The organism is Sphaerisporangium sp. NPDC004334 (assembly GCF_053602655.1).
The window spans coordinates 226623-339796 of the sequence record NZ_JBSGDZ010000004.1; the positions used below are offsets into that span (position 1 = coordinate 226623).

110 protein-coding genes (2 of these 110 cut by a window edge) are annotated in these 113174 nt (G+C 70.0%); 41 read left to right on the forward strand and 69 right to left on the reverse strand.

Annotation, left to right across the window (positions count from 1 at the left end; genetic code table 11):
- Window positions 1-9, forward strand: the 3' end of a protein-coding gene (locus tag ACWEN6_RS06435) for a helix-turn-helix transcriptional regulator (RefSeq protein ID WP_452569265.1). Its footprint begins 885 nt before the window's first position; only the last 9 of its 894 coding nucleotides appear in the window; its start codon lies beyond the left edge, outside the window; its stop codon occupies window positions 7-9.
- A 35-nt stretch (window positions 10-44) separates the two neighbouring features.
- Here the strand turns inward: ACWEN6_RS06435 and ACWEN6_RS06440 are convergent, their stop codons facing one another.
- On the reverse strand, window positions 45-641 hold the full coding sequence (locus ACWEN6_RS06440; RefSeq protein ID WP_452569266.1) for a TetR/AcrR family transcriptional regulator: 597 nt from the start codon (window positions 639-641) through the stop codon (window positions 45-47).
- Window positions 642-735: 94 nt separating this feature from the next.
- On the opposite strand from ACWEN6_RS06440, the gene ACWEN6_RS06445 reads away from it, so the two are divergent.
- Window positions 736-1500, forward strand: coding sequence for an SDR family NAD(P)-dependent oxidoreductase (locus tag ACWEN6_RS06445; protein ID WP_452569267.1), 765 nt, complete (start codon window positions 736-738; stop codon window positions 1498-1500).
- A 109-nt stretch (window positions 1501-1609) separates the two neighbouring features.
- Here ACWEN6_RS06445 and ACWEN6_RS06450 read toward each other — a convergent pair whose 3' ends face one another.
- Window positions 1610-2362 carry an SDR family NAD(P)-dependent oxidoreductase gene (locus ACWEN6_RS06450; protein WP_452569268.1) on the reverse strand — a complete coding sequence of 251 codons (753 nt, stop codon included), beginning with the start codon at window positions 2360-2362 and terminating at the stop codon, window positions 1610-1612.
- 194 nt (window positions 2363-2556) lie between these two features.
- Between ACWEN6_RS06450 and ACWEN6_RS06455 the strand changes: the two genes are divergently transcribed.
- The 3 genes from ACWEN6_RS06455 to ACWEN6_RS06465 all read left to right on the forward strand — a co-directional run bounded on the left by ACWEN6_RS06455 (window position 2557) and on the right by ACWEN6_RS06465 (window position 4953).
- The gene (locus tag ACWEN6_RS06455; protein WP_452569269.1) at window positions 2557-3165 is read left to right on the forward strand and encodes a TetR/AcrR family transcriptional regulator; all 609 of its coding nucleotides are present in this window, start codon (window positions 2557-2559) and stop codon (window positions 3163-3165) included.
- A gap of 193 nt (window positions 3166-3358) precedes the next feature.
- Entirely contained in the window at window positions 3359-4327 is a 969-nt protein-coding gene (locus tag ACWEN6_RS06460; RefSeq protein ID WP_452569270.1) for a GlxA family transcriptional regulator, read from the forward strand.
- A 2-nt stretch (window positions 4328-4329) separates the two neighbouring features.
- Complete coding sequence (locus ACWEN6_RS06465; protein WP_452569271.1) at window positions 4330-4953, forward strand: DJ-1/PfpI family protein; 624 nt, start codon at window positions 4330-4332, stop codon at window positions 4951-4953.
- Between the two features lie 50 nt (window positions 4954-5003).
- Here ACWEN6_RS06465 and ACWEN6_RS06470 read toward each other — a convergent pair whose 3' ends face one another.
- Window positions 5004-6014: an alcohol dehydrogenase catalytic domain-containing protein gene (locus tag ACWEN6_RS06470; RefSeq protein ID WP_452569272.1), complete on the reverse strand. Its 1011-nt coding sequence runs from the start codon at window positions 6012-6014 to the stop codon at window positions 5004-5006.
- Between the two features lie 162 nt (window positions 6015-6176).
- Between ACWEN6_RS06470 and ACWEN6_RS06475 the strand changes: the two genes are divergently transcribed.
- From ACWEN6_RS06475 to ACWEN6_RS06490, 4 genes are all read left to right on the forward strand, one after another.
- Window positions 6177-7022, forward strand: a complete 846-nt coding sequence (locus ACWEN6_RS06475) for a helix-turn-helix domain-containing protein (RefSeq protein ID WP_452569273.1) — start codon at window positions 6177-6179, stop codon at window positions 7020-7022.
- Window positions 7023-7453: 431 nt separating this feature from the next.
- Window positions 7454-8020 carry a hypothetical protein gene (locus ACWEN6_RS06480; protein WP_452569274.1) on the forward strand — a complete coding sequence of 189 codons (567 nt, stop codon included), beginning with the start codon at window positions 7454-7456 and terminating at the stop codon, window positions 8018-8020.
- 146 nt (window positions 8021-8166) lie between these two features.
- A complete protein-coding gene (gene lgt, locus ACWEN6_RS06485; protein WP_452569275.1) occupies window positions 8167-9063 on the forward strand; it encodes a prolipoprotein diacylglyceryl transferase in 897 nt (298 codons plus the stop codon).
- Window positions 9064-9483: 420 nt separating this feature from the next.
- Window positions 9484-10305 (forward strand): 5'-nucleotidase C-terminal domain-containing protein, encoded by an 822-nt coding sequence (locus ACWEN6_RS06490; protein WP_452569276.1) that lies wholly within the window; start codon window positions 9484-9486, stop codon window positions 10303-10305.
- 264 nt (window positions 10306-10569) lie between these two features.
- Here ACWEN6_RS06490 and ACWEN6_RS06495 read toward each other — a convergent pair whose 3' ends face one another.
- Entirely contained in the window at window positions 10570-10995 is a 426-nt protein-coding gene (locus ACWEN6_RS06495; RefSeq protein ID WP_452569277.1) for a MerR family transcriptional regulator, read from the reverse strand.
- Between the two features lie 28 nt (window positions 10996-11023).
- On the opposite strand from ACWEN6_RS06495, the gene ACWEN6_RS06500 reads away from it, so the two are divergent.
- Window positions 11024-11776: an MBL fold metallo-hydrolase gene (locus ACWEN6_RS06500; protein ID WP_452569278.1), complete on the forward strand. Its 753-nt coding sequence runs from the start codon at window positions 11024-11026 to the stop codon at window positions 11774-11776.
- 146 nt (window positions 11777-11922) lie between these two features.
- On the opposite strand, the gene ACWEN6_RS06505 is transcribed toward ACWEN6_RS06500, so the two are convergent.
- Window positions 11923-13017, reverse strand: a complete 1095-nt coding sequence (locus tag ACWEN6_RS06505; RefSeq protein WP_452569279.1) for a hypothetical protein — start codon at window positions 13015-13017, stop codon at window positions 11923-11925.
- A gap of 243 nt (window positions 13018-13260) precedes the next feature.
- Between ACWEN6_RS06505 and ACWEN6_RS06510 the strand changes: the two genes are divergently transcribed.
- From ACWEN6_RS06510 to ACWEN6_RS06520, 3 genes are read left to right on the forward strand one after another with little or no spacing between them, the layout of a single operon-like run.
- Complete coding sequence (locus ACWEN6_RS06510) at window positions 13261-13686, forward strand: hypothetical protein (protein ID WP_452569382.1); 426 nt, start codon at window positions 13261-13263, stop codon at window positions 13684-13686.
- On the forward strand, window positions 13640-13963 hold the full coding sequence (locus ACWEN6_RS06515; RefSeq protein ID WP_452569380.1) for an ATP-binding protein: 324 nt from the start codon (window positions 13640-13642) through the stop codon (window positions 13961-13963). Before ACWEN6_RS06510 ends, ACWEN6_RS06515 begins: the two co-directional genes overlap by 47 nt.
- Window positions 13960-14634 (forward strand): response regulator, encoded by a 675-nt coding sequence (locus ACWEN6_RS06520; RefSeq protein WP_452569280.1) that lies wholly within the window; start codon window positions 13960-13962, stop codon window positions 14632-14634. The genes ACWEN6_RS06515 and ACWEN6_RS06520 overlap by 4 nt, the downstream gene beginning before the upstream one ends.
- A 38-nt stretch (window positions 14635-14672) precedes the next feature.
- On the opposite strand, the gene ACWEN6_RS06525 is transcribed toward ACWEN6_RS06520, so the two are convergent.
- Window positions 14673-15485: a DUF1206 domain-containing protein gene (locus ACWEN6_RS06525; protein WP_452569281.1), complete on the reverse strand. Its 813-nt coding sequence runs from the start codon at window positions 15483-15485 to the stop codon at window positions 14673-14675.
- An 881-nt stretch (window positions 15486-16366) separates the two neighbouring features.
- A complete protein-coding gene (locus ACWEN6_RS06530) occupies window positions 16367-17695 on the reverse strand; it encodes a hypothetical protein (RefSeq protein ID WP_452569282.1) in 1329 nt (442 codons plus the stop codon).
- Between the two features lie 946 nt (window positions 17696-18641).
- Here ACWEN6_RS06530 and ACWEN6_RS06535 point away from each other — a divergent pair.
- Entirely contained in the window at window positions 18642-18785 is a 144-nt protein-coding gene (locus tag ACWEN6_RS06535) for a hypothetical protein (RefSeq protein WP_452569283.1), read from the forward strand.
- 494 nt (window positions 18786-19279) lie between these two features.
- Here ACWEN6_RS06535 and ACWEN6_RS06540 read toward each other — a convergent pair whose 3' ends face one another.
- From ACWEN6_RS06540 to ACWEN6_RS06550, 3 genes are all read right to left on the reverse strand, one after another.
- Window positions 19280-19984 carry a S26 family signal peptidase gene (locus ACWEN6_RS06540; protein ID WP_452569284.1) on the reverse strand — a complete coding sequence of 235 codons (705 nt, stop codon included), beginning with the start codon at window positions 19982-19984 and terminating at the stop codon, window positions 19280-19282.
- Window positions 19981-21816 (reverse strand): ABC transporter ATP-binding protein, encoded by a 1836-nt coding sequence (locus ACWEN6_RS06545; protein WP_452569285.1) that lies wholly within the window; start codon window positions 21814-21816, stop codon window positions 19981-19983. Before ACWEN6_RS06545 ends, ACWEN6_RS06540 begins: the two co-directional genes overlap by 4 nt.
- 95 nt (window positions 21817-21911) lie before the next feature.
- Complete coding sequence (locus ACWEN6_RS06550) at window positions 21912-22463, reverse strand: redoxin domain-containing protein (protein ID WP_452569286.1); 552 nt, start codon at window positions 22461-22463, stop codon at window positions 21912-21914.
- 971 nt (window positions 22464-23434) lie between these two features.
- Between ACWEN6_RS06550 and ACWEN6_RS06555 the strand changes: the two genes are divergently transcribed.
- Together ACWEN6_RS06555 and ACWEN6_RS06560 are read left to right on the forward strand one after the other, a co-directional pair.
- On the forward strand, window positions 23435-24007 hold the full coding sequence (locus ACWEN6_RS06555; RefSeq protein WP_452569287.1) for a MauE/DoxX family redox-associated membrane protein: 573 nt from the start codon (window positions 23435-23437) through the stop codon (window positions 24005-24007).
- Window positions 24008-24347: 340 nt separating this feature from the next.
- Complete coding sequence (locus ACWEN6_RS06560; RefSeq protein WP_452569288.1) at window positions 24348-24920, forward strand: S26 family signal peptidase; 573 nt, start codon at window positions 24348-24350, stop codon at window positions 24918-24920.
- 138 nt (window positions 24921-25058) lie between these two features.
- Here the strand turns inward: ACWEN6_RS06560 and ACWEN6_RS06565 are convergent, their stop codons facing one another.
- From ACWEN6_RS06565 to ACWEN6_RS06580, 4 genes are all read right to left on the reverse strand, one after another.
- The gene (locus ACWEN6_RS06565; RefSeq protein ID WP_452569289.1) at window positions 25059-25403 is read right to left on the reverse strand and encodes a helix-turn-helix domain-containing protein; all 345 of its coding nucleotides are present in this window, start codon (window positions 25401-25403) and stop codon (window positions 25059-25061) included.
- A 439-nt stretch (window positions 25404-25842) separates the two neighbouring features.
- The gene (locus tag ACWEN6_RS06570; RefSeq protein WP_452569290.1) at window positions 25843-26247 is read right to left on the reverse strand and encodes a cobalamin biosynthesis protein; all 405 of its coding nucleotides are present in this window, start codon (window positions 26245-26247) and stop codon (window positions 25843-25845) included.
- Window positions 26248-26430: 183 nt separating this feature from the next.
- Window positions 26431-26721 carry a hypothetical protein gene (locus ACWEN6_RS06575; RefSeq protein WP_452569291.1) on the reverse strand — a complete coding sequence of 97 codons (291 nt, stop codon included), beginning with the start codon at window positions 26719-26721 and terminating at the stop codon, window positions 26431-26433.
- A 677-nt stretch (window positions 26722-27398) separates the two neighbouring features.
- Window positions 27399-28322, reverse strand: a complete 924-nt coding sequence (locus ACWEN6_RS06580) for a ParB/RepB/Spo0J family partition protein (protein WP_452569292.1) — start codon at window positions 28320-28322, stop codon at window positions 27399-27401.
- A gap of 990 nt (window positions 28323-29312) precedes the next feature.
- Here ACWEN6_RS06580 and ACWEN6_RS06585 point away from each other — a divergent pair.
- Complete coding sequence (locus ACWEN6_RS06585) at window positions 29313-31592, forward strand: tetratricopeptide repeat protein (RefSeq protein ID WP_452569293.1); 2280 nt, start codon at window positions 29313-29315, stop codon at window positions 31590-31592.
- Here ACWEN6_RS06585 and ACWEN6_RS06590 read toward each other — a convergent pair.
- From ACWEN6_RS06590 to msrA, 4 genes are all read right to left on the reverse strand, one after another.
- Entirely contained in the window at window positions 31572-32795 is a 1224-nt protein-coding gene (locus ACWEN6_RS06590) for a cytochrome P450 family protein (protein ID WP_452569294.1), read from the reverse strand. The two genes, ACWEN6_RS06585 and ACWEN6_RS06590, sit on opposite strands and share 21 nt — an antisense overlap.
- Before the next feature lie 234 nt (window positions 32796-33029).
- Entirely contained in the window at window positions 33030-34064 is a 1035-nt protein-coding gene (locus ACWEN6_RS06595) for a BMP family lipoprotein (protein WP_452569295.1), read from the reverse strand.
- Between the two features lie 506 nt (window positions 34065-34570).
- Window positions 34571-35116, reverse strand: coding sequence for a YunG family protein (locus tag ACWEN6_RS06600; protein WP_452569296.1), 546 nt, complete (start codon window positions 35114-35116; stop codon window positions 34571-34573).
- 151 nt (window positions 35117-35267) lie between these two features.
- Window positions 35268-35930, reverse strand: a complete 663-nt coding sequence (msrA, locus tag ACWEN6_RS06605) for a peptide-methionine (S)-S-oxide reductase MsrA (RefSeq protein ID WP_452569297.1) — start codon at window positions 35928-35930, stop codon at window positions 35268-35270.
- Window positions 35931-36069: 139 nt separating this feature from the next.
- Here msrA and rarD point away from each other — a divergent pair, with 139 nt between their 5' ends.
- Complete coding sequence (gene rarD / locus ACWEN6_RS06610; protein WP_452569298.1) at window positions 36070-36987, forward strand: EamA family transporter RarD; 918 nt, start codon at window positions 36070-36072, stop codon at window positions 36985-36987.
- Window positions 36988-37351: 364 nt separating this feature from the next.
- On the forward strand, window positions 37352-38206 hold the full coding sequence (locus ACWEN6_RS06615; protein WP_452569299.1) for an LLM class flavin-dependent oxidoreductase: 855 nt from the start codon (window positions 37352-37354) through the stop codon (window positions 38204-38206).
- Between the two features lie 233 nt (window positions 38207-38439).
- Here the strand turns inward: ACWEN6_RS06615 and ACWEN6_RS06620 are convergent, their stop codons facing one another.
- From ACWEN6_RS06620 to ACWEN6_RS06700, 17 genes are all read right to left on the reverse strand, one after another.
- Window positions 38440-39435 (reverse strand): polyprenyl synthetase family protein, encoded by a 996-nt coding sequence (locus ACWEN6_RS06620; RefSeq protein ID WP_452569300.1) that lies wholly within the window; start codon window positions 39433-39435, stop codon window positions 38440-38442.
- A gap of 12 nt (window positions 39436-39447) precedes the next feature.
- Window positions 39448-41007, reverse strand: a complete 1560-nt coding sequence (gene nuoN / locus ACWEN6_RS06625) for an NADH-quinone oxidoreductase subunit NuoN (RefSeq protein WP_354837854.1) — start codon at window positions 41005-41007, stop codon at window positions 39448-39450.
- Window positions 41004-42533: an NADH-quinone oxidoreductase subunit M gene (locus ACWEN6_RS06630; RefSeq protein WP_354837852.1), complete on the reverse strand. Its 1530-nt coding sequence runs from the start codon at window positions 42531-42533 to the stop codon at window positions 41004-41006. Before ACWEN6_RS06630 ends, nuoN begins: the two co-directional genes overlap by 4 nt.
- Entirely contained in the window at window positions 42533-44443 is a 1911-nt protein-coding gene (gene nuoL, locus ACWEN6_RS06635; RefSeq protein WP_452569301.1) for an NADH-quinone oxidoreductase subunit L, read from the reverse strand. Before nuoL ends, ACWEN6_RS06630 begins: the two co-directional genes overlap by 1 nt.
- A gap of 9 nt (window positions 44444-44452) precedes the next feature.
- Window positions 44453-44749 (reverse strand): NADH-quinone oxidoreductase subunit NuoK, encoded by a 297-nt coding sequence (nuoK, locus tag ACWEN6_RS06640; protein WP_354837848.1) that lies wholly within the window; start codon window positions 44747-44749, stop codon window positions 44453-44455.
- Entirely contained in the window at window positions 44746-45636 is an 891-nt protein-coding gene (locus ACWEN6_RS06645) for an NADH-quinone oxidoreductase subunit J (protein WP_452569302.1), read from the reverse strand. The genes nuoK and ACWEN6_RS06645 overlap by 4 nt, the downstream gene beginning before the upstream one ends.
- Complete coding sequence (nuoI, locus tag ACWEN6_RS06650) at window positions 45629-46144, reverse strand: NADH-quinone oxidoreductase subunit NuoI (protein WP_452569303.1); 516 nt, start codon at window positions 46142-46144, stop codon at window positions 45629-45631. The genes ACWEN6_RS06645 and nuoI overlap by 8 nt, the downstream gene beginning before the upstream one ends.
- Window positions 46131-47489 (reverse strand): NADH-quinone oxidoreductase subunit NuoH, encoded by a 1359-nt coding sequence (nuoH, locus tag ACWEN6_RS06655; protein WP_354837842.1) that lies wholly within the window; start codon window positions 47487-47489, stop codon window positions 46131-46133. Before nuoH ends, nuoI begins: the two co-directional genes overlap by 14 nt.
- A gap of 82 nt (window positions 47490-47571) precedes the next feature.
- Complete coding sequence (locus tag ACWEN6_RS06660; protein WP_452569304.1) at window positions 47572-50001, reverse strand: NADH-quinone oxidoreductase subunit G; 2430 nt, start codon at window positions 49999-50001, stop codon at window positions 47572-47574.
- A complete protein-coding gene (gene nuoF, locus ACWEN6_RS06665) occupies window positions 49998-51287 on the reverse strand; it encodes an NADH-quinone oxidoreductase subunit NuoF (RefSeq protein WP_452569305.1) in 1290 nt (429 codons plus the stop codon). The genes ACWEN6_RS06660 and nuoF overlap by 4 nt, the downstream gene beginning before the upstream one ends.
- Complete coding sequence (gene nuoE, locus ACWEN6_RS06670; protein ID WP_354837836.1) at window positions 51284-51952, reverse strand: NADH-quinone oxidoreductase subunit NuoE; 669 nt, start codon at window positions 51950-51952, stop codon at window positions 51284-51286. The genes nuoF and nuoE overlap by 4 nt, the downstream gene beginning before the upstream one ends.
- Window positions 51949-53301, reverse strand: coding sequence for an NADH-quinone oxidoreductase subunit D (locus tag ACWEN6_RS06675; RefSeq protein WP_452569306.1), 1353 nt, complete (start codon window positions 53299-53301; stop codon window positions 51949-51951). The genes nuoE and ACWEN6_RS06675 overlap by 4 nt, the downstream gene beginning before the upstream one ends.
- Window positions 53298-53975 (reverse strand): NADH-quinone oxidoreductase subunit C, encoded by a 678-nt coding sequence (locus ACWEN6_RS06680; protein WP_452569307.1) that lies wholly within the window; start codon window positions 53973-53975, stop codon window positions 53298-53300. Before ACWEN6_RS06680 ends, ACWEN6_RS06675 begins: the two co-directional genes overlap by 4 nt.
- Window positions 53972-54523 carry a NuoB/complex I 20 kDa subunit family protein gene (locus tag ACWEN6_RS06685; protein ID WP_354837830.1) on the reverse strand — a complete coding sequence of 184 codons (552 nt, stop codon included), beginning with the start codon at window positions 54521-54523 and terminating at the stop codon, window positions 53972-53974. Before ACWEN6_RS06685 ends, ACWEN6_RS06680 begins: the two co-directional genes overlap by 4 nt.
- A gap of 39 nt (window positions 54524-54562) precedes the next feature.
- The gene (locus ACWEN6_RS06690) at window positions 54563-54922 is read right to left on the reverse strand and encodes an NADH-quinone oxidoreductase subunit A (protein WP_036325316.1); all 360 of its coding nucleotides are present in this window, start codon (window positions 54920-54922) and stop codon (window positions 54563-54565) included.
- A 92-nt stretch (window positions 54923-55014) separates the two neighbouring features.
- A complete protein-coding gene (locus ACWEN6_RS06695) occupies window positions 55015-56289 on the reverse strand; it encodes a geranylgeranyl reductase family protein (RefSeq protein ID WP_452569308.1) in 1275 nt (424 codons plus the stop codon).
- A gap of 127 nt (window positions 56290-56416) precedes the next feature.
- Entirely contained in the window at window positions 56417-57151 is a 735-nt protein-coding gene (locus tag ACWEN6_RS06700) for a demethylmenaquinone methyltransferase (protein ID WP_452569309.1), read from the reverse strand.
- A 78-nt stretch (window positions 57152-57229) separates the two neighbouring features.
- Here ACWEN6_RS06700 and ACWEN6_RS06705 point away from each other — a divergent pair, with 78 nt between their 5' ends.
- Window positions 57230-58513, forward strand: a complete 1284-nt coding sequence (locus ACWEN6_RS06705; RefSeq protein WP_452569310.1) for a delta-60 repeat domain-containing protein — start codon at window positions 57230-57232, stop codon at window positions 58511-58513.
- Here the strand turns inward: ACWEN6_RS06705 and ACWEN6_RS06710 are convergent.
- Entirely contained in the window at window positions 58510-58710 is a 201-nt protein-coding gene (locus ACWEN6_RS06710; protein WP_354837822.1) for a DUF4229 domain-containing protein, read from the reverse strand. The two genes, ACWEN6_RS06705 and ACWEN6_RS06710, sit on opposite strands and share 4 nt — an antisense overlap.
- 294 nt (window positions 58711-59004) lie before the next feature.
- Between ACWEN6_RS06710 and ACWEN6_RS06715 the strand changes: the two genes are divergently transcribed.
- Window positions 59005-59244, forward strand: a complete 240-nt coding sequence (locus tag ACWEN6_RS06715) for a BldC family transcriptional regulator (RefSeq protein ID WP_189165217.1) — start codon at window positions 59005-59007, stop codon at window positions 59242-59244.
- Window positions 59245-59532: 288 nt separating this feature from the next.
- Here the strand turns inward: ACWEN6_RS06715 and ACWEN6_RS06720 are convergent, their stop codons facing one another.
- Complete coding sequence (locus tag ACWEN6_RS06720; protein WP_354837820.1) at window positions 59533-59781, reverse strand: hypothetical protein; 249 nt, start codon at window positions 59779-59781, stop codon at window positions 59533-59535.
- A 10-nt stretch (window positions 59782-59791) separates the two neighbouring features.
- Window positions 59792-60790 carry a hypothetical protein gene (locus ACWEN6_RS06725; RefSeq protein WP_354837818.1) on the reverse strand — a complete coding sequence of 333 codons (999 nt, stop codon included), beginning with the start codon at window positions 60788-60790 and terminating at the stop codon, window positions 59792-59794.
- A 188-nt stretch (window positions 60791-60978) separates the two neighbouring features.
- Between ACWEN6_RS06725 and ACWEN6_RS06730 the strand changes: the two genes are divergently transcribed.
- Window positions 60979-61284 (forward strand): PLDc N-terminal domain-containing protein, encoded by a 306-nt coding sequence (locus tag ACWEN6_RS06730; RefSeq protein ID WP_354837816.1) that lies wholly within the window; start codon window positions 60979-60981, stop codon window positions 61282-61284.
- Between the two features lie 132 nt (window positions 61285-61416).
- Here the strand turns inward: ACWEN6_RS06730 and ccsB are convergent, their stop codons facing one another.
- The 13 genes from ccsB to ACWEN6_RS06795 all read right to left on the reverse strand — a co-directional run bounded on the left by ccsB (window position 61417) and on the right by ACWEN6_RS06795 (window position 75361).
- Window positions 61417-62463, reverse strand: coding sequence for a c-type cytochrome biogenesis protein CcsB (gene ccsB, locus ACWEN6_RS06735; RefSeq protein ID WP_452569311.1), 1047 nt, complete (start codon window positions 62461-62463; stop codon window positions 61417-61419).
- Entirely contained in the window at window positions 62453-64141 is a 1689-nt protein-coding gene (gene resB, locus ACWEN6_RS06740; RefSeq protein WP_452569312.1) for a cytochrome c biogenesis protein ResB, read from the reverse strand. Before resB ends, ccsB begins: the two co-directional genes overlap by 11 nt.
- Window positions 64141-64848: a cytochrome c biogenesis CcdA family protein gene (locus ACWEN6_RS06745; protein WP_354923335.1), complete on the reverse strand. Its 708-nt coding sequence runs from the start codon at window positions 64846-64848 to the stop codon at window positions 64141-64143. The genes resB and ACWEN6_RS06745 overlap by 1 nt, the downstream gene beginning before the upstream one ends.
- Window positions 64849-64911: 63 nt before the next feature.
- On the reverse strand, window positions 64912-65514 hold the full coding sequence (locus tag ACWEN6_RS06750) for a TlpA family protein disulfide reductase (protein WP_354923197.1): 603 nt from the start codon (window positions 65512-65514) through the stop codon (window positions 64912-64914).
- A 99-nt stretch (window positions 65515-65613) separates the two neighbouring features.
- Window positions 65614-66255, reverse strand: coding sequence for a histidine phosphatase family protein (locus tag ACWEN6_RS06755; protein ID WP_452569313.1), 642 nt, complete (start codon window positions 66253-66255; stop codon window positions 65614-65616).
- 114 nt (window positions 66256-66369) lie between these two features.
- A complete protein-coding gene (locus tag ACWEN6_RS06760) occupies window positions 66370-67353 on the reverse strand; it encodes a LysR family transcriptional regulator (RefSeq protein ID WP_354837807.1) in 984 nt (327 codons plus the stop codon).
- A 167-nt stretch (window positions 67354-67520) separates the two neighbouring features.
- On the reverse strand, window positions 67521-68822 hold the full coding sequence (gene hemL, locus ACWEN6_RS06765) for a glutamate-1-semialdehyde 2,1-aminomutase (protein ID WP_452569314.1): 1302 nt from the start codon (window positions 68820-68822) through the stop codon (window positions 67521-67523).
- A 76-nt stretch (window positions 68823-68898) separates the two neighbouring features.
- Window positions 68899-69552, reverse strand: a complete 654-nt coding sequence (locus ACWEN6_RS06770; protein ID WP_354837803.1) for a bifunctional DNA primase/polymerase — start codon at window positions 69550-69552, stop codon at window positions 68899-68901.
- An 84-nt stretch (window positions 69553-69636) separates the two neighbouring features.
- Entirely contained in the window at window positions 69637-70626 is a 990-nt protein-coding gene (gene hemB, locus ACWEN6_RS06775; RefSeq protein WP_452569315.1) for a porphobilinogen synthase, read from the reverse strand.
- Between the two features lie 94 nt (window positions 70627-70720).
- The gene (locus tag ACWEN6_RS06780) at window positions 70721-72253 is read right to left on the reverse strand and encodes a bifunctional uroporphyrinogen-III C-methyltransferase/uroporphyrinogen-III synthase (RefSeq protein ID WP_354923332.1); all 1533 of its coding nucleotides are present in this window, start codon (window positions 72251-72253) and stop codon (window positions 70721-70723) included.
- Between the two features lie 119 nt (window positions 72254-72372).
- A complete protein-coding gene (gene hemC / locus ACWEN6_RS06785; RefSeq protein ID WP_452569316.1) occupies window positions 72373-73302 on the reverse strand; it encodes a hydroxymethylbilane synthase in 930 nt (309 codons plus the stop codon).
- The gene (locus tag ACWEN6_RS06790; protein ID WP_452569317.1) at window positions 73299-74657 is read right to left on the reverse strand and encodes a glutamyl-tRNA reductase; all 1359 of its coding nucleotides are present in this window, start codon (window positions 74655-74657) and stop codon (window positions 73299-73301) included. The genes hemC and ACWEN6_RS06790 overlap by 4 nt, the downstream gene beginning before the upstream one ends.
- Complete coding sequence (locus ACWEN6_RS06795) at window positions 74654-75361, reverse strand: redox-sensing transcriptional repressor Rex (RefSeq protein WP_452569318.1); 708 nt, start codon at window positions 75359-75361, stop codon at window positions 74654-74656. The genes ACWEN6_RS06790 and ACWEN6_RS06795 overlap by 4 nt, the downstream gene beginning before the upstream one ends.
- Window positions 75362-75592: 231 nt before the next feature.
- Here ACWEN6_RS06795 and ACWEN6_RS06800 point away from each other — a divergent pair, with 231 nt between their 5' ends.
- Window positions 75593-75841, forward strand: a complete 249-nt coding sequence (locus ACWEN6_RS06800) for a glutaredoxin family protein (RefSeq protein WP_452569319.1) — start codon at window positions 75593-75595, stop codon at window positions 75839-75841.
- Window positions 75842-75862: 21 nt separating this feature from the next.
- On the opposite strand, the gene ACWEN6_RS06805 is transcribed toward ACWEN6_RS06800, so the two are convergent.
- A complete protein-coding gene (locus ACWEN6_RS06805; RefSeq protein ID WP_452569320.1) occupies window positions 75863-77527 on the reverse strand; it encodes an antibiotic biosynthesis monooxygenase in 1665 nt (554 codons plus the stop codon).
- 176 nt (window positions 77528-77703) lie between these two features.
- Between ACWEN6_RS06805 and ACWEN6_RS06810 the strand changes: the two genes are divergently transcribed.
- The 4 genes from ACWEN6_RS06810 (at window position 77704) to thyX (ending at window position 81035) form a co-directional block, all read left to right on the forward strand.
- A complete protein-coding gene (locus ACWEN6_RS06810) occupies window positions 77704-78357 on the forward strand; it encodes a sigma-70 family RNA polymerase sigma factor (RefSeq protein ID WP_452569321.1) in 654 nt (217 codons plus the stop codon).
- A 216-nt stretch (window positions 78358-78573) separates the two neighbouring features.
- Window positions 78574-79167 (forward strand): DUF5667 domain-containing protein, encoded by a 594-nt coding sequence (locus tag ACWEN6_RS06815; protein ID WP_354837787.1) that lies wholly within the window; start codon window positions 78574-78576, stop codon window positions 79165-79167.
- Window positions 79168-79298: 131 nt separating this feature from the next.
- Complete coding sequence (locus ACWEN6_RS06820; RefSeq protein ID WP_452569322.1) at window positions 79299-80165, forward strand: HAD family hydrolase; 867 nt, start codon at window positions 79299-79301, stop codon at window positions 80163-80165.
- Between the two features lie 84 nt (window positions 80166-80249).
- Window positions 80250-81035: an FAD-dependent thymidylate synthase gene (gene thyX / locus ACWEN6_RS06825; protein ID WP_354923176.1), complete on the forward strand. Its 786-nt coding sequence runs from the start codon at window positions 80250-80252 to the stop codon at window positions 81033-81035.
- A gap of 110 nt (window positions 81036-81145) precedes the next feature.
- Here thyX and ACWEN6_RS06830 read toward each other — a convergent pair whose 3' ends face one another.
- The gene (locus ACWEN6_RS06830; RefSeq protein WP_452569323.1) at window positions 81146-81691 is read right to left on the reverse strand and encodes a TetR/AcrR family transcriptional regulator; all 546 of its coding nucleotides are present in this window, start codon (window positions 81689-81691) and stop codon (window positions 81146-81148) included.
- A 140-nt stretch (window positions 81692-81831) separates the two neighbouring features.
- Between ACWEN6_RS06830 and ACWEN6_RS06835 the strand changes: the two genes are divergently transcribed.
- On the forward strand, window positions 81832-82671 hold the full coding sequence (locus tag ACWEN6_RS06835; protein ID WP_452569324.1) for an oxidoreductase: 840 nt from the start codon (window positions 81832-81834) through the stop codon (window positions 82669-82671).
- Between the two features lie 218 nt (window positions 82672-82889).
- Here ACWEN6_RS06835 and ACWEN6_RS06840 read toward each other — a convergent pair whose 3' ends face one another.
- From ACWEN6_RS06840 to ACWEN6_RS06885, 10 genes are all read right to left on the reverse strand, one after another.
- Window positions 82890-83828, reverse strand: coding sequence for a lysophospholipid acyltransferase family protein (locus ACWEN6_RS06840; RefSeq protein WP_452569325.1), 939 nt, complete (start codon window positions 83826-83828; stop codon window positions 82890-82892).
- 11 nt (window positions 83829-83839) lie between these two features.
- Window positions 83840-84880, reverse strand: coding sequence for an NAD-dependent epimerase/dehydratase family protein (locus tag ACWEN6_RS06845; RefSeq protein ID WP_452569326.1), 1041 nt, complete (start codon window positions 84878-84880; stop codon window positions 83840-83842).
- A gap of 112 nt (window positions 84881-84992) precedes the next feature.
- Window positions 84993-85091 carry a 30S ribosomal protein bS22 gene (locus tag ACWEN6_RS06850; protein WP_018654693.1) on the reverse strand — a complete coding sequence of 33 codons (99 nt, stop codon included), beginning with the start codon at window positions 85089-85091 and terminating at the stop codon, window positions 84993-84995.
- Window positions 85092-85425: 334 nt separating this feature from the next.
- On the reverse strand, window positions 85426-85629 hold the full coding sequence (locus ACWEN6_RS06855; RefSeq protein ID WP_030456159.1) for a helix-turn-helix domain-containing protein: 204 nt from the start codon (window positions 85627-85629) through the stop codon (window positions 85426-85428).
- Between the two features lie 321 nt (window positions 85630-85950).
- Window positions 85951-86748 (reverse strand): phosphatase, encoded by a 798-nt coding sequence (locus ACWEN6_RS06860; protein WP_452569327.1) that lies wholly within the window; start codon window positions 86746-86748, stop codon window positions 85951-85953.
- A gap of 270 nt (window positions 86749-87018) precedes the next feature.
- Entirely contained in the window at window positions 87019-88182 is a 1164-nt protein-coding gene (locus ACWEN6_RS06865) for an acetoin utilization protein AcuC (RefSeq protein WP_452569328.1), read from the reverse strand.
- Window positions 88183-88240: 58 nt separating this feature from the next.
- Window positions 88241-89425 carry an ABC transporter permease gene (locus ACWEN6_RS06870; protein WP_354837762.1) on the reverse strand — a complete coding sequence of 395 codons (1185 nt, stop codon included), beginning with the start codon at window positions 89423-89425 and terminating at the stop codon, window positions 88241-88243.
- Entirely contained in the window at window positions 89422-90282 is an 861-nt protein-coding gene (locus tag ACWEN6_RS06875; RefSeq protein WP_452569329.1) for an ABC transporter ATP-binding protein, read from the reverse strand. Before ACWEN6_RS06875 ends, ACWEN6_RS06870 begins: the two co-directional genes overlap by 4 nt.
- Window positions 90279-91694 carry an efflux RND transporter periplasmic adaptor subunit gene (locus ACWEN6_RS06880; RefSeq protein ID WP_452569330.1) on the reverse strand — a complete coding sequence of 472 codons (1416 nt, stop codon included), beginning with the start codon at window positions 91692-91694 and terminating at the stop codon, window positions 90279-90281. The genes ACWEN6_RS06875 and ACWEN6_RS06880 overlap by 4 nt, the downstream gene beginning before the upstream one ends.
- Window positions 91695-91893: 199 nt before the next feature.
- On the reverse strand, window positions 91894-93123 hold the full coding sequence (locus ACWEN6_RS06885) for an MFS transporter (RefSeq protein WP_452569331.1): 1230 nt from the start codon (window positions 93121-93123) through the stop codon (window positions 91894-91896).
- A 188-nt stretch (window positions 93124-93311) separates the two neighbouring features.
- Here ACWEN6_RS06885 and ACWEN6_RS06890 point away from each other — a divergent pair, with 188 nt between their 5' ends.
- Window positions 93312-93533: an EF-hand domain-containing protein gene (locus tag ACWEN6_RS06890; protein WP_354923147.1), complete on the forward strand. Its 222-nt coding sequence runs from the start codon at window positions 93312-93314 to the stop codon at window positions 93531-93533.
- A 136-nt stretch (window positions 93534-93669) separates the two neighbouring features.
- Here ACWEN6_RS06890 and proC read toward each other — a convergent pair whose 3' ends face one another.
- A complete protein-coding gene (gene proC / locus ACWEN6_RS06895) occupies window positions 93670-94464 on the reverse strand; it encodes a pyrroline-5-carboxylate reductase (protein WP_452569332.1) in 795 nt (264 codons plus the stop codon).
- Between the two features lie 39 nt (window positions 94465-94503).
- Window positions 94504-95424 carry a proline dehydrogenase family protein gene (locus ACWEN6_RS06900; protein WP_452569333.1) on the reverse strand — a complete coding sequence of 307 codons (921 nt, stop codon included), beginning with the start codon at window positions 95422-95424 and terminating at the stop codon, window positions 94504-94506.
- Between the two features lie 225 nt (window positions 95425-95649).
- Between ACWEN6_RS06900 and ACWEN6_RS06905 the strand changes: the two genes are divergently transcribed.
- From ACWEN6_RS06905 to ACWEN6_RS06940, 8 genes are all read left to right on the forward strand, one after another.
- Window positions 95650-97218, forward strand: a complete 1569-nt coding sequence (locus ACWEN6_RS06905) for an alpha/beta hydrolase (protein ID WP_452569334.1) — start codon at window positions 95650-95652, stop codon at window positions 97216-97218.
- Between the two features lie 153 nt (window positions 97219-97371).
- The gene (locus ACWEN6_RS06910) at window positions 97372-97833 is read left to right on the forward strand and encodes a hypothetical protein (protein ID WP_452569335.1); all 462 of its coding nucleotides are present in this window, start codon (window positions 97372-97374) and stop codon (window positions 97831-97833) included.
- A 199-nt stretch (window positions 97834-98032) separates the two neighbouring features.
- Window positions 98033-99910, forward strand: coding sequence for a molecular chaperone DnaK (dnaK, locus tag ACWEN6_RS06915; protein WP_452569336.1), 1878 nt, complete (start codon window positions 98033-98035; stop codon window positions 99908-99910).
- Window positions 99907-100557, forward strand: a complete 651-nt coding sequence (gene grpE / locus ACWEN6_RS06920; RefSeq protein WP_354923135.1) for a nucleotide exchange factor GrpE — start codon at window positions 99907-99909, stop codon at window positions 100555-100557. The genes dnaK and grpE overlap by 4 nt, the downstream gene beginning before the upstream one ends.
- 35 nt (window positions 100558-100592) lie before the next feature.
- A complete protein-coding gene (gene dnaJ / locus ACWEN6_RS06925) occupies window positions 100593-101774 on the forward strand; it encodes a molecular chaperone DnaJ (RefSeq protein ID WP_354837739.1) in 1182 nt (393 codons plus the stop codon).
- Window positions 101775-101795: 21 nt separating this feature from the next.
- On the forward strand, window positions 101796-102143 hold the full coding sequence (locus ACWEN6_RS06930) for a heat shock protein transcriptional repressor HspR (protein ID WP_354837737.1): 348 nt from the start codon (window positions 101796-101798) through the stop codon (window positions 102141-102143).
- A 225-nt stretch (window positions 102144-102368) separates the two neighbouring features.
- Complete coding sequence (gene clpB, locus ACWEN6_RS06935; protein WP_452569337.1) at window positions 102369-104948, forward strand: ATP-dependent chaperone ClpB; 2580 nt, start codon at window positions 102369-102371, stop codon at window positions 104946-104948.
- A gap of 98 nt (window positions 104949-105046) precedes the next feature.
- Window positions 105047-105646 carry a hypothetical protein gene (locus ACWEN6_RS06940; RefSeq protein WP_452569338.1) on the forward strand — a complete coding sequence of 200 codons (600 nt, stop codon included), beginning with the start codon at window positions 105047-105049 and terminating at the stop codon, window positions 105644-105646.
- A gap of 201 nt (window positions 105647-105847) precedes the next feature.
- Here ACWEN6_RS06940 and ACWEN6_RS06945 read toward each other — a convergent pair whose 3' ends face one another.
- The gene (locus tag ACWEN6_RS06945) at window positions 105848-106387 is read right to left on the reverse strand and encodes a tetratricopeptide repeat protein (RefSeq protein WP_354837731.1); all 540 of its coding nucleotides are present in this window, start codon (window positions 106385-106387) and stop codon (window positions 105848-105850) included.
- A gap of 159 nt (window positions 106388-106546) precedes the next feature.
- On the opposite strand from ACWEN6_RS06945, the gene ACWEN6_RS06950 reads away from it, so the two are divergent.
- Entirely contained in the window at window positions 106547-106819 is a 273-nt protein-coding gene (locus tag ACWEN6_RS06950; RefSeq protein WP_452569339.1) for a hypothetical protein, read from the forward strand.
- Here ACWEN6_RS06950 and ACWEN6_RS06955 read toward each other — a convergent pair.
- From ACWEN6_RS06955 to ACWEN6_RS06965, 3 genes are all read right to left on the reverse strand, one after another.
- On the reverse strand, window positions 106816-107505 hold the full coding sequence (locus tag ACWEN6_RS06955) for a TetR/AcrR family transcriptional regulator (RefSeq protein WP_354837727.1): 690 nt from the start codon (window positions 107503-107505) through the stop codon (window positions 106816-106818). The two genes, ACWEN6_RS06950 and ACWEN6_RS06955, sit on opposite strands and share 4 nt — an antisense overlap.
- 31 nt (window positions 107506-107536) lie before the next feature.
- Window positions 107537-108418 carry an SDR family NAD(P)-dependent oxidoreductase gene (locus ACWEN6_RS06960; RefSeq protein WP_452569340.1) on the reverse strand — a complete coding sequence of 294 codons (882 nt, stop codon included), beginning with the start codon at window positions 108416-108418 and terminating at the stop codon, window positions 107537-107539.
- Between the two features lie 69 nt (window positions 108419-108487).
- The gene (locus tag ACWEN6_RS06965; RefSeq protein ID WP_452569381.1) at window positions 108488-109564 is read right to left on the reverse strand and encodes a CapA family protein; all 1077 of its coding nucleotides are present in this window, start codon (window positions 109562-109564) and stop codon (window positions 108488-108490) included.
- Window positions 109565-109780: 216 nt separating this feature from the next.
- Between ACWEN6_RS06965 and ACWEN6_RS06970 the strand changes: the two genes are divergently transcribed.
- The 3 genes from ACWEN6_RS06970 to ACWEN6_RS06980 all read left to right on the forward strand — a co-directional run.
- Window positions 109781-110200 carry a Fur family transcriptional regulator gene (locus ACWEN6_RS06970; RefSeq protein ID WP_354837723.1) on the forward strand — a complete coding sequence of 140 codons (420 nt, stop codon included), beginning with the start codon at window positions 109781-109783 and terminating at the stop codon, window positions 110198-110200.
- Between the two features lie 62 nt (window positions 110201-110262).
- Complete coding sequence (locus ACWEN6_RS06975) at window positions 110263-112506, forward strand: molybdopterin-dependent oxidoreductase (protein ID WP_452569341.1); 2244 nt, start codon at window positions 110263-110265, stop codon at window positions 112504-112506.
- Between the two features lie 61 nt (window positions 112507-112567).
- Window positions 112568-113174, forward strand: the 5' portion of a protein-coding gene (locus ACWEN6_RS06980) for an HD domain-containing protein (RefSeq protein WP_354837719.1). 5 nt of this gene lie beyond the right edge of the window; the window shows 607 of its 612 coding nt (coding positions 1-607); it begins with the start codon at window positions 112568-112570; its stop codon lies off the right edge, out of view.

A 113174-nucleotide genomic window follows, 5' to 3' on the forward strand; every position in this document is an offset into this window, starting at 1 on the left:
GCCCGGTAACGCCTCGTTCGCGGCGGGAGCCATGCCGTGCCGATTCAGCGGACCTGCTTCCCGTCCCCTTCCGAACCGGGCCGCAGACCGGCCATGAGGAGGTCGAGCAGGCGGGCGGCCTGGTCGTGCCGCTCCGGCTCGCCGGCGATGAGGGAGATCCCGCCGAGTGCCATCATCACGTCCAGCGCGGCGACGTCCGGCCGGAGGCATCCGGCGGCGACACCGGCCGCGAGCAGGTTCGCGAGCGCGCCGGTGATCAGGCCGCGGGTCTCCAGCCGCTGGTCCTCGTCGGTGCCGAGCGCGGCCTTGAGCGCGTCCGCCATGCCGCGCTTCTCGGCGAGGAAGCCGAGGAATGCCTCCATCCAGGCGCGCAACGCCGTGACAGGTGGGTGCCGTGCGAGCAGGTCGGGCACGGTGTCGCAGATGCGGTCCACCTCACCGCGGTAGACGGCCCAGACCAGGTCCTCGCGGGTGGCGAAGCGCCGGTAGAGCGTGCCGATGCCCACGCCCGCGTCCTTCGCGATCTCCCTGAGCGAGGCGTCCGCGCCGTCGCGGGCGAAGGCCCGGGTGGCGGCCGCCAGCACCCGGTCCTGGTTGACCTGCGCGTCGGCGCGCATGCGCCTGGCCGTCTTCTCCGTCACCGACCCCTCCCACGCTTGTGAGCGGAGCATGCTCCGCATATGGTGGGCGCTATGCGGACGGTGCTCCGCTTAAGATCCTACCGAAGGACGGACCATGACGGAACCACTGAAGGGCACGGTCGCCCTCGTCACCGGCGCGAGCAGCGGAATCGGCGCCGCGACGGCTCGCACCCTGGCCGCCGGCGGCGCCTCGGTCGCCGTGCTGGCGCGACGCGGCGACCGGCTCCGCGCGCTCGCGGACGAACTGCGGGCCGACGGCACGACGACGCTCGTCCTGGAGTCGGACATCACCGACCGGCGGCAGGCGGAGGCGGCGGTCGAGCGCGTCGTCGCCGAACTCGGCCGGCTCGACACGGTGATCAACAACGCGGGCGTCATGCTCACCGGCCCCGTCGCGGAGGCGCCCGCGAAGGAGTGGGACCGGATGCTCGCGGTCAACGTCGAGGGCCTGCTGCACGTGACGCGCACCGCGCTCCCGCATCTGATCGACGCCGCACAGGACTCCCCTCGCCAGGTCGCCGACCTGGTCACGATCAGCTCCACGGCGGGCCGGGTCGCCCGCGCAGGAACCGCGGTCTACAGCCTGACCAAGTTCGGCGTGACCGCGTTCTCCGAATCGCTGCGGCAGGAGTTGCAGCCGAAGCGGGTGCGCGTCGGCGTGGTGGAGCCCGGCACCGTCGACACCGAACTGGCCACCCACCTGCGCGACGGCGTACGCGAAGCGGTCGCCCGGCAGCTCGGGGGCATGGAGAAACTGAGCCCGCAGGACATCGCCGACGCCGTGTCCTACATGGTCACCCGCGACAGGCGCGTCGCCGTCAACGAGATGCTCGTCCGCGCGGCGGACCAGACCTGGTGAGACCCCCGTCCACCCCGCTCACCGCCGGCCGCCGACCTGGTGGGCGCGCGTCCTTCACTCGGCCCGCGCCGCCGCCCCCTACCCGTCATGAACGTGCGGGCGAGCGGGCTCAGACCTGGATCTGCCCGCCGTCGGCGGCGTACTCGGCGCCGGTGACGAACGAGCTCTCCGGTCCGGCGAGGAAGGCGGCCAGCGCGGCGATCTCCTCGGGGCGGCCCAGCCGCTTGAGCGGCGTCTGCGCCGCGAGCCCTCCGTGGAACTCCTCCGTGCCGACTCCTGCCTCCTTCGCCAGCCCGACGAGGGCGGGAGTGACGACAGGGCCGGGCGTGATGACGTTGACCCGTACGCCCCGGGGCGCCAGTTCGGCGGCGAAGGTGCGGCCCAGGCTGCGGATGGCGGCCTTCGACGCCGCGTACAGGCCCATGCCCTCGACACCCTGATGGATGGTGGTCGAGCCGAGCAGGATCACCGAGGCGGTCTCCGCCAGCAACGGCAGCGACTTCTGCACGGTCAGCAGGGTGCCCTTGGTGTTCACGCCGAAGACGTGGTCGAAGTCCTCCTCGGTGGCCTCCGTCAGGCCTACCAGGGAGCCGAGGCCGGCGTTGGCGACCACCACGTCAAGCCGCCGGCCGTCACCGCGGACGACGTCCATGACACGGTCGAGGTCGGCGGCCTGGGAGACGTCACATGGCACGGCGACGGCCCCGGGGCCCATCTCTGCCGCCGCGTCCTGCAGTTCTTCCTTACGCCGGCCGGTCAGATAGACGCGGGCGCCGTCGTCGGCGAACCGCCGGGCGATCGCCCTGCCGATACCGCTGGAGGCTCCGGTGACCAGAGCCGTCTTTCCGTCCATGGGAAGCATGTCATGTCCTTTCGAAGGCGTGATGGTGGTGATTCGCACCGCGCGGGCCGCGGCCGGGGCGCCGTCCGACGCGACCGGCGTCGGATCAGGCTCGATCGACGTGCGAGGCCGGCCAGGCGCCGAGTTCTTGACGGAACCGTCCACAACGTAGCCCGTTCTGGACGATACCGTCAAGAACCGATAGGCTGCGGAGCATGGCGAGACCTCGGAGCTTCGACGAGAACCAGGTGCTGCGCATCGCCAGAGACCAGTTCTGGTCGGCCGGGTACGCGGCGACCAGCGTGGAGGACATCCTCACCGCCACCGGCCTCGGCAAGGGAAGCTTCTACGGCGCCTTCGGCGACAAGCGCAAACTGTTCAAGCGCGTCTTCGACGACTACTGCACCGGGTTGATCGAGGTCCTGCGCCGCGAACTCGACGGCCCGGACGAGGGCGCTTTCGAGCGACTGCGGGCCCAGATCATGGCGATCGCCGACGCCACCGCCGCCGACACCTGCCTGCGCGGCTGTCTGCTGGCCAAGGGCACCGCGGAGCTGTCCGAACACGACCCGCAGATCACGGCGATCGCCCGCCGCACCTTCGACGCCATCAAAGAGATGCTCACCGCCTGCGTCGCGGCGGCACAGCGGGCCGGCGAGATCAGCCCGGACGCCGACCCTGCCCGGCTCGCGGCTCTCCTGCTCGCCGTCCTGCGCGGCATCGAAGCCCTCGGCAAGGCCGGCGGCTCCCCCGCCTCCCTCCCGCGGATCGCCGAGACCGCCCTGTCCCTGCTCCCCACCCACAAGACGACCCCCGCCAACTGAGTCGACACGTCGAAGCCGTCCCACGGCGCACCGGTGGCGCCTGAGGCGGAGCCCCAGCCTCCGGAGCACCACTTCAGGGCGCCACCTTGGACGCGGCGAGCGAAGTGCTCATGGATGAGCGCATCCCGCCATGGCCGGATCTGCAAGGTATGTGTCCTTGTGGCCATCCTTGCGGGTGGACGAACATGGCGACATGGCCCATCGCGTGGTGATCGTGCTGTTCGACGACTTCCAGCTGCTCGATCTCGCCGGGCCGGCCGACGTCTTCTCCGCGGCCGGCCTGCTCGATCCGGACGCCGACTATCGGGTGGAGGTCACCGCCGCCCGCGCAGGAGCCGTGCGCTCCTTGTCCGGCGTCACGGTGACCGCTGATCCGCCGCTGCGCGAGGTGTCCGGTCCCATCGACACGCTGCTGGTCGTCGGCGGTCTCCCCGGCCGCATGGCGATCGCCGGGACGGCGGCGCTGGTCCCGGAGATCCGGCGGCTCGCCGGGCGGTCCGCTCGCGTGGGGTCCATCTGCTCGGGCACGCTGCTGCTGGCCGAGGCCGGCCTGCTGGAAGGGCGGCGGGCGACCACCCACTGGGCGGTGGGTGACCTGCTGGCACGCGAGCATCCGGACGTGCGGGTGGACGCCGACCGCATCTACGTACGCGACGGGAACGTGTGGACCTCGGCGGGGGTCACCTCGGGCATCGATCTCGCGCTCGCGCTCGTCGCCCACGACCATGGGCACGAGCTGGCCAGGGAGATCTCGCGCTGGCTGGTCGTGTACCTGCAGCGGCCGGGTGGGCAGAGTCAGTTCAGCACGCCGCTGAGCGCGCGGACGCCCAAGCGGGAGCCTCTGCGCGACCTCCAGGGGTGGATCGAGGAGAACCTCAACGCCGACCTGTCGCTCGAGGTTCTGGCAGGACGGGTGAACACGAGCGTCCGCCATTTCTCCCGCGTGTTCCGGGCCGAGGTCGGCGTGTCACCCGCGCGGTACGTCGAGCAGGCGCGAACGGCGGCGGCCAGGCGACTGCTCGAGATCACCGACGAACCGCTCGACCGCGTCGCCGCCAGGGTCGGGCTGGGCACCTCCGAAACCCTCTACCGCGTCTTCCACCGCCACCTCAAGATCTCGCCTGGCGAGTACCGGCGCAGATTTCACCACAAGGAGAGCTGACCATGCAGATCGCCATCCCCCTGTACGAGGGGTACGACGCCATGGACGCGCTGGGACCGTACTTCGTGCTCCGGAACATCCCCGGCGCGACGGTCACCTTCGTGGCCGAGCGGCCGGGCGTCATCGCCGATGCGGAGGTCACCCTCACCGCGGCCGCTTCCTTCGCCGACGTGCCGAGACCGGACGTCCTGGTGGTGCCCGGCACCAAGGACGTGAAGCGCGGCACGGCGGACCACGAACTGATCGACTACGTCAGGACGGCGCATCCCACCACGACGTGGACCACCTCGGTATGCGTGGGCTCGCTCACCCTCGGCGCGGCAGGCCTGCTGGAGGGAGTGAAGGCGACCACGCACTGGGTGGCCTACGACCTGCTCGCCGGGTTCGGGGCACAGCCGGTCGACGAACGCTTCGTCAGGGCAGGCAAGATCATTACGTCGGGCGGCGTCATGGCGGGCATCGACATGGCGCTCTACCTGGCGTCCTTGCTGGCGGGCGAGGAGGCGGCCATGGCGATCCAACTCGGCCTGGAGTACGCCCCGCGGCCCCCCTTCAACGCCGGAACACCCGGAACCGCTCCCGAGGGGATCACCGCTCTGATGCGCTCCTACCTGCGTCCGGCCTGAGACCGCCGCAGCGGTCTGCTCCAGGCGCAGGTGGTCCGCTCACGATGGTGTCAGTACGTGACGACGGCGCGGAACCTCAACTGGCCCTTGAGGAGGCGTTCGTAGGCCTCCCCCACCCTCTCCTTCGGGAAGATCTCGATCATCGGTGCGACCTGACCGCGGGCGACCATCCGCAGCGCCTCGGCGAGGTACTCCGGCCCGTTGTGCGCCGAGCCGACGATCTCGAAAGCGTGGCTCGTGACGGCGAGGGCCGGAAGGGGAAAGGTGGCCTCGGCCGAGATCCCCATGAGCACGAGCTTGCCCCACGGGCGCAACCCCTTGAGCGCGTCGACCGCGGGACCGTGCGTCGGCGCGGTGTGCAGGAGTACATCGGCGCCTCCCGCGGCTTTCAAACCCGCACCGTCGGACACGACGTCGTCGGCGCCGAGCCGCCGGGCCAGTTCGTGCTTGTCGGGAGAGCGGGTCATCGCGATGACGTGGTACCCGGCCGCCTTCGCGAACTGGATCCCGAGGTGCCCGACCCCTCCGATGCCCAGCACGGCGACTCGCGCGCCCGGCTTGGCATCGGCACGGCGGAGCGCGGCCCACACCGTGTAGCCGGCGCACACCGTCGGCGCCGCCGACTCGTACGAGAGCCCATCGGGCAGGAGCACGGTCCCTTCTGCGTCAACGGCGATGTACTCCGCCTGCCCACCGTCCACGTTCACCCCGGTCAGCACCGGAGCGACACAGTTGTTCGCCGTGACGAAGCTGTCGGGATGGCGCTCCCGGCAGAACGCACACCTGCCGCACGGCCTCTGGGTGATCGGCAGGCCGACGCGATCTCCCACGACCCGCGACGTCACCCCTTCACCGACGGCGACCACCTCGCCGACGCCCTCGTGCCCGAGCACCATCGGGAAGGGCCGGAGCGACAGGACACCCTGCGCGAGCAGAGCGTCGGTGTAGCACACCCCGCACGCGTGGATCTTCACGAGCACCTGATGCGACCTGGCCTCCGGCATCGGAACGTCCTGCAGCACCCACGGAGCGTTCACCTCGCCGACGACTGCGGCCTTCATGGTCGGCATGGTCGGCATGTCCGGCCCCTTCCTATGGCTCGTGCGTGACCCGGCGCCCAGTCGACCAGCCGGGCGGCCTGCTCAGGAAGGCTTCGCGGGACGGTCGGTCCCGGCAACAGGGGGTCGGGGAGGCCCCCCTTCGGCTCCTGGATAATGACGAAGGTGCCTACGAACGAACCGTTGCGCGAGTTCCTCCGCGCCCGGCGAGCACGGGTGACCCCGCAGGAGGCGGGGATCTCCGAAGGCGTCACCGCGCGGCGCGTCGAAGGACTCCGGCGGGAGGAGGTCGCCCACCTCGTCGGCGTGAGCGTCGACTACTACATCCGCTTCGAGCAGGGCCGCGTCTCGCCGTCGGACCACATCCTCGCAGGCGTCGGCCGCACACTTCGCCTCAGTGACGACGAGTACGCACACATGGTGAACCTCGTCCGGGGTCCGGACGACCGGACAGGCCTGATCGAATCGCCGGAGCCGCGTCCCGCGATGCGATGGGTGCTCGACTCGATCCGCACGCCGGCGTTCATCCTGGGACGCTGCCTGGCGATCGTCGGCACCAACGAAGGCGCGCGCAGGCTCATGGTCGACTTCGACGCGCGCCCCCCGGACGAACGCAACCACGCGCGCTGGGTGTTCCTCGACCCGCTCGCCCGCGAAAGGTACGTCGAGTGGGAGGAGGTCGCCCGGGACAACGTCGCGTCACTGCGCCGGCAGGTCGGCCTGTTCCCGCACGACCCCCGGCTCGCGGCGCTGATCGAGGAACTGTCGGCGGCCTCGCCGGAGTTCGCCACATGGTGGTCGGCACACGACGTGGTGCAGCATCGGCGCGGGCACAAACGGTACCGGCACCCGCTGGTCGGCGAACTGACGGTCGCGTACGAGGCCTTCCCCGTCTCCGGTACCGACGATCAGATCCTCTACATCTACACCACCGAGCCGGGGTCGGCCTCCGAAAAGGCTCTGGAACGTCTGCTCCGATGGAGGCCACCAGCCGATCGACCTCGCGGATAAAGGCGAACCACCGGCCGAAGTGGCCGTCGAGGTCGGATTCCACGACCAGGCGCACCCGGCCCGCCATTTCAGGCGCCACGTCTCGGTGCCGCCCGCCGGGTACGCCGCGCCGGTCTCGCACTGACGAATATCGCCACATCGCAGCAAGGCTTGTCATAGAAATTTCTCGCTCGCGGTGACACGCACTTCCACTGTGCTCACCGGAGCGAGCACGTCATCCGCCGGATAACCGCCGTGAATGTTTCGGAGCCGCTTTTCGGCGACCGGCTGCCCGCGTGGCCGATTTCGCACCCCACAAAGATCTGGCCGCCCCTTCATTGACACTCCCGCGACAGCCGCCAGAATGACAATGTCGTCGCGAGTGGCGCCCTCTCGACGCGGACCATTCACCTTGCTTTCCTGGTTCCGACTCGAGACGTGGGAGTTCATTCATGCGCTCAGCACTGTCGCGCGCGTTGATGGCGGCGGTCATCGCCGCCGCAGCGGTTCTCGTGCCCGCCGGGCCCGCGTCCGCGGGGGTCTGGCAGCTCACCGACGGGTTCGAGCCGTCGACGAATCCCGCGTCCAGATGGACGTTCACCGTGAACGGCGGCTGCAGCGGCCCGTCGTTCGGCGGCTCGTCGAGCACGCCGCGTACCGGCAGCGGGTGGGCCAGCATGATGGCCTACACCGGCGGCGACTGGTGCGCGCTCGGGCGGACCATCCACCTCACCCCGGTGAGCCTCCACCCGGGGGCACGCTGCACCGCCGGCGTCTGGACGGAGCTGTGGGGAGAATGGGCCCAGTTCAACCTCGAGGTGATCGATCCTGACACGTGGACGTACATCGCACTGAAGTCGATCACCCAGGACTGGATCCACGGCTGGGAACAGCAGACGGTGAGCTGGACGGCCCAGCGCTCCGACGTCGTCCTGCGATTCGCCGTAGTGCAGCGGCAGCCGTACTGGCACGCCGCCCAGGTCGATCTCGACGACGTCGTGGTGCAGTGCGCCTACTGATCGACGAGCCGTCCGGCCCTGGTAAGCCCGGGTCGGGTCGTGACCCGGGCAGCTCGCGCATGACCAGCGGCGCCGTCACGCCGTAGAAGTTTGCGATCAGGTCACGACGGCGGCCAAGCGGCTGCAGGTTCACTAGCCTCACCGGCATGCCCCTTGCCTCGATTCCGAGCCCTTCCGAGGGGGTCTGGTATCTCGGATTCATCCCGATCCGGGCCTACGCATTGTGCTTCGTCGTCGCGATCCTCTTCGGCATCTGGCTCAGCGAGCGCCGCTGGCGCGCCCGCGGCGGCGAGAAGGGCACGATCAGCGACCTCGCGCTCCCCGCAGTGATCTTCGGACTGATCGGCGCTCGCCTCTACCACGTCATCACCGACTGGCAGACCTACTTCGGCCCGCGCGCGATCAAGGAGCCCTACCGGGTGCTGTTCATCTGGGAGGGCGGGCTCAGCATCTGGGGCGCGGTCGCCCTGGGAGGCGTGGGCATGTGGCTGGCCTGCCGCCGCCGGGGGCTGTCTCTGGGCGCCGTGGCCGACACGGTCGCGCCCACCATCGCGTTCGGGCAGGCGATCGCCCGCTGGGGCAACTGGTTCAACCAGGAGCTGTACGGCGGTCCGACCACGTTGCCGTGGGGCCTGGAGATCGACCAGGCGCACGGCGGCGAGCCAGGCGTGCTCTACCATCCGACGTTCCTGTACGAGTCGCTGTGGGACGCGGCGCTCGGTTTCGCACTGATCACGGCCGGCAGGCGGTTCACGCTGCGCCACGGCCGCCTGTTCGCCCTCTACGTCGCCGGGTACACCTTCGGGCGGTTCTGGATCGAAGGGCTGCGCATCGACCCGGTGGGCGGAGTGGACCACGCGGTCACGTTCCTGGGGCTGCGGATCAACCAGTGGACCTCGATCGTGCTGTTCGTCGGCGCGCTCGTCCATCTCTGGGTGACGCGTGACAAGGACACCGAAGAGATCGTGGTACCGGCCGCGCGACACACGGCCTCGCACGAGGAGAACGGCGGGCACGCCTCCGATCCCGTCGAGAGCACCTGACCCGACCGGCATGCCGTAAGCCTCCCGAATGCCGTCGCGGCGAGCCTTCCCGAATGCCGTCGCGGCGAGATACGGGAACGGTGCGACGCACTGGCCGGAGCGCCGGGAGCCGCGGCCGGTTCTCTCGTGAACGTTCCGTTGATTCGGCGCGCGGAATTGTCGGCCGGCGTCGCTAGTCTCCGCTCATCCTTGTCGTCATCGACAGATGGGAAGACTGTGGGATCACCCAGTAGGGCTGGGCGTCGTATCGGCAGGCTGGCGAGCGTCGCGATCCTGGCATCCGGTGCTTTCGTCCCCTCCGCGCAAGCCGCATCCCGGCGATCCTTCTCAGGTACGGCTTCCACCCCGCTCGCATCGGCCGACAATCCAGTACAGAAACTCACCCTCTCATTCGAGCGGACCACTGCGACGAAGTGTCCCGTGACCTTCAATGTCTACGGAACCTTCGAAGGACTCCCTCCGGGCCTGCAACTCATCCAATACCGCATCGTCGGCACCGAGCAATGGAAAGGCCTCAAATCCCCCACCAAGCACAACGGCAGCTTCACAGCCCTGCTCGCGACGCTCGACTGGGAATGGGACGTCGAGACACCGACATCAGGTCAGACGTCGGTCCAGATCGAGCTCCGGCAGCCCGACGGTCTCACGTCGAACACGCTCTACTACTTCAAGTGCGGCATACCCGACGCGGACGACACCTTCGGCGAAACCTCCGAGCCCATCGTTCGCACGCCCAGCGGCGGCCCGTTGGCCGAACTGGTCGCCGATGCCGACCTCGACGCCGTTCAGGCCCGGTCGGGCGCGGAGGCCGCCCTGGTCAGCAGGTACGGATTCCACCTCGACCTCGACGCGGGCCCGGTCACCTACGAGGAGGTGTTCGCGACGCTTCCTGCCGGATTCGCGGTGGACGTGTGGGAGGTCACCGGCGCCGCGCTGAAGTCCGTCCTCGCCCACCCGAACGCGGACGGCTGGGTGCTCACGCCGTCGTCCTCGCTCCGCTACACGTTGGAGGGCGGCGCTGTCACCGAGATGACGTTGAACGGCGTCCCGGTGACCGACGACCAGGTCATCAGAATCGCGGCCAACTACGTCCTGGTGGGCGGCTACGAAGGGTTCCCCCGATGGCCCGGAGTCGCCAGCGTCTATCGCGGAGGCCCGGACGACAGAGGGGCCCTGGCCACCTACCTGGTGAAGAACTCGCCGGTCAACGCACCGGCCGGCGACCGGGTCACCGTCCGCTGAGCACCACGCAACGGGTGGAGCCCACCCTCGCCCTCGAGCAGGTCACGCGAACCGGCTCTGGCCGACCGAGGACCTGGAGGCGTTCGCTTTTCCCGGCCCTGAGGAGCAAGCCTGACCTGAGTCGACCTGGGCCGTCGAGCGGCGACTCGACGGCTCAGGCAGCGCAAGCCGCACCACCTCGTCCGATGGACGATGCCCTGATGTACCCGACTCGCAGAGCCGGAGCCCCTGCCTGGAGCGTGTGGTGACACTTCGCTCCAGGCATCAATACGTGTCGGGGCCACGGTGCGGGTGGCCGGGCGGGATACGAGCCGCGATCTGCTCACGGGCGTGCTCGCAGTCGGCGAAGCTGCGAGGGCAGGCGAGGGCGTGCTCGATCAGGTCCTTGGCCGCGCGTGCCCGCGTGATGCGCTGCTCCAGTCGGGTGACATGGTCACGCAAGAGCTCTCGGTGATCCATGGGATCCGGTGTGGACAGCAAAGTGCTCAGCTCTCGCAATCCGAGACCCGCCTCCTTCGCCATCTGGATCAGCGTCACCCGCACCAGAGCGTCCTGTCCGTAGCGACGTTGCCCGCCCACGCGCCGCGCGGGCTCGATCAGGCCCCTGCTCTCCCAGTACCGCAGCACGTGTGTGGCCAGTTCGAAGCGTTCTGCCAACTCGCCGATGGTCAGGTCCCCGCTTGACTTCATGTGTACATTAAGCGGCACCGTTCACCGCATGATCAAGCAATCCTTCGCGGTGACGCGAGTGGTCAACTCCTGCGTACTTCTCGAACTGAACGGCCACGCGGTGCTCACCGACCCGTGGTTCATCGATCGATGGTTCCTGCGCCGAGGCGAGCCGCTCGGGTTGCGCATCACCGATCTGCCGCCGCTGGCCGCCGTCGTCGTCACCAACCTGGCCGCCAACCACTGGGATCTCCGTGCGCTACGCATGCTCCCGGGCAAGGGCTCCACACCGGTGTACGTGCCCACCTCACGTATGGCGCGCCGGGCCAGAGCTCTGGGGTTCCGGCATGCCGAGCACGTTCGCTGGGGGCAGGTACGTGAGATCGCATCCGGGGTGTCGATGCAGGTCGTTCCCGCGGGGCGGACTCTGGTGTGGCCCAACAACGCCTACGTGTTCAGCACGGCCGGTACGCGCGTGTTCTTCGGCGGAGAGATCGCCGAGGTGGCGCCGCTGGAGCGGTACCGGACCGAGCATCCTCCGGTGGACGTGGCACTGCTCCCGGTGAACGGCCTGCGACCGCTGTTCGGGCCGCGCCTGGTGATGGGCCCCGCCCAGGCGGTGGCCGGGGCATGCGCGGTCGGCGCGGAGGTGCTGATCCCGGTGCACGACGCACACGGGCGTGATCCACTCTCGGTGCTGTTCCGCACCACCGGCACCGCCTCGGAGGCGATGGCCTTGGCCGGACCGGATCTGCGAGTGGTGAACCTGCCGACGGGCCGGCGCTGGGCGTCGCCGAGATGAGTCTGTTCCTGCCGACCGCCGCGGCGGCGGTGGCGGCGGCGGTGGCGGTAGCGGCGGTGGCGACCCACAGCGGCCCGGTCAGGCTGACCGCCCACTTGGCGGTGAGCAGTACCCCCCATGCGACGGTGGCGACCGGCGGCGGCCCGTCAGAGCCGCATCTGATCGCCCTCCCGCAGACACCGATCGAAGTCCTCGGCCGCCTGGCAGTGGCGGCAGGTTCCGCGCCGGCGCAGGGCGTAGGCGCAGGCGGCGGCGCCGAGTGCGGCGCCCCACACGATCCACGGCATGCTCGGCGCGTTGGCGCCCCACGAGGCGAGGTCGACGCCCATCCGGACGTTCATCAGGCCGGCGGGTATCAGGACGACCGCGATGACGGATGCGGGGATCACGGCGAGCGCCGGCGGAACTCGCCGGCCCGCCTTGAACCAGACCCAGCGTGGGTAGACCTCGCCCCACCGGTGGACGAGGCCGTGGGTGAGGGCACATCCGCAGATCGACGCGATGGCGCAGCCGAGTCCCACCTCCAGCATGCCGGGCGTCTCCCGCATCATCCGCGCGAAGTCCTCGGGGATGCCGAGCGGAATTCCGAAATACCAGGCGATTCTGGTGACCTCGTACGGCACGGGCGCGGCGCACGCCACGTAGACGGCCCATCGGCCCCAGCGGCGCGCCGCGTCCGGCGTGGTCCACCGCCCGGTCACCACGCCCCACCGGCCGCAATGCGCGCACGCCCGCCTGGTACGCCTCTGGTAGGCGAGGGTCGCCAGGGCCCACAGCAGGCCACCGGCGAAGACGACGATCAGGTTCACCCGATGCCAGTACAGGATGTCCCCGATGCCGTCCTGCGGCCCCGGCACCCCGGTGAAGGCGAACACCAGCAGCACCGGGGCGAAGGCCACCAGCACGAGCAGGGTGTAGTCAGGGATCACCAGGGCGAGCGTTCCGGCCAGGGCCCAGCCGAAGACGACCAGTGCCGTACGGGTGCCGCCTCGTCCCCATGCCCTGGCCATCGCCATCGCGACCATCGCGCCGACCAGTCCGATGACGGCCATGGCCGGAGCGACGATCCCGACCTGCCCGCCCTCAAGGATCGAACCCGTCGCATGCTCGTCGTCGACCGACGCGAACGGAAAACCGCCGCCGCCCAGCGCCCAGAAGAGCCCGAGCGCCCCATACGACAGCGACCACGCGGCCGCCACGTATCCCGACCAGGCCGGCCAGTACCTCCACCAGCGGAGCATCTCCCCATCACATCCCATTGATCTTGTTCCGGCATAACGTCCGGACGCACCCGCGCCCGCAGGCATCCCAGGCGGCACGAACCCTTGTCCGCGGCCCTGTGAAGGACACCTCCTGGATTCAGCGTCGAGGAGACATGGGCCGTCGGCCCATGTGCCGAACGGCATGGCCGAGGGGGATTCGGACGGGTGAATGTGCCGTTCGGCACAGGCCGGGAGAACGGCTGGGTACCTAGGCTCGGGGGTATGCGCACACGACTCAGCGGAGCCCCGCGGTGGCGCCGCCGGGCCGGTGCGGCCGCCGCGGTCCTGGTGGCGCTGACCGGAATCGTCACCGCGCTCGCGTACGGCCCGCCGGCCACGCTGCCGATGTCCTTGACGATGGCGGCCGCGCTCGGGGTGCTCGCCGCCTGGCCGTACGACGGCCGCCGGATCGCGGCGGTCACCGGCGGGGCGGGCATCGTGTCGCTGGCCGCGACCGCCGGCGTCCTGCTGCTCAGCGGTGAACACCGAGCGGCGAGCTCTGCGACCGGCTGGATGGTCGGCTGGCGTCCTGCCCCGGGAAGTGGCCGCCACGGCGTACCGGATCGTCGTGGAGGCACTGACCAACGTGCGCCGCCACGCGGTGACGGCGAGCCGGGTGGAGGTCACCGTCCGCCGTATCGTGGGTGATCTCACCGGGGGCGCCCTGGAGGTCACCGTGACAGACGACGCTCGAACCGGACCCGCATCCGGCGACGCTCGAACCGGACCCGCATCCACCGCCCACGTGCTCGGCACCGCGGGCCGCGGCGGCGGGTTCGGCCTGGCCGGCCTGACCGAACGCGTCGAAGCGCTCGGCGGCGAGCTGGCCGCCGGCCCCCATGCTCCGCACGGATGGCGTGTCACCGCCACCATTCCGCTGGCCGCCTCGCTCCACGGCGAGGACATCCGGCCGGTGACGGCATGACCGGCGGGGCGATCCGCGTTCTGGTCGCCGACGACCAGGAGAACATCCGCAGCGCGTTCCGGATCATCCTTGACGCCCAGCCGGACATGACCGTCGTCGCCGAGGCCGCCTGCGGGGCGACCGCCGTCGAACAGGCTCGCCATCTGCGCCCTGACGTGGTGCTCGCCGACATCCGGATGCCCCGCGTCGACGGGCTCGAGGTGACCCGCCTGCTCGCCGGGCCACAGGTGGACGACCCGATCCGCGTCGTGGTCGTCACCACCTTCGACCTCGACGACTACGTCCACACCGCACTGCGCAACGGGGCCTGCGGCTTCCTGCTGAAACGCTCCAGCCCCACCCTGCTCGCCGAAGCCGTCCGCGCGGCCATGTCCGGTGACACCCTCATCAGCCCGCAGATCACCGTACGGCTCCTGCGCGCCTTCACCACGCCACCGCGGCCCGCGTCCGACCGCATCGATGGCACCAACCGCACGCGGCTCACCGATCGCGAAGTCCAGATCACCCGCCTGGTCGCCCAAGGTCACACCAACGCCGGGATCGCGACCGCCCTGTTCATCTCGCCCGGCACGGTCAAGAACCACATCGCCGGCATCCAGCGCAGGCTCGGGGCCCGGAACCGCGTCGGCATCGCCGCCTGGGCCTGGGCCACCGGCAACGCCACCCCGTGACCGCGCCCGCCCGCCACCGCACTCGCACGCCGTACGGCTCACACCCGGTGCCAGCGGGCCTCCGCGAAGCAGTAAACGGCGAACAGCACCAAGCCGACAGCGATCACGACGAGCAGCCATGGACCGATCGGGGTATCAGCGAGCGACTTGAGCGCGCCGTCGATGCCGACCGCCTTGTCGGGGTCGTAGGTGAGGGCCGCCTTGCCGATCAGCGCGCCGGCGGCGATAGCGATGACGCCACGGGCGACATAGCCGACCTTGCCGATGTTGACCACTAGAGCGTGGGCCCGCGGCTCGGCCACGTGCATGTCCCGCATGAACTTCCCGGCCCACCCCTCGTGAATCCAGGACACGCCGAAGCCGATCAAGACAAGCGCTATCAGGGCGACCAGGATCTGGCCACCGGGCAGGTCGAACAGCGCCTTGGCGGCATCCTGCGACTGGCTGTCGGTCGAGGAGGCGGCCTTGTTGTGGGTGAGCAGGGCCACCATCGAGAACACAAGGGCGATGTAGACGGCGGCCTTGGCGATGGACTCGACGCGGTAATGGACCTCGGGCCGACCCCAGATGGCCTCGGAGACGTGCCAGATCGTCAATGCGGCCAGGCCGACGGCCATGACCCAGAGCAGAGTGTCACCGAGAGGCGCGTCGCGCACGATGTGGATCGCAGTGCTCTTGTCGGCCTCCCCACCTCTGCCGTAGGCGATCTGGAGGGCGGCCAGCCCGATGATCGCGTATAGGACGCCGCGGGCGGCGAATCCGACTCTGGCGAGTTTCTCCAGAACGGGATGGTCGGCAATTCGCCGTGCCGCACCCTCCAGCCGCCGGCCGGCCTGATTCGCGGTCGTCATCGAGGGTCCTCTCGGATGGCAGGTCGGTCTGGCTGCTGACCTGGACCGGGTCCGTCAAACGTGCGATGTTCGTACCCACTTCCCGCCATATAACCAATTTGCTGGTTAGTGGCCCCGACTCATCCGTGCAGACGCCGCGAAGGCGCGCGATCCACCACGAGCACGGCCACAGGCTGGGCACGTTCGGAGGCCGCCTGGGGTTCGGGGCTTGACTGGAGGCCCTTGTACCTGGGCAGCCCGGTCTGAGCCTCCGCTCGAACTGGATGAAGATGGGCGGCAAGAGCTGGAGTCGTGCCTCCGCATCGTGATCTTGGGCGGGAGCAGACCTCCTGGGAGGGAGAGACGGACCCGGAACGACTCATAAGACGCCGCCGGTCGCAGTGCGAAACAACCGCCCGTCAGCCGCGGCGCCATGCCGCTCGATGTGCGCGCGGAGGATTACCCGAAGCCGCGCTTCCCCCGGAGTGCCCGCGTCCCATCTGCTCGCCTCCGCTTCGGCGACATGTTCGACGGCTGGCGCACCATACTGGCGGTCCGAGACGCGGGCGGGGTGTCCTAGCCGGCCTCCTCCTGGGTGGATCGTTGGACTGTCCGTACGGAAACCATTGATCTTGCGGTGGCCGAATCCACATCCGCCCAGCCGTACGAGCCGTCACTGGAATATCATCCGTCCCAGGTCGGCCCAGAGATCAAAAAAAGTGGAAGATTGCGGCGGCCGACGCGGTGCGGGCAAGCGCGCGATACCCGAAGAATGCGCCCGGCCTACCGGGACGAGCTCGATCGGCATTCCGCGTTGCGACGCGATATCGTCATGGCACTGCTACTGCCGGGTGTCCTTTGACGGGGAACCGGACTTCTTCTTGGCAGGCGAACCCTGCGTATCAGGTTCGATTGTGCGGGGAGTCGGACATGGGCACAGAATCGTTCTGCGCCGATCCCCGGCCCTTCCTGCGCAGTTCGTTGATCCCTAAGGCAGCGGCGAGACACGCAAAGGGAACGGTCGGCAGCACGTAACGGTGGTCGAAATCGAGTACCGCCACGGGGGCCACGAGCAGGACGCCTCCGACTGCCCATGGGAGCCACACCGAACGCGGCCGCCGGAAAACTCCTGCCGCACCTACGAGCAGGATCACGGCAAGTAGCGGGCCCGGCAGGTAGGCAGGATACTGGTAAGCGATCATAAAACTCGCGTACGGCTCGACGGAGCACTGCCCGTAAATTTCCGGATCGTACTTTCTGCGCGCTTCGGAGATCTGGGAATTGTCAGGCAGTGGCGCACACCCGCGTGCGAAACCGAAGGCCGGTTTGATACGGAGAGGATGACGCGCGGGGGGGAAAGCGAAAGCCAGCGAGACGTCGTGCAGGACGTCCAGGAGATAGTCCAGTGGCTGAGCGGCGATGGCGCGTACCGCGAAGGATCGGGCCATATCGTTGTTGTCGGCCAACCCGCCCGGCGCCTGGTTGATCGCCGACTTCGGATCCCACACATATTCCCCGGCAGCGTCCTGTCTCGCACCATTGGGACACAAATGCTCTTCGGCTGTCGATGGCTTGATGACCGAGCAGTCCGCGAATGTCATGGTGCGCGCCCACAGGGCGACCCCGTCACCGTCGGCGAGGCCGAATCTCCCCCGATCTGCCCGGAACCAACAGGCGTACATGGCCAGGGGCAGCAGTCCGGCCACGATCAAGGCGGCCAGTCGGCGCCAGCCGATCCTTTGTACCGCCACGTAGAACGCGAAAACGACGAGCAGTGGCAGACCGATCGTCCGCACCAACGTAGCCGCCGCGAGGAGCAGGCCTACGCCGACCGCGGTCCGCATCGACAGGTTCGGCGACCACAGCGCCACGGTGACCGCACTCATCACCAGGAAGATGAACAGTGCATCGGGCAGAATCCCATGTTCAAGGCGCAGGAAGGAAGCATCGAACAGTGCGGGCAAGGTTGCGGCTATCGCGCCCCATGCGGGCACTGAACGGCGACGCAGGACCAGGTATGTCATCCCGCCCACGGCCAAACCCATTAAATGCTGGATCACCCCGACCAGCACGATACTGTGGAACGGTTGCAGCGCCCAGAGAAAGATAGGATAACCGCTCGGTTGAAAACCCCCGGGCTGATATCCCGCCGCGGGCCTGAGGTGAAGGGTGACGTTCAGGTATGTGAAAGAGTCGTACCAGTATAGTCTTGGGGGTTGATAGCCCAGCATGGTGACGACTCGAAGGGCCGCTGCCACGACGAGGACTGCGGCAAAGGGCCTATGTGAAGCCCATAATATCGACCATGACTTCTGGATGCGCGAACGCACCCCTTTTCGAGCGCTCTCATCGCCGGGTAACTCGCCTTCGGGTCGGACGACTGCCGTCTTGATCTCCCTACTCCTCTCATATTGGGCCCCGCCGGGAACCGTCATCCCCATATCCGTTCACTGGCGAAGGGTCACCGGCAATCACGAATGCCGCCAATACGATACCATTTCATCTTAACATCGATACTGGACATTCAAGGCCGGTTCAGCACAGGTCCGCAGACCCGCTCACGGAGTGGCGGTGTCGGGCTGGGCGGCGCGTCCTGACTCGTCGCGTAAGGGGTAGGCGGATCGCCAGTGGAGTGGGCGCCTCAGCATTCCCTATGACCAGGAGAAACCGTGAGAGGAGCGGTATGACCCCCGATCAGGGGATGCGCCCGATCAATGCTCGACTCCAGGAGTCCGAACCCCGAGGACGCTGCGGGAAAAACGGTCGATAACGCCCCAGATCGGAAACGAGCGGCCAAGCCGCTCATGCCGAGCGCGGGCACCGGCTCCTGGAACCGGTGGGCCGAATGCACTTCTGGACCGCTGGATCACGCGGAAGGCGAGGAGGAGGTGTGTCGTACAGCGGTCACAGAACGGGAACAGGCCTCCGCTCCCGAGAGTCCTCTGTCGACGGCACGACACGTGAAAACCGGCTCTGGCACTGATTTCGTGAGGTCGACCTCGTCGGTCGGCGAGGGGGACGCGTTCGCGCAGGAGGTCGGGGTTGGCTCGGCCGAACATCTGGCGTTTGAGATTTTGATGCGGTTGACGTGGCCTTCGACCGTCCCGAGTTGTGAGGCAGGGTTAGGCCGGCCAAGGCGGCATCGTAGTCGCGGCGTAAGCCGGTGAGGAAAGAGTTGTGCAGTTCGGGCAGGTCATCGGCCTGAGCCTGGTTCATCCACCGCTCGAGGCGGCCGCCACGAAGGTTCATCATGTCGGCGAAGGCCCGGACGTGGTCGCGGACGGCGGCCAGGGGTGGGCGGGCTGCGGTCAGCGCCCGTAGGTGCTGTCGCTCGTGGGTGTCGAGGTCATCGGGTTGCGCAGGAACCAGTGGGTGGCCTGGCGGACGGTGAGCGGCGGCGGGGACGGCAGGCCGACCGTGGCCCGGGCCCTCCAGGGCTGCAGGACACGGGCGAAGCCCCGGACGATGTTGCTCCGTTTCAGCGTCTACATAGCACCCGAAGGTGGGCGGCTATGGCCTGCAGCGCGCGCCCCAGTCGCATCGGTTCTTGGACTGATCGCATCCGCAGCCACTAGCGCACCACCCCCAGCAGGCCTCCTGGCAGTAGATTCCGCCGACGTAGGCGTCGCACCCTTGACAGCCGTTGGCGAAGTACTTCCAGCCCCAAGTGCCACATGCTCCTGCGTCGACTTTGGGAACGAACAACCCCAGGAGAGCCGTTCCCATGGTCTCGATTTGGCGCAGCATTATCGTTCCTCCTTCTACCCGTGATGGGATATGTGGACGTGACGGCTGTGACAAATCGCTGCAGTGAACTATCGAATGATCCCCAATATGCGTTCCGCAGGAAAGTAGCCCACGTGCCGAGAGTCATAGCTGGCACTTCGGTTATCCCCCAGGAGGACCATTTTGCCTTGCGGGACGACCTCCTCGGACACCTTCGCCAGAGCAGGGATCCGGGCGCGGGGAACAAGGGCACCCGCGGTGGCGGCCACACGTTTGATCATCCAGTTCCGTTGGACCACCAATGCCGCTCCCGCATTCGTTGGCAATGGTGGTTCACGCCATTCATGGTCAGCGTCCGGCTGCTCCACTATGACGACCTGCCCTACCTGCGGGGCTTGACCTCGACGCACGATGACCTGGTCGCCGTCATGGTAGGTGGGCGCCATGCTCTCTCCTCGCACTGTCACCGTGACGAGTCTGTGAGCCAGCGATGCCGAGACGATCATGACGAGGCCAAGTATCAGTGCCGCAACACTGCAGGCGGAGCCCCACCCCCATGCCTGGCGCATACAAAGCAGGAAGGCCTGGCCCCACAGAATCAGCATTCCGACGAACAGTATCTTGCGGACGAATAGGGAGCCACGATACCTGCGACGCCTGTCGACGGCAGCCGGCGACGATCCATCTTCACGGTCCGATGCAGTGCGGCGCAGCGCGCGAACGTCCCCGCGGGTGAACGGGTCCGCCATTCGCTGAGCTCGCGGAGCACTACCACTGTGGCGTCCCGGGCTCATGATGACCCCCCGCTCCTCACCGCCACCGTCGTCTCCGTGGCCACGGAGTCGTGGTAACCAGCCGCTTGTAGCGCGAACAACCGCGCGTACTCCCCGTCACGGACCATCAGTGTGGCATGGTCGCCTCTTTCCACGATCTGTCCGTCGCGGAGCACGACGATGAGGCCCGCATCACGTACGGCGCCGAGCCGGTGCGAGACAAGAATGCTGGTCCGCCCTTTTCGGTGCTCCCGCAGCGAATCATGTATTTCATACTCCGCTTGGGCGTCCAGTCCTGCGGAGGGTTCGTCAAGAATCATCAGGTCAGGTTGATCTCGGAGAAGTCCTCGTGCCAGCGCAAGTCGTTGCCACTGCCCGCCGGATAGGACCACGCCGGTCTCCGGGTCTTCCTTCTCAGATTCCATGAAGAACATCCGGGACAGGAGCGTATCGTACCCGTGTGGTAGTTCCGCGAGCCTGCCGTGGATCCCTGCGCGCTTCGCCGCGATCTCTATGCGCTTACGGTCACGCAGCAGGGAAACGTCACCGAGACCAATATTCTCCGCGGCAGTCATATTGTAGCTCATATAGTCTTGAAAAACGGCGCCGATTCTCTTCCGCAGATCGCCTACATCGATGTCGCGAATATCGACCCCGTCCCACAGAATGGAGCCACGGACCGGGTCGTAGAACCTGCACAACAGCTTGATCAAAGTCGACTTGCCCGAGCCGTTCAACCCGACGATGGCCATTGCCTTGCCGTAAGGAATATGAAGATCGACACCGCGTAGCACCCAGGGGTGTGCCTCAGAGTATCTGAACCACACGTTGCGCAACTCGATTCCCTGCCGCAATGGCGGCAACAAAGGCGCCGCCGGAGCCATCGGCAGATCGGTAGGCGCCGTGACCACGGCCATGTAGTGCCCGAACATCAGCAACCCGTGGTGCGAGACTGAGACGTCTCTGGCCAGGGTGGCCAGTCCGGTCTGCAGGCCCGCCACCGCTGCCACGAAAATCGTGATCCCGCCGACCGTCAGCTGCCCGGCGTGTGCCGCTCCCACTGCCCAGAACAGTCCTCCTGCGAAAATCACCGAGGTCAGCACACCTAATCCGGCCTGGATGGTGACCTCGCGTCGCTCCAACGCCCTCTTCGCCGCGTTGGCCGTAAGCCGGTCCCGCACCATACGCTCTCTGAGCAGAGGGCCGATGCCGAACAAACGGATCTCTTTCGCGGCCTCAACGCTCGACAGGAGCTCAAGGTAGAGGAACTCTCGCCTCTCCACCGGACCGATCTTCCAGAACATACCGGCCCGTCGCTTCGACAGCGCGATCTCGGCGATCAGAGTCGGCACCCCTGATAACAGAAGCAGAAAGGTCATGACCGGGCTGATCAGTAGCAGTGAAGCCAGAAAACCTGTGATCGTGATCAGGCCTCGGAAGATGCCGAGGACGCTGTCCACCACCCGGTTCGGCATGCTGCCGGCCTGTTGCGCGAGTCGTAGCCGGTCCAGAAAGTAGGGATTCTCGAAATTCCCTATGCCGATGAAGCCTTCTACGGCAGTGAACAACCGGTTCTGGGAGAGCAGGCCGACGCGGCGATCCATCTCCGCCCGGAGGTACTGATTGGCCTGGGGTAGTACCGCGGTGATGACGCCTGCTACGGCGAGCCCTGCGGTCAGCTCGATCACCGCGTTGACGGAGCCGCCGCCAACCAGACCGTCCAATATCGACTTGGTCAGCCAGGCGGTCGTCACCGGTAGCACGCCCGCGGCCAGGGTGAGGGCTATGTAGAGCACTAGCATGCCTGGCACAGCCCTGGTGACGAGCACGCAGGAAGCGATGATCCAGCGCATCGCGGCACTGGCTCCCATGGGCTGATCCAAGGCGCCATTTGCACCGCTGGCCCTGCCGGCTTCGTCGGAGGCGTTCACTGGACTCTGGCCAGAGCTCATGCTGTGGCAGTGGCCGGCTGCTGCAGTTCCACATCTTCTTCGGTCACCACGAGCCGACCGTTGGCCGGCGCCACACGCAGCAGGGTCGGGTACGCCTTGACCTCGAAAGCCTTGCTCACCGGACCGTCAGGGGCCTCCACCACCACGACGGCCGCGGGAGACAGCTTGGTGGTGAAGTCGATCGCTTCGCCGGGATCGCTGCTGATCACGACCGCCACCGCCTGGTCTCGTCCGCGAGGCAGCGACCTACTGTATTCCACGAACCTGGGAAGCTTCTCCCTGCACGGCTGGCAGTTCGGAGAGAAGAACGCCACCACGGTATCGTCGGTCACCGACGCCCGGCTCAACTCTGTCCCGTCCACCGTGGAGGCGGAGAAGGGCCCTACTTCGTCGCCGACTCCTATAGAGGGACGGAGTCCTCCTCTGCCGTCCATGCCGGACAGCAGCTCGGTGTGTTCACGGAGCCGCTTTATCACTCCCACCATGAGAATCAGGTTGAGTACGCAAAGCACTCCGACCAGAATTACCGCCGCAACCAGGAAAGACACAGGACCCTCCTCTAGCCGGTGACCGTACATCCCGGAGGATGGCCGGGACTCTTCTTAGTGGTTCTGAGCATTCAGAACATGTCGTCAAGGCAAGCAGCTAGCCCACCTGGCACGAATCCGTTGATCGCCTGCTCATCCGGCGCAACGCCACCGTCGGCGAGTCGGCCTTTCATCGCTGCTCCGGCCTGCAGCGCGATGCCGCTGGGGGCGTTCGTACACGTCGCCGGCGCTGGGCGATCGGGGAGCCGTCGCGAGGCTCCTCGCCCTGGTCGTATATTTCTCCACCGGGCGGATCCTGAGATCCTTCACTGGTCACAGTGGCGACGCCAATATGAGCACGTCGGCCGCACTTCGTGCAGATCACGATCAGAATCCAAGAACACCGGGGTGACGGGCGCACTTTGAAGGTGCCTTCCGGCGCGCGGCGGCGAGACGTGCCACCAAACCACCCGTCCCGGAAGGCACTTCAACACAACTCTCCGAGAAGCTGCCCGGCTCTCAGCGCAACGCGGCTATTCGACCCCGGCGAGGAGAGCGCGGACGAACCCGGAGATCAGCCGCAGCGCGAGCTCGTGTGGTCGCATCCCAGGCCTGTGCAGCAGTATGACGTGCACGGGCGGCCACCGCACTCGAAGCACGAGCTGAAGGACTTCCACGCGCAGCTAGCGGCACTGGCCGATGCCTCCACTTTGGGCACGAACAGGCCGAGAAGGCCAGTTCCGAGTTGCTCCAGCTTCCGGTACATCTCCACACTCCTGACGTGGTCAGACGATGCCTCACGGCACTTCCTTGACTACATTGTTAGACGAAGAGATAGATAGCAATAGTCCATTCTGGTAGGCGTCCTGAGCTTCTCCCCCGCGTACACCGCGTTGTATGTTTCGTGAGGCGGACGGGTCCCGGTCTGCTCAAGTGCCGTAGCCGGCGGCCGTATCGACGGCATCAAGATGGCCCTCAAGGGAGATGCTCTGATGCAGTACGTGGCGATCGGAATCCGATGCTTGATCGGCACGGTCTTCCTTGTTTCGTCTTTCAGCAAGGTAAAAGGGCGAGACGCGTTCGACGCATTCGTTGTATCGGTGCGTGACATGGAGACTCTGCCCTCGAGACTGGTGCGGCCGGTGGCGTTCATTGTGGTCTGCGCTGAGTTCTCGGTCTGCGTCACGCTCGCGACTCCGGGTCCATGGATCGTCATCACAGGATTCGCGATCGCAGTGGGGTTGCTGGCGGCGTTCGCCGTCGGCATCGCGCTTGCTGTGCGCGGAGGCGTGCGTGCTCACTGCCGGTGTTTCGGCGCTTCAGTGACCCCTCTCGGGTTGCGCCACGTCGTACGGAACGTCGTGCTGCTCTCTGTTGCGGCCATCGGCGCGGTGACCACGCTGTCGGACGGAGCCGTCGACGGGGGTGGAGCAGTGGTCGCCCTGTTCGCCGGCCTCGTGCTGGGCGGCATGGTCACCGTGTTGGATGACGTCGTCGAACTGTTCCGCCCTCACCACCGATACGCGGTGAGTTCACGTTCTTCACGATCGACGGTGAATCATTGAACCGCAGGCCGCCATACGGCGAGACGCTGGTGGCGCTTTCGGCAGCTTGTATCGAGCATTGACGTCTTCTCCGATGGGCGCTTCGTCGACCAGTGTGACCCTGCGACTCTCATGTCGGCTGCTGGGCAATACGCTCGTTTGTTGACTCTGCACACTCCTGGCTATCAACCCAGGCGGATAACCAAACGGTGATCGTAGGAGGGCAATGACCACCGATGCCGGGCCCGGGCCCGCAGAAGGGGCCTTTGGTCCAACACGGCCGAATTCGCAGACGTTCGGTTCGGTGCACGCGCGGCCGATGCCACGGGCGCCACGGAGTTTCAGGAGTCGTGCGTGCGGCTTGCTGCTCGTCCAGGCTGCATTGACAATCACCACGGTGCTGCTGTGGACATCCATGGTGGCCGTGCTGTCCACCGCTGCTTCGGGATTGGTCCTGGTCTATGGATTGCTCACCGTGGCGTTCAGCCTTGCCTCGGCTGTCACTACATACCTCGGGCGCAGCCTGGTCGCGGTGACTGTACGTGGTGTGAGCATGGAGCCGACCTATCATGATGGCGATCGGGTGCTCGTACAACGGAACCGATCCTTGGCTCCTGGACAGGTCGTCGTTGTGGAAAGCCCAACACGCGGGGCCGAGTGGCTCGGCTCACCGATTCCAGGAAGGGCCGGAGCCGTCGTGATATCCGATCGCCATTGGATGATCAAGAGGGTCGTCGCCGTGCCGGGTGACCCTGTGCCATCAGACCAAGCGCCGGCTCTGGCTCATGTACCGGATACCCATGTGCCTCCGGGGAAGCTGGTGGTGGTCGGTGACAATCGTGAGAAGAGCTTCGATTCCCGGCAGATCGGATACGTTCCAGTGGAGCGAGTGCTTGGAGTAGTGCTCCGGCCGCTTTCCACCTCCGAGCGGTAACGCACCCTAAGCGAACTGGTGTCGTCGACGCCCGCTCATCGCAGGTCAAGCCGACCTTAAAAGACCGGCGGCCCACTTCCGTCACAGCGCGTCCGAGAAGGCCTCTCTCTCACTGCACTGGAGTATAGCCCGCTGGATTCAGGCTGGTCGTCGACCATCGGGCTCGCGACATGAGGCGCATCGCATAGATTGTCCGGGTGCGCTGCACTGGCATGTTCGCACACCGCCACATGAACACCCGTAACAGTACGCATATGCTGCAATTCCCGCCTGCAATCGCGACTCTAGGCCGAGCACCACGAGGACTCGTCCCGAATGCAGTTTGACGGTGTTCTCAGTGATATTCATCCGGGTCGCGATCTGCCTTGCCGACAATCCCTGCCCGAAGAATGTGAAAACCTCGAGCTGACGCGGCGACAACTCTTCAACATGGTCCAACGCCATCTTTATTCGCAGCTGGGATTGCGTTTCTCCGCTGTACATCGTGGCCACCCCATACCATTGGGTTGTCAAATGCACACATCAGGTCAGCTAGCGTGAATCATTTCTTATTTGTCATAGCATGTCAGATATTTACACGGCTGGATCGAAATTGTCAACTCGCTATCTGCGACAATTATCCTTTCGAGTCGACGCTGCGGCGAGCGGCCGGAACGTCCTCCAGGACAGTACGCACATAAAAGGCCGCTGACCGAGATCAGCCTATGTACCACAGGCTTCGATTCGCCGTTCTACCGTGTTGCGCAACCGTTCTCACATCAGACGCCGTCCTACCTGCCCGGCCTCATCCGCCGCCACCGCGAGCGGCTCGACCTGGCGCCAGCTCAACTCCGGCCGGCGGGCGCTGATGCCAGTCCATCTGCGAGAGCCCGGTTATCCGGGCAGGGACATAGGTCGCCACATCGTCCGGACGGGCGGCCGCTCAGCCGAACCGCTCGTACCGCTCGGACCGGTGGCCGATCATGGCGTCGAGCGTGTCGATAGCTCGGTACGCCAGTAACCCCGGCACCCCGGCCACCGCACCCCAGGCCGGCGGGGCTACCAAGGCGTCCGAGGTGTTCTCCGCGATCGACTCGACCGTCGCCCGGGCCAGCTCCTCCGGCGTCGGTCCGGACGGATCGCATCCGCACAGGTGCGGCAGCCTCGCCCATGCGGCGGTCAGGTCGTCCGACTCCAGGGCGCGGGCCATGTCGGCCCCTTCCCTTCTCAAGGTCGTCCCGCCGAGCACGGCCCAAGTTGCTACCGCGGTCGCGCCACACGCGCCGCCGACCTGCGCCGGGTCAGCCACTCCGCCGCCACACCTGGAGCCGTCACCGCACCGACGCATGCGTCCGCCACGACGACCGCTCGCCCACGACGTCTCCCTCTCGCCGGTAATGGTGATGGGCCGTGTGCCGAGCAGCCTGATGGCGAGAAAGGAGTCCGGCGATGCCGACGTTCCTCATATCACGAGCACTCCGGAGAAGGTCGAACAGAGCGCCACAGGCGAGCGAGCACGTACCTCTGCCGGTCACCCGAGATGAGCATGAAGGTCATCCCAGTTGGCGTCGAGCCGGGCCGCCGCTCTGCGGATGCGCTCGCCCGCGCCCTGCCGCCACATGCGGGCCCAGCCGCCGCCGTCCCGCTCCGCCCGCGCCCGCATCGCGACGTACGAATGGTCGAACCGGAGGCTGCTCACCTCGAGCAGCCGGCACCGCTCACGCGCGGAGAAGCCGTACGCGTCGCAGAACATCCGCAGGCGCGCGGCGTCCTGCAACCGGCGCACCAGCACGGCCAGCCGGACCAGAGTCTCGTCGCTCACCGCGTGCGGCCTCAGGGGGGCGGGGCGCCGCTTCATCCGGCAAGAAGGACAGCACCGCGCGCCCGCGCTCGTCGATGCCGCGCACCCGCGGCGCCCCATCGAACCCCGCCGCTTGCCGATGGCGGAGCAGAGCGTGCACGGTCGGACTGGACGCCCTCAACGGCCGCCGCACGGTGTCGCCCATACGGACGACGCCCTCCGTGACATCGCCGCGATCGCCTTGAGCAGCACCGGCACGGTGGCGAACGTAGCGCCCAGCAGGCAGCGATCTGCGGCATGGCAAAGACGCCATAGTAGAGCCACGCAGGACGATATCCCAGCATTGTGACGGCTTTTATCGCTGTGGCGGACACCAGAACCGCCAGGAACAGCCGATGGCGATTCCACCATCGGTCTGCCAGGGCCCCACCGGGCCCAGCTGGTCGCGTTGTGTCCGGGAGGGCGACGAGCGGTGGGGCCTTCGCCATGTCACAGGCCGTCTCGCGCTTGCTCTAGTGGGCTCGGCCTCGATCGGACTCGGCCGGCTGATGGCCGACCGTGCCTTACACCCGATTCCGAGTCCACCGATCAGGGGATCTGTGCGCTTCACAGATCCATGGCTCCACCCTCCGCATGTGCAACTGCTGTCACCCCGCACTTGCACATATGTGGCGTCGCGGACAGAGCGGTCAGGGTCGTCATCCATCCGTCCCTGTCGTCGCCCCCATCGCTCTCTGTTCCAGATCATCGACGAACGTCGCCCAGGCCGCGGCACTCTCCTTGGCCACCTGGTAGACCAAGCCGATGCAGTGCCCGGGAACCGCTTCGATCAACTCCTTCCTGCACGGTGTGAGGGACGCGGTGATGCTGAGCAACCGGAGAAGGAGCCGGCCACGCTCAGCCGACCAGAGAGACGGATCTTTGATGAGGATCTCCAGGGACGTGCGGCCTTGGCCACGCTCCGGCCGAAGACTACGCGCTCTACGCTGGCCGGACGGGACCGTCTGCTCGTGTGTGTCCGGCGGAACCGACCGGTTCTGAGAGCCGGGGGCGGAGCGGCCGCTGATGGACCGCAGGGAAGTCGGCAAGGGGTCCTCCCCTCTTCTCAACCGGTCGCGCACGTCACGCACCGTGCCGGGTGAGATCCCCGTCTGTTGTGCTATCTGCCGGAGAGACGCATGCGGCGCCGTTGCGATCAACTTCGCCGCCCGGATTCGACCATCGGAACTGTTCAGCGGACGAACGCGCCCATCACGTCCAAGTCGCGCCATCGGTTGGCTCCCCTCCGCGAATGCTGCACGGCGGATGTCGCTCACCGCGCGCGCGGACAGTCCCGCAATCCTGGCGATCTCCCTATCAGACCAGTGCGGATGAGACCGGACGACCCGGTCGGCGGCCGCGGCGCGCTCGCCGGCGGAGAGCGGAAGGCCGTGAGCGGTGTTCTCGCTGACGGCGATCACGAAGGCATCGCTCTCGTCGCCTTCAAAGAAGCGCGCGCGTATGGTCTTGTCTCCGCGCAGTGCCGCGGCGCGCAGTCGGTGCATCCCGTCCACGATGCGCATGGTGGGGCGATGGACGATCACCGGAGGCAGCGCGGTCTCGAGGCCGGACAGCAGTCGCACATGCTGAAGATCCTCTCGAATGCTTCGTGGCGAGTCCGCAGGGAGCAAGGAACGGATAGCCACTGTCTCGACCGCCGAGAGCCGGAATCCGTAGTCTATTCCCGGCCCCTGTCCCCTCATCTGGGCAGCATCCGATGAGGTGGTTCCCCCGTTGCGAGTAGTCAAGGTCTATCTCCTCTGAACCGAATCTCGCTCGGTCTCCCACTCGTGCCCGAGTCGGTCAACGTGTCCCTAGTGAAAAATCCTGACCAAGCGCCGGCCGCATCCCCATGTCATCGGCGGACGGGACGAGCCGAAGAGCGCGCGCTCGACGGGAGGGACAGCAGTCCGGAACATACCTGGCCATCTGGTGCGATTCAGTGCGAAAAGTTGCAGCTCCATCTCTCGGCACGATGTCGTCGGCCAATCACGGAATACATGTCACGGGCCGGCGGTCTACGACACGTAACCCAAGTCTCGACGTTCGCGGTGCAGGCGAACAACGTTGATGCTGTTGACTCTTCGAGGAAACAGACCGTCACGGCCCGCCGTCCACCGAGGCGCGTTGCTTCTCGTATCACGCGATTGCCCAGGCCGCGGCGGGAGCGCAAGGATGGGCGCGGCCGCACCGGGGTCGGCGGCGCCGAGAGGTCAACCAGGGTGCATGCGCCGCGGTCCGGCCGGCGGTGGTGGCCGGATCTGTCCGGGGCCTCGCCTTTGTGAGGAGCGCAAGCTCGTAGGGGCGCGACCGTCCTCTCGCCTCGAAGTCGGCCCTCTCGATCGGCGTGGACACGACGTGCACCTTTTCCCTCGGCGCCTGTTCTCGCGCGTCCCGATTCCTGAACGACCTTGGATCGACAGGACCTCCAGAGTCAAGATATATTCACGGCATCGCATCTCTCAGGAAGGCAAGGTCGCCTGACCTTGAATGCGGCGAACAGTTGAACCGAGAAACATCGCCCCCTCGCGGGATTCCACCGAAGATGAGCGAAGGAATCCTTAGGAGAGTCCATGCCAAAGGTCAGGGACAACTCATCATCCCTGTTCGTTGCGGAGTTGGAACGCCTCCTGGCGAAGCGTGACCTGTCGTGGCGTGGCTTGGCGAAGCTGGCGGGATACCACCCCAGCTGGCTGAGCAAGATTAAGAACGGCAGAACACCCTCCGATGAGGTCGCCAGACGCTGCGATGAGGTGCTCGAGGCGGGTGGCACACTGATCGCATTGGCATCCGTCGAAGCAGGACCAGGACCGGCTCAACTACCCGCGCCGTTCGCCGGCTTCGTGGGTCGCGTGCCTCAACTACGCCGTATGCACGAAGTTCTGGCACAGGATGATCCCGCGATCGTGGCCATTGACGGCCCTCCTGGCGCCGGCAAGACCACCGCCGCGCTACGTCTGGGCCATGAGATCAACGCCCAAGGCGAAGGACTCTATCCAGACGGGCAGCTCTACGTTGACCTGCATGGTTATTCCAGAAAGAGGATGCCGGCCAAGCCGGAGGACGTTCTAGAGGAATTTCTCGTCGCTCTCGGAGTCCCGACCCGGGACATTCCTCAAGGAGTGGAACAACGAGCACGAATCTATCGCACCGTCCTGGCCACCCGGAGGGTCCTGATCCTGCTGGACAACGCCACCTCCTCTGAGCAGGTCCTGCCTCTGATACCCAATTCCAGCGGATGCGGGGTGGTGGTGACGAGCCGTCGCAGGTTGAACGGCCTGGCCATCCAGTTCGGTGTCGAACGGGTTGGGATCGGGTCGATGACCGCGGAAGAGTCGATGGCCGTACTGCGCACGGCAGTCGGTGAGGCCCGAACCGAGGCAGAAGCGGCTTCTCTGGCCGCTTTGGCGGACCTTTGCGGGCATCTGCCGTTGGCGTTGAGGATCGCGGCCGAACGCGTCGCCGCCCACCCGCATCGCCCCATCAGCGAGTTGGTGGAGGAACTGACGGCCAAGGAGCAGAGGCTGGACGGGCTGGCCACTGACGACTCCGTGGCTGTGCGCACAGTGTTCGAGTGGTCCTATAAGGACCTCTGCGCCGCTCAAGCACATGTATTCCGGTTACTCGGCTTATTCGAGGGCTCACACTTCAGTGTGGAGGCCGCCGCCGCACTGGCGGGAGTGTCGACCGTACGCGCCCGGCACCTGCTCGAGAGGCTCAGTGGCGTTCATCTCGTCGAAGCGGCGCGGTGCGGCCGCTACCGTTTCCACGACCTGATGCGCTTGTACGCCGTTGAACGCCAGGAGGCCGAAGAGTCCCGGATGAACTGCGAGTCCGCGGTGCGGCGGCTGACCGACTGGTACCTGCACAGCTCGGCCGCCGGGGGAAGAGCCTTGGCCCCTTTTCGGCTGAACCCACTCAAACTTGACCCACCAGAACCCGGCTGCACTCCGATGAGCTTCAACGACGACAAAGCGGCCTTGCGGTGGTTCGATATCGAGGCGCCGAACTTTATGTCCGTCGTCAGCTTGGCCATGGAGTACGGGCTCTATGACGCGGTATGGAAGATAGCCGTGTCGCTGTGGGACTACCTTCGTCTGCTCCGCAACCCTGGGCAATTGTGGGTGGGCGTGACAACGCTGGCGCAGCAGGCTGCGCGCATGGCCCAGAACCCCTACGCGGAGGGATGGGTGGAGACGAGTCTTGCCGACGCCTACCGGTGGCTGGGCCAAAATGACCGCTCTCAGGAGCTGTTCGAACACTCCCTGGCCATTCGCAGGAGCATCGGAGACCGGCATGGCGAGGCGTGGGCCCTGGCCGGCTCAGGATTCCTCGCCATCGACCAGGGGCGGCTGAAAGAGGCCTTCTACTATGCCAACCAGGCCTTGTCGATCTTCTTAAAAGTGGGAGACAGGCATGGCGAGGCTTCAGCCCTCTTCACAATAGCCGACGCCTACCACGGCTGGAAGCAATTCGATAACGCCCTCCACACCCTCCAGACATCCCTCAATATATTCGAGGACATCGGAAACCGCGACGGTCAAGGCCTGACCTTGGTCAAGATCGCCGAAGTTCATATCGCTTGTGGAAGCTATCAGGAGGCTCTGGACTGTCTCGACCGTTCCCTGGAGGCACGGCGTTCGGCGGGCTCCCGGTGGGGAGAGGCGGACGGCCTTGCCCGGCGAGGCCATCTCTTGCAGTTCCTGGGGGAGCGGAGCGCCCAAGAATCATGGGAGGCCGCGCTGGTGCTCTACGAAGAGGTCAACGATCCACGAGCAGGACATATTCGGGCCCACCTGCGAGGGGAGCCGGTTGACTTGTGGAAGAGCATCCTAGCGCGCCCCGGATGGTGATCGGCCGACCGGAGTGAAACTGACCGGAAGCTCATGCAGGCCACGGATGACAAAACTCGGTTGCCGGCGCAAAGGTGCGGTGGGATCTGCGAGAACCATATCGGGAAGGCGCCGGAAAAGGGTCTCCAACGCGACTCTGGCCTCCACCCGTGCGAGTGGTGCCCCGAGGCAATAGTGCACACCATGGCCGAACCCGAGGTGAGGGATGTCGGGCCGGGTGACATCGAACCGGTCAGGCTGGGGGAATTTGGCGGGGTCACGATGTGCCGCGGCCAAGGCGATCACCACGGGCTCACCGGCCGGAATCAGAGTGCCGCCGATGGTGACCGGTTCCGTCGTGAAGCGCCACGCCGCCAATTCCATCGGGCCGTCATAACGGAGGAACTCCTCGACGGCCGAATCCCACAGTTCGGGCCGGGCGCGCAGGAACGCGAGCCGGTCTGCGTCGTCCAGTAAGGTCAGAGTCGCATTCCCAATAAGGCCGACCGTTCCTTCATGACCCGCGATCAGCAGGAGAAAGATCATCGACAGGAGTTCGGTCTCGCTGAGTTGGCCCTCCTGTCCCGCGGCGACCAACACGCTTATCAGATCGCCACCCGGTGCACTCTGCTTGGCTGCGACCAGCGAGCGCAGGTAGTCGCTCGGGTCCTCGTATGCGGGCGCCTCGCCGGTATGGGGGGTGACGGCATTGGACGTCCACTGCCGGAAGATGCCATGACCCTCGGAGGGTATGCCCAGTACCTCACAGATGACGGTGATCGCCAGAGGATAGGCGAAGTCCGTAATGACTTCCGCACTTCCCCGGCCCTCGAAGTCGTCGATCAGCGCGTCGGCGATCTCTTGCACTCGCGCGCGCATGCTCTTCGCCTGGCGCGCCGTGAAGGCCTGGGAGACCAGCCGGCGCAGCCGAACATGATCAGGAGCCTCTCTGGTGAGAAGATGCGCTCCCAGTTCGGCCCCGTCTTCCAGTTGACGGCCGCGATCAGACTCTTGCCACGACGGGCCGGCGATTCGGGGATCTCTGCTTAAACGCGGGTCTCCCAGTGCGGCGCGGGCATCCTCGTATCGCGTCACCATCCAGCAGCGCAACCCGTCGCGGAGCATCGCTATGCGGACAGGCCCTTCTTGCCGGAGTTTCGCCCAGGCGGGATAAGGATCGTCCTGATCCACCTCCCCCAACAGCTCCGCCTTCTTCGCGTTCAAACGGTCCTCTTTCCTGCGAGCCGGTACATGTGTGCCCTTTCCGCATCGAGCTTCCGGGAGGATACCCTAAGTGATCACCCGAATCATACGTCCGTTTCCCCCTTTGTCGCGAGGGGCGCGTCAGCGCATGAGGCGACGGCCCGGCATCGGGCGACAAGCCCCTGCCCAACGAGCCCCGCATGGACGCACGGCGAGACATCGGCGGTCGAAGCAAGCGAACCGACTTGCGGACCGCTATGCTTCCGGCACCTTCACCGCACCTTCTATGATTTTTCCTTCAATAGCTCGGAGCTGCTCTTGGATGTCGTCGACCCCGCCGCCGGACGTGGCATATCCAACACCCTTGTTAGACAGATCGTAGATTTTCGTCCCGCCCTCGAATCGATCGGCCTTGACCGCGGCGACGAAATCTAGGACCGCCACGTCCACACGCTTCAGCATTGACGTGATGATATGGTCCCGTACTGCGGTGAGGCCGGGCTGCCGATATTGGTCGGCGTCGACCCCGATCGCTTTTTTGCCGGCCGCCGCAGCCGCGTCGATGACGCCGACCCCGGCGGCCCCTGCAGCATGGAATATGACGTCCACGCCACTGTCGAGCTGGCCTTCCGCGGCGATCCTGCCTTTCACGGGGTCCCGAAAACCCGAGTCATCCGGAGGCTGCGAGATGTATTTCGACAGGACCTTGATTCTAGGATTCACGTACTTGGCGCCCGCGGCGTATCCCGCGTAGAACTGCTGGATGGCAGGAGTTTCCATCCCTCCGACGAAGCCGATCGCACCGGTTCTCGACTTCAGGGCGGCCGCCGCCCCGGCCAGAAATGAGCCCTGCGCTACGGAGAACTTCAGGCACATGACGTTCGGTTGCGTTGGGGGATCGCCGTCGACCACCGCAAAGCGGGTGTCGGGGTACCGTGAGGCTACCTCGTCGACGGCTTTACTGTAGGCGAAGGTCATGCCTATGATCGGGTTGTAACCCGCTTTTGCGAATGTTTCGACGAGCTGCACCTTCTCGCCCTCCGGGGCGTCCGCATCGGTCTCGATCCCCTTGGTCGGGAGCTGGAGCTCATTTTCGATCCGCGTCAGCCCGTCTCTGGCGAGATCGTTGTACGAGAAATCTCCCAGGGCGCCGGCATAGACCACTCCGACTTTGAGCGTGTTCCGTTTGCTCGCGGGCCGGGTGTCCTGGGCGCAGCCGGCGATGCACATGAACGCCAGGGCCGCGATGCATGGAATCGCGGCGATAAGCTTACGACGCAAGCCGAGCATTCCTCTTTCGTATCCCGAATTCGCGAGACGTCTGCCAGGGAGACCGCTCTCGACTCTCGTGAACCTCGGTATGGCGCGCATGGATATCGAGATATGCAGCGGAGGCGTCACGGGCAGCCATTCTTCCCCATGTGAACAGGAGCGGTCAAGCACCGAGTAAATGCACCCATGCCATCATTACGCGCGCGACCCGGTCGCGTCCTGGGCGAGCACACTCGTGCAGGTGGCAGCCATCCCGGTCGCCGCATAATCGCCTCGGGTGGGGTTGAAAACCGTCGGAGATCGGAGGTCGTGTGACACTCCGCCGCGCGATCCGCTACGGCTGACACCGGCTGCTCGACTGCGGGAACCCGATTTCAGCCGTTTCGGGGCGAGATGCTGAATGTCCCCTTCGGGGCCTTGGGGGCATTCGTGGCCTGAATGGTTTAATTGTCAGTTGCGGGGTGGGAGTGGGTGTGGAAAGGTCGGGTGCGTGGGGATGTGCGGGTCACGGTGAGGAATGAAGTTCACCGACGAGCTAGCCGGGACTTGGCGTGGCGCGCGCCACCAGCGGCAGAGTCGTGCGATGTTTCAGAACCGCGCGTCGGCGGCCAGCGCGCTTCGCGTACCCGCTCGCGCAAGTGTTCGTACTGCTCGCGGTGACGGCGTGGAGCGTCCGGCGGTCGAGCGACCACTCTGCCGCCCACCACCTGCTCATCCGGCCGGAACTGGTCCGCGGTGAAGTCCACTTCGAAACCATCCGGTAGCCGGTTCCAGTAGTGGTGGCCGATCTGCACGCCGCCCACGTGGACCTCGCCGAGGATCAGATCACCGCCCAGGATGTCCTGCACGACCAGCGCCGTCATGCCGCACTGATCGCGGGCCGGGTTCTGGGGACTCCACTCCTCCCTGCTGTCGGGGTGACAGGTGTCGGCGCCCCACGCCGATCGGAAGTACGGACGAAGCTCATCAGCGGTGATCGGCATACCTGACCATGCCATGTGACGCTGACACATTTCGCCGAGGCATCGGCCGCTCATCGGCACGAGAGGAAGTGCCACCAGCCCTGCCATGATCACGCGAAGCATCAGGCGGGACCGACACGTCAAGCATCAGGCGGGACCGACACGTCAAGCATCAACCGAGGCCCGACAATGGGGCTGGCCCACGATCAGCCGGCTCGCCGGGTGATCGTGGGCCAGTGTGACGGGTGAAGCCGCTGGTCTACGCCTCGCCGGTGGTCAGGCCGATCGGGCAGGCCACGCCCGTTCCGCCTATCCCGCAGTAGCCGTTCTTGTTGCGGTAAAGGTACTGCTGGTGGTAGTCCTCGGCGTAGTAGAAGGTGGGGGCCGGGGTGATCTCGGTGGTGATGTCGCCGTAGCCGGCGGTGGTGAGGACCTGCTGGTAGGCGTCGCGCGAGGCCTCGGCGGACTTCTCCTGGGCGGGGCCGTGGGTGTAGATCGCGGAGCGGTACTGCGTGCCCACGTCGTTGCCCTGGCGCATGCCCTGGGTGGGGTCGTGTGCCTCCCAGAAGACCTTGAGCAGCTCCTCGTAGGAGACCTTGGCCGGGTCGAAGACGACGCGGACGACCTCTGCGTGGCCGGTGAGGCCCGTGCAGACCTCCTCGTAGGTCGGGTTGGGCGTGTGGCCGCCCTGGTACCCCACCGAGGTGGAGACGACGCCCGGAGTCTGCCAGAACTTGCGCTCGGCGCCCCAGAAGCAGCCCATGCCGAACTCGGCGATCTCGGTCCCGTCGGGGTACGGCGGAGCCAGCGGCGCGTCGAGGACCGCGTGCCGCGCGGGCACCGGTATCGCCTCGGCGCGGCCGGGGAGTGCCTCCTGCGGCGTCACCATCGAAGTCTTGTTCTTGCCGAAGAGCCAACCCATCGTGCACCTCCGTCGGACACTCTTTGCAGACTAGGCAACCACCGGCGACCGGTGAATGTTCCTGGCGTAAGCATCTCTTAAGATCTGACTCAGAGATCCTTATTTGTAGTAAAGGCTGTCAGCAGCGAAGATAGGCTACATGCCTGATTCGCGCCGCGGTGTCCTGTATGGCGTAGCCGCCTACACGATGTGGGGCCTGTTCCCCCTGTACTGGCCCCTGCTGAAGCCGTCCGGTGCCGTCGAGATCCTCGCCCACCGCGTGGTGTGGTCGCTGGTGGCCGTGATCGCCGTGCTCGCCGTACGGCGCCACTGGTCCTGGTTCCGCGAGCTGGCGAGACAGCCGAGGAAGTTGCTCCTGCTGACGCTGGCGGCCGTGACGGTCTCGGTGAACTGGGGCGTGTACATCTACGCGGTCAACGCGGGGCACGTGGTCGAGAGCGCGCTCGGATACTTCATCAACCCTCTGGTGAGCGTGCTGTTCGGCGTGCTCGTCTTCCGGGAACGGCTGCGGCCGTGGCAGTGGGCGGCCGTGGGGCTCGGCGCCCTGGCCGTGGTCGTGCTGGCGGTCGACTACGGCCGGCCGCCGTGGATCGCCCTGGTGCTCGCGGTCAGCTTCGGCACCTACGGGCTGATCAAGAAGGCGGCGAACGTGGGCGCGGCCGAGAGCCTCACCGTGGAGACGCTGGTGCTGCTGGTGCCCGCGCTGGCCTACCTGGCGTTCCTCCAAGCGCAGGGGACGGCCACCTTCGGCGCCGCGGGCCTCGGCCACGCCGCGCTGCTGGCCGGCGGCGGTCTGGTCACCGCGATTCCGCTGATGTGCTTCACGGCCTCCGCGATCCGGGTGCCGCTCAGCGTGATCGGGCTTCTGCAGTACATCGCGCCCATCCTGCAGTTCCTGTGCGGCGTCCTGGTGGCGCACGAGACCATGGCGCCCAGCCGCTGGGCGGGATTCGCGATCATCTGGCTGGCACTGGCGATGTTCAGCTGGGAGGGACTGCGGCACGCGCACGCGACCCGCCGCGCCGCCACCCCCGCCCCGGCGCTGGAGACCGTCTGACACTTCCCCGCACCCGGCGCCGACCCCTCTGACGCTCCGGGCCGGGGCGCCGGAGCGTCCCACACGTCCCCGGACCGGGCGCAGGCTTCCTCGACTCTCCAGACCCGGGCGCCGGAGTCCGGTACTACCGGGGCAGGGCGCCGGAAGATCAGCACTTCCCAGGACCGGGCGCCGGAGGCCGTCCCGGACAGGACGTCCGGCCGGGCCAGGTGGCACCGCCGGCTCGTGTGCAAGGTTCCTACATCGCCGGAGGTAGCCGTCCGGGCGCGGATACGTCTCCGGCGGTACGACGGACGCCTCGGCCGGCGGACGACGGGCGCTCCTCCCGCGAGAGAGCATCGACGGGACACGAGGGAGGGACACCATGGCAGATCGCCTTTTCCGGTTCGGCGTCGTCGCCGCCACGGCGCGCAGCGCCGATGAATGGACCGCGCTCGCACGCCGCGCCGAGGACCTGGGGTACGCGACGTTCCTCACGCCGGACACGCTGGACACCCTGCCGCCCCTGCCCGCGCTCAGCGCGGCCGCGGCGGCGACGTCCGCCATCGGGCTGGGCACGTTCGTCCTGTCGGTCGCCAACCGGCGGCCCGAGCAGCTCGCGTGGGAGGTCGGCGGCCTGAGCTTCCTGTCCGGCGGCCGGTTCGAGCTGGGCCTGGGCGCCGGCCGGCCGGCCGCCGAGCGGGACGCGGCCCGGCTCGGCGTGCCGTTCGGCACGGTCGACCAGCGCATCAGGAAGCTGGAGGAGGTCATCCGCCAGGTCCGCAAGTGGCACGACTCCACGAATGGCCCGTCGGCGGCCGCGGACCGCGCCGGTGCCGGCGGGGCCGGGCCGCGGGTGCTGATCGCGGCGGGCGGGGAGCGCATGCTGGGCTTCGCCGCCAGGAACGCCGAGACCGTCGCCCTGGGGCTGCCGGCCTCGACCACCGAGGACGGGCTCGGCGAGCCCGTGCGGCTGGTCCGCCAGGCCAGTGACGACTTCGACCGGCTGGAGCTCAGCCTCGGGCTGCACGTGGTCGGGGACGAGGTGCCGCCGTGGCTGGCCGACAAGATGGGCCCCGACCTGCCGGCGGACTCGATCGCCGTCCTCTCCGGCTCCCCGCGGCAGATGGCCGACCGGCTGCTGCGCCGCAGGGACGCCCACCAGATCTCCTACATCACGGTGAACGCCATGTACGCCGACCGGCTGGCGCCGGTCGTGGACCTGCTCAGCGGAACCTGACGCGGGCCCGGCTGACGACGGAGATCAGCCCGGACGAACTGGAACGCCGGCGATCGCTCGAACGGACCGGCGATCACCACGGTCAGCCCGAACGGCCTCCGCCCGTGGGAGCCGCGATCAGCTCGGACGGGCTCGGACGCGGTGGCCGAGGACCGCTCGAACCGGCACGCGACGGCCGGGGTCAACACGATCGGCCCTCCTCGTCGGGGGCCGCGATCAGCCAGAACGGGCGGTCAGCCTGAGCGGTCGACGACGTAGTCGCAGAGGGCGAGCAGGGCGGCGCGGGCGGGGATGTCCGGGAGGGTCATCAGGTCGGCGCGGGCCCGGCCGATCCAGGACATCAGCTCGGCGCGTGCGCGCACCATGGCCTGGTTGGCGCGCAGCAGTTCGACGGCCTCGGCGACGTCGTCCTCGGCCACCGGGCCGGACAGCAGCTCGCGCAGCCGGGCGTCCCGGGAGTCGGTCGAGGCCAGGACGTACAGGACCGGCAGGGTGCGGATGCCCTCGCGCAGGTCGGTGCCGGGGGTCTTGCCGCTCTCGCCCGCTGTCGAGGCGACGTCGAGCAGGTCGTCCCGGAGTTGGAAGGCGACGCCGATGGCCTCGCAGGCGCTGGTGAGGCGGTCGACCACCTCGGGGGTCGCTCCGGAGAGCAGGGCGCCGAACCGGCCGGAGGTGGCGATGAGCGAGCCGGTCTTGTCGGCCAGCACCTCGATGTAGTGGGTGACGGCGTCCACACCGGGTCGCGGCCCGATGGTCTCGCGGATCTGTCCGCGGACCAGCCGGGAGAACGTGCGGGCCTGGATGCGGACCAGTTCGGGCCCGAGGTCGGCGAGGATCTCCGACGCCTGGGCGAACAGGTAGTCGCCGGTGAGGATGGCGACCTTGTTGTCCCACAGGGCGTTGGCGGACGCCGAGCCACGCCGGACCCTGGCCTCGTCCATGACGTCGTCGTGGTAGAGCGTCGCCAGGTGGGTCAGCTCGATGACCACGGCCCCCGGAATCACACCGGGGGCTCTGAAGTCACCGAAGTGCGATGCCAGCAGCACGATCATCGCTCGGAAGCGCTTGCCGCCCGCCTCGATCAGGTGCTTGGACGCCTCCGCGACGAAGGCGTCCTGGCTGTCGGCGGACGTGCGGAGCATCTTCTCCACGGCGTCGAGGCCGCTGGCGACATCCGCTGCCAGCCCCTCGTCGATGAATGGCAGGTCGACTACGGGCGGCGCGGCCATCAAGCATTACTCCTAACGAACGAACAGCGACTGCGCGGCCGAGTGCGCGAGGTCGAGCACCGGCTGCGGGAAGACCCCGAGCACTACGGTAGCCGCCGCCGAGAGCGTGACCACAGCCGCGGTCCCCATGCTCGGCACCGCGATGGTCGGACCCTCGGGCGAAGGGTCGCTGAAGAACATCAGGACGATCACGCGGACGTAGAAGAACGCGGCCATGGCCGAGGTCACGACACCCACGATGACGAGCTGAACTGCTCCGCCCGAGACCGCGGCGGCGAACACGGCGTACTTCCCGAAGAACCCGGAGGTGAGCGGGATGCCGGCGAAGGCCAGCAGGAAGAGCGCGAAGATGCCGGCGAGCAGCGGGGAGCGCTTGCCGAGGCCGGCCCAGCGGGACAGGTGCCCCGCCTCGCCGCCGGGGTCGCGCACCATGGTGACGACGGCGAACGCGCCGACCGTGGCGAAGCCGTAGGCGACGAGGTAGAACAGGATGCCCGACAGGGCGCTGGCGTTCTGCGCCGACTTGCCGGTGGCGACGACCGCGGTGAGCAGGAAGCCGGTGTGCGCGATCGACGAGTAGGCCAGCATCCGCTTGATGTCGGTCTGGGTGATCGCGAGCACGGCGCCGACGACCATCGTCAGGATGGCGATGACCCACAGCACCGGGGTCCACTCGGTGTCGAGATTGCCCAGCGCGACCCAGAACACCCGCAGCAGCGCGCCGAACGCCGCGATGAGCGTGCCGGAGGCCATCAGCGCGGTGATCGGCGTCGGCGCGCCCTGGTACACGTCCGGCTTCCACGCCTGGAACGGCGCGGCGCCGATCTTGAACAGCAGGCCGACGCCCAGCGTCGCGGCGCCCATGTACAGCAGGCTGTCCTGGCCGCCGACGGTGGCGAGGGCGTCGGAGATGGCCTTGAGGTCCACCGACCCGGCGAACCCGTACAGCAGCGCGGTGCCGTACAGGAAGAACGCCGAGGAGAAGGCGCCGAGCAGGAAGTACTTCATGGCCGCCTCCTGCGAGAGCAGGCGGCGGCGCCGGGCCAGGCCGCACAGCAGGTACAGCGGCAGGGACATGACCTCAAGGGCCACGAACATGATCAGCAGGTCGTTCGAGGCGGGGAAGAGCATCATGCCGCCGACGGCGAAGAGCACCAGCGGGTAGATCTCGGTGTGGGCGCCACCCTCGGAGATCGCGCGGTCCTCCTCGGCGCTGCCGGGCACGGCCGCGGCCTGGGCGACGAAGTTGTCGTCGTCGTTGATCAGCAGGACGCTGACGATGGCGAGCAGCAGGATGGCGCCCCAGATGAACAGGGACGGCCCGTCCACGGCGATGGCGCCCATGGCGGCGGCGTTGCGCACGCCTTTGACCGCCTGCCAGACGGTCAGCGCGAACGCGCCCGCCATGGACAGGACGGTGATCGGCATCTGGATCGACTTGCGCAGGTAGCGGGGCGTGAACGCCTCGACCAGGACACCGATCATCGCCGCGCCGAAGACGATGAGCATCGGCGCGAGCTCACCGTATTCGATCTTCGGCGCCTCAATCGCGGCGGCGGCGAGCGAGCTCACTGGCCTGCCCCCTTCTTCTCAGCGGTCGCGGGTATGGCGGGGGTGAACTGCGGCGCCTGCACGCTGGTGAGGGTCTGGTGGACCGCCGGGTTGATCACGTTGAGCAGCGGTCCGGGGAAGAACCCGAAGCCGATGAGCAGCGCGAGGAGCGGGACCACGACGACCTTCTCGCGGAGGTTCAGGTCGGGGAGCGCCTTGACCGACTCGGCGGTCGGCCCGGTCATCATGCGCTGGTACATCCACAGGATGTAGATGGCCGCCAGGACCATGCCGATCAGCGCGATGATGCTCGGCACGATGAAGCGCTCGTAGGTGCCGATCAGGACGAGGAACTCGCTGACGAAGGTCGACAGGCCCGGCAGCGACAGCGACGACAGGCCGGCGACCAGGAAGGTGCCCGCCAGCACGGGGGCGACCTTCTGCACGCCTCCGTAGTCGGCGATGTACTGCGACCCCCTGCGGTTGATCAGGAAGCCCGCGAGCAGGAACAGCGCGCCGGTGGAGAACCCGTGGTTGACCATGTAGAGCGTGGCGCCCGAGCCGGCGTCGGCGGTCATCGCGAACACGCCCATGGTGATGAAGCCGAAGTGCGAGATCGACGTGTAGGCGATGAGCCGCTTCATGTCGGTCTGCCCGATGGCCACGATCGCGCCGTACACGATGCCGATGACGCTGAGCGCGATCACCAGCGGCGTGAAGAACTTGGCGGCGTCGGGGAACAGCTCCAGGCAGAAGCGGAGCATGCCGTAGGTGCCGACCTTGTCCAGCACGCCGACGAGCAGGACGGCCGCGCCGGCGGGCGCCTGGGCGGCGGCGTCGGGCAGCCAGGTGTGGAAGGGCCACAGCGGCGCCTTGACGGCGAAGGCGATGAAGAAGCCGAGGAACAGCCACTTCTGCGTCGTCGGGTCCTTGATGACGCCGATGAGCTCGGGCTGCAGGAAGGTGCCCTTGGCCGCGATGGAGTACAGCGCGATCACGGCCACCAGCATGAGCAGGCCGCCGAACAGCGAGTACAGCAGGAACTTCACGGCCGCGTAGGACCGCTGCGCCCCGCCGTAGGACCCGATCATGAAGTACATCGGGATCAGCATGGCCTCGAAGAACACGTAGAACAGGAAGACGTCGGTCGCCGCGAAGACGCCGATCATCATCGCCTCGAGCACCAGGATGAGCGCGAAGTAGGTCTTGACCGACCGCTTGGCGTCAGGCCGCTCGGCGTCGTGCCAGGAGGCCAGCACCACGATCGGCACCAGCACCACCGCGAGCGCGATGAGCACCAGCGCGATGCCGTCGACCGCGACGGCGTAGTGGACGCCGAACGACGGGATCCAGGAGTGGACCTCGCTGAACTGGTCGCGGGCCCCCGACGGCTTGAACTGGGCCGCCATGGCGAGCGTGAGCACCAGCACGACGAGCGAGACCGCGAGCGTGAGCTGCTTGGCGAGCTTGTCGTTGCCCTTGGGCACCGCCGCCACCGCCAGCGCGCCCACCACGGGCACGCCCATCAGGATTGAGAGCCAGGGCATCACAGGTTCCCTACGACGAACCATGCGCCGACCAGGAGGGCGGCACCGAAGAATATCGACAAGGCGTACGACCGGACGAAGCCGGTCTGGACGCGGCGCAGGCGCCCGGAGGTGCCGCCGATGAGCGCCGCCAGCCCGTTGACCAGCCCGTCGACGCCGCGGTTGTCGAAGAACACCGCGAGCCGGGTCAGCCACTGGCCGGGGCGCATGAACAGCGCCTCGTTGATCGCGTCGCCGTACAGGTCACGGCGGGCGAAGACGGTGAGGAACGACCCGCGCGGGGCGACGGCCGGGACCTCGGCCCTGCCGTAGCGCATCCAGGCGTAGGCGACGCCGACCGCGACCACCGCGAGCGTCGCCAGGCCGGTGACGCTGAACGGGTGGAAGCTCGGCAGCTCCTCGGGACGGCCGACGGCCGGGGCCAGGAACTCCATGAACCGGTTGCCCGCGATGAGGAACGCGCCGCCGAACACCGAGCCGATCGACAGCAGGATCAGCGGCCAGGTCATGACGGCCGGGGACTCGTGCGGGTGAGCGCCGGACTCCCAGCGGGGCTTGCCGTGGAAGGTCATGAAGAACAGGCGCGACATGTAGAAGCCGGTGATGCCCGCGCCGATCACGGCGAGCCAGCCGAGGATCGGGTTGTGCTCCATCGCGGTCTCGATGATGCCGTCCTTGGTCCAGTAGCCGGACAGCAGCGGGAAGCCGATGATCGCCAGGTAGCCGAGCCCGAAGGTGGCCCAGGTGATGCGCATCTTTCCGGCCAGGCCCCCGTACTTGCGCATGTCGACCTCGTCGTTCATGGCGTGCATGACCGAGCCGGCGCCGAGGAACATCGAGGCCTTGAAGAAGCCGTGGGCGATCAGGTGGGCGATGGCGAAGGCGTACCCGACCGGGCCGAGCCCGGCGGCGAGCATCATGTAGCCGATCTGCGACATCGTCGATCCGGCCAGGGCCTTCTTGATGTCATCCTTGGCGGTACCGATGATCGCACCGGCGAGCAGCGTGGCGACGCCGACGATGGTCACGACGAGCGCAGCGGTCGGGGCTCCCATGTAGATCGGGCCGGAGCGCACCACCAGGTAGACGCCGGCGGTGACCATGGTGGCCGCGTGGATGAGGGCCGAGACCGGGGTCGGGCCCTCCATCGCGTCGAGGAGCCAGGACTGCAGCGGGAGCTGGGCCGACTTGCCGCACGCGCCGAGCAGCAGCGCGAGCCCGATGAGGGTCAGCGTGGCTTGCGACGCCTGCGGCACGTGGGACAGGACCGGGCCGAAGGCCACGGTGCCGAACGTCGTGAAGATGACGAAGACGCCGAGCGCGAGGCCCATGTCGCCGACGCGGTTGACGATGAAGGCCTTCTTCGCCGCGGCCGCCGCCGAGGGCTTGTGCTGCCAGAAGCCGATGAGCAGGTAGGACGCCAGGCCCACGCCCTCCCAGCCGACGTACAGGCCGAGGTAGTTGTCGGCCAGCACCAGCAGCAGCATCGCGGCGACGAAGAGGTTCAGGTAGGCGAAGAACCGCCGCCGGTTCGGGTCGTGCGCCATGTAGCCGATCGAGTAGATGTGGATCAGCGACCCGACACCGGTGATCAGCAGGGCGAACGAGATCGACAGCGGGTCCAGCAGCAGGCCCATCTTGACGTCGATGGAGCCGCCCGGCAGGAAGTCGTACAGCTCCACCACGCGGCGGCGCTGGTCGGCCCCGAAGCCGAGCAGTTCGAAGAAGACGAGCACGGCCACCACGAACGACGCCAGCGACATGACGACGCCCAGCAGGTGGCCCCAGCGGTCGGTGCGGCGGCCGCCCAGCAGCAGGATCGCCGCGCCCAGCAGGGGCAGGGCGATCGTCAGCCAGGACAGGCCGATCACTCCACCGGAGTGCTGGACGATCTCAGCAGCGGTTTCCACGGCGTCCTCTTAGTACTTCAGCAGGTTGGCGTCGTCCACCGACGCGGACCTGCGGGTTCGGAAGATCGTCACGATGATCGCGAGACCGACGACGACCTCGGCGGCGGCCACGATCATCACGAAGAACGCGATGATCTGGCCTTCCAGGTTGCCGTGCTGCCGGGCGAAGGTGACGAAAGCCAGGTTGCACGCGTTGAGCATCAGCTCCACGCACATGAACACGACGATGGCGTTGCGGCGTACCAGCACGCCGACGGCGCCGATGGCGAACAGCAGCGCGGACAGCACCAGGTAGTGGGTGGTCACTTGCCTTCCTCCTCGACGGGGCGGTCCGCGGCCGGGCCGGCCGTCTGGGCGGCCTTGGGCTTGTCCTGCTCGTCGACCGGCGCCTCGGGCGCCTCGGCGACCGCCTGGACGACCTTCGGCCGCTCGGTGCGGACGCCGCTCTCGGCGACCCGCCTGATGGCCTCCGCCAGTCTCGGATTGTCGGGGAGGCGGCCGTCCTCGACGTCGTGCCGGGCGATGACCCGGTTGACCGACAGCTCCGAGACCGTGCCGTCGGGCAGCAGGGCGGGCATGTCGATCGCGTTGTGCCGGGCGTAGGTGCCCGGGCCGGGCAGCGGGGCCGGGTGGTCGCCGAGGAAGCGGGCGCGCGCCAGGTCCTTCTGCGTCGGCTTGGGCTCGCTGCGCTCGCGGTGCGCCAGCACCATCGCGCCGAGCGCGGCGGTGATGAGCAGCGCGGAGGTGACCTCGAACGCGAAGACGTACCGGGTGAAGATGAGGCCGGCGAGCGTCGGGACGTTGCCGCCGTCCGCGCTGACCGCCGCGCTCAGCCCGGCCGGCGCGCCGACCACGGCGTTGCCGATGCCGGCCGCCAGTAGCACGGCGAAGCCGAGCCCGGCGACGACGGCCCAGAAGCGCTGGCCCCTGATCGTCTCGACCAGCGAGTCGGAGGAGTCGACGCCGACCAGCATCAGCACGAACAGGAACAGCATCATGACCGCGCCGGTGTAGACGATGATCTGCACCACGGCGAGGAACGGGGCGTCCTGCACGGCGTACAGCACCGCCAGCGAGAGCATGACCACGCCCAGCATGAGCGCGGAGTACACCGCCTTGCGGCTGAAGACGAGCCCGAACGCCGCGGCCACCGAGACGACCGCCAGCACCCAGAACGTGATCGTTTCACCCATTGCTACGGCCCAACCGGTAGTAGTCCTCTTCGGTGTCGCCGAGGCGCATGGGGTGCGGGGGCGCCTCCATGCCGGGACCCAGCGGCGCGAGCAGCATCTCCTTGGTGTAGATGAGGCTCTCACGGCTTGCGTCCGCGAGCTCGTACTCGTTGGTCATCGTGAGCGCCCGTGTCGGGCACGCCTCGATGCACAGGCCGCACAGGATGCACCGCAGATAGTTGATCTGGTACGTCCTGCCGTACCGCTCGCCCGGCGAGAAACGCTCCGCGTCGGTGTTGTCGGCGCCCTCCACGAAGATGGCGTCGGCGGGACAGGCCCAGGCGCACAGCTCGCACCCGACGCACTTCTCCAGCCCGTCCGGCCAGCGGTTCAGCTGGTGACGGCCGTGGAACCGAGGAGCGGTGGGCTTCTTCTCCTCGGGGTAGTTCACCGTCACCGGCTTTTTGAACATGTGGTGGAAGGTGACGCCGAACCCCTTCACGGGGTTCAGGAAATCAGTTAGTCCCACTGGGGACCTCCTTGCGTCCGTTGACGCCGTGGTAGTGCGGCAGGTCGAGGGCCGGCACCGGGAACCCGCCGGCGGTGGGCTCGGCGCGCAGCTGCTCGAACTCGGCCTCCACCTCCGCCGCCTTGGCTTCCCTGCGACGCTGGTTGACCGTGTCGAACCGGAAGTAGATGGCCAGGCATCCGACGACGACGACCGCGACGACGACGAGCACCAGGTTGCGCTGGCCCTCGGCGACGCGCAGGGCGCGGACGGTGGCCACCAGCAGGATCCACGCCAGGTTCAGCGGGATCAGGACCTTCCAGCCGAAGTGCATCAGCTGGTCGTAGCGGATGCGCGGCAGCGAGGCGCGCACCCAGATGAAGAACGCGAACACCAGCACGAGCTTGACGAAGAACCACAGCATCGGCCACCAGCCGACGTTCGCGCCGTCCCACAGCGAGATGGGCCACGGGGCCCGCCACCCGCCGAGGAACAGCGTGATGCACAGGCCCGAGACGGTGAACACGTTGGCGTACTCGGCGAGCATGAACATCGCGAACTTCAGCGACGAGGAGTACTCGGTGTGGAAGCCGCCGACCAGCTCGCCCTCGCCCTCGGGGAGGTCGAACGGCACGCGGTTGGTCTCGCCGAGCATCGTGATCACGTAGATCAGGAACGACGGGATCAGCAGGATGGCGTACCAGGACGGCAGCGGGATGTCGAGCCCGAAGGCGTGCCAGGAGCCGCCGGAGGCCTGCTTGCCGACGATCTCGGAGGTGGACAGCGTGCCGGCGAACAGGAACACCGCCACGAACGACAGGCCCATCGCGATCTCGTAGGAGATGACCTGGGCCGTCGAGCGCAGGCCGCCCAGCACCGCGTACGGCGAGCGCGAGCCCCAGCCGGCGAGCACGATGCCGTAGACGCCGATGGAGGCCATCGCCAGCACCAGCAGCACGGCGACCGGCAGGTCGGTGAGCTGGAGCGGGGTGCGCACGCCGAACATCGACACCACCGGCCCGAACGGGATGATGGAGTACGACAGGAAGGCCGGCACCGCGATGATGATCGGGGCGAGGATGTAGACGAGCTTGTCGACGGTCCTCGGGAGGATGTCCTCCTTGAGTCCCATCTTGATACCGTCCGCCACCGACTGCAGCAGACCGAACTTGCCCGCGCGGTTCGGGCCGTAGCGGTGCTGCATGCGCGAGATGAGCTTGCGCTCGGTCCACACGCCGAACAGCACGCCCAGCATCAGGAACACGAAGATGAAGACGGCCTTGATGATGGAGATCCACAAGGGATCCTTGCCGAAGTCGGCCAGGGTGGGCCCGGCCGGATCGGCGACGAGCAGAGGCCCTGTCATTGGTCGCTCACCAACTCCTCATTCGCTGCGCGGGCGGCGCGTGCTCCGCCGGCCACTTCGCTCACAGCGCAGGCTGCGCCGCTCATGAGCCACTCCCGATCTTGACGACGTCACCGGCCACGGCGCGCAGGTCCCGGGTGACCGAGCAGCCGGCCGAGTTGGCCGGCACCCACACGACGCGGTCGGGCAGGTCGGCCACCCGCGCGGGCAGCGTGACGGCGCCGCCCTCCGTGGTGATCGTGACCTTACCGCTGTCCAGCGCGCCTATCTCGGCGGCCGTGGTCTCCGACATCAGTGCCTCGACGGCCCGGCCCGTTCCGGCCAGGTAGGGCTCGCCGTCCTGCAGACGGCCGGAGTCCAGCAGCAGGTGCCAGGTGGCCAGGACGGCCTCGCCCGCGGCCGGCTCGGCGTGGGTGCCGCCGCTGACGCCGGGGGCGCTCACGCGGACGCCGCGCCAGGCGCCGATGGCCGCGAGCTCGCGGCGGGCGGCGGCGGCGTCGGGCAGGCCCAGGTGGACGTCCATGTGGTCGCCGAGAGCCGCGATGGCGCGCAGGTCGCTCATCACGCCCGGCACCTCGATGGCCCGCTCGAAGGAGCGGCCGCGGCCCTCCCAGTCGACGAACGTGCCGCTCTTCTCGGTGACGGCCGCGATGGGCAGCACGACGTCGGCGCGGTCGGTGACGGCGCTGGCGCGCATCTCCAGCGAGACCACGAACGGGGTGTTCTCCAGGGCGGCCAGCGTCGCCTCGGGGTCGGCCAGGTCGTAGGGGTCCACGCCACCGACGACCAGCGCGTCCAGCTCGCCGGTGAGCGCGGCGGCGAGGATGGCGCCGGTGTCGCGCCCGGGGGCGTCGGGCAGGCCGGCGACGTTCCAGGCGCGGGCGATCTCGGCGCGGGCGGCCTCGTCGGAGACCGGACGGCCGATCGGCAGCAGGTTCGGCATCGCGCCGGCCTCGACGGCGCCGCGCTCACCGGCCCGGCGGGGCACCCAGGCGAGCCGGGCGCCGGAGGTGGCGCTCAGCCGCAGGACGGCGGACAGGGCGCCGCGGGAGGTGGCGAGCCGCTCGCCGACCATGATGACCGTGCCGGGCTGCTTGAGCGCCTCGGCGGCGGCGGAGGCGCCGGAGATCAGCTCGCCCAGGGCCTCGGCCTCGGCGCCGGGCGTCGTGCGCACCAGCGTGCCGCCCATCTTGGCCAGGCCGGGGGTGGCGAACGGGGCCACGGAGAAGACCTTCACGCCGCGCTTGCGCCACGCCTTGCGCAGGCGCAGGAAGACCATCGGCGACTCCTCTTCGGGCTCGAACCCGACGAGCAGGACGGCCGGGGCCTTCTCCAGGTCGGCGTAGGAGACCTCGATGCCCTTGCCCGCCACCGCGTGGGCCAGGAACCCCGACTCCTCCTCCGACAGGGGGCGGGCGCGGAAGTCGACGTCGTTGGTGCCGAGCGCGACGCGCGCGAACTTGGCGTAGGCGTAGGCGTCCTCGACGGTCACCCGGCCGCCGACCAGCACGCCGGCCCTGCCGCGCGCCCGGGACAGGCCCTCGGCGGCGGCGGTCAGGGCCTCGGGCCAGGAGGCGGGGCGCAGGTAGCCCTCGGCGTCGCGGACCAGCGGCGTCTGCAGGCGGTCGGGCTCGGTGGTGTAGGAGAAGGCCCACCGGCCCTTGTCGCAGTTCCACTCCTCGTTGACCTGCGGGTCGTCCACGGCGAGGCGGCGGGTGACCCGGCCGCGGCGGTGGTCGGTGCGCAGCTCGCAGCCGCTCGCGCAGTGCTCGCAGGCGCTCGGGGTCGACACCAGGTCGAACGGCCGGGCGCGGAAGCGGTAGGCGGCGCCGGTGAGCGCGCCCACCGGGCAGATCTGGATGGTGTTGCCGGAGAAGTACGACTCGAACGGCTCGCCGTTGGCGACGCCGACCTGCTCGGCGGCGCCGCGCTCGAAGAAGTCGATCAGCGGGTCGCCGGCGATCTCATCGGAGAAGCGGATGCAGCGGGCGCACTGGACGCAGCGCTCGCGGTCGAGCAGCACCTCGGTGGACAGCGGGATGGGCTTCTCGAAGGTGCGCTTGCTCTCTTGGAACCGGGACTCGCCCTGGCCGTTCGACATGGCCTGGTTCTGCAGGGGGCACTCGCCGCCCTTGTCGCAGACCGGGCAGTCGAGCGGGTGGTTCATGAGCAGCAGCTCCATGACCCCGCGCTGGGCCTTCTCGGCGACCGGCGAGGTGAGCTGCGTCTGCACGACCATGCCCTGGGCGACCTCGATGGCGCAGGACGGCTGCGGCTTGGGGAAGCCGCGGCCGTTGCCGGCGTCGGTGATGTCCACCAGGCACTGGCGGCAGTTGGCCGCCGGCTCCAGCAGCGGGTGGTCGCAGAACCGCGGGATCTGGATGCCCAGCAGCTCCGCCGCCCGGATGATCAGCGTGCCCTTCGGGACGGTGACCTGGAAGCCGTCGATGGTGAGGGTCAGCATGTCCACCGGCTGCTCGACCGGTCCTGCCGAGGATGTCTGAACGGTCATGCGGAGGCCCCCCACACGGTGGACGCCGCCCGGTCGAAGGGGCATCCGCCGATCTCGAAGTGCTTGAGGTATTCGTCGCGGAAGTGCTTCACCGACGAGTGGATCGGGCTGGTCGCGCCGTCGCCGAGGGCGCAGAACGATCGGCCGAGGATGTTGTCGGCGATGTCGGTGATCGTGCCGAGGTCCTCTTCGGTGCCCTGGCCCTTCTCCAGCCGCCTGAGCACCTGCTTGAGCCAGTAGGTGCCCTCGCGGCAGGGGGTGCACTTGCCGCAGGACTCGTGCGCGTAGAACTCCGTCCAGCGCAGCACGGCGCGGACCACGCAGGTGGTCTCGTCGAAGATCTGCAGCGCGCGGGTGCCGAGCATGGACCCCTTGGCGCCGACCGACTCGAAGTCGAGGGGCACGTCCAGGTGCTCGTCGGTGAAGATCGGCGTGGAGGACCCGCCCGGCGTCCAGAACTTCAGCCGGTGGCCCTCCCGGACGCCGCCCGCCATGTCCAGCAGCTCGCGCAGGGTGATGCCCAGCGGCGCCTCGTACTGGCCGGGGCGGGTGACGTGGCCGCTCAGGGAGAAGATGCCGAAGCCCTTGGACTTCTCGGTGCCCATCGAGGCGAACCAGTCGGCGCCGTTGGCGACGATGCTGGGAACGCTGGCGACCGACTCGACGTTGTTGATGACGGTGGGACACGCGTAAAGACCCGCGACCGCGGGGAAGGGGGGCTTGAGACGGGGTTGGCCTCTGTAACCTTCCAGCGAGTCGAGCAGGGCGGTCTCCTCGCCGCAGATGTAGGCGCCCGCTCCGCTGTGCACGACGAGCTCCAGGTCGTAGCCGGAGCCGAAGATGTCGGTGCCGAGGTAGCCCTTCTCGTACGCCTCGCGCACGGCCGCCTGCACGCGGCGGATGACGTGAAGCACCTCGCCGCGCACGTAGATGAAGGCCTGGTTGGCGCGGATGGCGTAGGCGGTGATGATGACGCCCTCGACCAGCGAGTGGGGGTTGGCCATCATGAGCGGGATGTCCTTGCAGGTGCCCGGCTCGGACTCGTCGGCGTTGACCACCAGGTAGTGCGCCTTGCCGTCGCCCTGCGGGATGAAGCCCCACTTCATGCCGGTCGGGAAGCCGGCGCCGCCCCGGCCGCGCAGGCCGGAGTCCTTGACCGCCTTGATGATGGCGTCGGGCTCCATGCCCAGCGCCTTCTTGGCCGCGGAGTACTCGCCGTAGCCCTGGAGGGTGAAGGAGTCCGCCCGATCCCAGTTCGCGGTGAGGACCGGAGTCAGAGTGGTCATTCCGAGGCCCCCTTCGGTGCCGTCCAGCCGTTCGCCTTGGCGATCTTCAGGCCCTCGAGCGAGGGGCCGGCGGCCGAGGGGCCGTCGCCGGCCTGGCCGTCGGGCAGGCCCGCGAGCACGCGCGAGGCGTCCTTGAACGAGCACAGGCGGCCCGGGCCGCGGGTCGGCGTGACCTCCTTGCCGGCGCGCAGGTCGTCGACCAGCCGCTTGGCGGTCTCGGGGGTCTGGTTGTCGAAGAACTCCCAGTTGACCATCATGACCGGCGCGAAGTCGCAGGCCGCGTTGCACTCGATGCGCTCGAGGGACACCTTGCCGTCGGCGGTGGTGTCGCCGTTGCCGACGCCGACGTGCTCGCTGAGCTCGTCCCAGATCTGGTCGCCGCCCATGATCGCGCACAGCGCGTTGATGCAGACGCCCACGTGGTACTCGCCGGCGGGCTTGCGCTTGTACATCGTGTAGAAGGTCGAGACGCCCACGACCTCGGCCTTGCTCAGGCCGAGCATCTCGGCGCAGAACTCCTGGCCGGCGTCGGAGACGTAGCCGTCCTCCGCCTGCACCAGGTGCAGCAGCGGCAGCAGCGCCGAGCGGGTCTTCGGGTAGCGTCCGATGATCTCTTTCGCGTCGCGTTCGAGACGCTCGCGGACTTCCGGCGAATAGGTCGTCACCGGTCCACACCTCCCATGACCGGGTCGATCGAGGCGACCGCGGCGATGACGTCGGCGACCATGCCGCCCTCGCAGGTCGCGGGCACGGCCTGCAGGTTCGTGAACGAAGGGTCGCGGAAGTGTACGCGATAGGGGCGGGTGCCCCCGTCGCTCACGACGTGGGCGCCGAGCTCGCCGCGGGGCGACTCCACCGGCACGTACGCCTGTCCCGCCGGGACCCGGAAGCCCTCGGTCACCAGCTTGAAGTGGTGGATGAGCGCCTCCATGGAGCTGCTCATGATGTGGGCGATGTGGTCGGGCGAGTTGCCGAGGCCGTCGGGGCCGAGCGCGAGCTGCGAAGGCCAGCCGATCTTCTTGTCCTCGATCATGACGGGCTTGCCCTTGAGCTCCGAGCCGGACAGCCGGTCGAGGCACTGGCCGATGATCTTAAGGGACTCCTCCATCTCGGCCACGCGCACCAGGTAGCGGCCGTAGACGTCGCAGGTGGTCTCGGTGGGGACCTCGAAGTCGTAGGTCTCGTAGCCGCAGTAGGGCTGCGACTTGCGCAGGTCCCACGGCAGGCCCGCCGCCCGGAGCATGGGCCCGGTGATGCCGAGGGCCATGCAGCCGGTGAGGTCGAGGTAGGCGACGTCCTTGGTGCGCCGGGTGTAGGCCGGATTGGCGTCCAGCAGCTTGCGCATCTCCTTGATGCGGCCCGGCATGACCTTGAGGAACTCGCCGATCTTGTCGACGGCGCCGGCGGGCAGGTCGACCGAGACGCCGCCCGGCCGCACGTAGGCCATGTTCATGCGCAGGCCGGTGATGTACTCGAACAGGTCGAGCACCATCTCGCGCTCACGGAAGCCGAACAGCATCGGCGTGGTCGCGCCGAGCTCCAGGCCGAAGGTCGCGATGGCCACCAGGTGGGAGGAGATGCGGTTGAGCTCCATCATCATGACCCGGATGGTCTGCGCGCGCAGCGGCACCCGCTCGGAGATGCCGAGGAGCTTCTCGACCGCCAGGCAGTACGCCGTCTCGTTGAAGATCGGCGAGAGGTAGTCCATGCGGGTGACGAACGTGACCCCCTGGGTCCACGTCCGGAACTCCATGTTCTTCTCGATGCCGGTGTGCAGGTAACCGATCACCGTGCGGGCCTCGGTGACGGTCTCGCCGTCGAGGGTCAGCACCAGGCGAAGCACGCCGTGGGTCGAGGGGTGCTGGGGGCCCATGTTGATGACCAGGCGCTCTTCGGACGACTCGGCGACCGCGTCGACGACATGGTCCCAGTCCTGCCCGTTGACGTTGTAGACCCGGCCCTCGGCGACGTCCTGCTCGTCCCGGGCGGTCTCACCGTCGTGGATGGCGGTCATGCGTACGACCTCCTGTTGTCCGGCGAGGGGATGGTGGCGCCGCGGTACTGGACCGGGATGCCGCCGAGCGGGTAGTCCTTGCGCTGCGGGTGGCCGTCCCAGTCGTCGGGCATCTCGATGCGGGTGAGGGCCGGGTGGCCGTCGAAGACGATGCCGAAGAAGTCGTAGGTCTCGCGTTCGTGCCAGTCGTGCGTCGGGTACAGCGACACCGTGGACGGAATATGCGGATCTGCGTCGGGGCAAGAGACTTCGACCCGAATGCGCCGGTTGTGGGTGATCGAGCACAGGTGATACACCGCGTGCAGTTCGGCGCCGGTCTCGTCGGGGTAGTGCACGCCCGAGACGCCGAGGGAGAGCTCGAAGCGCAGCGCCAGACCGTCGCGCAGGTGGCGCATGACCTCCACCAGCCGCTCGCGCGCGACGTGGACCGTCAGCTCGCCGCGGTCGACGACCACGCGCTCGACCATGCCCTCGAAGGCGTCCCCCGCCGCGCTCTCGAGCGCGTCGGCCACGTCGTCGAAGTAGCCGCCATAGGGCCGGGCGCTCGACAGCTGCGGGGCCCGGCGCACGACCAGGCGGCCGTATCCGGAGGTGTCACCGGAGTCGGAGGCGCCGAACATGCCCCGGCGGGCGATCGGCTCCTCGGGCACTCCGGGAAGGTTGTCAGTGCTCATTTCGAGGTCCCCTGATCGATGAGCGGAAGCGACCGCAGAGCCCGCAGTTCCAGCTCGTCGATCTGCTTGGCGCGGTGGGCGCCGAACTTCATGTTCTGGATCTTGTCGTGCAGCTTGACGATCGCGTCGATGAGCATCTCGGGGCGCGGCGGGCAGCCGGGCAGGTAGATGTCCACCGGCACGACGTGGTCGACGCCCTGCACGATCGCGTAGTTGTTGAACATGCCGCCGCTGGACGCGCACACGCCCATGGCGATGACCCACTTGGGCTCGGCCATCTGGTCGTAGATCTGGCGCAGCACCGGCGCCATCTTCTGCGACAGGCGCCCGGCCACGATCATCAGGTCGGCCTGGCGGGGGGACGCCGAGGCGCGCTCCATGCCGAACCGGGCGAGGTCGTGGTTGGGGCCGCCGGTGGCCATCAGCTCGATGGCGCAGCAGGCCAGGCCGAACGTGGCCGGCCACACGGAGTTCTTCCGCGCCCATCCGGCCGCCTGCTCCACGGTGGACAGGATGAACCCGCTGGGCAGTTTCTCTTCGAGACCCATCTCAGTGCTTCCTCTCGCGCGCCTCCGGCACGCTGCCTCTCAGTCCCAGTCCAGGCCGCGGCGACGCCACACGTAGGCGTAGGCGACCAGCACGGTGACGATGAACAGCACCATCTCGACCAGCCCGAAGACCCCGAGCTTGTCGAAAGCGACCGCCCACGGATAAAGGAAGATGATCTCGATGTCGAACACGATGAAGAGCATCGCCGTGATCATGTACTTCAGGGGGAACCGGCCGCCGCCCACGGGCTGCGGGGTCGGCTCGATGCCGCATTCGTAGGCGTCGAGCTTGGCGCGGTTCCAGCGCTTGGGGCCGGTGAAGGGCGCGATTCCCACGGAGAAGACGGCGAAGCCCGCCGCGAGAACCGCGAGCACCAGGATCGGCACGTACAGTTCCATCGCTTATGCGTCCCCTCTGAGCGCTGTGGCTTTCTTCGATCGGTTGACGAGTCTAGGCAGGGCGATCATCGATCTTCGTTCCGGGTGCTGGGTCATGCCGGCGGCGTGACCTTGGACAGGGCGTTGATGACCCGGTCTGTCGCATCGCCCCGCCGGTCCGTGAGATTAGCAAGGAGCTTGAGAGCGATTCGCATCAGAGTGGGATGTGGCAGACCGTGCCGCGTGAGGAACCCCATGACGCCCGGCTTGCCGATGGCCTCGACGAACAGCCGTCCCAGGGTGAAGTAGCCGCCGTAGACGTCCTTGAGGGTCTGGGGGTAGGCGCGCAGCACCCGCTCCCGCTGCGCGGGGGTCAGGCCCGACAGGGCCGTGGCGATCGTGTCGGCGGCGATGCGCCCGGTCTCCATGGCGTAGGCGATGCCCTCGCCGTTGAACGGGTTGATCATGCCGCCGGCGTCGCCGACCAGGACCAATCCCCGGGTGTAGTGCGGCTGGCGGTTGAAGGCCATCGGCAGCGCGGCGCCGCGGATCGGCCCGGTCATGGTCTCCTCGGAGAACCCCCACTCGGAAGGCATGTTCTTCACCCAGCGGCGCAGCAGGTCGCGGTAGTCCAGGTGCTGGAACGCCTCGCTGGTGTTGAGCAGGCCGAGCCCGACGTTGCTGGTGCCGTCGCCGACGCCGAACACCCAGCCGTAGCCGGGCAGCAGCCGCGCCTGGCCGTCGTCGCCGGTGTCCCACAGCTCCAGCCACGACTCCAGCCAGTCGTCGTCGTGGCGCGGGCTGGTGAAGTAGGTGCGCACGGCGACGCCCATGGGGCGGTCGTCGCGCCGGTGCAGGCCCATCGCCAGGGACATCCGCGTGGAGTTGCCGTCGGCCGCGACGACCAGGCGGGAGCGGTAGGTGACCTGCTCGCCGTCCTTCTTGGCGGTGACGCCGACGACGTGGCCGCTGCGCTCGTCAAGGACGGGCCCGGTGACGTTGACGCCCTGTAGCACGGTGGCGCCGCCGCGCTCGGCGTGCCCGGCGAGGATCTCGTCGAAGTCCATGCGGGTGCGCACGAGGCCGAAGTCGGGATAGCTCGACAGCTCGGGCCACGGCAGTTCGAGGCGCAGGCCGCCGCCGATGACGCGCAGCCCCTTGTTGCGGATCCACCCCGGGGCGTCGATGTCGACGCCCATGTCGATCAGCTCTTTGACGGCGCGTGGGGTGAGGCCGTCCCCGCAGACCTTCTCGCGCGGGAAGCGCGTCTTCTCGAGCAGCAGCACGTTCAAGCCGGCCTGTGCGAGATAGAAGGCCGTGGTCGAACCCGCGGGCCCGGCGCCGACGACGATGACGTCGGCATCCGCCGCGGGGACTGACTCGCTCACGGGACCTGTCCTGTCGTGGATGTCGAGGGCCTTGGGATCGGGGCCTTCGTTCCTTTGTGAACTACTTCACAAACTTGTCGGCGGAAGTCTAACCCTTTTTCCCTGCCCGCTGTCAGATGGAGCTTACCTACTCATCCGCGGTCGGCTTAACCGCCCTGTGCAAGGCCACCACGCCCAGGGACAGATTGCGCCACTGGACGCCCCGCCACCCGGCCTCGGCCACCAGCCGGGCCAGGGCCGGCTGGTCGGGCCAGGCGCGGATCGACTCGGCGAGGTACTCGTAGGAGTCGGGGTTTGAGCTCACCACCCGCGCGACCGGCGGCAACAGCTTCATCAGGTACTGCGTGTAGACCAGCTCGAACGGCTTGACCGTCGGCCGGGAGAACTCGCACACCACCAGCCGTCCGCCCGGGCGGGTCACCCGCAGCATCTCGCGCAGCGCATCGACGGTGTCGTTGACGTTGCGCAGGCCGAAGGAGATCGTCACCGCGTCGAAGACGCCGTCGGCGAATGGAAGTTTCAGCGCGTCGCCCCCGATGAACGTCACGCCGCGGACCCCGCCGCCGACCAGGCCGGAGCCGCCGTGCCGGGCCGCGCCCGTGCGCAGCATGCCGAGGGAGAAGTCGCACGCGATGGCCCGCGCGCCGAGGCCGGTGAAGGTGTCGGTCGAGGTGCCGGTGCCCGCGGCCAGGTCGAGGACGAGCTCCCCGGGGCCGGCGTCCACCGCGGCGGCGGTCGCCTTGCGCCAGAGCCGGTCCTGCCCGAGGGACAGCACGTCGTTGACCAGGTCGTAGCGCCGGGCCGTGCGGTCGAACATCGCCGCGACCTCGTGCGGCCGTTTGTCCAGGGAGGCACGCGTCATGGCGACAAGCTTAGTGGGCATGCACGCATCCACCCGAAGTAGTCGCCCGGTCACGCTGCGTCTGCTAGGACTTGGTGGATGTCCGCCCGAATGTCGACCCGGAGGTCGACCGCAATCGCCGCCCCGCTGCTCGCCGGGGCCCTCGTCCTCATCTCCCCTGGCTCCCCCGCCTCCGCCGGCGGGGTGGCCCAGCCGCGCGTGGTGTCGGCCGACCCGGTGAACTCCACCCCGCACGTGCTCGACGGCATCGTCAACGCCTTCGCCCTCGTCGGCGGCACCGTGGTCGTCGGCGGCTCGTTCAGCCAGGTGCGCGACGCCGGCGCCGCCGGCCGGCTGCCGAGGAGCAACCTGTTCGCCTTCGACCTCGCCACCGGGCGGGTCGAGCGCGGCTTCGCCCCGCGCGTGGACGGCCCGGTGACCGCGCTGGCCGCCGGCCCCGACGGCACGGTGTACGCCGGCGGCTCGTTCGTCTCGGCCGGCGGCGCCCCCGCGCGCGGCCTGGCCCGGCTCAGGGTCGCGGACGGCGCGCCCGTGCCGGGTTTCTCGGCCCCGGTCAACGGCGGCGAGGTCACCAGCCTCGTCCTCCACGACGGCCGGCTGTACGTCGGCGGCGACTTCACCGGCATCGGGCGCACCCTGCGCACGGCCCTGGCCAGGGTGGACCCCGCCACCGGCGCGGTGGACCCGTCCTTCACCGTCACCCCCGGCGGCGGGCTCGGCGGCGAGGTGAAGGTCTCCGCGATGGCCGCCGCCCGCGACCGGCTGGCGGTGGACGGCTCGTTCACGACCCTGGACGGGAGGCGCCGCCCGCAGGTGGGCCTCATCGACATCGCCGCCGCGCGGCCGTCGGTAACCGACTGGCACACCGAGTCCTACTCGACCGCGTGTAAAGAGGTGTTCCCTTCTTACGTGCGGGGGCTGGATTTCTCACCTGACGGGCACTATTTCGTCGTCGTGACGACAGGAGGCGCCAAGGGCTCGCGCAAGCTGTGCGATTCCGCGGCGCGCTTCGAGACCTATTCTCGCGGCGACGGCGTCCGGCCCACATGGGTCAACCACACCGGCGGCGACTCTCTGTACTCGGTGGCCGTCACGGGGGCCGCGGTCTACGTGGGCGGCCATCAGCGCTGGCTGAACAACCCGCGCGGCTCCGACTCGGCGGGGCCGGGCGCGGTGGCGCGGCCCGGCATCGGGGCGATCGACCCCGCCACCGGCAAGGCGCTCGCCTGGAACCCCACCCGCGAGCGGGGCATCGGCGTCAAGGCCTTCCTCGCGCACACAGGCGGCCTTCTGGTCGGAAGCGACACCACGCACCTCGGACACGAGTACCATGCCCGAGTCGGCATGTTTCCGCTCCCTTAGCCCCTGCGGCCCTTGCTGATCTGCTCACTCACCGCGTCCCGCTGCTTGGACAGCAGCACGTAGCTGGCCACGCCGCTGATCACGAAGCTGATCACGATGAGCCACAGGACGTTGTGGAGGCCGATCAGGTAGAGCACACCCAGGGTGACGGCGAACAGACCCAGCCGTGACGCGGTGTAAACGAGAAACGGTCGCACGACGTCGAGGTTACGTCACGTGCCGGTGGGGGCCGTCAACGGCCGCCCTGGACGGGGGAGCCGATTTCGGGCACGGAGCTTTACAGTGCTCACTTCGCATCGGGAGCGAGCACTGCTAGTGTTCCCATCACGGCGCTTATGTAAAGAAACACCCACGAGCGCCCCAAAGAGGCTCTATCATATAACAAACGGGCAGTCAGCTGATAACAACCCGTGATCATTGGATGTAAATCGCGGATATATCAGTTTTCGCTCGGCAAACTGGATACCTGTCCGCCCGCTTCAGGACGCGGGATGCGAGGGGGAGAGATTGTGGAGAGTAGCAGCGAGCGCCTGCTGACCCCCGGAGAGGTTGCCGCCCTCTTCCGGGTCGATCCAAAAACGGTGACACGCTGGGCGGCAGCAGGCCGTATCAGCAGTATCCGAACCCCCGGAGGGCACCGGCGTTTCCGCGAGTCGGAGGTGCACGCTCTCCTGCGTGGCGAGGAAGTCCTCACGGCCGAACGGCCGAGCGGCGACTCACCGCGTGTTTGACGTGGCGGCGAGAGACCGCCGGGCCCGGCGCGCGTCGCGGGGCACGGTGAACTCGAGCCTCACCATGCACCATCGGTGATCCTGCGTGCCCCCCGGAAGCCGCAGGGTCACTGTTCTTTTTGGGTCGTGCCTTTACTGATATTTCGGGCCCGATCTTCCAGGCGTTCTCCGCACGGACCGCGTTCCCACAGGGACGGCGTTCTCCGCGCGGTACGGCGTTCCCACCCGGACTCGCGCCCGCACGCCGGCGCGGCCCCGCGCCTTGCCATTCAGGCGCGCGGCCCGCGCTCAACGATCGGAGCCCGCCTGCGACTCCTTGAAGGCCAGGAACTCGCGCTCAAGGTCGTCGTTCTCCTCCCGCCAGCGCCTGCGCCGGTCGGCCTCCTGCTCCTCGGTGATCGACTCCGGCAGCCACCGCGCGTACTCGGGGTCGCCCGGATCGAGCTCGACATAGGCATTGCCGATCAGCCGGCCGTCGTCGCTGGTGAGGCTGCGCGGTATCCGCAACGTTCCGTCGGCGAGCCGGATGACGTACATGGCGGACCACCTAGATTCCGTAGCGCCGGTTGAAGAAGAGCATGACATTGAGCGCGGCGCGCGTGTCTCCGTTGAGCATGTCCACCAGCGCCGGCCGCTGCCGGGAGGCGATGGCGGCGAAGGCGTCGGCGAAGAACTCCTTACGGCCGAGGCCGCCCGGCTGCTTGTGGAACGCCGAGGCGAACATCGGAGCGCACTCGTCGTACAGGGCGGCGAACTCCGCCGAGTCCGACACCCACTCGCCCGGCGCGGAGTCGATGTCGTCCAGGGCGTGGCCGGTCTCGTGCATCATCACGTCGGGCGTCGGCGACGGCCGGTCGCCGACCACGATCTTGCGGTCGCCGTAGGCGCCCGCGCAGACGTCCCAGGTCGCCTTCCCCGACGGCAGCGGCGCGCCCCGCAGATAGCCCATGTCGTCCAGATCGGGGACCCCGCCGGGCCCGACGTAGATGCCGTCGAGTCCGACCGCCAGAAGGGCTTTCAGCCGCTCGGGGAGCCGGGCCAGGCTGTCGACCGCCCGGACGACGTCGGCTGAGGGCGGCCCCTCGGCGGCGTCCCACTGGCGGTACAGGATCTGCTCCAGCGGCCCGCAGTGCTTGAGCCCGTCACCCCGGTCGGGCGTGTCAGGGGAGTTCGGCTGCGCCAGCGGCGGCTCGTCGTCGAGCTCGAAGTCGCGCCAGATGTACTGCGGCCGGTCGACGACCGGGGCGGTGACGGCCCCCGCGGCGTCGACGGGCGGGCGGTCCCCCGCCCAGAAGGAGTCACCCCTGCTCTCGCGGCGCCCGGCCCTGCGCCCGCCGGCGGAGTCGCCGCGCCCCTCGCGGAAGGACTCGGCCCGCCCGCCCTCGCGGCGGTCGGAGCGTCCCTCGCGCGCGGAGTCGGCGCGGTCGGCGTCGGCGGACTCGGCGGCCCCCTCACGGGGAGCCTCACCGCGGAAGGCGTAGGACCCCCGCTGCCGCCAGCGCGGGCCTCGGCGATGGCGTCCCTTGTCGCCCGGGAACGCCGTCAAAGCCGCGCCCAGGGCGCCCGGGCCAACGCGAGCATCGGCACACCTCTCCCATCCCGCGAAGCGTGGTCACGGTCCACCGTACGTCGGGGCCGCGCGGGAGTCACCAGTAATGTCCGATGGCGATCGATCGACGGCCGCGTGAATCCGAGCTGGACACGATCTCCCGTGGGATGGCATACCCTGCGGACATGCCTAGCGTGCTTCTTGGCCTGGCGCTGTTAGCCTTCTGGCTCTACTGCCTCTTCGACGTGATCACCACGCCGGAGGGCGACGTGCGGAACCTGCCCAAGCTCCTGTGGGTTCTCATCGTCGTCCTGCTGGTCGACCTGGGCGGTGTGTTGTGGCTGCTCCTCGGCCGACCACTGAGCCAGCAGGCCGTCCAGCGGCAGCGCACCGGCCGTCCCGGCCCTCGCCCCTCCGCGCCCCGTGGCCCCGACGACGACCCTGACTTCCTCCGCGACCTCGACCGTCGCCTCCGCCGAGACGACGACTGAAACCCGCCCCGCGGGCCCTTCGAGAGACGACCGCAGAGCTCCCGTGCCGGCGGTTTCCGGCACGGGAGAGCGCCCCCTAGGGGGGCCGCGAGGCGGTCAGGGGAGGCTTAAGGGCCAGGCGGGCTCAGCCGGTCAGGGCACCTGCGCGTAGGAGTGCAGACCCGACAGGAAGATGTTCACGCCCACCAGATTGAACAGCAGGCAACCGAACGCGACGAGCTGGATGATCACCGCGGCCCGTCCCCGCCAGCCGGCCGTGGCCCGGGCGTGCAGGTAGGCCGCGTAGGCGATCCAGGCGATGAACGACCAGACCTCCTTGGGGTCCCAGCCCCAGTAACGCCCCCACGCCTTGTCGGCCCACAGGGCGCCGGCGATGACCGCGAACGTCCAGATCGGGAAGGCGATCACGATGGCGCGGTGCGCCACCCGATCGAGCTCGGCCCGGCCGGGCAGCCGCGAGGGGCCGTCCCCGCGCGTGAGGTACAGGATGCCCGCGACGCCCGCGAGGATGAACAGCCCGCTCGCGCAGATCGCCGCGGTGACGTGGATGGCGATCCAGTAGGAGTTCAGGGCGGGCACCACCGGGCCGGCCTGCACGTGCAGGTAGCGGACGGCGAAGCCCAGCCCGAGCGCCGCGGCGAGCGAGACGAACGCGCCGAGGAAGCGCACCGGCTGGCGCGCCTGCATGACCAGGAACGCGGTGACCGCCGCGAAGCAGATCGCCACCACGAACTCGTACATGTTGCCCCACGGCCAGCGGCCGACGGCCAGGCCGCGGGTGATGATGGCGCCGAGGTGCGCGACCCAGCCGAGGCCGCTCAGCGCGACCGCGACGGTGGCGGCCCGCGCCGCCCACGCGGGCGGTGCACCGCCTGCCGGACGGTCCTGCCGGTCGCCTGAGCCGCCGTTCGGGGCCTCCGAGGCGTCCGAACCGTCCGTGCCGTCCGCGGCGTTCGTGCCGCCGTCCGCGGGACGGTCCAGCGTCTGGACGGCGCCGGCCGTGACGGCGACCCTGGCCTGCGCGCCACGCCCGGCGGCGACCGGCCGCCCGGCGCCACGGCCGCGGCCGAAGCCGAGGTCGAGCGCGTAGCCGATCATGGCGAACACGTATAGCAGGACGGTGGCCAGGATCAGCTGGTCGCTGAGCGTGGCGAGCCCCGCGTTGACGTCAGTGGGCATCCTTGACTCCTTGCGGCGAGGCGGCCTTGCCGGCCTCGGCTTCTTGCGGCGGCGCGGCGTCGCCGTCCCCCGCCTCCCGCGGCGGGGCGGGGCGCTCCGTCCGCGGGCCGTGCGGCGGGTCGTCCGCACCGCCCTGTGGGCCCCGCAGGGCCGTGACGATCTCGGCGAACTCCTCGGCGAACCCGGCGTCGCCGCTCTCGGTGCGGGTCAGCCCGCCGACCTCCACGGTGGCGGTCTCGTCGCCGGCCTCGCCCACCCGCGCCCAGACGCGGCGGCGGCGGACGGTGAGCGAGAGCACCAGCCCCAGCACGGCCAGCCCCGCCGCCAGCAGCGCCGGGAGCCGTCCGGGGTCGTAGGCGACCTGCAGGCTGATCCACTCGCGCACGCCGGTGAGCTGGATCGAGCCGGCGCCGCCGGGCAGCGGCAGGGTGCCGCCGACCGCGAGGGGCTCGGTTTTCAGGCCCATGACCAGAGGCTTGAGCTTCTTGGTGTCGAGCTGGTACACCGACTGCGGGCGCCCGGAATTCATGCCGAGGTCGCCGGAGAAGGCGAACACCTGGGCCGTCGGGTTGGCCGCGCCCGGGAAGACCGAGACCCAGGAGCCGTCCTGCGCCGGGACGGTCGTCGGCAGGAACCTCACCAGGAAGCCGAGCTGCTGCGGCAGGGCGTCCGGCACCTTGATCACGCACTCGGAGGTGTAGGTCACCTGGTCGGCGGTCAGGCACGGCACCGGCCCCTCGAAGGCCACCTGCCCCTTGCCGTCGAGCACCTTGAACACCGGGGCGTACCCGTGCCCGAGCAGGTAGGTCTGGGTGCCGTTGACCTCCAGCGGTTCGTTGACCCGCAGGTCGTAGGGCCGCTCGGGCGCGCCCGGGCGGTCGGACACCGCGAGCCGCGCCGAGAAGTCCAGCGGCTGGCCGCGGCGTTCGCCCGAGCCGACGTAGGTCGCCTGGAAGTCGCGCAACGTGAAGGAGAACGGCTCCAGGGAGTCCGGCGAGACCCGCTGGCCGGGGATGTACCGGTCGTAGGCGGCCACGGTGTTGGCGAAGCCGTTGCCCTCGACCACCAGCACGTTGCCGCGGTAGCCGTACAGGCCGCCCGCGCCGACCGCGACCAGCAGGACCAGCAGCGCCGCGTGGAACAGCAGGTTGCCGGTCTCGCGCAGGTAGCCCTTCTCGGCGGCCACCCAGCCCGGCCCGGTGACGGTGCGAAAACGCCTGGCGCGCAGCGTCCGGGCGAGGGACTCCACCGTGGCGCCACCGGCCTCGAACGAGGCGTGCTGGGGGAGCCGGGACAGGTTGCGCGGCGCCGCGGGCGGTTCGCGCCGCAGCTCACGCAAGTGGGCCGCCGCCCGCGGGATCACGCACCCGGCGAGCGAGATGAACAGCAGCAGGTACGTCGCCGCGAACCACGGCGAGGTGAACACGTCGAACAGCCACAGCCGGTCCAGCCAGGCCGCGGCGCCGGGGCTGTCCTTGAAGTACTGCGCGACCTTGTCGGGGCTGATGGACCGCTGCGGGTAGATCGACCCGGGCACCGAGGCCAGCGCGAACAGGAACAGCAGGATGAGGGCGGTGCGCATTGAGGTGAGCAGCCGCCAGGCCCAGCGCAGCCAGCCCACCGGTCCGAGCCCCGCCGGGCGGGCCGGCTCGGCCTGGATCTGTTCGGTCGTCGTCATCAGATCACCGGCTCGAATCCGCCGACCCAGCCCTGCAGGCCGGCGATGACCTGGCCCCACAGGCCGGTCACCAGCAGCACGCCGACGACGACCAGCATGGCGCCGCCGAGCCGGGTGATCAGCCGCGAGTGGCGGCGCACCGCCGTGAACGTCTGGATGGCCTTGCGGTAGGCGAGCGCCGCCAGGACGAACGGCAGGCCCAGCCCCAGGGCGTAGGCGAAGGCGAGCACGGCGCCGCGCACCGCGCTGGCCTGGTCGAGGGAGAGGGTGAGCACGGCCGACAACGTGGGGCCGATGCACGGCGTCCAGCCCAGGCCGAAGACCACGCCGAGCAGCGGCGCGCCCGCGATGCCCGCGGCGGGGAAGCGATGGATGCGCACGTCCCGCTGCAAGCCCGGCAGCAGGCCGAGGAAGGCGAGGCCCAGCACGATCGTCAGCGCGCCCAGCACGCGGGTGATCACACCGGCGTTGCCGAGCAGCAGGGACCCGAGGCCCCCGAACAGCGCGCCGCCGGCGACGAAGACCAGCGAGAAGCCCAGGACGAACAGGGCGCTGCCCGCCACCATGCGCCCCCGCCGGGGGTCGCCGCTCATGCCGGTGACGTAGGACAGGTAACCGGGCACCAGCGGGAGCACGCAGGGCGACAGGAACGACACCAGGCCCGCGGCCAGCGCCACTGGCAGGGCGAGCAGCAGCGAGCCCGCCATGACCGTGCCCGTGAAGCCGCTCACGGCGCACCCCGCCGGGCGGGGCGCGCGGCGGCGCGGCGGCTACTTCTCATCGCTGACCTTGGTCACCACGTTCATCAGATCGGAGTAGCGGACCTCTCCCAGCGCTCGCGCGGCGACCCGGCCCTGCCGGTCGAGCACGAGGGTGGAGGGGATCGCCGCCGGGTTGACCATGCCGCGGAAGGCCAGCGCGACCTTGCCCGGCTGGTCGTACAGGCTCGGGTAGCCGGGCTGCTGGGTGCGCTGGAAGGCCAGCGCCTGCGCCTTGTCGTCCTTCGCGTCCACCCCGAGGAACTGCACGCCGCGAGCCTTGGTCTTGGCCGCGACGTCCTTCAGGACCGGGGCCTCGCCGCGGCAGGGCCCGCACCAAGAGGCCCAGAAGTTGAGCACGACGACCTTGCCCTTGTGGTCGGCGAGCGCGGTCGCGGCGCCGTCCAGGGTCTGGCCCTCGATGGCCGGGGCCGCCTGCCGCTCGGCGGCGGGCACCACGCGCATGCTGCCGTCGCCGGCGACGAAGCGCGTGTCGCCGGACTGCGGCTGCGAGGAGGACCCCTGGCCGCCGGCGCATCCCGCCAGCGCCGCCGCGACCAGCAGCGCGGTGACGAAGGCACGCGACCTCGAGGACCTGGTGGACACCGTGGACACGGAGCAGGGTCTCCTTGTACTACAAGAGGTAGAGCTTCAAACCCTACCCAGCGCACCGCACGCCCTCGAAATCGGGGCACGGGGCGCGCGGACGTCCGGCTAGCGCCGCTTGGGGGCGCCGAGCGACCCGGAGGGCTTCACGAGCGAGGCCGCCGGCTCGCTGTAGCCCACGCTCGCCAGCCGGTCGCCCTCGAAGGTGAAGCTCGTCAGGCTCGCCAGGGCGCACTGGCGGCGGCGCGGGTCGTGCCAGAGCCGCCGGCCCTCGGCGGCCAGCCGGATCACCCAGATCGGGAGCTGGTGGCTCACCATCACCACCTCGTGGCCCCTGCCCTCGGCGCGGGCGGCGTCGATGGCCGCGCGCATGCGCCGGACGATCTCGACGTACGGCTCGCCCCAGGACGGCCGGGCCGGGTTCCACATGTGCCGCAGGTTGCGCGGCGCGCGGAACATGCCGCCGATGACGTGGCCCTGGAAGAGGTTGTCGGCCTCGATCAGCCGCTCGTCGGTTTTGATCGGCAGGTCGAGGGTCTGCGCGATCGGGCTCGCGGTCTCCTGCGCCCGTTCGAGCGGGGAGCTGTAGAGCACGGTGATGTCGCGGCCCGCGAGGGCCTTGGCCACCAGCTCGGCCATGGAGCGGCCGTTCTCGGAGAGGTGGTATCCGGGCAGCCTGCCGTAGAGCAGGTTCTGGGGATTGTGCACCTCTCCGTGCCGGAGCAGGTGGACAACGGTGCTTTCAGTCATGACGGACACCAGACTACTGGTCCGGCCTCAACGCGCCATGCCGAGCCGAGCCCGGCGCGGCCCGGCGCGGCCCGGCGCGGCCAGCGTGGCCCGGCGCCGCGGGGGCGCTCGCCGTCAGGAGGACGCCGGGTGGAGCCCGCCCGCCTCGGCCGGGGACGGCCCCGCCGCCTGGCCGGAGTCGCCGGAGACCGGCACCAGCCCCGGCGGTGGGGCCATCTGCCGCAGCACCTCCACGGCAGCGCGGATCGCCGGGCGGCGGGCCGCGTCCGTGCGCCACACGGCGTAGATGCGCCGGGTGGGACGGGGCCTGATCGGCACGATGGCGACCTGCGCCGGGACGTGGTCACGGCCGAGGCGCGGCACGATGGCGCAGCCGTGGCCGGCCGCCACCAGCGCCGTCTGCGTCGGGTACTCGTCGGCCATACAGGAGAACTCCGGCTCCAGCGACGCCGTGCGCAGGGTGAACACCAGCCAGTCGTGGCAGACGGTGCCGGGTGAGGAGCTGATCCACCGCTCGCCGTGCAGCTCGGCCAGGTCGATCTCGCGGCGGCCCGCGAGCGGGTGGGAGGCCGGGAGCACCACGTCGGCCACGTCGTCGAGCAGCGAGGCCCGCGACAGGCCCTCGGGGATCGCCATCGGGCGGTTCAGCCAGTCCTGCACGATGGCGAGATCGAGCTCGCCGCGCGACACCTCGCGGATCTGCCGTTCGGGCTCGCGCTCGTGGAGCACCAGGTCCAGGTCGGGATGGCGCTGCTTGAGCTCGCTGAGCGCCCCGGGGAGCAGCCCGCGGGCGGCCGTCGGGAAGGCGGCCATGACCAGCCGCCCGACCACCGCCCCGCGCAGCGCCTCGAAGTCGGCCTCGGCGGTCTCGACGAGCGCGAGGATGCGCTCGGCGTGCTCGGCGAGCAGCCCGGCGGCGTCGGTGAGCTTGACGCCGCGGCCGCTGCGCTCCATGAGCCGGGCCCCGGTCTCGCGCTCGAGCTTGGCGATCTGCTGAGAGATGGCCGAAGGCGTCACCATCAACGCCTCGGCCGCGGCGCCGACCGACCCGTACACCGACACCGCGTGCAGCGCCTTCAAGCGATGGAGATCGAGCATAAAGCGATGCTAAATCATCCGGCCGGAAAATGGCGCTCACACTGAACCGCGGCGCTCCGCGTAACGGGACTCTCCGCCGTAACGGGACTCTCCGCGTGGCGGAGCGCCCGGCGTAACCGGCGCTTCGCGAACGCGCCGCCGGGTCGTTCCGCAGAGGCGCCGCCGGGTCAGCCCGCGGAGGCGGCCGCGGCCGCCTTGGCCGCGGCGGGCAGCGCCTCGGCCACCCGGGTCACGGCCTCCTCGTCGTGGGCGGCGGACAGGAACCACGCCTCGTACGCCGAGGGCGGCAGGTAGACGCCCTGGTCGAGCATGGAGTGGAAGAAGGCGCGATAGGCGGCGGTGTCCTGGGTGCGCGCCCCGTCGAAGTCGGTGACCGGGGCATCGGTGAAGAACACCGAGAACAGGTTGCCCGCCCGCTGGAGCCGGTGCGGCACCCCGGCGGCGGCCAGCGCGTCCGACGCCGCCCGCCCGACGATCAGGGCGGCCGCGTCGACGCGGTCGTAGACCTCCTCGTCGCAGGCGCGCAGCGTCGCCAGCCCGGCCGCGCAGGCCAGCGGGTTACCCGACAGGGTGCCCGCCTGGTAGACCGGCCCCTCGGGCGCCAGGCGGCTCATGACCTCGGCGCGCCCGCCGAACGCCGCCGCCGGCAGGCCGCCGCCCATGACCTTGCCGAAGGTCATCAGGTCGGCCTCCACCGGCGCCAGGCCGTACCAGCCGGCGTCGGTGACCCGGAAGCCGGTGAGCACCTCGTCCACGATGAGCAGGGCGCCGTTCGCCGTGCACAGCTCGCGGAGCAGCTCGTTGAACCCCGGGGCGGGCGGCACCACGCCCATGTTCGCCGGGCACGCCTCGGTGATCACACAGGCGATGTCGCCGCCGTACGCGGCGAACGCCTCGCGCACCGCCTCGGGCGAGTTGTAGGGCAGGACGATGGTGTCGGCGGCGGAGGAGCCCGTGACGCCCGGGGTGTCGGGCAGGCCGAAGGTCACCACCCCTGACCCCGCGGCGGCGAGCAGCGCGTCGACGTGGCCGTGGTAGCACCCGGCGAACTTCACCACGCGCGAGCGCCCGGTGAACCCGCGCGCGAGCCGCACCGCCGACATGGTGGCCTCGGTGCCGGAGCTGACCAGCCGGACCTTCTCGACCGGCGCGACCCGGGAGACGATCTCCTCGGCCAGCTCGACCTCGCCGCGCGTCGCGGTGCCGAAGGACGTGCCGCGCGTGAGGGCCTGCGCGAGGGCCTCGACGACGGCGGGGTGCCGGTGGCCGAGGATCATCGGGCCCCAGGAGCACACCAGGTCGACGTAGCGGTTGCCGTCGGCGTCCACGATGTACGGGCCCTCGCCGGACTCCATGAACCGGGGCGTGCCACCGACGGCGCCGAAGGCGCGCACCGGGGAGTTGACGCCGCCGGGCACGACGGCACGGGCGCGCTCGAACAGGTCCTCTGAGATCTTCGTACGGCTCACGCGTCCAGGTTAGTCCCCGGCGGCGCCGGCCCTCGGCGAGCCCCGTGGACGCCGCGGGGGCCGCTCCCGGCGGGGGTCACTCGGCGGCGTCGGCCAGTCGGTCGAGGACGTGGAGCGGGTCGGGCAGGGGCCGGCCGTCGGGCGGGCGCAGCCAGCGGGCGTGCGAGCCGTCGGCCAGCGACGACGGCGGGGCCAGGACGTAGCTGTCGCGGCAGTGCCAGCGCAGGCCCGGGGTGTCCTCGATCGTCTCGGGGGTGTGGTCGAGGTGGCAGGACCACCACTCGTCCTCGTCTTCGGGGGCGCCACGCGTGGCCACATAGAAAAGGACCCGGTCGCCGTTGGCGGCGACCGGGCCCGTGGTGAAGTTCGCGGCGTCCATGGCGGCGAGGGCGGACTGGCCCGCCGTGGCCGGCACGTCGAAGACGTCGAACACCCTGCCGGTGGGGAGAATTACGTTCGCCTCGGGGTTCTGCTCCCACCATCGGGTGAGCAGCGCGGCGTCGGTGGTGGCCATCATCTTCCAGGCCGGGGAGATCGGGTGGACGCCCGGGTCGGGACAGCCGACCCGGTCACACGAGCAGGCGCGCGCGCCCTCGCGTAGCGGGTGGGCGCCCATACAGCTCGCCCAGCCCATCTCGGCGTACTCGAGCACCGAGGTGATCGCGTGTGCCTTCGCATGAGATCGCGCTCGCCTTTTCGCCCGGCGAGCCGCCAGCGGTACCCCCACCATCGTGTTCCTCCCCCACCCCTGCCTTTCACCGATGATGCACGATGGCGGCCGCCCAAGGTGAGCCGACCCCCGGAAAATGGCCCGTCAGGATAGTCTCCTGGCCACTTCGGTAGCCCAATAGGTGAGGATCATGTCCGCACCGGCGCGCCGGATGGCGATCAGCGACTCCATGATGATGCGGTCGCGGTCGATCCAGCCGTTGGCCGCCGCGGCCTCCACCATGGCGTACTCGCCGCTCACCTGGTAGGCGGCGACGGGCACGTCCACGCTGTCGCGCACCTGGCGCAGAATGTCCAGGTAGGCCAGCGCGGGCTTGACCATGACGGCGTCGGCGCCCTCGGCGAGGTCCAGGCGCACCTCGCGCAGCGCCTCGCCCACCGGCCCCGCAGGGTCCTGCTGGTAGGCGTTGCGGTCGCCGAACTGCGGAGCGCACTCGGCGGCCTCCCTGAAGGGCCCGTAGAAGCCCGAGGCGTACTTGGCCGAGTAGGCGAGGATCGGCACGCCCGAGAAGCCGTCGGCGTCCAGCGCGGCGCGGATGGCGCCCACCTGGCCGTCCATCATGCCGCTCGGCGCGATGACCTGCGAGCCGGCCCTGGCCTGGGCGACGGCCACCGAGGCGTAGCGCTCCAGCGTGGCGTCGTTGTCGACCTCGCCCGCGGCGGTCAGCACGCCGCAGTGCCCGTGGTCGGTGAACTCGTCCAGGCAGGTGTCGGTCATCACCACGACGGCGTCGCCGAGGTCGGCGCGCAGGTCGGCCACGGCCTTCTGGACGACGCCGTCCGGGTCGTCGCCGGCCGAGCCGCGGGCGTCCTTGACCTCGGGGATGCCGAACAGGATGAGGCCGCCCACGCCGGCCTCCGCGGCCTCGTGCGCGGCCTTGCGCAGCGAGTCGCGGGTGTGCTGGACCACGCCCGGCATCGACGAGACCGGCTGCGGCTCGGTGACGCCCTCCTTGACGAACATCGGCAGCACCAGCTCGGCCGGGTGCAGCCGGGTGCCCGCCACCATGCGCCGCATCGCCGGGCCGCTGCGCAGCCTGCGGGGCCGCGCGACGGGGAACTGCGCGTCGGTCATCTCATCTCCCACTCACCAGGCCGGTCTCGGCGACCCGCGCGCACGCGTTGACCTGGGGATCTCGGCTACGTCGGCGGCCCGGCCAGGCCGCCGGTCACTTGGCCCTCCGGCGGGCGCCCCTTCGGGTCTGTGAGGGCCGCCGGGGAACGTCGCCTGCGGCGAGGGCCGCCTGGCGCTGCTTGGCACCGTACTCGGCCAGGGCGGCCGCCAGTGCCGAAGCCGAAGGATTGTCGGCCATGATGTCCACGCGCAGGCCGAACTCCTCGGCGGTCTTGGCGGTCTGCGGCCCGATGACCGCGATGACCGTCACGTTGTGCGGCTTGCCGGCGATGCCGACCAGGTTGCGCACGGTGCTGGAGGAGGTGAACAGCACGGCGTCGAAGCCGCCGCCCTTGATCGCCTCGCGGATCGGCGCGGGCGGCGGGGCCGCCCGGACGGTGCGGTAGGCCGTGACGTCGTCGCACTCCCAGCCCAGCTCGGTGAGCCCGGCGATGAGCGTCTCGGTCGCGATGTCGGCGCGCGGCAGCAGCACGCGGTTGATCGGGTCGAGCATCGAGTCGTACGGCGGCCACTCGGCGAGCAGCCCCTCGGAGGAGTGCTCGCCCACCGGAACCAGGTCGGGTTTGACGCCGAACTCCACCAGCGCCCTGGAGGTCGCCTCGCCGACCGCCGCGACCTTGAGCCCGGCGAACGCCCGCGCGTCCAGGCCGTACTCCTCGAACTTCTCCCTGATCGCCTTGACGGCGTTGGCCGAGGTGAAGGCGACCCACTCGTAGCGGCCGGTGACCAGGCCCTTGATGGCGCGGTCCATCTGCTGCGGGGTGCGCGGCGGCTCCACGGAGATCGTCGGCACCTCCTCGGGCACCGCGCCGTACGAGCGGAGCTGCTCCGACAGCCCGGCGGACTGCTCCTTGGTGCGCGGCACCAGGACCCGCCAGCCGAACAGCGGCTTGTTCTCGAACCACGACAGCCGGTCGCGGGTGGCGACGGCGTCGCCGACGACGATGATCGCGGGCTCGGCGATGCCGGCGTGCTTGAGGTCGGCGGCGAGCCGGCCGAGCGAGGAGACCACGGTGTACTGCTCGGTGGTGGTGCCGCTCTGGGTGACCGCGACCGGCGTGCCGTCGGGCCTGCCCGCGGCCATCAGCGCCTTGGCGATCGGGACCGCCTCGCCGATGCCGTTGTAGATCACCACGGTGCCCGGGGCGGCGGCGTGGACCGACCAGTCGTCGACCCGCGCGGCGTCCACGACGCGGAACTCCGGCACCGCCACGGCGGGGGCGATGCCCGCGTAGGTCAGCACGGCCGTCGCGGGCGGCACGCCCGGCACGATCTCGAACTCGACGTCGGCCTTGGCGCACGCCGCGACCTCCTCCGACACCGAGGAGAAGAAGCCGGGGTCGCCGGCGCACAGCCGCACGACGTTGTACCCGGCCTTGGCCTCCTGCACGGCCTTGAGCGACACCGCGCCCATGTCGTCGGAGACGTCAACGACCTTGACGTCGTCGCGGCAGTGGCGCAGCAGGCCGCCGTAGGCCTCCTTGTCGAGCACGACGACGTCGGCCCGCGACAGCAGGTCGGCGCCGCGCAGGGTCAGGAGGTTCTCGTCCCCCGGCCCTGCGCCCACGAACGCCACGAAACCGGCGCGACCCCGGGCGTCGCCGTCACGGCCGCCCGTGGCCCGCGGCGCCCCCGTGGCCTCCGCGGTGCCGGGCTCGGTGGTCTTGCTGGTCTGGCTTCCGGAGCTCAATGGGTCCGCTCCCCCATCAACGTGCCGGCTCCCTCTGCGATCATGGCGGCCGCGAGGTCGCGACCGAGCTCCATGGCCGCCGAGGGATCACCGGCGGTGGACTTGCGCACCGACCGGGCGCCATCGATGGCGACCACGGTGGCGGTCAGGTTGAGAATGTGCCCGTCATCGGCCGCGTACGCACCTACGGGCGCGTGACAGCCGCCCTCCAGGGTGGCCAGCAGGGCGCGCTCGGCGGTGACGGCCGCGCGGGTGCGCGGGTCGTCCAGGACGGCGAGCAGCTCGACGAGGGCGGCGTCGTCGGCGCGGCACTCCACCGCGAGGGCCCCCTGGCCCGGCGCGGGAAGCATCTCGTCGACGTCGAAAAGCTGGGAGATCTCGGCCTCGCGGCCGATGCGCCCGAGCCCGGCGGCGGCCAGCACGACGGCGCTGAGCTCACCGGAGGAGACCTTGCCGATGCGGGTGTCGGCGTTGCCGCGGATCGGGACGTAGTCGAGGTCGGGGCGCAGCAGGCGGAGCTGGGCCACCCGGCGCGGGGAGCCGGTGCCCACGCGGGCGCCGGGCGGGAGGTCGGCGAGCCCGGCCGGGCCGACGAGCGCGTCGCGCGGGTCGTCCCTGGGCGGGATGGCCGCGACGACCACGCGCGGGTCGGGCTTGGTCGGAAGATCCTTCAGGGAGTGGACCGCGAAGTCGATGTCGCCCGCGATGAGCTTGTCGCGCAGGGCGCTGACGAACACGCCGGTGCCGCCGAGCTGCGCGAGCTGGGTCTTGGTGACGTCGCCGAAGGTCGTGACGCCGACCAGCTCGACGGTGTGCCCGGTCAGCGCGGTGAGCCGGTCGGCCACCTGCCCCGACTGGGTCGTGGCCATCAGGCTCCTGCGGGTGCCCAGGCGCAGGACGCCGAGTTTCAGGGCCTCGCCGCTCATGCGTCCTCCTCGCCTGCGTGACCGGTGCCCCCGGTCTCGACGGTCTCCACCTCGGCCACGTCGGCCCTCGTCACCGCCTCCGGCACCTTCGGGTTCAGGTCGAACAGCTCGCGCAGCGCCTCGGCATAATGATCACCCGCCGGGGACGCGGCCAACCGCTTGACACGCACCGTCGGCTCGTGGAGCAGTTTGTCCACGACCCTGCGGACGGTCTGCGCGATCTCGCCGCGCACCCGCTCGTCCATCTCGGGCACCCGGGTGACCAGGCGTCCGAGCTCGGCCTCCACGACGTCGGCGGCCTTGGACCGCAGGGCCACCACCGTCGGGGTGACCTTGGCCGCGCGCTCGGCGCGCAGGTAGGCGCACACCTCGGCCGCCACGATGGCCCGGACCGCGGCGACGCCCTCGGAGACGCCGTCGCCGCCGTCGGCCTGGTCGCCGAGCCCGGCCTGCTGCATGGACTCCAGGTCGACCAGGGTGACGCCGGGAACGGTGCGGACGCCGGGGTCCACGTCGTGTGGAAGCGCGAGGTCGAGCAGGAACAGCGGCTTGCCGCGCGGAACCCGCGCCACCATTTCGGTGTCGATGACAACGCTACCTGCTCCGGTGCATGAAATGACCAGGTCGGCGGCGGCGAGCTCGCGCTCGACGTCCGACAGCTCGACCGCACGGCCGCCGACGCTCTGCGCCAGGCGCGCGGCCCGCTCGAAGGTGCGGTTGGCCACCACGATGTCGGTCACGCCGGCCCGGCCGAGGGTCGCCGTGGACAGCGCGCTCATCGAGCCCGCGCCCACCACCAGCGCCCGCCTGCCCTGCAGGGGGCCGAGGACCCGTTCGGCCAGAGTGAGGCCCACGCCGACCAGCGACGCGCCCGCGCGGTCGATGCCGGTCTCGGTGTGGGCGCGCTTGCCGACGCGCAGTGCCTGCTGGGCCAGCTCGTTCAAGATGGTGCCCGCGGTGCCCTGCTCCTGGGCCAGGCGCAGCGACTGGCGCACCTGGCCGAGGATCTGCCCCTCGCCGACGACCATGGAGTCAAGGCCGCAGGCCACCGTGAACAGGTGCTCGACCACCCTGTCCTCGTAGTGGACGTACAGGTGGCGGGTGAGCTGCTCCTGGGGGACGCCGGAGTGCGCGCCGAGCATGCCGGTGACCGCGGTGACGCCGCCGTGGAAGCGGTCGACCTCGGCGTACACCTCGACCCGGTTGCAGGTGGAGACGATCATCACCTCGGACACGTGCTCGTCGCGGGCGATGTCGTGCAGCAGCTTCACTAAGGCGTCCCCGGACGCCGAGACGCGTTCGAGCAGCGCTACCGGCGCCGTCCGGTGGCTGAGACCTACCGCGAGAAGGCTCATGCGTCCATCGCCTCGGCCCAGTCCTCGGCCATCATGGGGCTCCCTGTTTCACGATCCGCTTTGCGCTGCTCATGGAACGCAAGAATCTGCAGTTCGGTCGAGAGGTCGACCTTGCGGACATCGACTCCGTCAGGCACGGTGAGCACGACGGGGGCGAAGTTCAAGATACTCGTGATCCCGGCCGCGATGACCCGGTCGGCCACCTGCTGGGCGGCCGCCGCGGGCGTCGCGATGACCACGATGGACACCCCCCGCTTGTCGATCACGCTTTCCAGCTCGTCTGTGTGCTGCACGGCCATCCCCACGAGCTGCTCGCCGACCACGGCCGAGTCGGCGTCGAACAGCGCGGCCACCCGGAACCCCCGGGAGACGAACCCCCCATAGGCGGCGAGCGCGCGGCCGAGGTTGCCGACCCCGACGATGGCCACGGCCCAGTCCTGCGTCAGGCCCAGCTCGCGGGAGATCTGGTAGATCAGGTATTGGACGTCGTAGCCGACGCCGCGCGTCCCGTAAGACCCCAGGTGCGACAGGTCCTTGCGGAGCTTGGCGGAGTTCACCCCTGCGGCGACGGCCAGGTCTTCCGAGCTTACGGTGGCCGTGCCCCGTTCCGCGAGTCCGTTCAACGCGCGCAGGTAGAGCGGCAGCCGCGCGACGGTCGCATCGGGGATGCCACGTTCGCGCGCGTGGGACGGGCGGCGGGTCACTTGACCGGAGCTCCAGGGGACGGGCGGCCGGTGCGCCCCGGCCGCGCTCGCGTTGCGACGGATGTCGAGGAGAAGGGCGCAGGCATCCAGGTTAGTACCTTTGTGAAGCTATGCACAAAGTGCGAGCGCCTCCTCTCGGGTCCCAACTGTCGCAGCTAGGGGTGGTGGTCCCCGATCCGGCCCCGCCACTGTGATCGGTCGCACAGAGGGGGGTGCCGTTAGGCTGGGTCCATGCCTCCGCGCGACCACACGATCACCCTGCTCGGCAAACCCGGCTGCCACCTGTGCGACGACGCCAGGGCCGTCATCGAGAAGGTGGCGGCGGAGCTCGGGGTCGCCTGGGAGGAACGCGACATCACCGCCTCCGAGGATGACCAGGCCGCCTACTGGGAGATGATCCCGGTCACCCTCATCGACGGCGTCCAGCACGACTTCTGGCGCGTCGAGGAGGCGCGCCTGCGCGCCGCCCTGTCCGCCTGACGCCACCTGCCCCAAGCCCGGCTAGACCCTGAAGGCGGTCGGGAGGGGGACGACCTTGGCGGCGTTGACGTTGAGCTCGATGACGTTGGCGGCCAGCACATGGGCCACCCGCTCGCGGGCGAAGCGCTCCATGTGCGCCTGGCGCTGGTGCTCGCTGAAGGCCACCTCGTCCCGGTAGAGCTCGTACACGATGCGCTGCAGCGGGGCCGACTTGACCGCGTGGCAGACGAAGATCAGCGTGTCGGGCTCGCTGCGCTGCACGGCCTCGACGGTCTCCTCCGCCAGCCGGTCGAACGCCTCACCCGACCCGTCGATCAGCGTGAACACGGTGAGCAGGCCATAGATGCTCGGCGAGGGCCGCACGGACGGGCCCGAGGGCAGCGGCGACTCGCCCCGGCGTCCGCCGGCGACGGGGATGTCCGGCCGGCCGAGGGTCTGGTTGATCTCGTTGCTGTTGAACAGCATGCCGGTGGCCGGCATCGCGGCGTCCGGCCCCGGGGCGCGGTGCGAGCCGTTCGGCCCGGCGAGGCCGGCGGCGGGGTCGAAGGGTCCCCGCCCGTGCTGCCCGGCCGGGTCGCCGGCCCCCGGCCCCTGATGGCCGCCCGCCGGGCGGCCCGGCGCTCCCGGCATGGGCGAGCCGTACGGGCCCGCGAGCCCCGGCGCGCCCTGCCCCGGAGCGCCCTGCCCCGGAGCGCCGCCCGGGGCGTCGGGGTTGATGAACTCGCCGGTCATCGGACCGCCATAGCCGCCCTGGCCACCGGGCCCACCCTGGCCCCCCGCCCCGCCGAAGCCGCCGGAGGGCTGCATGCGGGCCGCGTAGTCGACGTCGCCCGGGTCGTTGGCGCGGTACTCGGCCACCAGGTCGCCGAGCCCGGAGCGGCGCGGCGGCGACATCGCCGGAGTCGCCGGCAGCGGCCCCGACGACTCGTAGGGGGCCTCGGGCTCGGCGGCCCGGCGGCGCGCGGTGGGACGCGCGTCGTCCCAGTCGTCGTCAGGGCCGTCGCGATCCTCGTCGTAGGGGGCGAGGGGGCGGGCGACGGCGTACCAGACGGCCCCGACCATGAGGATGGTCACCAGGGCCGCGAACACGCCGGGGATCGCGAAGCGCACGGCGCCCACCAGGGCGAGGCCCGTGGGCGCCAGCACCACGCCGGCGTGCATGTTGTCGGCGTCCACGTCGTCGCCGCCGCGCCAGCGCAGGACGGCGAGGATCAGGCAGCCGATGAGGATCAGATAGATGATGGCGTGGGCGGCGTTCAGCAGGGCCGTCGGGATGATCGTCCAGTGGGTGTCCCCGAGCGGCAGGGTCGTGGTGAACTTCTCGGGGTTGCTCACCGGGTCGAGGATCAGGATGACCGTGGTGATCAACGTGAAGGCAATGCCGAGAAGCCAGGCGGCGAACTTCGCGGGGGCTTTCACGGCGAGCATCTGGATCATGCCTATGGCCAGCCAGAACGGCGCGAGGAACGCCCCGGTGATCTGGTAGACCCTGAAGGTCACGGGCCCGAACCTCATCAGGTGCCCGATGGCGACGGCGCCCAGGGCCAGGCAGAGCGCCGAGGTGGTGACGGTCCAGGCGATGAGCCAGCCGCTCCGGTCGTCCCTGAGACGTCCGACCAGGATGCCAGTGGTGATGGCGGCGAACAGCGCACCCGCGAAGGCGGTGACGGCAACGACGGCTTCCATGATGGCCCCAACTCTGCCGGACATTACCTCCAAACCGGTAGCCGGTGTCCGAAGTGCCACAGCACTCCTGTTACGCGTGGTAGTTACTGAGGCAAAGTGGATTGTGTAATTTCCCGATGATTTCTAGAGTGTTCGAGCACGCACGCGCCCTTCCCTTTGCTCCCCAGGGATACCGGATGTCGAACTCATGGTCGGTCGCCGGGCTTTCCCCACCAGGATCGGCCGACACAGTGAACCCCACCCGCGCCGCCGCCGAGCAGCGCGAACGTCCCTCCCCGGACGCCGACGAACTGCGCAGGATCGTCCTGCGCGCCAAGACCGGCGACGCGGACGCCTTCGCGGCGCTGTACGACCGCTACGTCGATCTCGTCTATCGCTATGTCTACTTCCGGGTGGGCGGCCACGCGCTGGCGGAGGACATCACCAGCGAGACGTTCCTGCGGGCCCTGCGGCGCATCGCCGACTTCACCTGGCAGGGCAGGGACTTCGGCGCGTGGCTGGTGACCATCGCCAGGAACCTGGTGGCCGACCATTTCAAGTCCGGCCGCTACCGCATGGAGGTGTCCACCGCCGAGGTGCTGGACACTCCCATGGACGGGCCGCACATCCCGGAGAACGCGGTGGTGGCGACCATGGTCAGCGAGAGCGTCCTGCGGGCCGTCCGCGACCTCAATCCCGAGCAGCAGGAGTGCGTGGTCCTGCGCTTCCTGCACGGCATGTCGCTGGCCGAGACGGCGCTGATCATGGGCAAGAAGAGCGGCGCGATCAAGGCCCTGCAGTTCCGCGCGGTCCGCGCGCTCGCCAGGGCTCTTCCGGACGATCTCAATTGATCTAGGGTGACCCTCGCGAGGGATCTCCGGCCGGCGGGGCGGCCGTAACCTGATGGCTCCCCGCATCGTTGGGCATGTAGCACCTATGGATCATCGTAGTGGGCGCGGCAGGGAGCTTTCATGGGCAAGTGGGGGCCTACGCGGTGGCCGCACAGGCGTTCGTCCGCCGGCAGCCGTCGGCGCCCTCAACCCCATTTCGCGGCCCGGCTCCGCGCGATGGGCGCCGAGCCCGCCCACGGCCCGAGCCCCGACTTCCGCGCCCGGCTCCGCGAGGAGATCCTGGCCGCCCAGGTCACCGGCCCCGATCTCGAGCCGGACACCGGGCGGCGCCGTCGCCGCCCCCCGCTCCTCGTCCGGCTCCGGCCGGGCGCGCTGATCGTCGCCCTGACCGCCGTGATGGTGGTCACCGGGGTCCAGACCTACGCCTCGGTGCCCGGCGACAACCTCTACCCGATCAAGCGGGCCGCCGAGGCCACCGTGCTGAGCCTCACCACCGACGACATCGAACGCGCCCAGCGCGAGCTGACGGCCGCCCACTCCCGCGCCACCGAGGCCGCCGCGCTGCTCGGCTACCCCGACTCCCGGCGTGAGCGGCTCATCGGGCCCACCCTGGACGAGATGACCTCCACCACCCGGTCGGCGCTGTCGGCGCTCGGGCACGTCAAGCGGCAGGGGACGCACGCCCCGGCGCTCAAGCGCTTCACCAAGGAACAGCGTGACGTCGTCGAGCCGATGATCCCCCAGCTCGGCGGCGACGACCGCATGAAGGCCAGCGCCTACCTCGACATGATCGAGGACATGACCCCCTGACGGGCCCTACGACCCACACGAAGGGCGGTGCGGCAGGCCCTTCCGTACGCCGCCGCGCGCCCGAGCCGTCACGCCACGCTAACGCGATGTACACCGACTCCACCCCCTTCTCCCGGTTAAGCTGAGGTGCTATGAGGCGGTTACTGCGACGGCACACCGAGGCCGAGATAGCCGGGGAGGTCGCCGCGGCGGCGGCGGTGTCATGGCCGGTCGCCGAGCCCGACCCCACCGCCGCGGCCTTCTTCGACGTCGACAACACGATGATGCGCGGCGCCTCGATCTACCACTTCGCCCGCGGGCTCGCCTCCCGCGGGCTGTTCACCACCAAGGACCTGGTGATGTTCGCGCTCGGCCAGGCCCTGTTCCGGGTGCGCGGCAACGAGAACCCCGAGCACATCGCCCGGGCGAAGGAGACCGCTCTGGCGTTCGTCGTCGGCCTCAAGGTGGACGACGTCGTGCGCCTCGGCGAGGAGATCTACGACGAGGTCATGGCCGACCGCATCTGGGCCGGCACCCGCGCGCTCGCGCAGAGCCATCTGGACAACGGCCAGCGCGTCTGGCTGGTGACCGCCACCCCGGTCGAGCTGTCCCGCGTGATCGCCCAGCGCCTCGGGCTGACCGGCGCGCTCGGCACGGTCGCCGAGACCGAGAACGGCGTCTACACCGGCCGCCTCGTGGGCGACCTGCTGCACGGCCCCGCCAAGGCCGAGGCGGTCAAGGCGCTGGCCCGCCGTGAGGGCCTGGACCTGTCGCGCTGCACCGCTTACAGCGACTCCGCCAACGACCTGCCCCTGCTCCAGCTCGTCGGCCACCCGATCGCGGTGAACCCCGACAGCCTGCTGCTCGAGCACGCCAGGCAGAACGAGTGGTCGGTCAAGGACTTCCGCACCGGCCGCAGGGCCACCATGATCGGGCTTCCCATCGCGGCGGGCGCGGGCGCCGTGGCGGGCGGCGTCGCCGCCGCCATCGCCCTCAGGAAGCACTACCGCTCCGCCTGAGCCGACCGTCCGTGGGCGGCGCGGCGAGCAGGCATGGCAGACTCGTGGCGGCCGTTTTCCGGAAAGTCGCCGCGGAGGATCACCTTGCGTCACGTGGAGCCCGAGGTCCGTCTCATCGCCCGCCCCCGGCTGGACTACGACGAGGTCGCCGGCTATCTCGCCGAGGTGGGCGGGGACAACTGGCTTGAGAGGGTCGACCGCGGCGATCTGGACGACGCGCAGAACCTCGCCGAGTTCGCCGGGCGCATCTGCTACCGCTCCTGGGAGCCGGGGCTGAACCCCAACGTCACCCGCATCCGCACCGACCAGGAGGACTACCTCCGCAACATCCTGGCCAGCGCCCATGGCTCGGTGCTGGAGCACGTGAGCTTCTCGTTCGTCCTGCACGACGTCAGCAGGGTGGCCACGCACGAACTGGTCCGCCACCGGGCCGGCACGGCGGTCTCGCAGGAGTCGCTGCGCTTCGTGCGGCTGGACGACCTGCCGTTCTGGTTCCCCCAGTGGGCCCTCGCCGATCCGGAGCTGATGGAACGGGCGAGCGAGCTGCTCGGGCGGATGGAGGAGTTCCAGCACTGGATGGCCGGCCACTTCGGGCTGGACGAGCAGGGCGTGCCTTTCGGCGAGAAGAAGGCCAAGACCTCCTTCATGCGGCGCTTCGCGCCCGAGGGCCTGGCCACCGGCATGGTGTGGACCGCCAACGTGCGCACCCTTCGGCACGTCATCGAGAACCGCACGGCGGCGGGGGCCGAGGAGGAGATCCGGCTGATCTTCGGCAAGGTCGGCGAGCTGATGGCCAAGGAGGCCCCCGCCCTGTTCGGCGACTACACCGTCGAGAACGGCGTCTGGACCCCCGGCTGGCGCAAGGTCTGACCTCGACGACGCCGCCCGGCCCTCGGGTCCGGCCCCTGCGACCGCCGGCCTTCGATCCCCGCACGCCGGCTTGGGAACTCCGCACCGCCGGCTTTCGACGCCGCGGCCGCCTATCGCCGGCCGAGGCCGTTGAGCAGCGTGTCCACGACGAGATCGGCGGCCCGGGGCGGCTCCAGCTCGCGGAACCGGTGGGCGGCGGCGTCGACGAGGTCGTCCAGGGTGGCGCGGGCCCAGGCGACCGGCACGTCCCCGCGCAGCAGCCCCTCGTCGGCCGCCCGCTGGACGAACCTATCGAGCCGCGCGCTCTGCGCCTGTCTGCGGACGCTCGCGGCCGGATCGGCGCGCATCATCTTGCGCACGTCCACCGGCCACTCGCGGCTCACCGGGACGATGCCCTCCACGTAGCGGTGCAGCGCCACCGCCACCGGGGCCTCCACCAGCCGGGCCTCGTCCAGCACGCGCTCCGCGGAGTCGAGCTTGGCCTGGAAGACGGCGGCGAGCAGGGCCTCACGGGTGGGGAAGCGCCGGTAGACGGTGCGCCGGTCGACCCCGGCCTCGGCGGCGATCGTGCCCATGCTGGTCGAGGGGTCCTCGGCCAGCAGGCGGGCGCCGGTGCGCAGGACCGCGTCCAGGTTGCGCGCGGCATCAGCTCTCATGACTTCGCCACTCTACCCGTGTGTGGCACATCACGTTCTCTCCGACTCAGCGACGGGGCATAAAGTGGCGTTACTGTCACGTTAGTGTGTCAGTTGGCGAAGCGACGACGCATCGCCCCATGTCAGAAGGAGAACGGATCATGAGGACCTGGCTGGTCACCGGCGGTTCGAGCGGCATCGGCCGCGACCTGGTCGAGGCCGTGCTCGCGCACGGCGACCAGGTGGTGGCGACCTCGCGCGCTCCCGGGGCGCTCGGTGACCTCGCGCGGCGGCACGAGGGACGCCTGCTTCCCGTCGCGCTGGACGTCACCGACCCCGCCGCCGTCCGGGCCGTGGTGGAGGCGGCCGCCGAGCGGTTCGGCTCGCTGGACGTCGTGGTCAACAACGCCGGCTACGCCACCAGCGCCGCCATCGAGGAGTTCCCCGAAGAGGAGTTCCGCGCCCAGATCGAGGTCAACCTGTTCGGGGTCGTCAACGTGACCAGGGCCGTGCTGCCGTTCATGCGACGCCGGCGCTCCGGCCACATCGTCCAGATCTCCTCCATCGGCGGACGCGTGGGCGGCAGCCCCGGCCTCAGCGCCTACCAGACGGCCAAGTTCGGCGTCGAGGGCTTCTCGGAGGTGCTGGCCAACGAGGTGGCGCCCCTCGGCGTCAAGGTGACCATCGTCGAGCCCGGCGGCTTCCGCACGAACTGGAACGCCGGCGCGGCCACCGCGCAGGCCCCTGTCGGCGAGGACTACGACCAGACCATCGGCGAGTGGCTGCGCATGCGCGCCCGCTACAGCGGCAACGAGCCGGGCGACCCCGCCCGCGCGGCCCAGGCGATCATCGCCGTCGTCGAGGCCGAGGAGCCGCCGCGACGCCTGCTGCTCGGCTCCGACGCCCTGACCTCCGCCCTGCGCTCCGCCGACGAACGAACCGCCGAAGCCCGCAAATGGGCCCCCCTCACCACCTCCACCGACTACCCACCCACCCCCTGACCTCCGCAGGCGGAACAGCGGTGTCGTCTCGGCCCGATCGACACGCATGCCGAGGTCGCGGGTCAGCGTGTAGATCCGGTCCCGGATCTCCTGATAGGTCGTCAGCACACCGTGACCATATGACTACGCAGTGGTTACGGTCCGAAGAATTACGGCAGTTGAACACCTCACCGTGGACCGCCCCGATCCAGTGGCGGGCCCGGCCCGCTGGGGACGGTCTAGAAGAACGGGGGGAAGGCGTGGCCTCGTTGGAGGCGTAGGTGGTTGAGTTGCTGCTGGATGAGTTCGCGGACCTGGTCGGTGAGGTTGAAGACCAGCATCGGGTCCTCGGCCTCCTCCGGGTCGTACTCGTCGGTGCGCACCGGCTCGCCGAACTGGATCATCCACTTCGACGGCAGAGGCACCAGCCCCAGCGGCCCGAGCCACGGGAACAGCGGCGTGATCGGGATGTAGGGCAGGCCGAGCAGCCGGGCGAGCGAACGGAAGTCGCCGATCTTGGGGTAGATCTCCTCGGCGCCGACGATGGCGCACGGGATGATCGGCACCTGGGCGCGGATCGCCGAGGCCACGAAGCCGCCGCGCCCGAAACGCTGGAGCTTGTACCGCTCGGAGAACGGCTTGCCGACGCCCTTGAAGCCTTCGGGGAACACCCCGACCAGCTCGCCCTTGCGCATGAGCCGGTCGGCGTCCTCGGGACAGGCGAGCGTGTGACCGGACTTGCGGGACAGGTGGCCGAGGACGGGGAGCTGGTAGACCAGATCGGCGCCGAGCAGGCGCAGCGCGCGGTGCGCGGGGTGCTCGTCGTGCAGCGCGACCTGGAGCATCAGCGCGTCGACGGGGACGGTGCCCGAGTGGTTGGCGACCACGAGCGCGCCCGCCTCGCCGGGCACGTTGGCCAGGCCGGTGGTCTCGACGCGGAACCAGTGGCGGTAGAGCGGGCGGATCAGCTCAAGGAGCACCTTGTCGTTCAGTTCGGGATCGAACCCGAACTCGTCGACCTCGTACTCCCCGGCGACGCGCCGGCGCAGGAAGTCCAGCAGGGCGGCCAGGCGGTCCTCGACGGCACCCGCGCCGCCGTCGGTGGCCCGGCGCCGCGCCGCGGTGATGGGGATGACCCGGGCTGTTCCGGGCTCCTCATCACGAAAGTCATGCGGCATCTCTGTCTTCTTCACCGTCGCGCACCCCCACCCAGCACTGTCGACAGCCAGTCGATCACAGTGAGTGGCATACCGCCAAACAAGCCACGCGAGTGGAGGAAGTCGTCGAACGCCGACGCGGTGGAGAACTTGGGCCGCCAGTCGAGCTCGGCGGCGAGCCGGCCGGCGTCCACGGCGCGCCCGTAGCTCATCAGGCCGAGCTGTTCGGGGGAGAACTCGACGCGCCCCGCGCCGCGCGCCAGGTCGCCGAGGACGCGGAAGGCGGTGGAGAGCACCGGGAGGGCCGGGCGGCCACTCCTGCGCACGCACTGTGACAGGAGCATGACGCCGTCGCCGGCGACGTTGTAGGTGCCGGGGTGGTCTTCCAGGGCCATGCGCCGCAGCACCTCCACTCCGTCGTCCTCGTGGACGAACTGCAGGCGCGGGTCGAAGCCGAACACCGTCGGCAACACGGGCAGCTCGAAGTAGCGGGTCAGCGGCGAGTCGACGCCGGGGCCCATGAAGTTGGCGAAGCGCAGCGTCGAGACCGAGACGTCGGGCCGCCGCCTGGCGAATCCGCGCACGTAGGACTCCACCTCGGTGGCGTCCTTGGCGTAGCCGCGGATCGGGGCGTCGACCGGTTCGGTGTCCTCGGTGAACACCGCCGGGTCGTGCGGGGACGAGCCGTAGACGGCCGTGGTCGAGCGCACCACGACCTTGCGCACCGTCGCCGACCGCTGGCACGCGCCGAGCAGCTGCATGGTGCCGATGACGTTGTGCTCTTTCATCGACGACCGGCCGGCGGCGCCCGACGGGGCGCTCACCAGGCTCATGTGCACGACGGTGTCGATGTCCGCGGCCGCGATGACACGCGCGATGTCCGGGCTGCGCAGATCAACCCGGACGAACTCGGTGCGGCCCAGCTCGACGCCGCCGCCGCCCAGCGATTTCGAGGACGGCGGCGCGGTGTCCACTCCGATGACCCGGTCGATGTCCGGGTCGGCAGCGAGGACGCTCGCCACCCGGGCACCGATGTGCCGGGAGACTCCCGTGACGAGCACGGTGTGTGTCATCGCCGCCTCGCAGAATCACTCGCTCGTGGTCGCGCTCGGCTCGGGCTCACCGGGATGGCGATGGTGAGATCGGCCCGCCCGGCCCGCCGCTCTGCGTTGTCGGTCCGCGCTACTACTTCTTGTTACGCCGCTGGATGCGGGTCTTCTTGAGAAGCTTGCGGTGCTTCTTCTTCGCCATGCGCTTACGACGCTTCTTGATCACAGAGCCCACGGGACCCCCAGGTGAAGGTAGGTTGGTCAACATCAATGCGCGCGAGACGGCGGGTCGCACACCCCACGGCCCGGACGCGCCGTAGGCACGGCACACCTGAACCACGGGACGGCGCCTCGCCAAGGCGCACACCGATCCAACAGCCTACCGGCGATTCGCGGTCGATCGCTCCCTGGGGGGAACCCGCGTGGCCGCCGGACGTCAATGACCGGCGACCGGACGACGCGGGCGGCCGGCCGCCCACCCCGTTTCCGGTCAGGTCCGCGTCATCGCGGACCCCGCGTTCGACATCAGCGAGTTCGGCGAACGACCGGTGATGTCATCACTGATCCATTCAACCCGCTTCGATGAACGCATCCCTGAGGTAGTCGTGCACCGCCTGCTCAGGCACCCTGAAGGATCGCCCGACCCGGATGGCCGGTAACTCGCCTGAGTGAACCAGCCGGTACACCGTCATCTTGGACACCCGCATGACGGTGGCGACCTCTGCCACCGTCAGGAACTTCACCTCGCTGAGAGGTCTTTCGCCTGCACCCATCGGACGCCTCTTCCGCACGTGTTTCCGGGTTATCCCCACTGGTGCCATTGCTCACGCACGTGTACTGCTGTCAGCGTAGAACGCGACTCCGATCGCGCAAACCCCCTATTCCATCAGTGATCGGAGACTCCTGCCACCAGAACGGGAGAAGTCGCTGGCCAGCAGCCAGGCCGAGCCCTGATCTCGATCTGTCACTCGGTCCAACCGTGTCCCATTAGAGTCGCTTGGGATCACAAAAAAGTTGGCAAACGGTCGACGCGCCAGACCCAATACACGCGCGAAACGGAAGTTAGAGGCAGACCGGAATAGGTGCCGATCGCCTCACAGGTCACTCTCGACCCGTGCGATCAGATACGAGGTCAACGGAGCGTAGTGCCGGGGGAACACATTGTCGTCCAGCGGCACGGTGACGGCGATCTTGCCCTCGGCCTCGCCGACGAACAGCCCGGGGTCGTTGCTGTCGGCGAATCCGACCGTCTCGACCCCCGCCTCGCCGGCCGCGCCCGCCCACCCGTGGTCGGCGATCACCAGGTCGGGCCGGTCCCCGTCGAGCCGGGCGAGCATCGCCTGCATCGGCGCCGGGTCGTGGGAGTGCACCAGCGCGCCCCCGTCGGCCAGCACGGCCACCTCGTCGAAGTACATGACGCGGCGCTTGCGGCCCAGGCCCCCGCTGGAGATCATCAGGCCCTCCGCCGGGGTGAGCAGCGTCGCGCCGCGCGCGGCGGCGAACCGGGCGAGGGCGAGGTGGATCGTCATGATCCCGGTGGGGTGGCCGGTGGCGATGATGATGCGCGGGTCGGGCTTGCGCAGCGCGGCCGCGATGCGCGCGGCCATCCCTTCGAGGGCGTCGATGGTGCGCTCGGGGTCGATGGTGTCCTGGCCCGCCCGGTGCTCGGGATCGTCGATCACGCCTGCGGACTTGGCCATGAGCGCGAGCACGTCCCGGTAGGTCCACTCGTTGTCGAAAGTGAGGCCGAACATGTAGTACGGGTCACCGAGGGCGAGGGAGCGGTAGTGGTCGAGGTTGTTCTCCCGGCTGGTCGCGATGTTCCCGGCGATCTTCGTGTTCACCAGGTGCTGGGTCAGCTCACTCCTTGTGGGTGGGCTCGCGGTCTGCATGATCATCTCCGTGCGCTCAGCGGCCGGCCGGCGTTCACGGCGTCACGCCGGCGGCTCGACCAGGCAGGACCACGGCGCTGGGTCGCCCCGTGGAACGACGGATCACCGCGCGGATCGCCAGGAGCGCTCGATCGACAGGTCCCACACGATCGTAACCATCTGACAAATGACGAAATTCCGTTTTCTTCGGGCGCCGTGGCGGGGAGAGCGGGCACGGCCCCTTCTGCCTAGTCTGCGCCTGCGACTCCGCGGGCGGGCCACCGGGCGCGCTCAGGGCATCGGATCGAGGCCGTGGAGGGGGAAGACGGCCTTGCGCGTCGCCATGATCGCGCGGTCCACCGGGTCCGCCGGGTCGTACCCCGCCGAGAAGTCGCGGTAGTCGGGCCGGCGGCCGTCGGTCATGTGCAGCGGCGGCACCTCGCCCGTGCGCAGCGCGACGTACTCGCGCCAGCTCTCAGGAGTGACCGTCTGCGGGTCGACCGGCTCCCCGGCCGCCTCGGCGATCAGGTGGCTCCACGCGCGCGGCACCACCTGGACCAGCTCGTACCCTCCGCCGCCGGTGGCCACCCACCGGCCGCCCGCCGTCTCGTGCGCCAGAGCGTGCAACGCGGCGTACGCCTGCCTCTGGCAGTCCAGGCTGAGCATGAGATGAGCCAGCGGGTCCAGCGCGTGGCCGTCGCACCCCTGCTGGCTGAACAGCACGTCGGGCTGGAACTCGCGCAGCAGCGGCGGGACGACCGCGTGGAAGGCGCGCAGCCACCCCGCGTCGCCGCACCCGGCCGGGAGCGCGACGTTGACGGCCGTCCCGTCGACGCCGGTCTCGCTGGGGAAACCGGTGCCGGGGAACAGTGTGCGCGGGCTCTCGTGCAGGCTGATCGTCAGCACCCGTGGATCGTCGTAGAAGATCGCCTGGACGCCGTCGCCGTGGTGGACGTCCACATCGACGTAGGCGACGCGGCGCGCGCCCTGCTCCAGCATCCAGGCGATGCCCGCCGCCGGGTCGTTGTAGACGCAGAAGCCGCTGGCCGCGCCCGGCATCGCGTGGTGGAGCCCGCCGGCGATGTTCAGCGCGTGCTCGGCCGCTCCCGTCCACACCGCACGGCACGCCTCGATGGAGGCGCCGGCGATCAGCGCGGACGCCTCGTGCACGCCGGCGAAGGCCGGGTTGTCGACCGTGCCGAGGCCGCAGGACAGATCGGGCAGCCCGGTCGCCGAGACGCGCTTGACCGCCTCGATGTAGTCGCGCCGGTGCACCAGGGCGAGCTCGTCGTCGGTCGCCGGCGCGCAGCCCACCATCTCGACCTTGTCGAGCACCCCGAGGTCACGCGCAAGCGCCATCGTCAGCTCGACGCGGATCGGTGCCAGGGGATGCCCGGGCCCGAAGTCGTAGGAGATCAGCTTGTCGTCCCAGACGACCCGCACGGACCGGCTCATTCGATCACCAGCTCTCCGCGCCACCCCATGAAACGACCGTACCGCACGAGGGATCGGTTCATTCGGCGCGCAGGGCGATGACCGGGTCGAGCCGCGCCGCGCGGCGGGCGGGCGCGACGCCGAAGAAGACCCCGACGCCCGCCGAGACCCCGAACGCCAGCGCCACCGACCACCAGGTGATCGCGGCCGGCACCGGCGAGACCGCCTGGATCAGCAGGGAGCCGCCCACGCCGATCAGGATGCCGATGACGCCGCCGATCGTGGTGAGCAGCACCGCCTCGATGAGGAACTGCCCGAGCACGTCGCGCTGCCGGGCGCCGAGCGCCTTGCGCAGGCCGATCTCGCGCGTGCGCTCCCGCACGCTCACCAGCATGATGTTGGAGACGCCCACCCCGCCCACCAGCAGCGAGATGCCGGCGATGGCGGCCAGGACGCCGGTCAGCATGCCGAGCACGCTGCCGATGGTGCCAAGGAGCTGCGTCTGGGTGACCGCGCTGAACCGCTCGCCCGGGTAGCGGCCCTCAAGCCCGCGCAGGACGCGCTGCCGCAACGGCTCGATCTCGTCCGGGCCGGAGGCCCCGACCGCGATGCCGTTGATCCGCGACAGGCCGATCAGCCGCTGCGCCGTGGTGACCGGGACGTGCACCTCCTGGTCCCGCGCCACGCCGAAGGTCGCGCCCACCGGCTCGTACAGCCCGATGACGCGGAAGCGCACGCCGGCGATGGTGACCTGCCGGCCGATCGGGTCGAGGTCCCCGAAGAGCTTGGCCCCGACCTCCGAGCCGAGCACCGCGACGCGCCGCCGGGTGTCCACGTCGGTCCCGCTGAGGTACCTGCCCCGGCGCAGCGGGCGTTCGAAGATGTTCGGCAGGTTCTCGTCGGTGCCGGTGATGGTGGCGAAGACCTCGGTGCGGCCCACGCGCACCGACTCGCCGGAGTTGACCGCGACGGTGACCTTGCCGGGGTCGCCGACCACGCGGCGGACGTAGGCGACGTCGGCGAGGTCCAGGCGGCTCTGGGTGGGGGCCGCGCCGAGCCCCACCTGGCCGGGCACGACGAGGATGATGTTGCTGCCGAGCCCGGCGATCTCCCCCTCGACCGCCTCCTTGGCGCCGGTGCCGATGGCGACCAGGATCACCACGGCCGACACGCCGATGACGACGCCGAACATCGTCAGCGCGCTGCGCAGCCGGTTGACCCGCAGCGCCTCCAGCGCCATGCGCAGCGCCTCGGCGCTCCTCACGGCCGATCACCCCGGACCGGCCCATCCCCGGCGGCCGGGCCGTCCCCGCGAACCGGCCCCTCAGGGCGAGCCGGCCCCCCGTCCCGGTCGGCGCGCCCGGGCGGCGCCGCCGGGGCGTCCCGTTCGTCGCGTTCGATGACGCCGTCGCGGACGTGGACGCGGCGGCGGGCGAGGTCGGCCACCTCGCGCTCGTGGGTGACCAGCACCACCGCCACCCCCCGCTCGGAGTTCAGGTCGGCCAGGATGCCCATCACCTCCCGGCCGTTGCGGGAGTCGAGGTTCCCGGTCGGCTCGTCCGCCAGTACCACCTTGGGATCGCCCACGAGGGCGCGGGCGATGGCCACCCGCTGCTGCTCGCCGCCGGACATCTGGGAGGGCCGGTGGTCCAGGCGGTGCGCGAGCCCCACGGCCGACAGCGCCCGCCTGGCCCGCTCTCTGCGCTCGGCCCGGCCCACCCCCCGGTACACCAGGGGCAGGGCCACGTTCTCCAGCGCGGAGGTGCGCCCGAGCAGGTGGAAGGACTGGAACACGAAGCCCACGGCCTGGTTGCGCAGCTCGGCGAGCCCGGTGTCGTCCAGCGTGGACACCTCCACCCCGTCCACCCGCAACGTGCCCGAGGTGGGCCGGTCCAGGCAGCCGAGCAGGTGCATGAGCGTCGACTTGCCCGATCCGGACGGGCCGACGATGGCGACGAACTCGCCGTGGTCGATGCGCAGGCTCACCCCGCGCAGCGCGTCCACCGACACCCCCTCCAGCTTGTAGGAGCGGGTGAGGTCGACGGCCTCGAAGGCGGGGGCCGGCGTCCCGGCGTCCCGCGCCCGCCGGTCCTCCGGCCGCGGCCGGCCCGCGGCCGTCATGTGAGCTTCTGGTCCTGCCGCACGGTGTCGGCGCCCTTGACGACGACCCGCTCCCCCGGCGTCAGGCCCCGGGCCACCTCGACCAGGGCGTCGCCCTGGGCGCCCAGCTTGACCACCCTGCGCTCCGCCGTGCCGTCGGCGCGCACGACCCACACCACGGTGTCCCTGCCGCTGGTGACGACGCTCGCCGCGGGCACCGCCACCGCGTCGGGCGACTCGCGCACGGTCAGCCGGACGACGGCGCTCATGCCCGGTTTGGGGGGCGGCGCCTGCCCGCCGTCGTCGTAGACGCCCTCGCCGAGGGTGAGCCGCACGGGGTAGCTCACCCCGCCGGTGGTGCCCTCCTTGGGCGTCACGCCCACGCCGGCGACCTTCGCCCGGTAGGTGGCCCCGGAGACGGCGTCCAGCTCGGCTTCCGCCTTCACGCCGCGGGTGACCAGGAGCACGTCGGTCTCGTCCACGTCGGCGGACAGCGTCAGCCGCGAGACGTCGGTCACGGTGGCGATGGCGTCGCCCGCCGCGACCGGCACCCCGGCGGCGATCGGGCCCGCGGAGCCCGCGGCCGCCGCGCCGCCGCCGGACGCGCCCGCGGCGGCTTCGGCCTGGCCGGACAGGCCCGCCGGGAGTTGGCCGAGCAGGGAGCCGAGGCCGGAGGCGCCGCCGCCGGACGGGCCGCCCAGCGTGACCACCCCGTCGAAGGGCGCCTTGATCGTCAGGCCCTTCACCGTCGCGCCCGCCACCTTCACCGCGGCCCTCGCCTGGCTCCTGGACGCCGCTTGGAGGGAGGACATCGACGCGGCGAGCCCGCCGAGCCCCGTGCCGATCTGGCCGCTGACCTGGGAGAGCGTCTGGTTGACCGACCGGGTGAGGCTCTGGATGATCTGGTCGAGCGCCGCGCGCTGGGCGCGATGCTGGGTCTCGGCGGCGGCGACGGCGGCCAGGAGCTGCGCGCGCACCCGCCTGTCCTGGATCTTCCCGGCCGCGGCGCGGGCTCTGGCGAACCCGCGCGCCACCTCGCGGTCGAGGGGGGCGGTGAGGTTCGGCCCGGCGAGCCGGATGCTCGGGGCCGGCGCCGCGCCGCCGAGCCGGACCGGCCTGGACACCTGCCGTTCGGCGCGGCGCGCCTGGTCGAGCTGGTCCTTCGCCTGCGGGGAGCTGATGCGGGCGAGGATCTCCCCCTTGTCCACCGTGTCGCCGTCGCGGACGTACAGCTTCGCGACCGTGCCGGCCGCCGGGGATCGCAGGGTGGCCGTGGCGCGGGCGCCGACGGTGCCGGGGGCCTCGACGACCTCGCTGACGGGGGCGCGCCGGACCTCGCCGATCTGCGCCTTGGGCGTCTCGTCCTGGGTGCAGGCCGAGACGAGCAGGGTGAGACCGATGAGAAGCGGGGGGATACCGCGACGGATCGTCACCCGGCCCATCGTAGGAGGGAGATCCCCGGCCCGGCTTGGGCCCCCGCGCCCACCGGGACGGGCGGTATCGGCGGGCCCGGGACCGGCCATGCGGGCCCGAGTACCGCTGAGGCGTCCCCGTTACCGCTCAGGCGGCCCGGACAGCACCGGCGGACCGGCTCGGGCGGCTCGGGGGCGCTCAGGCGGTTCCGAGGGCCGCTCAGGCGGTCTCGGGGACGCGGCGCAGGCGCCGGATCGCCGGCACCGACAGCAGCAGGACGCACCCGCAGACGGCGACGACCGAGGAGATCGTGAGCACCTGGCCCGCGCCGAGCAGCGAGGCCGCCGGCCCGCTGAGGGCCTGGCCCACCGGGATCGCCATGACCGAGCCGGCCACCTCGTAGGCGTGGACGCGGTTCAGCACCTCCGGCGCCACCTGCGTCTGGACGCTGGTCATCCACATGACGCCCCAGAAGGCCGACCCCGTGCCCGCGAGGAGGTGGCAGGCCGCCATCACCGGCAGCGGGAGACCGAGCGTGATCGACAGGGGCTGGAGGGCGAGCAGGAACAGCGCCGTCGCGCCGGCGGCCAGCGGCCGGGCGGGTTTGAGGCGCATGGCGATGACGCCGCCCATGATGGTGCCGGCGCCGTAGGCGGAGGTGACGAAGCCGAAGCCGGTGGCGTCGTAGGCCTGGCTCACGAGAAGGGCGCCGAGCGGGGTCACCGGCCCGAAGACCGCGATGCCCATGACCGCCCAGACGAGGATCACCCCCCACATCCACGTGCGCGACCGGAACTCCCGCCATCCCTCCTTCAGGTTGCCGAAGACCGTGCCCTCCCTGGCCGCGGCGGGCGCCCCGCGCAGCCGCAGCAGGGCCAGGCAGAGCGCGCTGACGCCGAAGCCGGCGGCGTCGATCAGGAAGACCACGCCGACCTCCGCGAAGGCGACCAGCAGGCCGGCGACCGAGGGGCCGACGAGGAGCATGAGCGACTCGGAGGTGCGCTGGGTGGCCACCGCGCGCTGGACGTCCCTGGCGATGCGCGGCACCAGGCTCGCGAGGCCCGGCTGGAACATGGCGGCGGCGATGCCGTTGACCGCCGAGATGGCCATGAGCTGCCACAACGCGGGGGTGCCGGTGAGGAAGAGCACCGCCGTGACGGTCTGGGACACAAGGCGCGCGAGGTCGGCGCCGACCATCATGCGGCGCGGGGTGAAGCGGTCGGCGAAGACCCCGCCGAACAGCACCAGCGCGGCCATCGGCACCGTCGAGGCGGCCAGCGTGTAGCCGATGCCGCTCGCCCCGTACCCGGCCCGCAGGACGCCGAGCGCCATCGCGACCGGCACCATGGCCGTGCCCAGCATCGAGACCGACCTCGCGGTGAAGAACAGCCGGAAATCGCGCGTCCACACTGCGGGCCCGGCGGGCCGTCCGTCCACAGCCGCCGTCATCGTGCCTCCATGCCCGCCGCCCCTTCCACCGGCCACGGGCACTCTATTAGCAAACTTTCCTAACGGTTACGCCGCCCCCGCTGTGGCGCCTCACGACGGTTTGCGGGTGGTCCATAGTCGTATTGGCGGAATGTCGGAACTAGGGTGTTCGCCGTACCAGGTAACTTCTCGCCCCGGAGGCAGATCTCTTGACGGCGACACCCGCGGACCCCCGTTGGGCCCGGCTCAAAGAGCGGTTCGCGTCCATCGACAGCGACGGCGACGGGTTCATCACCGACGCCGAGTACCTCCAGCACTTCCCGCACCTGCCCGCCGAGGCGCTGGGCGCGCTGGAGCGGGAGGCCGACGCCGACGGCGACGGCCGCATCTCCTTCGAGGAGTTCCTCCGGCTGGTCCCCGAGAACGACTGACCCGGGCACCTCCAGCCCCGGAGAGGACCGGGCCGGAACGACCGGCGTGTGAGCGGCCGAACCGAAAAGGACCGGCCCGGGACGACCGGCCCGCGCGGGCGGCGGGGCGCGAGGCGTCCCGGCGCCCGCGGCGGGGTCAGCCGGCCGCGAGCTGGCGGCTGCGGTCGCGGGCGGCCTCGATGGCCGCCAGGAAGGCCGCCCGGACGCTGTGGCGCTCGAGTTCGGCGATGGCCGCGATGGTGGTGCCGCCGGGCGAGGTGACCGCCTCGCGCAGGATCACCGGGTGCTGCCCGGAGTCGCGCAGCATGATGGCCGCCCCGACGATCGACTGGGTGACCATGTCCAGCGCCGCCGCCCGGGGCATGCCGAGCAGGATGCCGGCGTCCACCATTGCCTCGACCAGGTAGAAGAAGTAGGCCGGGCCGCTGCCGGACAGCGCCGTCGCGGCGTCCTGCTGCGACTCGGGGATGCGCAGCACCTTGCCGACCGGCGACAGCAGGTCCTCGGCGTGCCGCAGGTGCGTCTCGGCGGCGTGGGCGCCGGCCGAGATGACGCTCATGGCCTCGTCGACCAGCACCGGGGTGTTGGACATCACGCGCACGACCGGGACCTCGTCGCCGAGGCGGGACTCGACGAAGGAGGTCGTGATGCCGGCCGCCACCGTGACCACGAGCTTGCCGGCCGGGACGTGCGGGGCGATCTCGGTGAGCAGGGCCGCCATGTCCTGCGGCTTGACCGCCAGGATCAGCGTCTCGCCGATCTTGGCGGCCTCGCTGTTGGACACGACCCGCACGCCGTGGCGCTCGCGCAACGCCTGGGCACGCTCCTCGCGCCGGGCGGTCGCCACGATCTCGTCCCGCTTGACGCCGGCGCGCAGCAGCCCTGACAGCAGGGCCTCGCCCATCTTGCCGGTTCCGAGAATCGCGATCATCTCAGCGCACCTCGTGTAGGAGTCGGGAACGCTCGAAGCCTACCGACTCCCGCGCGGTCGCGGCCGTCCCAGGGACCGGGCCAGCAGGGCGAGGTTCGCCGGGCGGCGGGCCAGATGGCGGGCCAGGTGCGGATACCAGTCGGCGCCGTAGGGGACGCGCACGCGCACGCGGGTGCCGAGGGCGGCGAGCCGCGCCTGCTCGGCCGGCCGCACGCCGTAGGACATCTCGTACTCGACGCCCTCGCGCTCGTTCAGGACGGCGAGCGCCGAGGCGACCTCGATGAGCCGCCGGTCGTGGGTGGCGACCACCGGCCGGCCCTCGCCGGCCATGAGGACCTTCAGGCAGCGCACGTACGAGCGGTCGACGGCGGCGGCGTCGCGGTGGGTCACGGCGACGGGGCCGTCGGCGTGACCGCGGCGGAGCCGGACGCGGCCGGCGGCGAGCCCGCGGCAGTGCTCCTCGGCGCTGCGCAGGGACGCAAGGACGGTGACGCCGGTGGCGGGGTGCTCGTCGAACAGCGCCGCGTGGACGCGCAGCGCGGCCTCCGCCATCGCCGGCTCCTCGGCCTCGACCGTCACCGTGGCGCCCACGTCGAGAGCGGCCTGGCAGACCCGCGAGGCGTTGCGGCGTGCCAGGTCGTCGTCGAGGCCGAGCCCGAGGGACGACAGGCGCAGCGACAGGTCGGCGCCCTTGGCGACGCCGCGGCGGGCGAGCGCGTCGAGCAGGGTGAGCCGGTCTTTGACCGCGCGGGCGGCCCGTCCGGAGTCGCGCGCCCGCCCGTCCAGATGGTCCAGCGTCACCAGCAGGCCGGCGGCGACCAGCCCCGCCGCCACCGAGGCGGCGTCCTCGGGGCCGTCCCCGGCCACGTAGCGGCCCGTCAGCGCCCGGACGACCCCGGCGTTCCTGACGACGCTCTCCACGCGGTCGCTGCCCGAGGCAGCAAGCAGAACCTGGCGCAAAACCATCGGCACCCTTCCCGGCACGACGACTGGACGGCTGATGGGGGAAGACCTCCCCACCCTACGGCGGTTCAGGCGCGGATCACCGGAGGCGGCCGCATGTTGCGGTTTGACAACCAACTGAAAACAGCCGTCGTCTTATAACCGTTTTATACGCATGATCTACCCGAAGGTGCCATAAGTCGGTTCCAACGATGGAGCCGCCGGCGTCGAAGGGGTAGATCGTTGAAGAAGATCCTCATAGCGCTGGCCACAGCCGGCCTGGGTCTGAGCGGAGCGCTGATCGCGTCTCCCGCGACGGCCGGGACCCAGCAGGCGCCCGACCACACGACTCCCGCCCCCCAGTGGGCACAGTGCGCGGACCTGCCCGAAGGCATCGAGTGCGCCACGGTCGCCGTGCCGCTCGACTACTCCCGCCCGTGGAGCAGGACCGTCAAGATCGCCGTCACCCGCAAGAAGGCGACCGACACCGCCCACTACCAGGGCGCGATCCTGTTCAACCCCGGCGGTCCCGGCGGCAGCGGCCGGGCCTACCCCGTCGTGATGCAGACCCGCCTCGGCGCCGCCCTGGCCGCGCAGTACGACCTGATCGGCTTCGACCCGCGCGGCGTCGGCGCCAGCGAGCCGGCGCTGAGCTGCGACCCGCACTTCTTCGACCCGGTGCGCCCCGACTACGTCCCCTCCACCTTCGCCGAGGAGGCCGCCTGGGTGAAGCGGATGCAGGGCTACTCCAAGGCCTGTGACGTCGCCCACGGCGAGCTGCTGAGGCACATGACCACGGTGGACGCCGCCAAGGACATGGACGAGATCCGCAAGGCGCTCGGCCAGAAGCAGATCAGCTACGTCGGCTACTCCTACGGCACCTACCTGGGCGCCACCTACGCCACCCTGTTCCCGTCCAAGGTGCGCCGCCTGGTGCTGGACAGCATCGTCAACCCCGAGCGGGTCTGGTACGACGCCAACATCGACCAGAACCACGCCTTCGAGGCCCGCGCCAAGGACTTCTTCGCCTGGATCGCCAAGTACGACGCCACCTACCACCTCGGCACGAACGGCGCCGACGTGGAGAAGGCGTTCTACGCCACCCGCGCCAAGCTCAAGGCCACCCCCGCCGAGGGCAGGGTCGGCCCGGACGAGCTCGACGACACCTACCTCGCGGGCGGCTACCTCAAGAGCCGCTGGCCGCTGCTGGCCAACGCCCTGTCCAAGTACGTGGCCGGTGACACCGCCCCGCTGGTGGCGGCGTACGGCACCTACGGCGACAGCAGCGGCGACGACAACGGCTTCGCGGTCTACTCGGCCGTGGAGTGCAGCGACGCCCGCTGGCCGCGCGACTGGGGCACCTGGCACCGCGACTGGTGGGAGTCCTACCGCACCGCTCCGTTCCTGACCTGGGGCAACGCCTGGTACAACGCGCAGTGCCAGTCGTGGCCCGTGCGCGGCGGCCACCCGGCGCGTATCGACGGCCGCGCCATCAAGAACGCCCTGTTCTTCCAGGACACCAAGGACGCCGCCACCCCGTACCAGGGTGGCGTCGAGATGCACAAGCGCTTCCCGTCCTCGCGCCTGGTCGTCATGGACGGCGGCGGCAACCACGGCCTCACCGGCCGGGGCAACGCCTGCGTCGACGACATCTGGAAGGCGTACCTGACCGACGGCACGCTGCCGGCGAGCCTGCCCGGCCCCGATGCGCACTGCGCGCCGTTCCCCGACCCGGTCCCGCCGGCGGCGGCCACGACCCTGCGGTCCGCGCCGACCTCCGCCGACGACGACTGGGTCCCCGGCGAGCGCTGACCCGCCGGCCCCACAGAAGCCCCCCAACGGAAGGACCCCCGGCCACCCAGGCCGGGGGTCCTTTCGCGTCCCGCCTCGACGTGCGCGTCGAGGCGGGGGCATGCGCGGCCCGAACCGCGGGGAGATCCAGTACGTCGAAGGGGTATGCGGACGATGAGGACCACATTGGCGGCGGTGGGGCTGTTCCTGGCGGCGGCGTGCGGCGGCGCGCCGGCGCCCACGACCAGTGCGAGCGGGGTTCCCGATGACGCCGTATCGACGCCGGCCGGCACGGCGCAGGTGACCACGCCGGCCGCCCCGGCGGCCGGGCCCTCCCCCACGCGCCCCAAGGGCCCGACGGTGCACCCGCGCAAGGTCCGCTGGGAGAAGGTGCGCCCCTCCCGGGACGGACGCCGGCTCACCGTGATCTGGTGGTCGGGCGTGGAGCCCTGCTCGGTGCTCGACCGGGTCGGCGTGCGCGAGACGGCGAAGCGCGTGACGATCACCCTGTACGAGGGTCAGGCGCGCGGCGCCGAGAACACTGCGTGCATCGAGATCGCGGTCCAGAAGTCCACGACCGTCAAGCTGAAGAAGCCCCTCGGCCACCGCGAGATCGTCGACGGCGCCAAGGGCTGATCCCTCCCTAGGAGACCTGGAAGAGGCCGGGCCGGACCGGAGCATGTCCCGAGAAGTCCGCGTCCCGAGCCCCCGTGTGCGCGGAATAGGTGAGGGGGCGCGTAGGGTTGAGCCCAGCAGACTCAACTCGCTTGACAAAGGGTCGAGCGGGATTACGATTGAGTCATACGGACTCAACTTTGACTACAAGGACGTACTCATGGCACGTGCGGTAGGTATCGACCTTGGGACGACCAACTCCGTCGTCTCGATCCTCGAGGGCGGTGAGCCCACCGTCATCGCCAACGCGCAGGGCTCGCGCACGACTCCGTCGGTCGTGGCCTTCGCCAAGAACGGAGAGGTCCTCGTCGGCGAGGTGGCCAAGCGGCAGGCCGTCACCAACGTCGACCGGACCATCCGCTCGGTCAAGCGTGAGATGGGCTCCGACTGGTCCGTCGAGATCGACGGCAAGAAGTTCTCCCCGCAGCAGATCAGCGCCTTCGTCCTGCAGAAGCTCAAGACGGATGCCGAGGCCTACCTCGGAGAGAAGATCACCGACGCGGTGATCACCGTCCCCGCGTACTTCAACGACTCGCAGCGGCAGGCCACCAAGGAGGCCGGCACGATCGCGGGCCTCAACGTGCTGCGCATCATCAACGAGCCCACCTCCGCCGCTCTGGCGTACGGGCTCGACAAGGACAAGGACCAGACCATCCTGGTCTTCGACCTCGGCGGCGGCACCTTCGACGTGTCCCTGCTCGACGTCGGCCAGGAGGACGGCCACGGCTTCGTCGAGGTCAAGGCGACCAGCGGTGACAACCACCTGGGCGGCGACGACTGGGACCAGCGCGTCGTCGACGAGCTGGTGACCCGCTTCAAGAACGCCCACGGCGTCGACCTGTCCAAGGACAAGATGGCGCTCCAGCGCCTGCGCGAGGCCGCCGAGAAGGCCAAGATCGAGCTGTCGTCGCAGACCGAGACCTCGATCAACCTGCCCTACATCACCGCCTCGGCCGAGGGCCCCCTCCACCTGGAGGAGAAGCTCACCCGCTCGGAGTTCCAGCGCATCACCGCCGACCTCCTCGAGCGCTGCAAGGGCCCGTTCCACCAGGTCATCAAGGACGCCGGCATCAAGGTCTCCGACATCGCCCACGTGGTGCTCGTCGGCGGCTCCACCCGCATGCCCGCCGTCAGCGACCTGGTGAAGGAGCTCACCGGCGGCAAGGAGCCCAACAAGGGCGTCAACCCTGACGAGGTCGTCGCCATCGGCGCCGCGCTCCAGGCCGGCGTGCTCAAGGGCGAGGTCAAGGACGTCCTGCTGCTGGACGTGACCCCGCTGAGCCTGGGCATCGAGACCAAGGGCGGCATCTTCACCAAGATCATCGAGCGGAACACCACGATCCCGACCAAGCGGTCGGAGGTCTTCACCACGGCCGAGGACAACCAGCCGTCGGTGCAGATCCAGGTCTTCCAGGGTGAGCGCGAGATCGCGGCCTACAACAAGAAGCTGGCCACCTTCGAGCTGACCGGCATCGCCCCGGCGCCGCGCGGCATCCCGCAGATCGAGGTCACCTTCGACATCGACGCCAACGGCATCGTCAACGTCTCCGCCAAGGACCTCGGCACCGGCAAGGAGCAGTCGATGACGATCACCGGCGGCTCGGCGCTGCCGAAGGACGACATCGAGCGCATGATGCGCGAGGCCGAGTCCTACGCCGAGGAGGACAAGAAGCGCCGCGAGGACGCCGAGACGCGCAACAACGCCGACGGCCTGGCCTACCAGACCGAGAAGTTCCTGCGCGAGAACGACGAGAAGGTCCCGGCCGAGGTCAAGACCGAGGTCGAGGAGGCGCTCAGCGAGCTGAAGAAGACGCTGGAGGGCAGCGACTCCGCCGCCATCCGCGCCAGCGCCGAGAAGCTCGCCACCGTCAGCCAGAAGATGGGTTCGGCGATCTACGCCCAGTCGCAGGGCGCCGAGGGCGGGGCCCCCGGGGCCGGCGCCACCGGTGCCGCCGACGGCGGCGCCAAGGCCGACGACGACGTCGTCGAGGCCGAGATCGTCGACGACGAGCCGAAGCGGGAGGGCGGTGCCGCGTGACGTCCCCGAACTCTGGGAGCGAGCACGAAGGCCTGGTGATCCGCGACAACCGGCGCATCGACCCCGAGACGGGGGAGGTGCGCCAGGGGGCGGGGAAGGCGGCCGACACGCCCTCCCCCGCCTCGCCCGAGGCGGCGGCCCCGCAGGACGCGGGCGCGGCCGCGCAGCTCGCCGAGCGCACGGCCGACCTCCAGCGGCTCCAGGCCGAGTACTCCAACTACCGCAAGCGCGTCGAGCGCGACCGGGTGACGGTCCGCGAGCAGGCGGTGGCCAGCGTGCTCACCGAGATGCTGCCCGTGCTCGACGACATCGGCAGGGCCCGCGACCACGGCGAGCTCACCGGCGGCTTCGCCAAGGTGAGCGAGGCGCTCGAGAGCGCCGTCGGCAAGCTCGGGCTCTCGACCTACGGCGCCAAGGGCGACCCGTTCGACCCGACCGTGCACGAGGCGCTCCTGCACAGCTACTCGGCCGAGGTCACCGAGCCGACCTGCGTGGAGATCCTCCAGCCCGGCTACCGCATCGGCGAGCGCGTCCTGCGCCCGGCGAGGGTGGCCGTCGCCGAGCCGGAGGAGCCCGAGTCCTCCGAGCGCACCTCCTCCGAAACGGACGGAGCGGGCGCGGCGGCGGCCGAGTCCGAGGACAATTGAGCGATCATCCCTTTGGGTCACGAAGGAAGCGATAGATGAGCACCAAGGACTACCTGGAGAAGGACTACTACGCCGTCCTTGGTGTGTCGAAGACCGCCACCGCCGAAGAGATCAAGAAGGCGTACCGGAGACTGGCCAGGAAGTACCACCCGGACGCCAACCAGGGCAACACCGAGACCGAGGCCAAGTTCAAGCAGGTCTCGGAGGCCTACGACGTCCTGTCCGACAGCAAGCGCCGCAAGGAGTACGACGAAGCGCGCACGCTGTTCGGGTCCGGTCTCGGCGGATACGCGGGGGGCGGCGCCCCCCGCGGCGGCGGCGGGTTCCCGTTCGAGTTCGGCGACCTCTTCGGAGGCACGGCGCAGGGCGGCGGCACGGGCGAGCGCATCGGCGACCTGTTCGGCGGTCTGTTCAACCGTGGCGGGCGCACCTCCACCACCACCACGAGCCGTCCCCGCCGCGGGCAGGACATCGAGTCCGAGGTCACCCTGTCGTTCATGGAGTCCGTGGACGGCACCACGGTGGCCCTGCGGCTCACCAGCTCCTCGGCGTGCCCGGCCTGCACCGGCACCGGCGCCAAGGCCGGCACGACCCCGCGGGTCTGCCCGACCTGTGAGGGCACCGGCGCCGCCAGCCGCAACCTCGGCAACTTCGCCTTCTCCGAGCCGTGCCGCGACTGCAAGGGCCGCGGCCTGCTGGTCGACGACCCCTGCCCCGTGTGCGAGGGCAGCGGCCGCGGCAAGAGCACCCGCACCCTCCAGGCGCGCATCCCCGCCGGGGTGGCCGACGGCCAGCGCATCCGCCTCAAGGGCAAGGGTGCGCCCGGCGAGAACGGCGGCCCGGCCGGCGATCTGTACGTCCAGATTCACGTGAAACCGCATGCCATCTTCGGCCGGTCGGGCGACAACCTGACCATCACCGTCCCGGTGACGTTCGCCGAGGCGGCGCTCGGCGCCGAGATCAAGGTGCCGGTGCTCCAGGGCATGCCGGTGACACTGCGCATCCCCGAGGGCACCCCGAACGGCCGCACGTTCCGCGTGCGCGGCCGGGGTGTCACCCGCAAGGACGGCACCAAGGGTGATCTGCTGGCCACTGTCGAGGTGGTGGTGCCCCAGCGCCTCGACGACAAGGAGAGAAACGCGCTGGAGGAGTTCCGCGCGGTCTCCGACGGCGTGGACCCCCGCGCCGAACTGCTCAGACAGGCGAGAACCGAGTAGCCCCGAAAGGAGGCGACGCCGATGGACGCCAACTACTTCGACCTGTCCGACGACACTCCGGTGTACGTCATCTCGGTGGCCGCTCAGCTTTCCGGGCTGCACCCGCAGACGCTCCGGCAGTACGACCGTCTCGGCCTGGTCAGTCCCGGCCGGACGGCGGGGCGGGGCCGCCTGTACTCCACCCGGGACATCGTGATGCTCCGCGAGGTGCAGCGGCTGTCCCAGGAGGAGGGCATCAACCTCGCGGGCATCAAGCGCATCCTCGCCCTGGAGACCGAGAACCTCCGCATGCGCGAGGAGCTCGGCCGTCTCAGGAGCGAGATGGCGATGATCCGCGCCCTGATCCAGTACCAGCTTCCTCCCGCGTGAGCGGGAGAGCGCACGGCCGCGGCGGTCCCGGTGAGCACCCTCCCGGGCCGCGCGACGACATCTCCTCCACCCCGCGGGCACCGTATCGGCGCCCCGGGCGGTGGCGCACATATAGCGAAGCGACGCAGCACTGCGCAAAGCGACGCAGCACCGCGCGGAGCGAGGCAGCACCGCCGCGGCCGGCGAGCGCCGGGCGATCCGCCATGCGAGAAAGGCAAGGTAGGCATGGACTACAAGCTCACGCGTAAGAGCCAGGACGCCCTGTCGGCCGCCGTCCGGCGGGCCGCCGCCGAAGGCCACCCGGAGGTCGCTCCGGCCCATCTGTTCACCGCCCTGCTTTCCCAGACCGACGGCACGGCCGTCCACCTGCTGGAGGCCGTCGGGGCCGACTGGAAGCGGCTGCGCACCGAGGCCGAGCGGCAGCTGGAGCAGATCCCGAAGGCCCAGGGCTCGACGGTGAGCGCGCCGTCGTCCTCCCGCCAGCTCCTGGTGGCGCTGAACACGGCCGCGGCCCGTGCCAAGCAGCTCGAGGACGAGTACGTGTCGACCGAGCACCTGCTGGTCGGCCTGGCCGCCGACGGCGGGCGCGTCGCCGAGCTGCTCAAGGCGCAGGGCGCCACGCCGAACGCCCTGCTGGAGGCCTTCGAGAAGGTCCGCGGGCACGCCCGGGTCACCAGCGAGAGCCCCGAGGACACCTACCGCGCGCTGGAGAAGTACGGCGTCGACCTCACCGAGCTGGCCCGCGCGGGCAAGCTCGACCCGGTGATCGGCCGGGACAACGAGATCCGCCGCGTCGTGCAGGTGCTCAGCCGCCGCACCAAGAACAACCCCGTGCTCATCGGCGAGCCCGGCGTCGGCAAGACCGCCGTCGTGGACGGGCTGGCGCAGCGCATCGTCGCCGGAGACGTCCCCGAGAGCCTGCGCGGCAAGCGCCTGGTGTCCCTGGACCTCGGCGCGATGGTGGCGGGCGCCAAGTTCCGGGGCGAGTTCGAGGAGCGGCTCAAGGCCGTCCTCACCGAGATCAAGGAGAGCGACGGCCAGGTCGTCACCTTCATCGACGAGCTGCACACGATGGTCGGCGCGGGCGCGGCCGAGGGCGCGATGGACGCCGGCAACATGCTCAAGCCCATGCTGGCCAGGGGCGAGCTGCGCATGATCGGCGCGACCACCCTGGACGAGTACCGCGAGCGCATCGAGAAGGACCCGGCGCTGGAGCGCCGCTTCCAGCAGATCTTCGTCGGCGAGCCGTCGGTCGAGGACACCATCGCGATCCTGCGCGGGCTCAAGGGCCGCTACGAGGCCCACCACAAGGTGCAGATCTCCGACGGCGCCCTGGTGGCCGCGGCCACGCTCTCCGACCGCTACATCACCGCCCGCTTCCTGCCCGACAAGGCGATCGACCTGGTCGACGAGGCCGCCAGCCGCCTGCGCATGGAGATCGACTCGCGTCCGGTGGAGATCGACGAGCTTCAGCGCGCCGTCGACCGGCTGAAGATGGAGGAGCTGGCCCTCGCCAAGGAGACCGACGAGGCGAGCGTCCAGCGCCTGGACAAGCTGCACAAGGAGCTCGGCGACCGCCAGGAGGAGCTCGACGCCCTGGTCGTGCGCTGGCAGAAGGAGAAGGCCGGGCTCAACCGGGTCGGCGAGCTTAAGAAGCAGCTCGACGAGGCCCGCTCGGCCGCCGAGCGCGCCCAGCGCGACGGCGACTTCGAGGCGGCCTCCCGGCTGATGTACGGCGACGTGCCGCGCCTGGAGAAGGAGGTCGAGGAGGCCGGCGCGCTGGCCCAGCCCGAGGACGCGATGGTCAAGGAGGAGGTCGGCGCCGACGACATCGCGCAGGTGATCTCCTCCTGGACCGGCATCCCCGCCGGGCGCCTGCTGGAGGGCGAGACCGCCAAGCTGCTGCGCATGGAGGAGGAGCTCGGGCGCAGGCTCGTCGGCCAGCGTGAGGCCGTGCAGGCGGTGTCGGACGCCGTGCGCCGGGCGCGGGCCGGGGTCGCCGACCCCGACCGGCCGACCGGGTCGTTCCTGTTCCTCGGCCCGACCGGCGTGGGCAAGACCGAGCTGGCCAAGGCGCTGGCGGAGTTGCTGTTCGACGACGAGCGCGCCATGACCCGCATCGACATGAGCGAGTACGGCGAGAAGCACAGCGTCGCCCGCCTGGTCGGCGCCCCGCCCGGGTACGTCGGCTATGAGGAGGGCGGCCAGCTCACCGAGGCCGTGCGGCGGCGGCCGTACACGGTGGTGCTGCTGGACGAGATCGAGAAGGCCCATCCCGAGGTCTTCGACATCCTGCTCCAGGTGCTCGACGACGGGCGGCTGACCGACGGCCAGGGACGCACGGTCGACTTCCGCAACACAATTTTGATCCTGACCTCCAACATCGGCTCGCAGTACCTGGTCGACCCGGCGCTCGACGGCGTGGCCAAGCGCGACAAGGTCATGGCGGCGGTGCGGGGCTCGTTCAAGCCGGAGTTCCTCAACCGGCTGGACGATGTGATCCTGTTCGACGCGCTCGGCTCGGAGGAGCTGTCGCAGATCGTCGACCTGCAGGTCGCCCGGCTGGCGCGGCGCCTGTCGGACCGCCTGCTGACGCTGACCGTCACCCCGGCCGCCCGCGACTGGCTGGCGCTCACCGGGTACGACCCGCTGTACGGCGCCCGGCCGCTGCGGCGGCTGGTCCAGTCGGCGATCGGCGACAAGCTGGCCAAGAGCCTGCTGTCCGGCGAGATCCACGACGGGGACCAGGTCATCGTCGATCTGGACGCCGCCGGTGACACTCTGACCGTGCAGGCGTCTCGGTAAGGAATCCACCAGCATCGGGTCAACGACCCGCCCGGCGGGGGACTCCCTGGCTACGTTAAGTGCTCGTCCAAGCACGAAAAGGTAGTCAGGGAGTCTTCATGCTCAGTTCGATCAGTATCCGGGGGATGCTCGCGGTGGCCGCGGTCGCGGCGGGCGCGGGCCTGCTGGGGACGGGCAGCGCCTCGGCCGCCACGTCCTGCGAGGAGAGCGCCGTGGCCGTCCTGCGCTCGCAGGGCGCCACGTCCGCGGCCTGCGAGGCCATGGACGCCGTGGCCGTGCCGCAGGCGGCCGTCTCCTCCCTCGCCGCCCGGCACGACCGGGACGACCTGATCATCGGCTTCGAGCACATCGGCCGCAGCCGGGGCCTGCCGTCCCGCACCGCCGCGGTGATCGGCCTGCACGACCTGCCCGCGATCGCCCGCGCCACCGGCTGGGCCCCCTTCGGCGAGAGCGCGCTGGTGTACCGGGCCGTCCGCGGGTGGGCGGCCTCGGTTCCGGGGCTGCCGCGGCCGGGCGACCTGCCCATGCGCCGCGGCGGGTACGCCGCCGACGAGCCCACCGCCCCTGAGCCGCTCATGCCCGTCGAGCCGGCGCTCCTTCCCGCCCGGGTGTCCGCGCACAGCTCGCACGGGCTGGACGTCGAGCTCGGCAGGACGCTCACCGTCGACACCACGATCGACGGCCCGCACGCCGACTGACCCGGACGCCGGCTCGCGCCGCCCGAAGACGCCCCCGTGCGGCGGGCGGCGCGCTCACCGGCGAGCCGTCCCTGAGGGATGTACCCGCACCGCGCGGGCCGTGGCGCCTGGGAGTCACGGCCCGCGCGGCCTTCACGCCGTGGCCTGGCCGGAGACGGTCAGCGGAGGGACGGTCAGCGGAGGGACGGTCAGGGGAGACGGTCAGCGGGAGACGTCGAGCAGGGCGTCGAGGTCGTCCTCGGGCAGGCCGAGATCCACGCGGATGCGGTAGCGGGTGCGAAGGAGCGCGTCGCGGATGCCCGCGGGGCCCTCGCCGGCCAGGATGCCGTCGGTCGCCCATTCGTGGGCGGCGCGCGGGTCGCCGTAGGCCAGCAGGGTCTCGGCGACGTTGAGCGCGGTGCTGGGGTCGACCTGCCCGCCGGCCTTGATGGAGTCGACCAGCTCGCGGGCCTCGTCGGGGCGGTCGAGCTCGAACAGGGTGTCGGCGATGCCGGCCCTGGGGTCGACGCCCACCTCGCCGCCGTCGTCCAGCGCCCGCTGGAAGCATTCGAGCGCCCTGGCCGGCTGGCCGGCCTGCCGCCACTCCTCGGCGGCGAGCACGAGGATCGCGGCACGGGACACCTCTCCCGACGCGTATCCGCGCGCCAGATCGTCGAGCCTCCCCGCCAGAGCCCCGTGATCGTCGTCGAGAAGTGCCTGCTCGAGAAGTCGATCAAGCTGCTCACGCGTCACATGTGCCACAAGACGAGATTACCGAGCGCCGCTCGACCATGCGTGGACAACGGCAGGCATTACTTACGTCCTGATTTGCGCATGTTTGACTACTGTGCGTGTGTCATGCGAGCGAGAGGGCATATTCGCCACGCCTGGAACGTCACCCGCTCTTTCGAAGGAGCTGCGATGGACCCGTCCTGGCAGACCACCTTCGCCCTCGCCTGCGCGGCCCTGTGCGCCGCCGTCGTCCCCGGAACCCTCGGGTACGCCACCGCCCGCCTCGAGACCGCCGACCAGCAACGCCAGGAACTGGTGCGCACGCGGGCCGAGGTGCAGGCCGCCCGCAACCTGATCCGCAGACTCTCCTCGCCGTGCGACGCCGAGAGCGGCGACGCGGGCGCCACGTCCTCCTCGCGCGCCCCCGCCTCCCCCGGCCGGGCCGGCACGGTGGCCCGTTAGCGGGCGGCCGAGCCCTCGTGGCCGGCCGGGACCTCGCCGTGCGCGCGCAACTGGGTGGACAGGTAGCCGCGGATCAGCCGCTTGGCCTCCTCGACGAGCGGTGGCCAGCCGTCGGGGTCGCGGCGGAAGGCCAGCGCGAGGACCGCGCCCACGGACTCCACCGCGACGGTCAGCCACAGGTCGAGCTCCTCGCTGTCGGCCATGCCGAACTCCGCGAGCAGCAGGCCCCGCAGCCGGCCGGCGATCACGGTGTTGTTCTCCGACACCGAGTCGAGCAGGTTGAGGTCCACCGCGTCGCCGAAGCGCAGTGAGCGGAAGCCCGGAACGGTCCTGTTCATGTCGACGTACTCGTCGATGATGGCGTCCACCGCGTGCCACCAGCCGGTGTAGTCCTCGGTCATGAAGCGCCGGCCGACCCGGGCGATGAAGAGCTCCACGTTGCGCTGGGTCAGCGCCTGGGTGATCGCCCGCTTGTCGGGGAAGAACTGGTAGATCGAACCGATGGCCACATCGGCCCGGTCGGCGATGCGGGTGGTGGACAGCGCCTCGTAGCCGATCTCGTCGAGCAACTCGGCGCAGGCGTCGAGCATGCGCTCGACGCGTCGCGCGCTGCGGCGCTGGGAGGGTCTTCGGCGCAGCGGCGCCTGGTCGTCGTGGGAGCAGCGGTCGCTGGGCGGGGCTGACACCGTTTCATCTTGCCCCTTTCAGGGCCCGCGGTCAGTCCTTCCCGGCCAGACGTCCCAAATCGGAATTCATAAGGCGGGCGATTCCCCGCATCAAGCCCGGGGAGATGCGCGACAAGGCATATCCGATCTTGCCTTCGGCGTTCACCGGGACCACGGCCGTGTTGCGGTGGACGGCGCGCAGGATGTGGGCCGCCACCCGCTCGGGCGGGTAGCCGCGCCGCAGCAGCGCCCGTTCGCTGAACGCGCGGTCTCCCCCGCGGTAGGTCGCGTTGGCGGCGATCGCCGTGGAGGTGAACCCCGGGCAGATCACGCTCACGCCGATGCCCCTCCCGGCCAGCTCGGCGCGCAGGCAGTCGCTCAGCATCTTCACCGCCGCCTTGGAGGTCGAGTAGGCGGGCAGCAGGCGCGAGGGGGCGAAGGCGGCGAGCGAGGCGACGTTGACGATGTGGCCGCCACGGCCGCGCTCGACCATCTGGCGGCCGAACAGCCGGCACCCGTGGACCACGCCCCACAGGTTGACGTCGATGGTGCGCCGCCAGTCGGCCACCTCGTGGTCCAGGAAGGACCCGGCGACGGCGATGCCCGCGTTGTTCACCACGATGTCCGGCGTGCCGTGCTCCTCCCGCACGGCCGAGGCGAAACGCTCCATGTCCTCGCCACTGGCGACGTCCACCCGCCAGGGGTGGGCGCACGGGCCGATCTCCAGCGCCGTGCGGCGGACGGCCGCGAGGTCGATGTCCGCGCAGACGACCTGCGCCCCGTGGGCGGCGAAGGCGCGGGCGGTGGCCCGGCCGATGCCGCTCCCGGCGCCGGTCACGACCACGAGCCGGCCGTCGAAGGCCCCGCGTCCCTCGGCCCGGGCGCGCCGCAGCTCGCGCACGGCCGTCGGTCGCGTCCCGATGGCGAACCGCATACGCCCACCCCCTGCACAGTCATCGGACCGTCCATCCGAATATAGATCGGCCGGGGGCGGCGCGGCGGATCACGGCGTGGCGCCCAGCCCCGCGCACCCTCGCAGGGACTTCCACCCGGCGACGGCCTGGGTGCGCGCCGCCCCGGTCAGCGGGACGGGGACGCCTCCGCTGATCCGCGCCGGCGTCCACCCGTCCTTGAGCACCTTGCGCCCGTTGATGGTGAGGGTCAGCACCCCGGTCGTTCCCGTCTGCGGGCCGGAGTTGTAGAAGACGAAATTGCCCATCCCGTAGTTGACGTAACGTCCCTGCAGGTAGCCGCTGCCGAGCAGGATGTGCGCGTGGCCGCCCACGATGACGTCGGCGCCGGCGGCGATCAGCTTGGGGGCCAGCGCGAGCTGCGCCTGGTTCGGGCACTTCTGCAGCTCGGTCCCCCAGTGCAGGTGCACGATGACGGTGTCCGCGGTGCGGCGCGCCTGCCGGACGGCCTGGATGAGCCTGGCCTCGTCCTTGGCCGAGGCCAGGCCGCCCTTGGTGGGGGTCGCCGTCCACGCCTGGACGAACTGGCTGTCGAGCACCTGGGTCGCCCCGATGATCGCCACCCGGTTGCCGTTCACGACCTTGCGGAACGGCCGGTAGGCCTCGGCGGCGTTCTTGCCGATGCCGACGATCGGGAAGCGGGCGCGGCGGATGGCGGCCAAGGAGTCGCGCAGCCCGCCCTCCATGTAGTCCATGCCGTGGTTGTTGGCCATGGACGCCACGTCGACGCCCGCGGCCTTGAGCGCGGTGAGCGCCGTCGCGGGGGCCCGGAAGGTGTACTGCTTGCCCGGCGCCGGGGTGCCGCCCTGGGTGATGGCGGTCTCCAGGTTGACCATCGCCAGGTCGGCGCGGCGCAGGACCGACGCGATGGGGCCGAGGGCGGTGCCGGGGTCGGCCAGGCGGTTGCGGAGCATGCCCTCGAAGTGGACGTCGCCGCCGAAGGAGATGGTGAACGGCCGCCGATGGGCGCCGGCCTGCGGCTTCCCGGTCGCGTCGCCCGTCGCTTCGCCGGGCGCGGATGAGGCGCCGTCCGTGCTCTTGGACGGCGGTGAGGACGACTCGGCGGCCGAGCATGCCATGACCGGCACCGCCGCCATCGCCACGGCCATGGTCAGCGCGGCGGCACGGCGGACACGCGCCCGCCGCGGGGAGATCTCTGGCAAACCGGACAGGGTGCCGTGTATGGGCTCGGTTCTCATCGTTCCAAGAGCATGCCACCTCCACCCAGATCTGGACACCGCCCCCCGGGTGGCCGATCGAAAATCGCCTTAGCGGGAAGGTCCCTTTACTTGAATGATTCAGGTTTACCGCTTAAGGTGCAGGTCGTGGGGGATGTCGAGCGGCTACACGATGCGGGGCTCCGGGTGACGGCGGCCCGCATCGCGATCCTGCACACCGTCAGGGAGGGCGACCACCTCGACGTGGACGCCATCTACCGCCGGGTGCGCGCGCGCGTCGGCCACGTCTCCCTCCAGGCGATCTACGACGGACTCCACGCCCTCCACGGCGCCGGGCTGCTGCACAAGATCGAGCCCATGGGCAGCCCCGCGCGGTACGAGGCGAGGGTCGGCGACAACCACCACCACCTCGTCTGCCGCATGTGCGGCACGGTGACCGACGTGGACTGCGCCACCGGCGAGGCCCCGTGCCTGGACCCCGTCGACGCCGCGGGCTTCCGCGTCGACGAGGCCGACGTCATCTATTGGGGCGCCTGTCCGGACTGCCTGGCACGGAGCGGCGTCTGACCTTCCCCCGGCGGCGGAGGACGGCAATGATGGGTTCAGCCCTCGAACCCAGGAGGCCCATCGTGCGCACCGCACACCGCACCTGCCCACTGTGCGAGGCCGTGTGCGGCCTCACCATCGGACTGGACGACGACGAGCGCGTGACGGGGGTGCGCGGCGACCACGCCGACCCGTTCAGCAAGGGCTTCATCTGCCCGAAGGGCGCGAGCCTCGGCCGGCTGGACGAGGACCCCGACCGCCTCACCCGGCCGCTGATCCGCACGGGCACGGAGTGGCGCGAGGCGAGCTGGCAGGAGGCGTTCGCGGCCGTCGAGCAGGGCCTGGCCGCCGTCCCCGGGCCCGCCCGGGCCGTCTACCTCGGCAACCCCAACGCCCACACCATGGCCGGGGCGCTGTACGCCGCCCCGCTGATCCGCGCCGTCGGCACCCGGCAGGTCTACTCGGCCAGCACGGCCGACCAGATGCCCAAGCACGTCTCCTCCGGGCTGATGTTCGGCGACCCGATGACGGTGCCCGTACCCGATCTGGACCGCACCGGATACCTGCTCATGCTGGGCGCCAACCCGCTGGAGTCCAACGGCTCGCTGTGCACCGCGCCCGACTTCCCCGGCCGACTCAAGGCCCTGCGCCGGCGCGGCGGCCGGCTGGTGGTCGTCGACCCGCGCCGCACCCGCACCGCCGCGCTCGCCGACGAGCACGTCTTCGTCCGCCCGGGCGCCGACGCGTTCCTGCTGGCCGGCATCGCGCACACCCTCTTCGCCGAGGGCCTGGCGCAGGTCGGCGTCCCGGTGAACGGGCTCGCCGAGTTCGAGGCCGCGATGGCGCCCTTCACCCCCGAAGCGTGCGCCACCGCGTGCGGCGTGCCGGCGGAGGTGATCGTCCGGCTGGCGCGCGAGCTCGCCGCCGCGCCGGCCGCCGCCGTGTACGGGCGCATCGGCACGTGCACCGTCGAGTTCGGCACGCTCGCCCAATGGCTGGTGGACGCGGTGAACGTGCTGACCGGCAACCTCGACCGGCCCGGGGGCGCCATGTTCCCCCGCCCGGCGACCGAGGGGCCGCGCCGCCGCCGGCCGTACACGACCGGCCGCTGGCACAGCCGCGTGCGGGGCCTGCCCGAGGCCAACGGCGAGCTGCCGGTGGCGACGCTGGCCGACGAGATCGACACGCCCGGCGAGGGCCGCGTGCGCGCCCTGGTCACGGTGGCGGGCAACCCGGTGCTGTCGGCGCCGAACGGGGCGCGGCTCGACCGGGCGCTGGCCGGCCTGGACTTCATGGTCAGCGTCGACCCCTACCTCAACGAGACGACCCGCCACGCGCACGTCATCCTGCCGCCGCCGCGGGTCATGCAGTCGGGGCACTACGACTTCCTGCTGCTGAACTTCGCCGTGCGCGGCTACGCGCGCTACTCGCCGCCGGTGCTGCCACTGGAGCCGGGACGGCCCTCCGAGGCCGAGATCCTCGCCCGGCTCGCCATGATCGCCGCGGGCCAGGGCGCGGACGCCGACCCCGCGGCGCTGGACGAGCTCATCCTGGACCAGACGCTCCGCAGGGCGGTGGAGGCCGCGGGCTCGCCCGTCGAGGGCCGTGACCCCGCCGAACTGCGCGCCATGCTCACCGGCGGCACCGGCGCCGAGCTGCGCTTGGACGCGATGCTGCGCCTGGGCCCCTACGGCGACTGGGGCGGGCGCGAGCCGTTCGGCGACGGCGAGGAGGACGGTGCGCGGGGCGGGATCGAGGAAGGCGGCGGGGAGCGGGAGCCCGGCCTGTCGCTGGAGCTGCTGCTGCGGCACCCGCACGGCGTCGACCTCGGACCGCTGGCGCCGCGCCTGCCCGGCGTCCTCGCCACCGCCTCCGGCGCGGTCGAGCTGGCCCCGCCGGCGATCCTGGCCGACGTCCCGCGGCTACGCGAGGCGCTCGGCCGGCCGGCGGAGGGTTTCGTGCTCATCGGCCGGCGGCACCTGCGCTCCAACAACAGCTGGATGCACAACCTCGCCCCGCTGGTCGGCGGCACCAACCGCTGCACCCTGCAGATCAACCCGGACGACGCCGCCGAGCTGGGCCTGTCGGGGCAGGCGGTGGTCCGCTCGGCGGCGGGCGAGCTCACCGTGCCGCTCGAGCCGACCGACACGATCATGCGCGGGGTGGTGAGCCTGCCGCACGGCTGGGGCCACGCGGGATCCTCGCAGCTGGTCGCGGCCAAGAACGCCGGCGTGAGCGCCAACACGCTGACCGACGAGTCGATCATCGACCCGCTGTCGGGGAACGCGGTGTTCAACGGGGTGCCGGTCACGCTGGAGCCCGCCTGAGCCGCGGCGCGCGGCGCGGGTCGGGCCGAATCGGGGCGCTCCCGGTAATAGGCTGTGGCGCGTGACCACCGTGCCCGATAAGGAACGTCTGCTGGCCCAGGTCGGTTTCGCCGTGGAAATCGACAAACTGAAGCGCGTGCTCCGCCGCAACACCTTGATGGACGGCTCCCGCAGGGAGAACGACGCCGAGCACTCGTGGTACCTCGGAATGCTGGCCATGGTCTTCGGCGAGTACGCGCCGCCCGGCGCCGACCTCGGCCGGGTCACCGCCATGCTGCTCGTGCACGACATCGTCGAGATCGACGCCGGCGACACCTTCATCTACGACCTGACGGCGGTCGAGGTGCAGGAGAAGGCCGAGCGCGCCGCCGCCGACCGCATCTTCGGGTTGCTGCCGGCCGACCAGACCGCCACCCTGCGCGCGCTGTGGGAGGAGTTCGAGGCCCGGAGCACGCCGGAGGCGCGCTTCGCCAAGGCGCTCGACCGGCTCGCCCCGATGATGGCCAACCACCACAACGAGGGCGGAAGCTGGGTGCGCCACGGCGTCACGGTGGACCAGGTGATGGAGAAGGTCGAGATCATCCGCGAGGGCTCGCCGGCCCTCGGCGACTACGCCACAGAGATCATCGAGCTGTCGGCCGCCCGGGGCCACCTGGCCCCCGGCCGCG

Coding starts and splice junctions, on each gene's coding strand:
- ACWEN6_RS06520 (WP_452569280.1), top strand. CDS start 13,960: ATGACCGGCGGGGCGATCCGCGTTCTGGTCGCCGACGACCAGGAGAAC.
- ACWEN6_RS06940 (WP_452569338.1), top strand. CDS start 105,047: ATGCTCAGTTCGATCAGTATCCGGGGGATGCTCGCGGTGGCCGCGGTC.
- ACWEN6_RS06820 (WP_452569322.1), top strand. CDS start 79,299: ATGAGGCGGTTACTGCGACGGCACACCGAGGCCGAGATAGCCGGGGAG.
- ACWEN6_RS06845 (WP_452569326.1), bottom strand. CDS start 84,880: ATGACACACACCGTGCTCGTCACGGGAGTCTCCCGGCACATCGGTGCC.
- ACWEN6_RS06860 (WP_452569327.1), bottom strand. CDS start 86,748: ATGCAGACCGCGAGCCCACCCACAAGGAGTGAGCTGACCCAGCACCTG.
- ACWEN6_RS06460 (WP_452569270.1), top strand. CDS start 3,359: ATGGCCCATCGCGTGGTGATCGTGCTGTTCGACGACTTCCAGCTGCTC.
- ACWEN6_RS06445 (WP_452569267.1), top strand. CDS start 736: ATGACGGAACCACTGAAGGGCACGGTCGCCCTCGTCACCGGCGCGAGC.
- ACWEN6_RS06800 (WP_452569319.1), top strand. CDS start 75,593: ATGCCTCCGCGCGACCACACGATCACCCTGCTCGGCAAACCCGGCTGC.
- ACWEN6_RS06960 (WP_452569340.1), bottom strand. CDS start 108,418: ATGCGGTTCGCCATCGGGACGCGACCGACGGCCGTGCGCGAGCTGCGG.
- clpB (WP_452569337.1), top strand. CDS start 102,369: ATGGACTACAAGCTCACGCGTAAGAGCCAGGACGCCCTGTCGGCCGCC.
- ACWEN6_RS06700 (WP_452569309.1), bottom strand. CDS start 57,151: ATGACGCGTGCCTCCCTGGACAAACGGCCGCACGAGGTCGCGGCGATG.
- ACWEN6_RS06530 (WP_452569282.1), bottom strand. CDS start 17,695: ATGCTGGGCTATCAACCCCCAAGACTATACTGGTACGACTCTTTCACA.
- dnaK (WP_452569336.1), top strand. CDS start 98,033: ATGGCACGTGCGGTAGGTATCGACCTTGGGACGACCAACTCCGTCGTC.
- ACWEN6_RS06510 (WP_452569382.1), top strand. CDS start 13,261: ATGCGCACACGACTCAGCGGAGCCCCGCGGTGGCGCCGCCGGGCCGGT.
- ACWEN6_RS06930 (WP_354837737.1), top strand. CDS start 101,796: ATGGACGCCAACTACTTCGACCTGTCCGACGACACTCCGGTGTACGTC.
- ACWEN6_RS06790 (WP_452569317.1), bottom strand. CDS start 74,657: ATGAGCCTTCTCGCGGTAGGTCTCAGCCACCGGACGGCGCCGGTAGCG.
- nuoF (WP_452569305.1), bottom strand. CDS start 51,287: ATGACCACTCTGACTCCGGTCCTCACCGCGAACTGGGATCGGGCGGAC.
- ACWEN6_RS06505 (WP_452569279.1), bottom strand. CDS start 13,017: ATGCTCCGCTGGTGGAGGTACTGGCCGGCCTGGTCGGGATACGTGGCG.
- ACWEN6_RS06705 (WP_452569310.1), top strand. CDS start 57,230: ATGTCCGCCCGAATGTCGACCCGGAGGTCGACCGCAATCGCCGCCCCG.
- ACWEN6_RS06830 (WP_452569323.1), bottom strand. CDS start 81,691: ATGAGAGCTGATGCCGCGCGCAACCTGGACGCGGTCCTGCGCACCGGC.
- hemC (WP_452569316.1), bottom strand. CDS start 73,302: ATGAGCGGCGAGGCCCTGAAACTCGGCGTCCTGCGCCTGGGCACCCGC.
- ACWEN6_RS06570 (WP_452569290.1), bottom strand. CDS start 26,247: ATGCGTCGGTGCGGTGACGGCTCCAGGTGTGGCGGCGGAGTGGCTGAC.
- ACWEN6_RS06465 (WP_452569271.1), top strand. CDS start 4,330: ATGCAGATCGCCATCCCCCTGTACGAGGGGTACGACGCCATGGACGCG.
- lgt (WP_452569275.1), top strand. CDS start 8,167: ATGCCCCTTGCCTCGATTCCGAGCCCTTCCGAGGGGGTCTGGTATCTC.
- ACWEN6_RS06965 (WP_452569381.1), bottom strand. CDS start 109,564: ATGGCCGTGGCGATGGCGGCGGTGCCGGTCATGGCATGCTCGGCCGCC.
- ACWEN6_RS06950 (WP_452569339.1), top strand. CDS start 106,547: ATGGACCCGTCCTGGCAGACCACCTTCGCCCTCGCCTGCGCGGCCCTG.
- ACWEN6_RS06565 (WP_452569289.1), bottom strand. CDS start 25,403: ATGTACAGCGGAGAAACGCAATCCCAGCTGCGAATAAAGATGGCGTTG.
- dnaJ (WP_354837739.1), top strand. CDS start 100,593: ATGAGCACCAAGGACTACCTGGAGAAGGACTACTACGCCGTCCTTGGT.
- ACWEN6_RS06855 (WP_030456159.1), bottom strand. CDS start 85,629: ATGGGTGCAGGCGAAAGACCTCTCAGCGAGGTGAAGTTCCTGACGGTG.
- ACWEN6_RS06770 (WP_354837803.1), bottom strand. CDS start 69,552: ATGGTGGGGGTACCGCTGGCGGCTCGCCGGGCGAAAAGGCGAGCGCGA.
- ACWEN6_RS06715 (WP_189165217.1), top strand. CDS start 59,005: ATGCGAGGGGGAGAGATTGTGGAGAGTAGCAGCGAGCGCCTGCTGACC.
- ACWEN6_RS06645 (WP_452569302.1), bottom strand. CDS start 45,636: ATGGGTGAAACGATCACGTTCTGGGTGCTGGCGGTCGTCTCGGTGGCC.
- rarD (WP_452569298.1), top strand. CDS start 36,070: ATGCCTGATTCGCGCCGCGGTGTCCTGTATGGCGTAGCCGCCTACACG.
- ACWEN6_RS06745 (WP_354923335.1), bottom strand. CDS start 64,848: ATGGCGGGCTCGCTGCTGCTCGCCCTGCCAGTGGCGCTGGCCGCGGGC.
- ACWEN6_RS06480 (WP_452569274.1), top strand. CDS start 7,454: ATGCGCTCAGCACTGTCGCGCGCGTTGATGGCGGCGGTCATCGCCGCC.
- ACWEN6_RS06450 (WP_452569268.1), bottom strand. CDS start 2,362: ATGCTTCCCATGGACGGAAAGACGGCTCTGGTCACCGGAGCCTCCAGC.
- ACWEN6_RS06630 (WP_354837852.1), bottom strand. CDS start 42,533: ATGCCCTGGCTCTCAATCCTGATGGGCGTGCCCGTGGTGGGCGCGCTG.
- ACWEN6_RS06875 (WP_452569329.1), bottom strand. CDS start 90,282: ATGACGGCCGCGGGCCGGCCGCGGCCGGAGGACCGGCGGGCGCGGGAC.
- ACWEN6_RS06470 (WP_452569272.1), bottom strand. CDS start 6,014: ATGAAGGCCGCAGTCGTCGGCGAGGTGAACGCTCCGTGGGTGCTGCAG.
- msrA (WP_452569297.1), bottom strand. CDS start 35,930: ATGGGTTGGCTCTTCGGCAAGAACAAGACTTCGATGGTGACGCCGCAG.
- ACWEN6_RS06760 (WP_354837807.1), bottom strand. CDS start 67,353: ATGCTCGATCTCCATCGCTTGAAGGCGCTGCACGCGGTGTCGGTGTAC.
- ACWEN6_RS06720 (WP_354837820.1), bottom strand. CDS start 59,781: ATGTACGTCATCCGGCTCGCCGACGGAACGTTGCGGATACCGCGCAGC.
- ACWEN6_RS06660 (WP_452569304.1), bottom strand. CDS start 50,001: ATGACCGTTCAGACATCCTCGGCAGGACCGGTCGAGCAGCCGGTGGAC.
- nuoH (WP_354837842.1), bottom strand. CDS start 47,489: ATGACAGGGCCTCTGCTCGTCGCCGATCCGGCCGGGCCCACCCTGGCC.
- ACWEN6_RS06910 (WP_452569335.1), top strand. CDS start 97,372: ATGAGGACCACATTGGCGGCGGTGGGGCTGTTCCTGGCGGCGGCGTGC.
- resB (WP_452569312.1), bottom strand. CDS start 64,141: ATGACGACGACCGAACAGATCCAGGCCGAGCCGGCCCGCCCGGCGGGG.
- ACWEN6_RS06840 (WP_452569325.1), bottom strand. CDS start 83,828: ATGCCGCATGACTTTCGTGATGAGGAGCCCGGAACAGCCCGGGTCATC.
- ACWEN6_RS06500 (WP_452569278.1), top strand. CDS start 11,024: ATGATCAAGCAATCCTTCGCGGTGACGCGAGTGGTCAACTCCTGCGTA.
- ACWEN6_RS06690 (WP_036325316.1), bottom strand. CDS start 54,922: ATGGAACTGTACGTGCCGATCCTGGTGCTCGCGGTTCTCGCGGCGGGC.
- ACWEN6_RS06455 (WP_452569269.1), top strand. CDS start 2,557: ATGGCGAGACCTCGGAGCTTCGACGAGAACCAGGTGCTGCGCATCGCC.
- ACWEN6_RS06865 (WP_452569328.1), bottom strand. CDS start 88,182: ATGAGCCGGTCCGTGCGGGTCGTCTGGGACGACAAGCTGATCTCCTAC.
- ACWEN6_RS06545 (WP_452569285.1), bottom strand. CDS start 21,816: ATGCGCTGGATCATCGCTTCCTGCGTGCTCGTCACCAGGGCTGTGCCA.
- ACWEN6_RS06555 (WP_452569287.1), top strand. CDS start 23,435: ATGCAGTACGTGGCGATCGGAATCCGATGCTTGATCGGCACGGTCTTC.
- ACWEN6_RS06495 (WP_452569277.1), bottom strand. CDS start 10,995: ATGAAGTCAAGCGGGGACCTGACCATCGGCGAGTTGGCAGAACGCTTC.
- ACWEN6_RS06585 (WP_452569293.1), top strand. CDS start 29,313: ATGCCAAAGGTCAGGGACAACTCATCATCCCTGTTCGTTGCGGAGTTG.
- ACWEN6_RS06620 (WP_452569300.1), bottom strand. CDS start 39,435: ATGGCCGCGCCGCCCGTAGTCGACCTGCCATTCATCGACGAGGGGCTG.
- ACWEN6_RS06685 (WP_354837830.1), bottom strand. CDS start 54,523: ATGGGTCTCGAAGAGAAACTGCCCAGCGGGTTCATCCTGTCCACCGTG.
- ACWEN6_RS06810 (WP_452569321.1), top strand. CDS start 77,704: ATGTCGAACTCATGGTCGGTCGCCGGGCTTTCCCCACCAGGATCGGCC.
- ACWEN6_RS06540 (WP_452569284.1), bottom strand. CDS start 19,984: ATGAGCCCGGGACGCCACAGTGGTAGTGCTCCGCGAGCTCAGCGAATG.
- ACWEN6_RS06755 (WP_452569313.1), bottom strand. CDS start 66,255: ATGACTGAAAGCACCGTTGTCCACCTGCTCCGGCACGGAGAGGTGCAC.
- ACWEN6_RS06885 (WP_452569331.1), bottom strand. CDS start 93,123: ATGACGGCGGCTGTGGACGGACGGCCCGCCGGGCCCGCAGTGTGGACG.
- ACWEN6_RS06600 (WP_452569296.1), bottom strand. CDS start 35,116: ATGGCAGGGCTGGTGGCACTTCCTCTCGTGCCGATGAGCGGCCGATGC.
- ACWEN6_RS06675 (WP_452569306.1), bottom strand. CDS start 53,301: ATGACCGCCATCCACGACGGTGAGACCGCCCGGGACGAGCAGGACGTC.
- ACWEN6_RS06615 (WP_452569299.1), top strand. CDS start 37,352: ATGGCAGATCGCCTTTTCCGGTTCGGCGTCGTCGCCGCCACGGCGCGC.
- ACWEN6_RS06680 (WP_452569307.1), bottom strand. CDS start 53,975: ATGAGCACTGACAACCTTCCCGGAGTGCCCGAGGAGCCGATCGCCCGC.
- ccsB (WP_452569311.1), bottom strand. CDS start 62,463: ATGCCCACTGACGTCAACGCGGGGCTCGCCACGCTCAGCGACCAGCTG.
- ACWEN6_RS06815 (WP_354837787.1), top strand. CDS start 78,574: ATGGGCGCCGAGCCCGCCCACGGCCCGAGCCCCGACTTCCGCGCCCGG.
- ACWEN6_RS06595 (WP_452569295.1), bottom strand. CDS start 34,064: ATGCTCGGCTTGCGTCGTAAGCTTATCGCCGCGATTCCATGCATCGCG.
- ACWEN6_RS06730 (WP_354837816.1), top strand. CDS start 60,979: ATGCCTAGCGTGCTTCTTGGCCTGGCGCTGTTAGCCTTCTGGCTCTAC.
- ACWEN6_RS06835 (WP_452569324.1), top strand. CDS start 81,832: ATGAGGACCTGGCTGGTCACCGGCGGTTCGAGCGGCATCGGCCGCGAC.
- proC (WP_452569332.1), bottom strand. CDS start 94,464: ATGATCGCGATTCTCGGAACCGGCAAGATGGGCGAGGCCCTGCTGTCA.
- ACWEN6_RS06525 (WP_452569281.1), bottom strand. CDS start 15,485: ATGACGACCGCGAATCAGGCCGGCCGGCGGCTGGAGGGTGCGGCACGG.
- ACWEN6_RS06805 (WP_452569320.1), bottom strand. CDS start 77,527: ATGGAAGCCGTCGTTGCCGTCACCGCCTTCGCGGGTGCGCTGTTCGCC.
- hemB (WP_452569315.1), bottom strand. CDS start 70,626: ATGACCGACGCGCAGTTCCCCGTCGCGCGGCCCCGCAGGCTGCGCAGC.